The sequence below is a fragment of the Microbacterium sp. PM5 genome, assembly GCF_003293595.1.
In the GTDB taxonomy this organism is placed as follows: Bacteria; Actinomycetota; Actinomycetes; order Actinomycetales; family Microbacteriaceae; genus Microbacterium.
The window spans coordinates 1-114,240 of sequence record NZ_CP022162.1; the positions used below are offsets into that span (position 1 = coordinate 1).

The 114,240-nt window shown below is 70.2% G+C and carries 103 protein-coding genes and 4 tRNA genes (1 of these 107 only partly in view); 73 read left to right on the forward strand and 34 right to left on the reverse strand.

Features of this window, described 5'->3' with window-relative positions; translation table 11 throughout:
- The 5 genes from CEP17_RS00005 to CEP17_RS00025 form a co-directional block, all read left to right on the forward strand.
- Positions 1-266, forward strand: a 266-nt coding sequence (locus tag CEP17_RS00005; protein ID WP_162722371.1) for a hypothetical protein, incomplete at its 5' end; no start/stop codon positions are given.
- Positions 267-357: 91 nt separating this feature from the next.
- A complete protein-coding gene (locus CEP17_RS00010; RefSeq protein WP_112930788.1) occupies positions 358-1,224 on the forward strand; it encodes a phosphotransferase in 867 nt (288 codons plus the stop codon).
- A gap of 38 nt (positions 1,225-1,262) precedes the next feature.
- Positions 1,263-1,748, forward strand: coding sequence for an FBP domain-containing protein (locus tag CEP17_RS00015; protein ID WP_036317493.1), 486 nt, complete (start codon positions 1,263-1,265; stop codon positions 1,746-1,748).
- A gap of 100 nt (positions 1,749-1,848) precedes the next feature.
- Positions 1,849-1,930 (forward strand) — tRNA-Tyr (locus CEP17_RS00020).
- Positions 1,931-2,055: 125 nt separating this feature from the next.
- Positions 2,056-3,087: a hypothetical protein gene (locus CEP17_RS00025; protein ID WP_112930789.1), complete on the forward strand. Its 1,032-nt coding sequence runs from the start codon at positions 2,056-2,058 to the stop codon at positions 3,085-3,087.
- A 3-nt stretch (positions 3,088-3,090) separates the two neighbouring features.
- Here the strand turns inward: CEP17_RS00025 and CEP17_RS00030 are convergent, their stop codons facing one another.
- A complete protein-coding gene (locus CEP17_RS00030; RefSeq protein ID WP_112932816.1) occupies positions 3,091-4,656 on the reverse strand; it encodes an NAD(P)/FAD-dependent oxidoreductase in 1,566 nt (521 codons plus the stop codon).
- Positions 4,657-4,687: 31 nt separating this feature from the next.
- Between CEP17_RS00030 and CEP17_RS00035 the strand changes: the two genes are divergently transcribed.
- The 10 genes from CEP17_RS00035 (at position 4,688) to CEP17_RS00080 (ending at position 14,151) form a co-directional block, all read left to right on the forward strand.
- A complete protein-coding gene (locus tag CEP17_RS00035) occupies positions 4,688-5,479 on the forward strand; it encodes an inositol monophosphatase family protein (RefSeq protein ID WP_239498545.1) in 792 nt (263 codons plus the stop codon).
- Positions 5,480-5,657: 178 nt separating this feature from the next.
- Positions 5,658-7,091 (forward strand): M23 family metallopeptidase, encoded by a 1,434-nt coding sequence (locus CEP17_RS00040; RefSeq protein ID WP_112930791.1) that lies wholly within the window; start codon positions 5,658-5,660, stop codon positions 7,089-7,091.
- A gap of 63 nt (positions 7,092-7,154) precedes the next feature.
- A tRNA-Thr gene (locus tag CEP17_RS00045) sits at positions 7,155-7,226 on the forward strand.
- 35 nt (positions 7,227-7,261) lie between these two features.
- Positions 7,262-7,338, forward strand: a tRNA-Met gene (locus tag CEP17_RS00050).
- A 159-nt stretch (positions 7,339-7,497) separates the two neighbouring features.
- Positions 7,498-9,225 carry an ABC transporter ATP-binding protein gene (locus CEP17_RS00055; RefSeq protein ID WP_112930792.1) on the forward strand — a complete coding sequence of 576 codons (1,728 nt, stop codon included), beginning with the start codon at positions 7,498-7,500 and terminating at the stop codon, positions 9,223-9,225.
- Positions 9,222-11,258 carry an ABC transporter ATP-binding protein gene (locus CEP17_RS00060; protein WP_112930793.1) on the forward strand — a complete coding sequence of 679 codons (2,037 nt, stop codon included), beginning with the start codon at positions 9,222-9,224 and terminating at the stop codon, positions 11,256-11,258. Before CEP17_RS00055 ends, CEP17_RS00060 begins: the two co-directional genes overlap by 4 nt.
- Positions 11,255-12,064 carry a sulfite exporter TauE/SafE family protein gene (locus tag CEP17_RS00065; RefSeq protein ID WP_239498546.1) on the forward strand — a complete coding sequence of 270 codons (810 nt, stop codon included), beginning with the start codon at positions 11,255-11,257 and terminating at the stop codon, positions 12,062-12,064. Before CEP17_RS00060 ends, CEP17_RS00065 begins: the two co-directional genes overlap by 4 nt.
- Before the next feature lie 91 nt (positions 12,065-12,155).
- A complete protein-coding gene (locus tag CEP17_RS00070; RefSeq protein ID WP_112930795.1) occupies positions 12,156-12,605 on the forward strand; it encodes a MaoC family dehydratase N-terminal domain-containing protein in 450 nt (149 codons plus the stop codon).
- A complete protein-coding gene (locus tag CEP17_RS00075) occupies positions 12,602-13,015 on the forward strand; it encodes a MaoC/PaaZ C-terminal domain-containing protein (RefSeq protein ID WP_112930796.1) in 414 nt (137 codons plus the stop codon). The genes CEP17_RS00070 and CEP17_RS00075 overlap by 4 nt, the downstream gene beginning before the upstream one ends.
- Positions 13,015-14,151: a UDP-N-acetylmuramate dehydrogenase gene (locus tag CEP17_RS00080; protein WP_112930797.1), complete on the forward strand. Its 1,137-nt coding sequence runs from the start codon at positions 13,015-13,017 to the stop codon at positions 14,149-14,151. The genes CEP17_RS00075 and CEP17_RS00080 overlap by 1 nt, the downstream gene beginning before the upstream one ends.
- Here the strand turns inward: CEP17_RS00080 and CEP17_RS00085 are convergent.
- From CEP17_RS00085 to CEP17_RS00100, 4 genes are all read right to left on the reverse strand, one after another.
- A complete protein-coding gene (locus tag CEP17_RS00085) occupies positions 14,148-14,900 on the reverse strand; it encodes a phosphatase PAP2 family protein (RefSeq protein ID WP_239498547.1) in 753 nt (250 codons plus the stop codon). The genes CEP17_RS00080 and CEP17_RS00085 overlap by 4 nt on opposite strands.
- An 84-nt stretch (positions 14,901-14,984) precedes the next feature.
- Positions 14,985-16,190 (reverse strand): pyridoxal phosphate-dependent aminotransferase, encoded by a 1,206-nt coding sequence (locus tag CEP17_RS00090; protein WP_112930799.1) that lies wholly within the window; start codon positions 16,188-16,190, stop codon positions 14,985-14,987.
- A gap of 28 nt (positions 16,191-16,218) precedes the next feature.
- The gene (locus CEP17_RS00095; protein ID WP_112930800.1) at positions 16,219-17,748 is read right to left on the reverse strand and encodes a DUF4127 family protein; all 1,530 of its coding nucleotides are present in this window, start codon (positions 17,746-17,748) and stop codon (positions 16,219-16,221) included.
- A gap of 18 nt (positions 17,749-17,766) precedes the next feature.
- On the reverse strand, positions 17,767-18,483 hold the full coding sequence (locus CEP17_RS00100; protein ID WP_036315553.1) for a GntR family transcriptional regulator: 717 nt from the start codon (positions 18,481-18,483) through the stop codon (positions 17,767-17,769).
- Between the two features lie 198 nt (positions 18,484-18,681).
- On the opposite strand from CEP17_RS00100, the gene CEP17_RS00105 reads away from it, so the two are divergent.
- The 6 genes from CEP17_RS00105 to CEP17_RS00130 are packed head-to-tail and all read left to right on the forward strand — an operon-like array spanning position 18,682 to position 24,646.
- On the forward strand, positions 18,682-19,968 hold the full coding sequence (locus CEP17_RS00105) for an ABC transporter substrate-binding protein (RefSeq protein WP_112930802.1): 1,287 nt from the start codon (positions 18,682-18,684) through the stop codon (positions 19,966-19,968).
- A complete protein-coding gene (locus CEP17_RS00110) occupies positions 19,968-20,888 on the forward strand; it encodes a sugar ABC transporter permease (RefSeq protein WP_239498548.1) in 921 nt (306 codons plus the stop codon). The genes CEP17_RS00105 and CEP17_RS00110 overlap by 1 nt, the downstream gene beginning before the upstream one ends.
- Entirely contained in the window at positions 20,869-21,747 is an 879-nt protein-coding gene (locus tag CEP17_RS00115; RefSeq protein ID WP_051039415.1) for a carbohydrate ABC transporter permease, read from the forward strand. The genes CEP17_RS00110 and CEP17_RS00115 overlap by 20 nt, the downstream gene beginning before the upstream one ends.
- Positions 21,728-22,414, forward strand: coding sequence for a putative N-acetylmannosamine-6-phosphate 2-epimerase (locus CEP17_RS00120; protein WP_239498549.1), 687 nt, complete (start codon positions 21,728-21,730; stop codon positions 22,412-22,414). Before CEP17_RS00115 ends, CEP17_RS00120 begins: the two co-directional genes overlap by 20 nt.
- Entirely contained in the window at positions 22,411-23,346 is a 936-nt protein-coding gene (locus CEP17_RS00125; RefSeq protein ID WP_112930804.1) for an ROK family protein, read from the forward strand. The genes CEP17_RS00120 and CEP17_RS00125 overlap by 4 nt, the downstream gene beginning before the upstream one ends.
- 4 nt (positions 23,347-23,350) lie before the next feature.
- Positions 23,351-24,646 (forward strand): chloride channel protein, encoded by a 1,296-nt coding sequence (locus CEP17_RS00130; RefSeq protein ID WP_112930805.1) that lies wholly within the window; start codon positions 23,351-23,353, stop codon positions 24,644-24,646.
- 3 nt (positions 24,647-24,649) lie between these two features.
- Here CEP17_RS00130 and CEP17_RS00135 read toward each other — a convergent pair whose 3' ends face one another.
- From CEP17_RS00135 to aceA, 4 genes are all read right to left on the reverse strand, one after another.
- Positions 24,650-25,225, reverse strand: a complete 576-nt coding sequence (locus CEP17_RS00135) for a TetR/AcrR family transcriptional regulator (RefSeq protein WP_036318283.1) — start codon at positions 25,223-25,225, stop codon at positions 24,650-24,652.
- Positions 25,218-26,060, reverse strand: coding sequence for an alpha/beta hydrolase (locus CEP17_RS00140; protein ID WP_239498550.1), 843 nt, complete (start codon positions 26,058-26,060; stop codon positions 25,218-25,220). Before CEP17_RS00140 ends, CEP17_RS00135 begins: the two co-directional genes overlap by 8 nt.
- Before the next feature lie 108 nt (positions 26,061-26,168).
- Positions 26,169-27,794 carry a malate synthase A gene (aceB, locus tag CEP17_RS00145; RefSeq protein ID WP_112930806.1) on the reverse strand — a complete coding sequence of 542 codons (1,626 nt, stop codon included), beginning with the start codon at positions 27,792-27,794 and terminating at the stop codon, positions 26,169-26,171.
- A 127-nt stretch (positions 27,795-27,921) separates the two neighbouring features.
- Positions 27,922-29,238: an isocitrate lyase gene (aceA, locus tag CEP17_RS00150; protein ID WP_036318282.1), complete on the reverse strand. Its 1,317-nt coding sequence runs from the start codon at positions 29,236-29,238 to the stop codon at positions 27,922-27,924.
- A 138-nt stretch (positions 29,239-29,376) separates the two neighbouring features.
- Between aceA and CEP17_RS00155 the strand changes: the two genes are divergently transcribed.
- Positions 29,377-30,858 carry a helix-turn-helix transcriptional regulator gene (locus CEP17_RS00155; RefSeq protein WP_112930807.1) on the forward strand — a complete coding sequence of 494 codons (1,482 nt, stop codon included), beginning with the start codon at positions 29,377-29,379 and terminating at the stop codon, positions 30,856-30,858.
- A gap of 108 nt (positions 30,859-30,966) precedes the next feature.
- Here CEP17_RS00155 and CEP17_RS00160 read toward each other — a convergent pair whose 3' ends face one another.
- Positions 30,967-31,662 carry an amino acid deaminase gene (locus CEP17_RS00160; RefSeq protein WP_239498551.1) on the reverse strand — a complete coding sequence of 232 codons (696 nt, stop codon included), beginning with the start codon at positions 31,660-31,662 and terminating at the stop codon, positions 30,967-30,969.
- Positions 31,663-31,737: 75 nt separating this feature from the next.
- On the opposite strand from CEP17_RS00160, the gene CEP17_RS00165 reads away from it, so the two are divergent.
- From CEP17_RS00165 to CEP17_RS00240, 16 genes are all read left to right on the forward strand, one after another.
- The gene (locus CEP17_RS00165; RefSeq protein ID WP_112930809.1) at positions 31,738-32,391 is read left to right on the forward strand and encodes an HAD family hydrolase; all 654 of its coding nucleotides are present in this window, start codon (positions 31,738-31,740) and stop codon (positions 32,389-32,391) included.
- Positions 32,392-32,428: 37 nt separating this feature from the next.
- Positions 32,429-33,409 carry a phosphate/phosphite/phosphonate ABC transporter substrate-binding protein gene (phnD, locus tag CEP17_RS00170; protein WP_112932819.1) on the forward strand — a complete coding sequence of 327 codons (981 nt, stop codon included), beginning with the start codon at positions 32,429-32,431 and terminating at the stop codon, positions 33,407-33,409.
- The gene (phnC, locus tag CEP17_RS00175) at positions 33,406-34,224 is read left to right on the forward strand and encodes a phosphonate ABC transporter ATP-binding protein (RefSeq protein ID WP_036316281.1); all 819 of its coding nucleotides are present in this window, start codon (positions 33,406-33,408) and stop codon (positions 34,222-34,224) included. Before phnD ends, phnC begins: the two co-directional genes overlap by 4 nt.
- Positions 34,221-35,033, forward strand: a complete 813-nt coding sequence (phnE, locus tag CEP17_RS00180; protein ID WP_112930810.1) for a phosphonate ABC transporter, permease protein PhnE — start codon at positions 34,221-34,223, stop codon at positions 35,031-35,033. Before phnC ends, phnE (CEP17_RS00180) begins: the two co-directional genes overlap by 4 nt.
- Positions 35,030-35,830, forward strand: coding sequence for a phosphonate ABC transporter, permease protein PhnE (gene phnE / locus CEP17_RS00185; protein ID WP_112930811.1), 801 nt, complete (start codon positions 35,030-35,032; stop codon positions 35,828-35,830). Before phnE (CEP17_RS00180) ends, phnE (CEP17_RS00185) begins: the two co-directional genes overlap by 4 nt.
- Entirely contained in the window at positions 35,820-36,677 is an 858-nt protein-coding gene (locus CEP17_RS00190; protein WP_112930812.1) for a MurR/RpiR family transcriptional regulator, read from the forward strand. The genes phnE (CEP17_RS00185) and CEP17_RS00190 overlap by 11 nt, the downstream gene beginning before the upstream one ends.
- A gap of 233 nt (positions 36,678-36,910) precedes the next feature.
- Positions 36,911-38,527, forward strand: coding sequence for a glucoamylase family protein (locus CEP17_RS00195; protein ID WP_112930813.1), 1,617 nt, complete (start codon positions 36,911-36,913; stop codon positions 38,525-38,527).
- A 30-nt stretch (positions 38,528-38,557) separates the two neighbouring features.
- Positions 38,558-39,193, forward strand: a complete 636-nt coding sequence (locus CEP17_RS00200) for a TetR/AcrR family transcriptional regulator (protein WP_112930814.1) — start codon at positions 38,558-38,560, stop codon at positions 39,191-39,193.
- A 224-nt stretch (positions 39,194-39,417) separates the two neighbouring features.
- Entirely contained in the window at positions 39,418-40,680 is a 1,263-nt protein-coding gene (locus CEP17_RS00205) for a sugar ABC transporter substrate-binding protein (protein WP_112930815.1), read from the forward strand.
- A 5-nt stretch (positions 40,681-40,685) separates the two neighbouring features.
- Positions 40,686-41,639: a sugar ABC transporter permease gene (locus CEP17_RS00210; RefSeq protein WP_112930816.1), complete on the forward strand. Its 954-nt coding sequence runs from the start codon at positions 40,686-40,688 to the stop codon at positions 41,637-41,639.
- A gap of 12 nt (positions 41,640-41,651) precedes the next feature.
- Positions 41,652-42,518 carry a carbohydrate ABC transporter permease gene (locus CEP17_RS00215; protein WP_112930817.1) on the forward strand — a complete coding sequence of 289 codons (867 nt, stop codon included), beginning with the start codon at positions 41,652-41,654 and terminating at the stop codon, positions 42,516-42,518.
- A 32-nt stretch (positions 42,519-42,550) separates the two neighbouring features.
- Positions 42,551-44,431 carry a glycoside hydrolase family 3 N-terminal domain-containing protein gene (locus tag CEP17_RS00220; RefSeq protein ID WP_112930818.1) on the forward strand — a complete coding sequence of 627 codons (1,881 nt, stop codon included), beginning with the start codon at positions 42,551-42,553 and terminating at the stop codon, positions 44,429-44,431.
- A gap of 46 nt (positions 44,432-44,477) precedes the next feature.
- On the forward strand, positions 44,478-45,608 hold the full coding sequence (locus tag CEP17_RS00225) for a LacI family DNA-binding transcriptional regulator (RefSeq protein WP_239498552.1): 1,131 nt from the start codon (positions 44,478-44,480) through the stop codon (positions 45,606-45,608).
- Positions 45,609-45,702: 94 nt separating this feature from the next.
- Positions 45,703-47,118 (forward strand): ferric reductase-like transmembrane domain-containing protein, encoded by a 1,416-nt coding sequence (locus CEP17_RS00230; RefSeq protein WP_112930820.1) that lies wholly within the window; start codon positions 45,703-45,705, stop codon positions 47,116-47,118.
- Positions 47,119-47,137: 19 nt separating this feature from the next.
- A complete protein-coding gene (locus CEP17_RS00235; protein WP_036316253.1) occupies positions 47,138-47,674 on the forward strand; it encodes an FMN-binding protein in 537 nt (178 codons plus the stop codon).
- Positions 47,671-48,468: an FAD:protein FMN transferase gene (locus CEP17_RS00240; protein ID WP_112930821.1), complete on the forward strand. Its 798-nt coding sequence runs from the start codon at positions 47,671-47,673 to the stop codon at positions 48,466-48,468. Before CEP17_RS00235 ends, CEP17_RS00240 begins: the two co-directional genes overlap by 4 nt.
- A 30-nt stretch (positions 48,469-48,498) precedes the next feature.
- Here the strand turns inward: CEP17_RS00240 and CEP17_RS00245 are convergent, their stop codons facing one another.
- Genes CEP17_RS00245 through CEP17_RS00255 form a run of 3 tightly spaced genes read right to left on the reverse strand, consistent with a single transcriptional unit; the run spans position 48,499 to position 51,753 of the window.
- On the reverse strand, positions 48,499-49,485 hold the full coding sequence (locus CEP17_RS00245) for a HAMP domain-containing sensor histidine kinase (protein ID WP_112930822.1): 987 nt from the start codon (positions 49,483-49,485) through the stop codon (positions 48,499-48,501).
- Positions 49,482-50,180: a response regulator transcription factor gene (locus tag CEP17_RS00250; RefSeq protein ID WP_112930823.1), complete on the reverse strand. Its 699-nt coding sequence runs from the start codon at positions 50,178-50,180 to the stop codon at positions 49,482-49,484. The genes CEP17_RS00245 and CEP17_RS00250 overlap by 4 nt, the downstream gene beginning before the upstream one ends.
- Positions 50,181-50,220: 40 nt before the next feature.
- Complete coding sequence (locus tag CEP17_RS00255; protein WP_112930824.1) at positions 50,221-51,753, reverse strand: PucR family transcriptional regulator; 1,533 nt, start codon at positions 51,751-51,753, stop codon at positions 50,221-50,223.
- 151 nt (positions 51,754-51,904) lie between these two features.
- Here CEP17_RS00255 and gabT point away from each other — a divergent pair, with 151 nt between their 5' ends.
- From gabT to CEP17_RS00285, 6 genes are all read left to right on the forward strand, one after another.
- On the forward strand, positions 51,905-53,254 hold the full coding sequence (gene gabT / locus CEP17_RS00260; RefSeq protein ID WP_112930825.1) for a 4-aminobutyrate--2-oxoglutarate transaminase: 1,350 nt from the start codon (positions 51,905-51,907) through the stop codon (positions 53,252-53,254).
- A 152-nt stretch (positions 53,255-53,406) separates the two neighbouring features.
- On the forward strand, positions 53,407-54,768 hold the full coding sequence (locus tag CEP17_RS00265) for an NAD(P)/FAD-dependent oxidoreductase (protein WP_112930826.1): 1,362 nt from the start codon (positions 53,407-53,409) through the stop codon (positions 54,766-54,768).
- Positions 54,765-55,649: a universal stress protein gene (locus CEP17_RS00270; protein WP_112930827.1), complete on the forward strand. Its 885-nt coding sequence runs from the start codon at positions 54,765-54,767 to the stop codon at positions 55,647-55,649. Before CEP17_RS00265 ends, CEP17_RS00270 begins: the two co-directional genes overlap by 4 nt.
- A complete protein-coding gene (locus tag CEP17_RS00275; protein ID WP_112930828.1) occupies positions 55,646-57,199 on the forward strand; it encodes an APC family permease in 1,554 nt (517 codons plus the stop codon). Before CEP17_RS00270 ends, CEP17_RS00275 begins: the two co-directional genes overlap by 4 nt.
- A complete protein-coding gene (locus tag CEP17_RS00280; protein ID WP_112930829.1) occupies positions 57,196-58,650 on the forward strand; it encodes an NAD-dependent succinate-semialdehyde dehydrogenase in 1,455 nt (484 codons plus the stop codon). The genes CEP17_RS00275 and CEP17_RS00280 overlap by 4 nt, the downstream gene beginning before the upstream one ends.
- 61 nt (positions 58,651-58,711) lie before the next feature.
- On the forward strand, positions 58,712-60,076 hold the full coding sequence (locus tag CEP17_RS00285) for an NAD-dependent succinate-semialdehyde dehydrogenase (RefSeq protein WP_112930830.1): 1,365 nt from the start codon (positions 58,712-58,714) through the stop codon (positions 60,074-60,076).
- 22 nt (positions 60,077-60,098) lie between these two features.
- Here the strand turns inward: CEP17_RS00285 and CEP17_RS00290 are convergent, their stop codons facing one another.
- Both CEP17_RS00290 and CEP17_RS00295 read right to left on the reverse strand, forming a co-directional pair.
- A complete protein-coding gene (locus CEP17_RS00290; protein WP_112930831.1) occupies positions 60,099-62,900 on the reverse strand; it encodes a hypothetical protein in 2,802 nt (933 codons plus the stop codon).
- The gene (locus CEP17_RS00295; RefSeq protein ID WP_112930832.1) at positions 62,897-64,729 is read right to left on the reverse strand and encodes an HSP90 family protein; all 1,833 of its coding nucleotides are present in this window, start codon (positions 64,727-64,729) and stop codon (positions 62,897-62,899) included. Before CEP17_RS00295 ends, CEP17_RS00290 begins: the two co-directional genes overlap by 4 nt.
- Positions 64,730-64,827: 98 nt before the next feature.
- Between CEP17_RS00295 and CEP17_RS00300 the strand changes: the two genes are divergently transcribed.
- The 6 genes from CEP17_RS00300 (at position 64,828) to rplA (ending at position 68,229) form a co-directional block, all read left to right on the forward strand.
- Entirely contained in the window at positions 64,828-65,262 is a 435-nt protein-coding gene (locus tag CEP17_RS00300) for a pyridoxamine 5'-phosphate oxidase family protein (protein ID WP_039411433.1), read from the forward strand.
- Positions 65,263-65,393: 131 nt separating this feature from the next.
- A tRNA-Trp gene (locus CEP17_RS00305) sits at positions 65,394-65,466 on the forward strand.
- 96 nt (positions 65,467-65,562) lie between these two features.
- Complete coding sequence (gene secE / locus CEP17_RS00310) at positions 65,563-65,826, forward strand: preprotein translocase subunit SecE (protein WP_036316892.1); 264 nt, start codon at positions 65,563-65,565, stop codon at positions 65,824-65,826.
- A gap of 53 nt (positions 65,827-65,879) precedes the next feature.
- On the forward strand, positions 65,880-66,950 hold the full coding sequence (gene nusG, locus CEP17_RS00315; RefSeq protein WP_112930833.1) for a transcription termination/antitermination protein NusG: 1,071 nt from the start codon (positions 65,880-65,882) through the stop codon (positions 66,948-66,950).
- Between the two features lie 144 nt (positions 66,951-67,094).
- Positions 67,095-67,526 carry a 50S ribosomal protein L11 gene (gene rplK, locus CEP17_RS00320; protein WP_005050009.1) on the forward strand — a complete coding sequence of 144 codons (432 nt, stop codon included), beginning with the start codon at positions 67,095-67,097 and terminating at the stop codon, positions 67,524-67,526.
- 13 nt (positions 67,527-67,539) lie between these two features.
- A complete protein-coding gene (gene rplA / locus CEP17_RS00325) occupies positions 67,540-68,229 on the forward strand; it encodes a 50S ribosomal protein L1 (protein ID WP_005050012.1) in 690 nt (229 codons plus the stop codon).
- A gap of 62 nt (positions 68,230-68,291) precedes the next feature.
- Here rplA and CEP17_RS00330 read toward each other — a convergent pair whose 3' ends face one another.
- A complete protein-coding gene (locus CEP17_RS00330; RefSeq protein ID WP_036316881.1) occupies positions 68,292-68,567 on the reverse strand; it encodes an acylphosphatase in 276 nt (91 codons plus the stop codon).
- A gap of 183 nt (positions 68,568-68,750) precedes the next feature.
- Here CEP17_RS00330 and CEP17_RS00335 point away from each other — a divergent pair, with 183 nt between their 5' ends.
- On the forward strand, positions 68,751-69,584 hold the full coding sequence (locus CEP17_RS00335) for a formylglycine-generating enzyme family protein (RefSeq protein WP_343234087.1): 834 nt from the start codon (positions 68,751-68,753) through the stop codon (positions 69,582-69,584).
- Positions 69,585-69,590: 6 nt separating this feature from the next.
- Here the strand turns inward: CEP17_RS00335 and CEP17_RS00340 are convergent, their stop codons facing one another.
- Entirely contained in the window at positions 69,591-70,247 is a 657-nt protein-coding gene (locus CEP17_RS00340; protein WP_112930835.1) for a LysE/ArgO family amino acid transporter, read from the reverse strand.
- Positions 70,248-70,274: 27 nt separating this feature from the next.
- Here CEP17_RS00340 and CEP17_RS00345 point away from each other — a divergent pair, with 27 nt between their 5' ends.
- Positions 70,275-71,195, forward strand: coding sequence for a LysR family transcriptional regulator ArgP (locus CEP17_RS00345; RefSeq protein WP_112930836.1), 921 nt, complete (start codon positions 70,275-70,277; stop codon positions 71,193-71,195).
- On the opposite strand, the gene CEP17_RS00350 is transcribed toward CEP17_RS00345, so the two are convergent.
- From CEP17_RS00350 to CEP17_RS00365, 4 genes are all read right to left on the reverse strand, one after another.
- Positions 71,182-72,234, reverse strand: coding sequence for an NADP-dependent oxidoreductase (locus CEP17_RS00350; protein ID WP_112930837.1), 1,053 nt, complete (start codon positions 72,232-72,234; stop codon positions 71,182-71,184). The two genes, CEP17_RS00345 and CEP17_RS00350, sit on opposite strands and share 14 nt — an antisense overlap.
- Before the next feature lie 168 nt (positions 72,235-72,402).
- Positions 72,403-72,867: a MarR family transcriptional regulator gene (locus CEP17_RS00355; RefSeq protein WP_036316898.1), complete on the reverse strand. Its 465-nt coding sequence runs from the start codon at positions 72,865-72,867 to the stop codon at positions 72,403-72,405.
- Complete coding sequence (locus CEP17_RS00360; RefSeq protein WP_112930838.1) at positions 72,860-74,566, reverse strand: MDR family MFS transporter; 1,707 nt, start codon at positions 74,564-74,566, stop codon at positions 72,860-72,862. Before CEP17_RS00360 ends, CEP17_RS00355 begins: the two co-directional genes overlap by 8 nt.
- A 145-nt stretch (positions 74,567-74,711) precedes the next feature.
- On the reverse strand, positions 74,712-75,404 hold the full coding sequence (locus tag CEP17_RS00365; RefSeq protein ID WP_112930839.1) for a YqaJ viral recombinase family protein: 693 nt from the start codon (positions 75,402-75,404) through the stop codon (positions 74,712-74,714).
- A 318-nt stretch (positions 75,405-75,722) separates the two neighbouring features.
- Between CEP17_RS00365 and rplJ the strand changes: the two genes are divergently transcribed.
- Both rplJ and rplL read left to right on the forward strand, forming a co-directional pair.
- Positions 75,723-76,211, forward strand: coding sequence for a 50S ribosomal protein L10 (gene rplJ, locus CEP17_RS00370; RefSeq protein ID WP_005051470.1), 489 nt, complete (start codon positions 75,723-75,725; stop codon positions 76,209-76,211).
- Between the two features lie 49 nt (positions 76,212-76,260).
- Complete coding sequence (gene rplL / locus CEP17_RS00375; protein ID WP_005051460.1) at positions 76,261-76,644, forward strand: 50S ribosomal protein L7/L12; 384 nt, start codon at positions 76,261-76,263, stop codon at positions 76,642-76,644.
- Positions 76,645-76,713: 69 nt separating this feature from the next.
- On the opposite strand, the gene CEP17_RS00380 is transcribed toward rplL, so the two are convergent.
- Positions 76,714-77,733 carry a LacI family DNA-binding transcriptional regulator gene (locus CEP17_RS00380; RefSeq protein WP_112930840.1) on the reverse strand — a complete coding sequence of 340 codons (1,020 nt, stop codon included), beginning with the start codon at positions 77,731-77,733 and terminating at the stop codon, positions 76,714-76,716.
- Positions 77,734-77,960: 227 nt separating this feature from the next.
- Here CEP17_RS00380 and CEP17_RS00385 point away from each other — a divergent pair, with 227 nt between their 5' ends.
- The 5 genes from CEP17_RS00385 to CEP17_RS00405 all read left to right on the forward strand — a co-directional run bounded on the left by CEP17_RS00385 (position 77,961) and on the right by CEP17_RS00405 (position 86,334).
- Positions 77,961-79,295, forward strand: a complete 1,335-nt coding sequence (locus tag CEP17_RS00385; protein WP_112930841.1) for an extracellular solute-binding protein — start codon at positions 77,961-77,963, stop codon at positions 79,293-79,295.
- 117 nt (positions 79,296-79,412) lie between these two features.
- The gene (locus tag CEP17_RS00390; protein ID WP_112930842.1) at positions 79,413-80,759 is read left to right on the forward strand and encodes a sugar ABC transporter permease; all 1,347 of its coding nucleotides are present in this window, start codon (positions 79,413-79,415) and stop codon (positions 80,757-80,759) included.
- Entirely contained in the window at positions 80,756-81,733 is a 978-nt protein-coding gene (locus tag CEP17_RS00395; protein ID WP_112930843.1) for a carbohydrate ABC transporter permease, read from the forward strand. The genes CEP17_RS00390 and CEP17_RS00395 overlap by 4 nt, the downstream gene beginning before the upstream one ends.
- Positions 81,734-81,808: 75 nt before the next feature.
- The gene (locus CEP17_RS00400; RefSeq protein WP_112930844.1) at positions 81,809-84,676 is read left to right on the forward strand and encodes an HAD-IC family P-type ATPase; all 2,868 of its coding nucleotides are present in this window, start codon (positions 81,809-81,811) and stop codon (positions 84,674-84,676) included.
- Positions 84,673-86,334 (forward strand): amidohydrolase, encoded by a 1,662-nt coding sequence (locus CEP17_RS00405; protein WP_112932820.1) that lies wholly within the window; start codon positions 84,673-84,675, stop codon positions 86,332-86,334. Before CEP17_RS00400 ends, CEP17_RS00405 begins: the two co-directional genes overlap by 4 nt.
- Positions 86,335-86,343: 9 nt before the next feature.
- Here CEP17_RS00405 and CEP17_RS00410 read toward each other — a convergent pair whose 3' ends face one another.
- Together CEP17_RS00410 and CEP17_RS00415 are read right to left on the reverse strand one after the other, a co-directional pair.
- Entirely contained in the window at positions 86,344-87,018 is a 675-nt protein-coding gene (locus tag CEP17_RS00410) for a DUF305 domain-containing protein (protein ID WP_112930845.1), read from the reverse strand.
- A complete protein-coding gene (locus CEP17_RS00415) occupies positions 87,015-87,725 on the reverse strand; it encodes a DUF3105 domain-containing protein (protein WP_039411468.1) in 711 nt (236 codons plus the stop codon). Before CEP17_RS00415 ends, CEP17_RS00410 begins: the two co-directional genes overlap by 4 nt.
- Before the next feature lie 244 nt (positions 87,726-87,969).
- Here CEP17_RS00415 and CEP17_RS00420 point away from each other — a divergent pair, with 244 nt between their 5' ends.
- From CEP17_RS00420 to CEP17_RS00450, 7 genes are all read left to right on the forward strand, one after another.
- Positions 87,970-89,310, forward strand: a complete 1,341-nt coding sequence (locus CEP17_RS00420; RefSeq protein ID WP_231560203.1) for a multidrug effflux MFS transporter — start codon at positions 87,970-87,972, stop codon at positions 89,308-89,310.
- A 27-nt stretch (positions 89,311-89,337) separates the two neighbouring features.
- Positions 89,338-89,982, forward strand: coding sequence for a phosphatase PAP2 family protein (locus tag CEP17_RS00425; RefSeq protein WP_112930846.1), 645 nt, complete (start codon positions 89,338-89,340; stop codon positions 89,980-89,982).
- A gap of 5 nt (positions 89,983-89,987) precedes the next feature.
- Positions 89,988-91,946: a helicase HerA-like domain-containing protein gene (locus CEP17_RS00430; protein ID WP_112930847.1), complete on the forward strand. Its 1,959-nt coding sequence runs from the start codon at positions 89,988-89,990 to the stop codon at positions 91,944-91,946.
- 74 nt (positions 91,947-92,020) lie between these two features.
- Positions 92,021-93,580, forward strand: coding sequence for an SDR family oxidoreductase (locus CEP17_RS00435; RefSeq protein ID WP_112930848.1), 1,560 nt, complete (start codon positions 92,021-92,023; stop codon positions 93,578-93,580).
- A 9-nt stretch (positions 93,581-93,589) separates the two neighbouring features.
- Positions 93,590-94,189 (forward strand): N-acetyltransferase, encoded by a 600-nt coding sequence (locus CEP17_RS00440; RefSeq protein ID WP_112930849.1) that lies wholly within the window; start codon positions 93,590-93,592, stop codon positions 94,187-94,189.
- Between the two features lie 166 nt (positions 94,190-94,355).
- Positions 94,356-94,832, forward strand: a complete 477-nt coding sequence (locus CEP17_RS00445; RefSeq protein ID WP_036314715.1) for a MogA/MoaB family molybdenum cofactor biosynthesis protein — start codon at positions 94,356-94,358, stop codon at positions 94,830-94,832.
- Positions 94,832-95,260, forward strand: coding sequence for a molybdenum cofactor biosynthesis protein MoaE (locus CEP17_RS00450; protein WP_036314713.1), 429 nt, complete (start codon positions 94,832-94,834; stop codon positions 95,258-95,260). The genes CEP17_RS00445 and CEP17_RS00450 overlap by 1 nt, the downstream gene beginning before the upstream one ends.
- A gap of 3 nt (positions 95,261-95,263) precedes the next feature.
- Here CEP17_RS00450 and CEP17_RS00455 read toward each other — a convergent pair whose 3' ends face one another.
- From CEP17_RS00455 to CEP17_RS00470, 4 genes are read right to left on the reverse strand one after another with little or no spacing between them, the layout of a single operon-like run.
- A complete protein-coding gene (locus CEP17_RS00455) occupies positions 95,264-95,497 on the reverse strand; it encodes a MoaD/ThiS family protein (protein ID WP_112930850.1) in 234 nt (77 codons plus the stop codon).
- On the reverse strand, positions 95,497-95,967 hold the full coding sequence (gene moaC, locus CEP17_RS00460; RefSeq protein ID WP_112930851.1) for a cyclic pyranopterin monophosphate synthase MoaC: 471 nt from the start codon (positions 95,965-95,967) through the stop codon (positions 95,497-95,499). Before moaC ends, CEP17_RS00455 begins: the two co-directional genes overlap by 1 nt.
- Complete coding sequence (gene glp / locus CEP17_RS00465) at positions 95,964-97,229, reverse strand: gephyrin-like molybdotransferase Glp (protein WP_112930852.1); 1,266 nt, start codon at positions 97,227-97,229, stop codon at positions 95,964-95,966. Before glp ends, moaC begins: the two co-directional genes overlap by 4 nt.
- Positions 97,226-98,344 carry a ThiF family adenylyltransferase gene (locus tag CEP17_RS00470; protein ID WP_112930853.1) on the reverse strand — a complete coding sequence of 373 codons (1,119 nt, stop codon included), beginning with the start codon at positions 98,342-98,344 and terminating at the stop codon, positions 97,226-97,228. The genes glp and CEP17_RS00470 overlap by 4 nt, the downstream gene beginning before the upstream one ends.
- Positions 98,345-98,471: 127 nt before the next feature.
- Between CEP17_RS00470 and CEP17_RS00475 the strand changes: the two genes are divergently transcribed.
- From CEP17_RS00475 to CEP17_RS00490, 4 genes are read left to right on the forward strand one after another with little or no spacing between them, the layout of a single operon-like run.
- A complete protein-coding gene (locus CEP17_RS00475) occupies positions 98,472-98,867 on the forward strand; it encodes a TOBE domain-containing protein (RefSeq protein ID WP_112932821.1) in 396 nt (131 codons plus the stop codon).
- A complete protein-coding gene (modA, locus tag CEP17_RS00480) occupies positions 98,867-99,676 on the forward strand; it encodes a molybdate ABC transporter substrate-binding protein (RefSeq protein WP_112930854.1) in 810 nt (269 codons plus the stop codon). The genes CEP17_RS00475 and modA overlap by 1 nt, the downstream gene beginning before the upstream one ends.
- Entirely contained in the window at positions 99,673-100,497 is an 825-nt protein-coding gene (locus CEP17_RS00485; protein ID WP_036314986.1) for an ABC transporter permease, read from the forward strand. Before modA ends, CEP17_RS00485 begins: the two co-directional genes overlap by 4 nt.
- A complete protein-coding gene (locus CEP17_RS00490; RefSeq protein WP_239498553.1) occupies positions 100,494-101,576 on the forward strand; it encodes an ABC transporter ATP-binding protein in 1,083 nt (360 codons plus the stop codon). The genes CEP17_RS00485 and CEP17_RS00490 overlap by 4 nt, the downstream gene beginning before the upstream one ends.
- Positions 101,577-101,600: 24 nt before the next feature.
- On the opposite strand, the gene CEP17_RS00495 is transcribed toward CEP17_RS00490, so the two are convergent.
- Positions 101,601-102,116, reverse strand: a complete 516-nt coding sequence (locus CEP17_RS00495) for a tetratricopeptide repeat protein (RefSeq protein WP_112930856.1) — start codon at positions 102,114-102,116, stop codon at positions 101,601-101,603.
- 128 nt (positions 102,117-102,244) lie between these two features.
- On the opposite strand from CEP17_RS00495, the gene moaA reads away from it, so the two are divergent.
- Positions 102,245-103,303: a GTP 3',8-cyclase MoaA gene (gene moaA / locus CEP17_RS00500; protein WP_112930857.1), complete on the forward strand. Its 1,059-nt coding sequence runs from the start codon at positions 102,245-102,247 to the stop codon at positions 103,301-103,303.
- 2 nt (positions 103,304-103,305) lie between these two features.
- Here the strand turns inward: moaA and cydC are convergent, their stop codons facing one another.
- The 5 genes from cydC to CEP17_RS00525 form a co-directional block, all read right to left on the reverse strand.
- On the reverse strand, positions 103,306-104,985 hold the full coding sequence (gene cydC, locus CEP17_RS00505) for a thiol reductant ABC exporter subunit CydC (protein WP_112930858.1): 1,680 nt from the start codon (positions 104,983-104,985) through the stop codon (positions 103,306-103,308).
- The gene (cydD, locus tag CEP17_RS00510) at positions 104,982-106,649 is read right to left on the reverse strand and encodes a thiol reductant ABC exporter subunit CydD (protein WP_112930859.1); all 1,668 of its coding nucleotides are present in this window, start codon (positions 106,647-106,649) and stop codon (positions 104,982-104,984) included. The genes cydC and cydD overlap by 4 nt, the downstream gene beginning before the upstream one ends.
- Before the next feature lie 119 nt (positions 106,650-106,768).
- The gene (cydB, locus tag CEP17_RS00515) at positions 106,769-107,803 is read right to left on the reverse strand and encodes a cytochrome d ubiquinol oxidase subunit II (protein WP_112930860.1); all 1,035 of its coding nucleotides are present in this window, start codon (positions 107,801-107,803) and stop codon (positions 106,769-106,771) included.
- Between the two features lie 8 nt (positions 107,804-107,811).
- Positions 107,812-109,257 carry a cytochrome ubiquinol oxidase subunit I gene (locus CEP17_RS00520; protein ID WP_112930861.1) on the reverse strand — a complete coding sequence of 482 codons (1,446 nt, stop codon included), beginning with the start codon at positions 109,255-109,257 and terminating at the stop codon, positions 107,812-107,814.
- Between the two features lie 100 nt (positions 109,258-109,357).
- Positions 109,358-109,981 (reverse strand): ArsR family transcriptional regulator, encoded by a 624-nt coding sequence (locus CEP17_RS00525; protein ID WP_036314681.1) that lies wholly within the window; start codon positions 109,979-109,981, stop codon positions 109,358-109,360.
- A 225-nt stretch (positions 109,982-110,206) separates the two neighbouring features.
- Between CEP17_RS00525 and CEP17_RS15300 the strand changes: the two genes are divergently transcribed.
- Positions 110,207-113,032 carry a lamin tail domain-containing protein gene (locus tag CEP17_RS15300; RefSeq protein ID WP_275427302.1) on the forward strand — a complete coding sequence of 942 codons (2,826 nt, stop codon included), beginning with the start codon at positions 110,207-110,209 and terminating at the stop codon, positions 113,030-113,032.
- Positions 113,033-113,041: 9 nt separating this feature from the next.
- On the forward strand, positions 113,042-114,240 hold the 5' portion of the coding sequence (locus CEP17_RS00535; protein ID WP_112930862.1) for a PHB depolymerase family esterase. Its footprint extends 106 nt past the window's final position; the window shows 1,199 of its 1,305 coding nt (coding positions 1-1,199); its start codon is at positions 113,042-113,044; the stop codon falls past the right edge of the window.

The window sequence follows — 114,240 nt, forward strand, 5'->3', positions numbered from 1 at the left end:
CGGCGGAGGAGTACCGCATCAAGGCCGACGAGATCCAGTCGAAGAAGGATGCGCTCGAGCGGCGGCTCTCGCTCGCTGTCGTGAACCCTGTCCAGGCGACGGCATCCGCGAACCTGCCCGACGACATCATGCGACTGTGGCCGGCGATGACGATCGAGCAGAAAGCCAACACGCTCCGGCCGCTTATCGAGCGGATCGTGATCTACCCGGCGGAGCGCCGGGGGTCAGTCGACCGACACGTGGAGATCGTCCCGACCTGGGACTAGCACTGCCCTATTGACAGGCCGTTGTCGAAAGAGGAGTCAGCCATGCGTGGCAGTCTAATCGCGCGCGCTCGCGAGCCCGTAGGGTCGAACCGTGTACACCGGCTTCGTCGCTCCCGCCGATGACGTCGTCGACGACGCCGTCGCCCGCGCGCTGGGCGCCGCAGGGGAGCGGGTGCCGCGCGGTGGTTGGCGGCGCGTGGAGCACGGTTCGGCGAACCTCGTCGTGCTCGCGGGGCGCGTGGCGGTGCGAGTGGCGCGCAGCGCGGATGCGGCATCCGAGGCCCTCCGGGCCCAGCGGCTCATCGACGCGTTGCCGGCACTGCCTTTCGCGGTGCCGCGCTCCGCGGCGCCGGCGATCGATGATCGTGCCGCGGGTGGCGTGGTCGCGATCGCGCAGGAGCGCGTCGACGGCGAGCCGCATCCGAGCGGCAGCGGCGACCCCGTCGAGCTTCGACGCCTCCTCGACACCCTTCGCGAGACCGACCTCGCCCCGCTGCGAAGGCACCTGGCCCATCGACACACCTTCTTCGGCGGCGAGGAGGGTCTGCGCCTCATGGCCGGCGAGGCCGTCACGATGCTCGCTCCGACGGCCCGTGAGCGCGCTCGCCGCGCGGCCGAGGCGTTCGTCGGGCTCGCGCCGCAGGGCGACGTGCTGACGCATGGCGACCTGGCTGGCAGCAACGTGCTGTGGACCGGTGGCGTCGCCTCCACCGTCTCGGGTCTGATCGACTGGGATCTCGCTGCCGCCGACGACGAGGCGAAAGATGTGGCGGCGCTCGCGACGTGGCACGGGTGGGATCTCGTGGCGCAGATCGTGCCGTCCGAAGTCACCCACCGTGCACGTGTCACGGCGGCGACCTACCCTCTGCAGCTGCTGTGCTTCGCGATCGCGGGATGCCGACCCGCTGAGGAGATCGAGCGCGCCCTCACGCGGGCCAACGACACGTACGCGGGCTGACCGGCCCGGCGCGGCGGACCGGTTCGTAGACTGGACGGATGCAGCCGCTCACGGAGAACCAGGTGCGCGCCGCCCTCGTCAACGCGACACCCGACGAGCTGGACCGCGTGGGGCTTCCGCTCTCCCTCGTGCTCGCCGACTGGGATCACCTCGATTTCCTCGCGTGGTCCGATCCGGACTTCCGAGGTCGGGGCTACATGATCGTCGAGCGCGACGGTGTGCCCACCGGGATCGTGCTGCGCGCGGCATCCGGGTCCCGTCCGCGCGCAGCGATGTGCAACCTCTGCCACACGATGCAGCCCGGCAACCAGGTGGCGCTGTTCACCGCGCGACGGGCGGGGGATGCCGGGCAGCGCGGCGACAGCGTCGGCACCTACATCTGCGCAGATCTGGGCTGTCACGAGAACGTCCGCCTCGCGGCACCGCTCGCGCCGAGCGAAGTGCGTGCCAGCGTCGATCGCCGTATCGACGGGACGCGCCACCGCGTGGAGGCCTTCGTGGAGCGGGTCGTGGCCCCGCTCTGACGCGCGCGATGCGGCCCGTGGTTTTTCGGAACGCGTGCGGCCGGGTAAGATGGTTGATCGCGCCTCCGGTCGACTGCAAAAGCCGGGCGGGTGCGCACTTGGCGAGTTACCCAAGCGGCCAAAGGGATCTGACTGTAAATCAGCCGTCTTCGACTTCGGGGGTTCGAATCCCTCACTCGCCACCCACCGAAAGGCCCCGCACGCGCGGGGCCTTTCGCTTTCCCGCGTGCGGAGCGAGACCTCTCGCGCCGTCGCACCCGCGTGACAGGATGGGTGCACGGCTGGATGCCCGACGAAGGGGAGAGACATGACCGAACCGACGAGTTCACCGCAGTCGAACAAGATCCTGCGAGCGACGATCTGGGTCGCGATCGGTGCCCTGATCGCCGCCGCCCTCGTGTGCGTGGTGTGGGTACTGATCGGCGACTCGAACGGCATCGTAGGCAAGGCGTTCCTGACGATCCTCCTGCTGGCCGGCTTCGCCGGCGTCTCGATCGCCGAGTCGAACATGGCGCAGAACCGGCCCACCTGGCTCGCGCTGACGAGCATGATCTCGTGGGTGCTCATCCTGCTGGTGGGAGCATTCCTCATCTGGATGCCGACCAGCGGCTACTTCGGCGCCGGCGCCGAGCGCGTGTTCAAGTTCATCGTCATCGCGCTCATCATTCAGGGGGCTCTCCTGCACGCACGCCTCTTCCTCAAAGCGTTCCAGCGGCACCAGACGACCTTCACCTCGATCGTCACCTACGTGACCATCGGGCTCGTCGTCATCCTCATGGTCATGCTCGTGCTGCCGCTGATGACCGATGAGTTCGTCACCTACCGTCCTCTCTACTGGCGCGTGGTCGTCGCCCTCGCGATCCTGTCCGCCGTCGGCACCGCGCTCCTGCCGCTGGTGAATGCGCTGTTCGCGCCGAAGCGTCCGCGTCCGCGCATCGCGGCCCCTTACGGTGCGGCGCCCTACGGTTCGGCCCCTTACGGTTCGGCCCCCTACGGCGCGGCGCCCTACGGTTCGGCTCCGCTTTCGGCAGCACCGCCCGCGGCGCCTGCTCCCGCGCCCGCCGCGCCCGCGCAGCCCACCGCCGCTCCCGTACAGCCGTCCGCACCGACTCCGACCCCCGCCCCGGCGGCATCCGTGCCGTGGCCCACCTTCGCCGACGGCGTCACCCCGCTGCCGGTGTTCCCCGACGGCTCGCCGGACTGGAATGCCTACTACACGGGTCAGCCCTCGGCCGGAGCGCGCTTCTGGTTCACCGACGCGCCGAGCGCGCCGGCGGCTCCGGCCGCGCACGGACACGACGGTTACCCGCCCGCCCCGCCGCTGCCGCCGCACAGCTGAGCGTCAGTCGAGCAGCTCCAGCGCCGCCATCGCGGCGTTGTGCCCGCCGATGCCGCTGACGGCGCCGCCGCGACGCGCGCCCGACCCGCACAGCAGTACCCGTTCGTGCGCCGTCGCCACGCCCCAACGCTCGGCCGCCGATTCGAGCGGCTCGTCGTCGCCCGCCCACGGCCACGACAGCGGCCCGTGGAAGATGTCGCCGGCTGTCATGCCGAGCGACCCCTCCAGGTCGGTCGTGGTCCGTGCTTCGATGCACGGCGAGCCGTCGGGCGCGATGAACAGGCAGTCGGCGAGTGGTTCGGCCAGAACCGCATCGAGCGAGCGGGTCGCGGCATCCACGAGCGTCGATCGGTAGTCGGCGCTCGTGACACCGGCGGCCAACCGGTGCGGAACCTGCAGTCCGAACAGGGTGAGCGTCTGTGCTCCCGACTGCTGCAGAGCCGGTCCGAGAATCGACGGATCGGTGAGGGAGTGGCAGTAGATCTCGGCGGGAAGGGGCTGCGGGATGCCGCCGGCCACCGCGGCCGCGTACGCGTCATCGAGCTGGGTCATCGTCTCGTTGACGTGGAACGTCCCAGCGAACGCCGCTTCGGGCGACACCGTCGTGTCGCGCAGCCGCGGCAGCCGTGACAGCAGCATGTTGACCTTGAGCTGTGCGCCCTCCGGGGCCGTGTCCGCGTTGGGCGCGGGCGCCGCCGAGATCAGGCGATCGAGCACGCTCGGGCCGACGCCGCTCAGCACGAGACGCGCGGTGATCTGCTCGCCCGTCCTCAGCGTCACGGTTCCGCTGGGGTCGATCGCGGTCACCGTCGCGTTGACGCGAACCTCGGCACCCGCCCGACGGGCCGCGTTCTCGAGTGCGGCGCTCACCCGGCCCATGCCGCCCACCGGAACATCCCAGTCGCCGGTGCCGCCGCCGATCACGTGGTAGAGGAAGCAGCGGTTCTGGCGCAGTGAGGGATCGTCGGCCCAGGAGAACGTGCCGATGAGACCGTCGGTGAGGGCGATGCCGCGCGCGATGTCGGTGCCCAGCCCCTCGCGCAGCAGGTCACCGAGAGGCCGTGTGGTCAGCGCGTCCCAGAGCGCCGTGTCCGCCATATCCGCCCGCATCTCGCTGGCGCGGCGCAGGGGCGCCGTCACCGAGGGGAAGACCGTCGCGGCGAGGGGGAGGAGACGGTCGGTGAACGCCTCGAAGCGCTCCGCCTCGCGCAGGTCACCGGTCGTGCGGATGAAGCTCGCGGTGGTGGCCGCGGCATCCGCATTGTCGACGAGGATGCCGCGGGAGGGGTCGGCGGGGTCGGGGGTGTACGACGAGTAACGGCGCCGCCGGAGGTCGAGCCGCAGATCGAGGTCGTCGATGATCGTGCGGGGAAGCAGACTCACGAGGTACGAGTAGCGCGACAGGCGCGCATCCACGCCCGCCCAGGGCTGCTCCGACACCGCCGCGCCGCCGACCCGGTCCTGCCGTTCGAGCACGACGACGCGCTTGCGTGCCCGGGCGAGATAAGCGGCGGCGGTGAGGGCATTGTGGCCACCGCCGACGATCACGACGTCGTAGTGCGCGCTCATGAGGCCACGGTAGTGCGCGTAGCGTGGAGGCATGGTGGATGCCGCGCAGTGGGAGAAGATCGCCGTCGACATCGCACGGGAGGCGGGCGCGCTCGCGCGGCGTCGGCGGGCTGAGGGCGTCGCGGTGGCGGCGACGAAGTCCACCCTCGCCGACATCGTGACCGAGGCCGACCGCGAGGTCGAGCAGCTCATCCGCGACCGTCTGGCCGCGGCCCGCCCCGACGATGGCTTCCTCGGTGAGGAGTCCGATCCGCAGCCCGGCACGAGCGGTGTCACCTGGGTGGTCGACCCCATCGACGGCACCGTCAACTACGCCTACGGCATTCCGCAGTACGCCGTCAGCATCGCCGCGGTGACCGGCGAGGCGCGGCCCGAGACGTGGGTCGCGCAGGCGGCGGCCGTCTATAGCCCCGCCGTCGACGAGCTCTTCCACGCGCACCGCGGCGGGGGCGCCTGGCTCGGCGATCAGCCTCTGCACGTATCGACGGTGACGGATGCCGGAGCCCTGCTCGCGACCGGCTTCGGATACGACCCCGCCACCCACGACGGCGACCTGGCACGCGTGCGCCGGATGATGGTGCTCGCCCGCGACCTGCGTCGCGCCGGCGCCGCCTCCCTCGATCTGGCGTACGTCGCCGCCGGGCGGCTGGACGGGTACTTCGAGCGCGGGCTCAAGCCGTGGGATCACGCGGCGGGAGCCCTGCTGGTCACGGAGGCGGGCGGCGTCGTCGGCGGACGTCCCGGTGATGCGCCGGGGGCGGAGATGACGATCGCGGCCGGTCCGGAGCTGTTCACGCAGATGCGCGAGCTCCTGGAGATGTGAGGCGTCCACTGTTTGATAGGAACGTGGACCGTGTGTCCATGGCATTCCCAGCGACCACGATGTAGTGTTTACCCGATCGTTATCTTTGCCGGCCCGAACGGCGAAGCGATCCGAAGCCCGTAGTACGTCGTCGCGCGGAACCCCCCTTTCCGTGCGGCCCGACGAGAGCCTGTGTGATTTGACCCCCGACACCCCCGCGGCCGATGCCACGCCCTTGCGGCGAGCCAGCCGACGACCCGAGCCGGCCGCAGCGCCGACCGGGCCGGGTGCACTGACCCGCGCCGAGTACCGGCGCCTGGCGGCTCAGGCTGCCGCGGCGGCGCCGGCGGAGACTGTTCCCCTCGGCGCTCCCGCCGTCGTCGCCGAGGCGGCGCAGCCCGTGGCGCCCGTCGAGTCCGCGCCCGCTGAGCCTTCCCTCGCCGAGTCGGTCGTCGCCGACGTCGCCGCGGCGATCGTCGCCGAGACCGCCGTCGGAGCACAGCCCGACGAGGCCTCCCGCCGGCGCCTGCGCCGCGCCGCGCGGGCCGTGTTCGAATCGGTGGCCACCGAGGACGCATCGGCGCTCGACGTCACGCCCCACGCCGCGCCCGCGTCGCCCGTCGCCGTCGAGCAGGCCACGGAAGCCGTGCCCGCTCCCGTCGCCGACCAGCTGCCGAACGATTCCGCGTTCGTCGCGGCATCCGAGCCGTGCGCCCGCGACGAGTTCGAGTTCGCCGCGCGGCTGTTCTCGTTCACGGGCGAGACGCCGGTGCAGCAGCCCTCCAGCGTGTCCGCCGAGCCGGCCCAGCCGGTTGCCGCCGCTGAGGCTGTCGTCCACGTCGCCGGCCGCCGCCCGCGAGGTGCGGCGATCGCCAAGCGCGTCGCTGCGGCGTCGTTCTCCGTGGGAGTCATGGCCGTCGTCGGACTGCTCGCCGTGGGCACGACCACGCCGGCGGCCGCGATCGCTTCGGCATCCGAATCGTCGAATACCGCTGCGCAGCCCACCGCCGTCACCGCCAGTCAGAAGTTGACGAAGAGCTCGGATGCCGGTCAGATCCAGGCGTTCGTGGCTTCGGGAACGGATGCTCCGACGGCGCTGGACCGCCCCGAGAGCTACAACGTGACGTCGATGTCGGAACTCGCCGCAGAATCCGGCGTGCGCCTGTTCGCGAACACGTGGGTGAACGACCCGTCGTCGCCCATTCAGTACCCGTTCCCCGTCGGTGTGCCGATCTCCGCGGCATTCGGTTCCATCGCGTATATGTCGGAGTTCGCCACGCCCCACAACGGTGTCGACCTGACCCCCGGTGAGGGTGCGGAGATCCACGCCGTCGCCGCGGGCACCGTGCGCATCGCGACCGAGTCCGGCGGGGACTACGGCGTGACCGTGCTGATCGACCACATCATCGACGGCCAGCTCGTCTCCACCCGCTACGGCCACATGCAGTACGGCTCGCTGCAGGTCAAGGTCGGCGACAAGGTCACGGCCGGGCAGGTCATCGGGCGCGTCGGGCAGACCGGCAAGGCGACCGGGCCCCACCTGCACCTCGAGGTTCTGCTCGGGGGCACCACCCGCATCGACCCGATGCCGTGGCTGGCAGAGCACACCAAGCCCGGTCACACCGTCGGCTGATCCGATTCTGTCGGACGCTCCGGCTCTGATATTCTTTTCTGGTTGCCCCGCGAGGGGCAGCACGCCCCGATAGCTCAGTGGCAGAGCACTTCCATGGTAAGGAAGGGGTCGTCAGTTCAATCCTGACTCGGGGCTCGCAGCATCCACATCTCGCCGTGTGGGTGCGGCGCGGCGGGGTAGCTCAGTTGGTGAGAGCGCACGACTCATAATCGTGAGGTCGCGGGTTCAAGCCCCGCTCCCGCTACCAAAAACCCAGATCAGCCCCGGAATCCCCGGGGCTGTTTGCGTTGTGGGCGGTGAGGCTCGTGTGCCGCTCGGAGGCACGGTGCGCAGGGCGCGACGAGTGCATGTCCGAGCCCGGCGATAGCATGAACCGTTCCCACCCGGCCCGTAGACGGAGCCCCTCATGCTCGGAAAACTCCTCGTCCGTTATCTCTGGACGTACAAGTGGTGGCTGCTGGGCGTGCTCGTCTTCCAGTTCGCCTCGGCGATGGCTTCCCTCTACCTGCCGCGCCTGAACGCCGACATCATCGACAAAGGTGTCGCGGCGGGCGACACCGGATACATCTGGTCGCGGGGCGGCTTCATGCTGCTCATCGCGCTGGGCCAGATCGTCGCCTCGGTGATCGCGACGTTCTTCGCGGCGCGCGCGGCGATGAGCGCCGGGCGCGACATCCGCCGCGACGTCTACGACAAGGTGAGCGGTTTCTCCGAGCGCGAAGTCTCGTCGTTCGGTGCGGGAACGCTCATCACGCGCAACACCAACGACGTCCAGCAGGTGCAGATGCTCGCGATGATGGGCGCCACGATGCTGGTCACGGCGCCGCTGCTGGCCATCGGCGGCGTCATCATGGCTGTCCAGCAGGATGCCGCGCTCAGCTGGCTCATCGCCGTGGCGGTGCCGACGCTGCTCGTGATCGCCGGCTTCATCATCAGTCGCATGGTGCCGTTGTTCCGCGAGTATCAGGGCAAGCTCGACGGCGTCAACCGCGTCATGCGCGAGCAGCTCACCGGTGTGCGCGTCGTTCGCGCGTTCGTGCGTGAACGCATCGAAGAGGCCCGCTTCCGCGTCGCGAACACCGACATCATGGTCGTCGGACGCAAGGTCGGCTCGCTGTTCGTGCTCATGTTCCCGCTGGCGATGCTGGTGCTCAATCTCACCGTCGTCGGCGTCATCTGGTTCGGCGGCATCCAGGTGGATGCTGGCGACGTGCAGATCGGCACCCTCTTCGCCTTCATGCAGTACGTCGGTCAGATCCTCATGGGCGTGCTCATGGCGACGTTCATGACGATCATGATCCCGCGCGCCGCCGTCTCCGCAGATCGCATCGGAGAGGTGCTCGACTCGACCGACGCGCTGCACCGCCCGGCGCGACCGGTCACGGCGTTTCCCGACCTCGGCGCCGTCGAATTCGACGATGTCACCTTCAGCTACCCGGGTGCCGAATCCCCCGTCCTCGAGAACATCTCGTTCCGCGCCGCCCCCGGACAGACCGTCGCCATCGTGGGGTCGACCGGTTCGGGCAAGACGACGCTCGTCTCTCTCATTCCCCGACTGTTCGATGTCACGGGCGGAACCGTGCGAGTCGGCGGCGTCGACGTACGCGAGGCCGACCTCGACGAGATGTGGCGCGGCATCGGCTACGTTCCGCAGCGCGCCTTCCTCTTCACCGGCACTGTCGCCAGCAACCTCCGATTCGGTCGCGAAGACGCCACCGATGACGAGCTCTGGGACGCGCTCGAGATCGCCCAGGGCCGCGACTTCGTGTCGGAGATGGACGGTGGGCTCGACGCGCGCATCGCGCAGGGCGGCACCAACGTCTCGGGCGGCCAACGCCAGCGCCTGTCGATCGCCCGCGCCATCGTGCACCGGCCGCATGTGCTCGTCTTCGACGACTCGTTCTCGGCGCTCGACGTCACGACCGACGCGCGACTGCGCCAAGCCCTGTGGCGGGCGCTTCCCGACGTGACCAAGATCGTCGTCGCGCAGCGCATCTCGACCATCGCGGATGCCGATGTCATCGTGGTCCTCGACGACGGCCGCATGGTCGGCATCGGCACGCATGATGACCTCTTGGCCGGCAATGAGACGTACCGAGAGATCGTCGAATCGCAGTTGGGAGTCGACGCATGAGCGCGCCGAACACCGCCGCCCTCTCCGAAGAGGAACGCGAAGAGCTCGAGCTCGCCGAGCGGGCCCGGCTCAACTCCGGATCCTGGGATTCCGTCGCCCCCGGCAAGGCCGCCAACTTCGGTCGCAGCTTCGTGCGGATGATCGGCCTGCTCGCCCCGTACAAGTGGGCGTTCGGGTTCGTCTCGGTCCTCGGCGCGGTCGGCGTCGTCCTCGCCGTGATCGCGCCGAAGGTTCTCGGCGAAGCCACCAACATCCTCTTCGAGGGGGTCGTCTCGGCATCCCTCGCCGCCCAGTTCCCCGCGGGCGCGAGTCAGGCCCAGGTCGTCGACGCCCTGCGCGCCGCCGGGCAGAACGACATCGCCAACATCGTCTCTGCGATGCACGACTTCCAGGTCGGCGCCGGAGTCGACTTCGAGCGTCTCAAGTGGGTGCTCGTCGCCGTGCTCGCCATCTACGTCGTGTCGGCGGTGCTCACCTGGCTGCAGGGCTACGTCATCAACGTGATCATGGTGCGCACCATGTGGCGGCTCCGCGAGTCGGTCGAGGCGAAGATCAACCGTCTGCCGCTGTCGTACTTCGACCGGGTGCAGCGCGGCGAGCTCATCTCGCGCGTGACGAACGACATCGACAACATCACCCAGACCATGCAGCAGTCGCTGTCCACCGCCGTCACCAACGTGCTGACGGTCGTCGGCGTGCTCATCATGATGTTCTCGATCTCGTGGCAACTCGCGATCGTCGCCCTCATCGCGCTGCCGCTGATGGGCGTCATCTTCGGAGTCATCGGCCCGAAGTCGCAGAAGGCCTTCGCGACGCAGTGGCGCAAGGTCGGCCGGCTCAACGCACGCGTCGAGGAGTCGTTCTCCGGTCACGCACTCGTGCGCGTGTACGGCCGCGAGAAGGATTCGCGGGAGAGGTTCGAGCAGGAGAACGAAGAACTCTACCAGGCCGCGTTCAAAGCCCAGTTCCTCTCCGGGCTGATGATGCCGGCGATGATGTTCATCGGAAACCTCTCCTACGTCGGCATCGCCGTGCTCGGCGGCCTGATGGTGGCCTCCGGCCAGCTGCGGCTCGGTGACGTGCAGGCGTTCATCCAGTACTCGCAGCAGTTCACCCAGCCGCTGTCGGAGCTCGGCGGCATGGCCGCCGTCGTGCAGTCCGGGACGGCCTCGGCTGAGCGCGTCTTCGAACTCCTCGACCAGGACGAGCAGGAGCCCGATGCCGCCGACGCGCCCGCCCTGCGCGAGGGACGCGGCGTGATCGAGTTCCAGAACGTCGCGTTCTCGTACAGCCCCGACAAGCCCCTCATCCGCGACCTGTCCTTCCGCGTCGAACCGGGCCAGACCGTGGCGATCGTCGGCCCGACCGGAGCCGGTAAGACGACGCTGGTGAACCTGCTGATGCGCTTCTACGAGCTCGACGGGGGCCGCATCCTGCTCGACGGACAGGACATCTCCGAACTCACCCGCGACGATGTGCGTTCGCGCACCGGCATGGTGCTCCAGGATCCGTGGCTGTTCGCCGGAACGATCCGCGAGAACATCCGGTACGGCAACGAGCAGGCCTCCGACCTCGAAATCGTCGAAGCCGCCGTCGCGACCCGGGTCGACCGCTTCGTCCACTCCCTTCCCGACGGATACGACACCGTGCTCGACGAGGACGCCGCCAACGTCTCGGCGGGGGAGAAGCAGCTCATCACGATCGCGCGCGCGTTCGTCGCCGAGCCGAGCGTGCTCATCCTGGATGAGGCGACGAGCTCGGTCGACACCCGCACCGAGCTGCTGCTGCAGCACGCGATGTCGGCGCTGCGCGAAGGACGCACGTCCTTCGTGATCGCCCACCGCCTGTCGACCATTCGCGACGCAGACCTCATCCTCGTGATGGAGCACGGCGACATCGTCGAGAAGGGCAGCCACGACGAGTTGATCGCCGCGGAAGGCGCCTACTGGCGTCTCTACCGCTCGCAGTTCGAGCAGGCCGCCGCCGGCGCCGACGACCCTGCCGCCGAGGTCGGCACCGGGACCGACGCGTGAGCGCGGCCGCAGCCGCGACGCCCGCCCGGCGCCGCGACCTCCGCTTCGTGCTGGCTTGCATCGGGGTCGGGCTCGCTGCCGGACTGCTGTCGGGGCTGTTCGGCGTCGGCGGCGGCACGGTCATCGTGCCGATGCTGGTGCTCCTGCTGCGCTTCGACCAGCGGCTCGCCGCGGGCACGTCACTCGCGGCCATCGTGCCCACGGCATCCGTCGGTGTCGTCTCCTACGCCCTTCACGGGTCCGTCGCGTGGATCCCGGCGCTCATTCTGGCCGCCGGCGCCGTCGTCGGCGCGCAGATCGGTTCCTGGCTGCTGGCACGCATCCCGCAGAACACGCTGCGCTGGGGGTTCGTGGGCTTCCTCGTCGTCGTGATCGTGATGCTGTTCATCGTCGTCCCCTCGCGCGACGCCGCACTCGAGCTCACGGTCGCATCCGGCATCGGCTTGGCGGTGCTGGGGCTGTTCACGGGCGTGATGGCGGGCTTGCTGGGTGTCGGCGGCGGGGTCATCGTCGTTCCCGCGCTCATCTTCCTCTTCGGTACGAGCGACCTCATCGCGAAGGGAACCTCGCTGCTCATGATGATCCCGACCGCCATCTCGGGCACCGTGGGCAACGTCAAGCGCCGCAACGTCGACCTGGTCGCCGCCGCGCTCGTCGGCGTCGCGGCCTGCACCACGACGGCTCTCGGTGCCTGGATTGCCACGCTGCTGTCGCCCCTGGTCGCCAACATCCTCTTCGCCTGCTTCCTCACCTTCATCGCCGCGCAGATGGCGGTGCGGGCCATCCGCGCTCGTCGCGCGCGCTGACGCGTTCATCCGTCCCGAACCGTCGCCACGGCGGGTTTGATGCGGCCCCTGCGGGCGGACGAGCGGGCAGCGCCGTCGATAGGATCGAGTGGTGTCAGTGAATCCTGAGCTGGTGGGTCGCGTCTTCCCGCCGACCGCTTCCTATCTCGTGGGCCGCGAAAAGGTGCGCGAATTCGCGCGGGCCGTCTTCGCCGACGCCCCTCAGCACGTCGACCCCGCCGCCGCTCAGGCGCTGGGCTACCGCGACGTCGTCGCACCGCCCACCTTCGCGATGGTCGTCCAAGACCTCACGATGCAGCAGCTGCTGGCCGTCGAGGACTCCGGCATCGCTCTGGAACGTACCGTGCACGCCGAGCAGCGCTTCCACTACAGCCGTCCGATCGTCGCCGGAGACGAGCTCACCGCGCAGCTCAGCATCACCGGCATCCGCCCCTTCGGCGCCGGAGCGATGGTGACCAGCGAGGCGGAGATCACCGACGCCGACGGCGCCCACGTCGTCACCGCGACATCCATCCTGCTCATCGGAGGCGAGGTCTCATGACATCCGCAGCCCTGGAGGTCGGCACCGTCGTCGCCGAGCGCACCGTGCACCTGACCCGCGAGTCGCTGGTGCGCTACGCGGGCGCATCGGGTGACTTCAACCCCATTCACTATCGCGACGACGTCGCCGAACGCGTCGGTCTGCCCGGGGTCCTCGCGCACGGCATGCTGACGATGGGCCTCGCCGTCGAGACCATCGTGGAGTGGCTCGGCGACGCCGGACGCATCGTCGACTACGGGGTGCGCTTCACGCGTCCCGTCGTGGTGGATGCCGAGGACGGGGCCGATCTCTTCGTCTCCGCCAAGGTCGGCGCCGTCGACGAGGAGGCAGTGCGCATCGACCTCACCGTGACGTTCGGTGACACGACCGTGCTCGGCAAGGCGCAGGTGCGCGTGCGCCACCAGTCCTGATGGCCGAGATCACGCCGATTCCGCTCGCCGACCTGACGACGCTCCGCGTCGGCGGCACCCCCCTGCGGATGGTCGAGGCCCGCGCCCGCGACGAGCTCGTCTCGGCGCTGCGAGAGGCCTGGTCGCAGGGTGAGCCGTGGCTCGTGCTCGGCGGCGGCTCCAACCTGCTCGCCGGCGACGAGCCCTTCGACGGAACCGTCGTGCTGATGCGAACCTCCGGCATCGAGCGTGTGGAGGGCGCTCGGGAGGGTCACGTCCGTCTGCGCGTCGAAGCGGGTCACAACTGGGACGACCTCGTCGAGTACACCGTCGCGGCAGGCCTAGCCGGGATCGAGGCGATGAGCGGCATCCCCGGATCGGCCGGTGCGGCCCCCATCCAGAACGTCGGGGCGTACGGCCAGGAGATCGTCGAGACGCTGGTGGAGGTCGAACTGCTCGATGAGGCGACGGGCGAGGTGGAGACCGTCTCTGCGGCCGCCCTCGAGCTGGGCTTTCGCACGTCGGTGCTCAAGCAGCACTACGGTCGCGGCGCCCAGCGCGCGGGTGTCATCGTCTCGATCACGCTCGAGCTGCAGGAGGTCGGCGACGGCGAGGTCCCCGTGCGCGGCGCTCAGCTGCGTCAGGCACTGCGGTTGGCCCCGGATGCCGCGGTGTCGCTCCGGTGGATCCGCGAGACGGTGTTGGCGACGCGGGCTGCCAAGGGCATGGTGCTCGACGACGCCGATCCCGACACCCACAGCGCCGGATCCTTCTTCCAGAACGCGATCGTTTCGGCATCCTTCGCGCGAACCCTTCCGCCCGAGTGCCCGCGCTGGCCGATGGCCGTGGAGATCGAACCCGTCACCGTCATCCCTCTGGCCGCCTTCGACGGCGTCGTGCCCCCGCCGGTCTCGGTTCAGCCCGACGTCAAGGTGAGCGCCGCCTGGCTGATCGAGCACGCCGGTCTCGGCAAAGGCTTCCGGCTGCCACGCTCTCGAGCCGGATTGTCGACGAAGCACGCGCTCGCCCTCACGAACCGTGGCGGGGCGACCGCCGGCGAGATCGCCGAACTCGCGCGCTATATCCAGCACCGGGTGCAGTCCGAGTTCGGTCTGCTGCTGCAGCCCGAACCGGTGCTGGTGGGCGTCGAACTCTAGATCTCTCCGGGCTCGCCGTGGCGGCGGGGTCCCGGAGCGGCCTCGGCCGGCTCGCGTCGCGGCACTTCCCGCAGGAAGGGGACGAGCGGCATGAGCATGCGCACCCAGACGATGCGGGCCGCTGGAAAGACGCCCAGCACCCACAGCACCGACGCGAGCGCATCGGTGGGGTAGTGCACGCCGAGGATCGCGACGGAGAGCACGATCACGGCCACCGCGACCGTACCGACCACGATCGCCGGAGTGTGCCACCGCGTGCCCTTCAGCATGAGCACCAGCGTGAGCACCAGCGCGGTGACGAAGACCACGTGCCCGCTGGGATAGGACGGATCGACCGGCATCTGTGCCACCGGATGCGGCAGCAGTGTCGCATCCGGACGCGGGCGACCGACCGCGATCTTGACGATGTCGGACGGGATCCAGGTCAGCGCGATCGTCCCGGCGAAAGCGATCGCCAGCGCCAGCCGCCCGCTCAGCGCCCACACGATGCCGGTGACGATCACGGTGATCACGATCGCCGGCACAGGGGAGAACAGGTCGTACACGAGGGCGGTGACCTGGCCGAGACCATCGATGTGCCAGCCGTTCATCGCGCGCGACAGGTCCGCGTCGATGGGCGCGGCGCGCAGAGCCAGCCCCGCACTGATGAGGAAGACGATCGTCGCCAGCCCGACGACCAGCTTGGTCGCCGGTCGTTCAGACGGCGCGAGCAGCGCATTGCGGCGACGGCGCGATCTGCGCGACGCCACAAGGAGGGAGGATGTCGACGGGCGCATGGAGTCCGATGGTTCTCCGTCCAGCTATGTGCTGTCTGAGTGTGCGGAGGTCGCGGGTCAGTCGAGGCCGAACAGCTTCTGCAGGCGCTGGACGCCCTCCAGCAGCTGGTCGTCACCGAGCGCGTAGGACAGGCGCAGGTATCCCGACGGGCCGAACGCCTCGCCGGGAACGACCGCGACCTCGGCCTGGTCGAGGATGAGATCGGCGAGCTCGAGCGAGGTGTCGACGCGCGTGCCGTTCCACTCCCGTCCGAGAAGGCCGGTCACGTCCGGGTAGACGTAGAACGCGCCGAGCGGGTTGGGCACCGTGACGCCCGGGATCTTCGCCAGCTCCGACACGATCAGCCGACGCCGACGGTCGAAAGCCTGACGCATGTCCTCGGCTTCGGTCTGCGGCCCGGTGAGTGCGGCCAGCGCCGCGCGCTGCGCGACGTTGTTGACGTTCGAGCTCAGGTGGGACTGGAGGTTGCCGGCGAGCTTGATCGCGTCGGCGGGACCGACCATCCAGCCCACGCGCCATCCCGTCATCGCATACGTCTTGGCGACCCCGTTTACGAGGATCGTCTGTCCGGCGAGCTCCGGCACCGCGTCGACGATCGACACCGCCCGCGCCCCTTCGTAGACGAGGTTCTGATAGATCTCGTCGCTGACCACCCAGATGCCGTGTGCGAGCGCCCACTCGCCGATCGCCTTCGTCTCCTCCGGCGTGTAGACCGAGCCGGTCGGGTTCGAGGGCGACACGAACACGAGAACCGTCGTCTTGTCGGTGCGCGCAGCCTCGAGCTGGTCGACGGTGACCTTGTAGTCCTGGTCGGCGCCCGCGAAGACCTCGACGGGGATGCCGTCGGCGAGCGCGATGGCCTCGGGATAGGTCGTCCAGTAGGGTGCCGGCAGCAGCACCTCGTCGCCCGGGTTCACCACGGCCTGGAACGCCTGGTAGACGGCTTGCTTGCCCCCGTTGGTGACGATGATCTGCGAGGCGGTGACCTCCAGGCCCGAGTCGCGGAGCGTCTTCGCCGCGATCGCCTCGCGCAGCACGGGCAGGCCGGCGGCGGGCGTGTAGCGGTAGTTGGCGGGGTCGTGGAGGGCGTGCGCGGCGGCATCCACGATGAACTGCGGCGTCGCGAAGTCGGGCTCCCCGGCCGCGTAGGAGATGACGGGGCGGCCGGCCGCCTGCAGGGCCTTCGCCTTCGCATCGACCTTCAGGGTCGCGGACTCGGCGATGGCGGACAGCTTGCGGGACAGGGGAGCGCGTTCGGTCACAGGCAAAAGCGTAGTGCGTCCGGTTCGCTCACCGCGGTGCCAGCGCGATGTCGATCTCGAAGCTGCGGTGCCAGGGCAGCGCGACCGAGGCGACCGTCCAGGCATCGTCGCCGGCGAGCAGATCGTCCAGGCGGCTCTGGAGCTCCTGGCCGATGCGGCGGAGGGCTCGGGCTTCGGTGTCGTCGTCGACCGGACCGATCGCGCCGCCGAAGACACTCTCGTGCAGGTTCGGGCGGATGCCGCTCTGGTAGGCGTGGTCGTCGAGGATCCGGGTGAGCAGCGCCTTTCGGAGGGCACGCGGGTCGGCGGTGCCGTCGCGGCGGCCGACCCACCAGGCCGTCGCCGCGGCGACGGCGCCGCCGATCGCGTTGCCGGCCGTGTTCCAGCCGCCGTACGAAGTCAGCCGCAGCAGCAGCCCCTCCGCGGCGAGTCGTTCCACGAGCGCCGGATCGCTGCCGTTGCTGTAGCGGACATCTGCGAGCGCCACGATGGCACCGGATGCGAGCGCGTCGCGCACTGCCGACACGGTCGCTTCGACGGCCGCCGGATCGGAGCGCGGCACGCTGCCGAAGCAGTCGCCGTGCTCGGGATCGGGTGCGTGCGCGACGAGTACGGCGTCGACCCGGCCGTCGTCCTCGGCGACGATGCCGCCGGCGGCGACGATCTGTCGCACGAGGCTGTCGCGCACGGGGGCGTTCTCGAAGTTCGGGATGCGGGTGAGGCCGTCGTCCTCGCCGCAGGCGATCCGCCACGTCGGGCGGCCGCCTCCGGCGGCGACGAGCGCGCGTGCGACGAGGACGGCGCCCACCTCGTCGGCGCCGGGATACATCATCACCTCGCCGCCGCGCGGCAGGGCGCGTGCCCAGTGACGCAGCCAGGCCTGTTCGACCGACCCGGCCGAGAAGGCGGCGGTGTCGTCGGCGGTCACCGCGAGGGCATCGATGACGCCCTCCTCGTGCAGACCGAGCGCGGCGAGGTTGATGATGTGGTTGCGCAGGCGGCGGCGCTCGAAATCGCTCTGCTCGGCGCGCGGGACCGCGAGGGCAGGAACCTGCGGAGGATCGCCCGCGAGCAGATCGGCTTCCAGCGCGCGATGGAGCGCACCGCCGAAGGCGTGCAGCGTGCGGCCGTACGTGCTCCAGTACTCGGGTTCCTCGACGGCCGAGAAGGAGTCGCTGGCGCGCATGACCAGGGATGCCGCGGTGATGACGAGCGCGGGGGTGTCGGCGGCGGCGCGAACCTCGTGCAGCTCTCGCAGAAGGTCGAGCCGGTCCAGCGCCACACGCGGCGAATCCGCCGTGATGCGCGCCGGGATGATGCCGCCGTGTACGAGCGTGTCGATGCAGACGATCAGGCGGTCCACGCGGTCGGGCCCTGAGGGAGCGGCGGCCAGCTCGCGAAGCCACGCGTGCAACGCGTCGACGTCGGCCGGCGCCCGGAAGGAGGGGAGTGCGGTTGCAGGCGGGATCAGCAGGTCGACGCCCGCGATGGCGGCGACCTGCCGGGGCAGCTGGATGTTGACCGGTCGTTCGTCGAGGGGAACGAGGGCGATTCGCATGCGGTGGGTCCTGCTTCCTCAGCGCGAACGATGGATCTGGAGCTCGTAGTGGTAGCGATCGCCGCGATAGGTCGACTCGGCGTACTCGATCGCACGGTCCTGCGCGTCGAAGCTGGTGCGGGTCACGAAGAAGCAGGGCGAGAACGCGGGTGCCTGCAGGATGTCGGCCTGCTCGGGGTCCAGGACGCTCGCTTGGATGCTCTGCTCGGCCCACTCGATCCGCATGCCGTACTGCTGCTCCAGGATCCGGTAGAGCGAGTCGTTCCCGACGTTCTGGATCAGCCCGGGGAAGAACGACGGGTTGAGGTACGAGTCCTCGAGGGCCATGGGCTCCCCGTCGGCCGTGCGCGCGCGGCGGATGTGGAAGACCTCCTCCGACGGGCTCATGCGAAGCCGCGCGCCCAGGCGTGCTCCCGCCGGGATCGTCTCGGTCACGAGCACGGACGAGCCCGGCTCGAGTCCCCGCGCGCGCATGTCCTCGCTGAACGAGGTCAGCTCCACGGATTTGGCGATGCGAGGCGCGGCGACGAACGTGCCGGCACCCTGCACGCGATAGACCAGCCCGTCGTGCTCCAGGCGGTCGAGCGCGCGGCGGACGGTGAGCCGGCTGACGTCGAACTCGGTCGCCAGGTCGCGTTCGGTGGGCAGACGGGAATGGGGCTCGAGGCCTTGCCCGATCACCTCGACGAGGTGCTGTCGTAAGCGTTCGGACTTGCTGTGCTGCGCGTCGGTCATCGTGCTCCCGCGGATCCTCGGCAGGGGGACTTCCGCTGCCGTGTGCGAATTGGATCTAACCATTACACAGAATCAGACCGTGTGTCGAGGCGCTAGAAACATGACTTTTGCGGAATCTCTTGACACGCTCCGAAAAAATGGAGTACACCAATTCCTACCGAGCTCATCACCCGAACCCACGCACCTCGAAGGAACACCATGGAACTGACCACCACGGGACGGCGGGTCCTCACCCGCGCCGTCGCGCTCTCGGGCGTCCTCGCGGCGTCCGTCGCTCTGGGGGGCTGCGCGGCTGCCGCTCCCTCCGGCCCGACCACGATCACCTTCTCCTACCTGTGGGGCGGCGAGGAGGCGAAGGCGCTGGAGAAGATCATCGCCGACTTCAACGCCAGCCAGTCCGACATCAAGGTCGTCGGTGTCTCGAGCCCCGACGCGCAGAAGCAGCTCACCTCGATGTCCTCCAGCAACGGCAGCTTCGACATCTCCGACAACTTCGGCAACACCGTGGGCTCGTGGGCCTCCAAGGGGATCCTCGCGCCCCTGGACGACTACCTCGCGGCCGAGAAGGTCGACACGTCCGCGTTCGCACCGGCATCCATGGAGCAGATGACCTTCGACGGCAAGATCTACGCGCTCCCCATCGCCGTGCACACCCAGCAGCTCATGTACAACAAGGATCTCCTCGACAAGGCGGGCGTGAAGCCCCCGACGACGATGGACGAACTCGCGGATGCCGTGAAGAAGCTGACCGTCGTCGACGGCAGCGGGGCGATCACGCAGATCGGGCTCGGCAACCCTTCGGCATCCACTCTGTTCACGACCCTCGGCTACGCCTTCGGCGGCACCTGGGACGGCGCCGACGGCAAGACCCCCACCCCCGACGACCCCCAGAACGTGGCAGCGCTCGACTGGTACACGAAGACGCTGACCGACACGTTCGGTGCCGACAAGATCGCGACCTTCGCGTCGGGTCTCGGTCAGTACATGTCCGCGCAGGACCCCTTCTGCACGGGCAAGCAGGCGATGGTTGTCGACGGCGAATGGCAGGCGGTCAACATCCCCAAGGTCGCTCCGAACCTCAACTGGGGCGTGATCGACATCCCGGCGGCCACCCCCGCGCTCGCCGGTACGACGCAGGTGACGACGAGCACGCTGTTCATCCCGAGCAACTCGAAGCACAAGGCCGAGGCGGCGAAGTTCCTCGCGTACATGGTGCAGGACAAGCCGATGGTCGACTTCACGCTCGCGCTCGGCAACCTGCCCTCCAAGACGGCGCTGCTGGACGATCCCGCCTACGCCGAGATCCCCCACTTCGACTCCTGGCTGAAGGCGCTCGCGAGCCCCAACGCGAAGTCGCTCGCGAGCCAGCCCTACAGCGCTCAGTACTCCACCGACCTGGCGACCGCCTTCGACGACATCGTCCGCGGCGTCACCAGCCCTGACAAGGCGCTGGCGTCCGTCGCCGGCAAGGTCTCCTCGTACTGATGGCACCGACCGCCCCCCGCGGCGCGCGACGCCAGACCCTTCTGGGTCTGGCGTTCGCGTCGCCGTTCCTCATCGGCGCCGCTGTGTTCATCGTGTGGCCGGTGCTGGCCTCGGCGGTGTACAGCTTCACCGACTTCAACCTCTTCCAGCCGCCCTCGTGGGTCGGGCTGGACAACTACGCCCAGATGATGCGGGACGACACCTTCTGGAAGGCGTTGGCCAACACGCTGTTCCTCACGGTCCTCGGCGTGCCGCTCACGATCCTCATCTCCATCGCCGGTGCCCACCTGCTGAACCTTCCGGTGCGCGGTCAACCGCTGTACCGCGCCCTGGTCTATCTGCCCACGATCGTGCCGATCGTGGTCGGCGGGTACCTGTGGCGATGGCTGCTGAACACCCAGTACGGGTTCGTCAACTACTTCCTCGGCCTGCTGCACCTGCCGCAGCCGGAGTGGCTCGAACAGCCCCAGTGGGGCAAGCCGGCGATCGTGTTGATGTGTCTGTGGACGATCGGCGGCACCATGATCATCTACCTCGCCGCGATCAAGGACGTCCCTGCCGAGCTCTACGAGGCCGCCGAACTCGACGGCGCCGGCTGGTTCGCCCGGTTCCGCTACATCACATGGCCGACCATCTCGCCGGTCACGCTCTTCCAGGTCATCGTGACCGTGATCGCCTACCTCCAGATCTTCACGCAGCCGTATCTGCTCACCCAGACGCGGCTCAACGAGGCAAGCGGCGGACCCGGCCAATCGATGATCAGCTACGCGATGTACCTGTACCAGAACGCCTTCGTCTTCTTGAAGATGGGCTACGCATCGGCCATGGCCTGGGTGCTGTTCCTGCTCACTCTCGCGATCACGCTCGTGCTGCTGTGGTCCTCGAAGAAATGGGTCCACTATGGCTCTGACCGCGACTGACCCGCGGCCGATCGGCGGCGCCCGTCCGCGCGCGGCGCGGCGCCGCGCCGCGCGCACCACCGCCCGCTACCTCGCGGTCTGGCTGCTCGCGCTGGCGTTCGTCTTCCCGTTCCTGTCGATGCTGAGCACTGCGTTCAAGCTGCCCGACGACATCTTCAGCGCACCCCCGTCGCTGTGGCCCACCGAATGGACGCTGCAGAACTTCGTCGCGGTGTTCGACGAGATCCCGTTCTGGCAGTACCTGCTGAACACGGTCGTCATCGCGGGTCTGTCCGTGCTGGGCATGCTCATCGCCTCGCCGCTCGTGGCCTACTCGCTGTCGAAGATCGGGTGGCGCGGTCAGCGGCCCCTGCTCGTGATCGTCATGGCGACGATGATGCTGCCGCCGCAGGTCACGATGATCCCGCTGTTCTTGATGTGGAACGGCCTCGGGGCGACCAACAGCATCATCCCGCTGGTCGCGCCGGCCTTCTTCGGCACGCCGTTTCTCATCTTCATGCTGCGGCAGTTCCTGACCTCCGTGCCCAACGAGCTGCTGCAGGCTGCCCGGATCGACGGGGCCTCCGAGCTGCGGATCTACTGGTCGATCGTTCTCCCGCAGGCACGCCCGGCCCTCATCACCGCCGCGATCTTCCAGTTCGTGTGGGCATGGACCGACTTCCTTAATCCGCTCATCTATCTCAATGATGCGAGCAAGTACACACTGTCCATCGGTCTGTACTCGTTCTTCGGGGAGCGGAACCTGGAGTGGGGCCCGTTGATGGCGGCATCCGTTCTGTTCACCCTTCCTGCGCTGGTGCTTTTCGTCGTCTTCCAGCGCTACTTCGTAGGAGGTGTCGGTGCCGGTGCGCTCAAGTGAAGACGCCGTCGTCGCGGTCGCCGGACGCCTGATCGTCTCGTGTCAGGCATCGAACGGATCCCCGCTGCGTCATACGCCGACGATCGCGCGGCTGGCTGCCAGTGCGCTGCGCGGGGGCGCTGCCGCGCTGCGCGTCAACGGCGTGCACGACATCGCTGCTGTGCGAGAGTCGACGCACGTCCCGATCATCGGGCTCGACAAGCGGATGGGGGTGCGCCGGAACGTGATCACGCAGACCGATGAGCAGGTCGTCGCGCTCGTGGATGCCGGAGCCGACATCGTCGCAGTGGATGCCACCCTCGAAGTCGTCGCGGACGTCGCGGCGCGCGTGCGCAGTGCGATCACGCACGCGGGCGTCGCGGTGATGGCGGACGTGTCGACGTTCGACGAGGGGATGGCCGCGTGGGATGCCGGGGCCACCTTCGTCGGCACGACGCTGTCGGGCTACACCCCCTACTCGCCACAGCACAGCGGGCCCGACCTCGACCTCGTCGCGAGACTCGCGGCGCGCGGCGTTCGCGTGCTCGCGGAGGGCCGCTTCCAGGCGCCCACCGACGTGGCGGCGGCCTTCGAGGCCGGCGCCCACGCCGTCGTCGTGGGGGGAGCGATCACCGACCCCATCGCCATCACGCGCCGCTTCGTCGCTGTGACCCCGGGCGCGCGATGAGCGTCCGGGAGCAGAGCACCGCACCGGCCGTCGTCGCCGTCGACATCGGCGGCACCAAGACGGCGGCGGCCCTCGTGGACGCGTCCGGGCAGATCAGTCACCGCATCCAGCGGCCCACTCCGGCAGCGCAGGGCGCCGCAGCCATCCTTGATGCGGCGGCAGCGCTCGTGCGCGAGGTGGTCGGTGCCGCCGGTCCGGTGGCGGCGGTCGGCGTCGGCAGTGCAGGGGCCTTCGATGAGGACGGCGCCGTCACGCACGCCACGGATCATCTCGCCGGCTGGCGCGGCACCCCGGTGGCCGCAGGACTCGTGGCGCGACTTGGCATCCCGGTCGTCGTCGTCAACGACGTCCACGCAGCCGCGCTCGGGGAGCTCGCCCTCGATTCCGACCGCGACCGCTTCCTCTTCGTCGCCGTGGGGACGGGCATCGGAGGAGCCGTCGTGTCGGAGGGTGCGCTCCTGCGCGGCGCATCCGGGATGGCCGGATCGATCGGGCATCTGCGCGCAGCCACGATGCGCGGGCGTGTGTGCTCGTGCGGCGGACGAGACCACATCGAGGCCTTCGCGAGCGGACCGGGCATCGAGCGCTCGTTCGCGGAGCGTACGGGCACCGCGGTGCCTCTGCGGGAGGTCGCGCGACGCGCGCGGGAGGGCGACACGGTGGCCGCTCAGGTGATCGCGGCGGCCGCCGACGAGCTGGGCGCGTCGCTCGCTCCGGTGATCGCCACCGTCGACCCGGGAACGGTGCTGCTCGGCGGCGGCGTCTCCGAACTGGGAGCGGCGCTTGTCGAGCCCCTCACCGAGGGGCTGCGAGCTGAACTTCGTGCCCCTTTCGCCGAGGTGCGGATCGAGGTCGCCCGCGCGGGCACCGATGCCGCGCTGCGGGGAGCCGCTTGGCTCGCACGGAACGACTCTCGGCGTGCGCTAACGTGACGACGTGACAGGAGACGACCGCGCCCGCCCGCCTCGCCGCCTCTCCGGTCTCTGGGGGCTGGTGCGCCTGGGTCTCGCCACGCTCTGCGTCGGGATCGCGACGGGGTTGGCGGTGCTGCTGCTCGTCTGGATCGTCCACTCGGTGGAACACCTGGTGTGGGGAAGCGCCGAGGGGCCGTTCCTCGACGGGCTCGCTCTGCCGTCGCCGTGGTGGGTGCCGATCGTCAGTCTGAGCGCAGCGGGAGTGATCGCGGCCGTCGGCTGGTATGTGCTGCGGCGTTTCGGTCGGCGCATTTCGAGTGTGGAAGAAGGCGTCGCCGGAAAGCGGATGCCGGCGCTGGAGACCCTTGCCGACACGGTGATCCAGGTGACGTCCGTCGGCCTCGGAGCCTCGATCGGCAAGGAGGTCGCGCCGCGGGAGTTGTCGGCGATGGCGGGATCGAAGCTCGTCGGCTGGTTCCGCATCGACGCGCGCTGGTCGATGATCCTCGTCGCCTCCGCCGCCGGCGCGGGCCTGGCCGCCGTCTACAACGTGCCGCTGGCCGGTGCGCTGTTCGCGATCGAGATCCTCCTTGCGCGCTTCAGTGCGGGCGCCGCCGTGGTGGCCCTCTCCGTGAGCGCGATCGCCACGGTCGTCGCGCGTCCGCTGGTCGCCGACGACTCGCTGTACCACGTCGCCCCCGTCGCCGTCACGCCGTCGCTCCTCGTCGCCGCGGTGCTGGTCGGACCGCTCATGGGGTGGGGAGCGACGAGCTTCTCCGCCGTCACCGCCCGCTTGTCGCGGCGCAGGCCCACCGGGTGGAAGCTGCTGATCGTCCTTCCCCTCACGTTCGCCGCGGTCGGCGTGCTCGGCGCGTTCTTCCCGCTCATCCTGGGCAATGGCCGCGCCCTCGCGACCGCCGGCTTCGAGCTCGCTCAGCCCGCCTACCTTCTGCTGGCACTCGCCGTCATGAAGTACGTTGCCACCTCGGTCTCGCTCGGATCCGGTGCGATCGGGGGCACGCTGCAGCCGTCGGTGGCGATCGGTGCGGCGTTGGGCGCGGCCGCCGCGACGGGCTGGGCGTTCATCTGGCCCGGTGCCGACGGTACGGCGTTGGCCATCGTGGCCGCGGGTGCGTTCCTCGCCGCCAACATGCGCGCCCCCTTCACCGCGATCGCCCTGATCATCGAGTTCACGGGGACGGGCTTCACCCTGCTGCTGCCGATCTTCCTGGCGGTCGCCGGCTCGCTCGCGGCATCCCGCCTGACGACGGGTGGCGGTCTGCGCCGCTTCGCGCCGATCGATCCCGGACGCGAGTAAGGGTCAGGCCGGCCAGGTCGAGAGCATGCGATCGAGACCGGCGATCATCCGGGCGAAGCTCTCCGAGACGCTGACCGGAAGGGCGAAGCCGCCGCCGTTCTCGAGCGCGCAGAACCCGTGCAGTGCGGCACGCAGTGTGCGGGTCGCGTCGACCAGCTGATCGTCGGCGATGTCATAGCCGCGCAGCGTCGCCGAGACGACCTGCTGCACCTGCGCGGCGGCGAGGGCATGCGCCTCCTCGCGCGCCTCACCGGGCAGCGGTGCGCGCTGGGTGGCCGCGTATCGTCCCGGATGCCGCAGTGCGTACCCCCGATAGGCGTGCGCAAGACTCTCCAGCGCCGCCGTCCGGGACACGCCGATGGCGGCGACCCGCAGTTCCTGGGCGAGCTCACGCGTCGCCTCGGTGGCCACAGCGGAACGCAGCACCTCGAGCGAGGCGATGTGCTTGTAGAGGCTCGGCACCTTCACGCCGGCGCGGCCGGCGATCTCGGCGAGGGTGAGGCCGTCGAGCCCGAGCTCGTCGATCGTCTCCAGTGCCAGCGCCACCACGGCGTCGCGCGTGAGGCCGGCCCTAGGCACCGGTCACCTCGCGACAGAACGCGACCAGGGCGGGGCTGACCTGCTCGGGCTGCTCGGCCTGCGGGTAGTGGCCGGCGCCCTCCACGAGCGTCACGCGCGCGTGCAGCTGCTCGCCGATCCACTCCGCTTCTCCCCTCGGATCGCTGAAGTCGGGGTCGGCGGTGCCCATGATGACCAGCGCCGGTGCCGACACCTCGGGGATCCGCTTCTCGGCGAGGCTGTGGTCGGTGCGGGTCGTGCGCGCGAACGCGGCGGTGGCGCCCGGGCGCGACATCGCCGCGCGGATCGCCGCGCGGTGCTCGGCGAAGTCGGCGGGCCGCCGGCCGGGGTAGAGCTGGGGCAGGTAGGCGAGCCAGGCGGCGCGAGCCCACGGCCGGAGCATCAGCAGGCGGAACGTCGCCGCGGCGAACGGGTTGGTCGGGGCGTTGCGGACGAACGGGCCGAGCAGTCCCAGGCCGCTGACGGCTGCGGGATTCTCGGCGGCCGCCCAGACGGCTGCTCCGGCGGCCATCGAGTTGCCGACGACGACGGCCGGACCGCCGAGGTGGGCGATGAGCGCGAGGATGTCGGTGCCGGCCGCGACGTCGTCGTACGCCGAGAACGTGGCGTCCGACTCGCCGTGGCCGCGCAGGTCCATCACGGCGACGCGGAAGCCGGCCTCGCGCAGGGCGGGAACGGTGTGGCGGTAGCTTGCGGCGATCTCGCCCATGCCGGGCACGCACACGATGAGCGGCCCGTCGCCGGTCACGCGATACGCGATGCGACCTTCGGGCCGGTCGAGGTGATGGACATCGAGCCGTGCGAAAGCGGCTGCGGGAGCGGTTGAGGTCGTCATAGCCATAAAGCTAATAGCATTAGCCAAATCTGTCAAGATCGCTCGGGCACGGCACGACAGTGGGGGTGGACGCCGCGGCATCCACCCCCACTGTCGGCGTCGGACTCGTCAGTCGTCCAGGTAGTCGGCGTAGGCGCCGAGCGTCAGGAAGGTCGGGAAGTCCTCACCGAGGGCGACATCGCGGAAGACCGCCGCCGCGTCGTCGTAGCGGTCGCCCTCTCGCCGCTCCACCTCGCTCAGCACCTGCGCGATGAGACCCTCGATGTACTCGCGCGTGATGCGGGTGCCGTCGTCGGTCGAGCGGTCCTGGTGGATCCACTGCCACACCTGGCTGCGGCTGATCTCGGCGGTCGCGGCATCCTCCATGAGGTTGTCGATGGCAACGGCGCCGAGGCCCCGCAGCCATGCCTCGATGTAGCGGATCGCCACCGACACGTTGCCGTACACGCCTGCCGCCGTGACCGGCAGCCCGATGTGCACGTCGATCAGCTGTGCCGCCTGCACGTTCACCTCGGGCCGCTGGCGGTCGATCTGGTTGGGGCGCTCGCCGAGCACGGCGTCGAACTCCGCCTGCGCGACGGGGATCAGGTCGGGGTGGGCCACCCACGTCCCGTCGAAGCCGTCGCCGGCCTCGCGCTTCTTGTCGGCGGTGACCTTCTCGAACGCCTGGGCCGTCACCTCCGGGTCGCGTCGGTTGGGGATGAAGGCGCTCATGCCGCCGATCGCGAAGGCGCCGCGCTTGTGGCACGTCTTCACGAGCAGTTCCGTGTACGCCCGCATGAACGGCACGGTCATCGTGACCTGGCTGCGGTCGGGCAGCACGAACCGTGCGCCCCGGCCGCGGTAGTTCTTGATCATCGAGAAGATGTAGTCCCAGCGGCCGGCGTTCAGGCCCGCGATGTGATCGCGCAGCTCGAACAGGATCTCCTCCATCTCGAAGGCCGCCGGCAGCGTCTCGATGAGCACGGTGGCACGGATGGTGCCGTGCGGGATGCCGAGGTACTCCTCGCTGAACGTGAAGACGTCGTCCCAGAGCTTCGCCTCCTCCGCCGACTCGATCTTCGGCAGGTAGAAGTACGGGCCGACGCCGTTGTCGATCAGACGCTGGGCGTTGTGGAAGAAGTACAGTCCGTAGTCCACCAGCGAGCCCGATGCGGCCAGGTCGCGACCGGCGCGATCGGTGTAGCGGATGTGCTTCTCGACCAGGTGCCAGCCGCGCGGGCGCATCACGATGGTGGGAGTCCGCTCGGCGGTGACGCGGTACTCCTTGCCCTCGGGGCTCGTGTACGACAGCTGTCCGCGGATCGCGTCGAACAGCGAGAGCTGACCCTCGATGACGTTCCGCCAGGTGGGGCTCGTGGCGTCCTCCTGGTCGGCCAGCCAGACCTTCGCGCCCGAGTTGAGCGCGTTGATCGTCATCTTCGGGTCGGTCGGACCGGTGATCTCGACACGCCGATCCTCCAGGCCCGGGCCGGCTCCTGCGACCTGCCACTCGGCGTCGTCGCGGATGTGGGCCGTGTCGGAGCGGAACTGCGGGTCGTGCCCGTTGCCGATCTCGAAGCGGCGCCTCATCCGGTCGGCGAGGCGGTCGTGGCGGCGCCCGGCGAAGCGGACGTGGAGTTCGGCGAGGAACGCGATGGCCGCGGGGGTGAGGATCTCCTCGTAGCGGTCGCGGATCGGTCCCGTGATGGTGATGGTCGATGCGGGCGCGGTGCCCGTGGCGGTGGGAGTCATGGCCCTGCTCTTTCTGTGTCGTGTGCGATGGGTGCGGCGTTTCGACTCGGCCCTGCGGGCCTCGCTCAACGACCGGGAGCGCGTGTTCCGGTCGTTGAGCGAGCGCAGCGAGTCGAGACGGGGTGCGTCAGTGGAACTGCTCGGCCTCAGTGGATCCCACCAGAGCCAGGGTCGCGCTGTCGGGGTTGAGCGCCGTGGAAACGAAATCGAAGTAGCCGGTGCCCGCCTCGCGCTGGTGCTTGGTGGCGGTGTAGCCGCGCGATTCCGCGGCGAACTCGGCTTCCTGCAGCTCGACGTACGCGCTCATGGCGCGCTCGGCGTAGCCGGAGGCGAGGTCGAACATCGAGTAGTTGAGGGCGTGGAAGCCGGCCAGCGTGATGAACTGGAACTTGTAGCCGAGGTCTGCGAGCTCCTGCTGGAAGGTCGCGATCTGCTCGTCGCTGAGGTGACGCTTCCAGTTGAAGCTCGGCGAGCAGTTGTAGGCGAGCATCTTGCCGGGGAACTGCTCGTGGATCGCGCTCGCGAACGCCCGGGCGAGTTCGATGTCGGGCTCTCCGGTCTCGACCCACAGCAGGTCGGCGTACGGCGCGAACGCCAGGCCGCGGCTGATGACCGCCTCCAAGCCGGGGCGCACCCGGTAGAAGCCCTCGCTCGTGCGCTCGCCGGTCGTGAACTCCTGGTCGCGGGGGTCGACGTCGCTGGTGAGCAGGTCGGCCGCCAGCGCATCGGTGCGGGCGATGATGACGGTCGGCACGCCGGCGACGTCGGCGGCGAGCCGAGCCGCGTTCAGGGTGCGGATGTGCTGCTGCGTGGGCACCAGCACCTTTCCGCCGAGGTGGCCGCACTTCTTCTCGCTGGCGAGCTGGTCCTCCCAGTGGATGCCCGCGGCACCGGACTGGATCAGCGACTGCGCGAGCTCGTACGCGTTGAGGGGGCCGCCGAAGCCGGCTTCGGCATCCGCGACGATGGGGGCCAGCCAGTCCTGCGTGAGCGTGCCTTCGGCGTGCTCGATCTGGTCTTGGCGGATCAGGGCGTTGTTGATGCGGCGGACGACGGCGGGGACCGAGTTGGCCGGGTACAGGCTCTGGTCGGGGTAGGTCTGGCCGGCGAGGTTGCCGTCGGCGGCGACCTGCCACCCCGAGAGGTAGATGGCCTTCAAGCCTGCGCGCACCTGCTGCACGGCCTGGCCGCCGGTGTATGCGCCGAGCGCGCGGATGTAGTCCTCGGTGTGCAGCAGGTTCCACAGGTTCTCGGCGCCGCGGCGGGCGAGGGTGTTCTCCTCGCGCACCGACCCGCGCAGGCGCACGACGTCCTCTGCCGTGTAGGTGCGCTGTACGCCGTCCCACCGCGGGTCGGTGTCCCAGATCTCCTGCAGCTCAGCGGCGGTCTGCGTCTGGTCGCCGGCGCGCAGTGGCGGCTGACCGGGGGTGGCCTGGATCGTCATGGTGCTCTCCTTCATCGGATGCCGGGGCGATGCCGGCGGTGGCTCGTGTCTCCACTGTGGGTGAACTTCGAGGCCGGAAGTAACCAAAACCGGTGTGAAGTTTGAAGGAAGTTCACGTTCTGTGACACAATCCCGGACATGACGAACATCGATGTTCCGTTGACGGCGACGACCACAGAGCCCGAGGACGAGGCCGATGCGCTCACGATCGGCCGGCGCATCCGTCAGCTGCGCGCCGCGCGCGGGATGACCCTCGACGAGCTCGCGGCAGCTGTCGAGCGGGCACCGAGTCAGCTGTCGATGATCGAGACGGGAAAGCGCGAACCCAAGCTCACTCTCCTGCGCGCCATCGCCAAAGCGCTCGGTGCCACGGTCGATCAGCTCCTCGAGGCCGAGCCTCTCGACGAGCGAGCCACGCTCGAGATCGCACTGGAGCGCGCCATGAAGGGGCAGACCTTCCGGGCGCTCGGAATCGAGCCGTTCCGCATCGGCAAATCGATCCCCGACGACGCCCTTCGTGCCCTGCTGGCGCTGCAGGGGGAGATCGAAAGGCTCGGTGACGAGCGCTCCGCCACCCCCGAGGAGGCGCGTCGCGCGAACGTCGAGCTGCGCCACCTGATGCGGCGCCAGGACAACTATTTCGCCGAGCTCGAGGAGCACGCGCGCGCCATCCTGCGCGCCGTCGACCACCCGGGTGGCCCGCTCACGCAGCGCACCGCGTCGGACATCGCCGCCCATCTGGGCTTCTCCCTGCACTACGTCGCCGACCTGCCGGCCTCGACCCGATCGGTCGCCGACATCAAGCACGGGCGGCTGTATCTGTCGAGCACGGTGCCCGCGAAGGGCGACTCGCGCACCGCCGTGCTCCAGGCGCTCGCCAGTCGCATCCTCGGGCACGCCGAGCCGCGCTCGTACGCCGAGTTCCTGCGTCAGCGGGTGGAGACGAACTACCTGACCGGGGCTCTCCTGATCCCCGAAGACCACGCGGTGCCGGTCTTGCTGGACGCCAAGTCGCGGCGCGCGCTGTCGATCGAAGATCTCCGCGACGCCTACTCGGTGTCGTACGAGACCGCGGCGCATCGCTTCACCAATCTGGCGACGCGGCATCTCGGCATCCCGGTGCACTTCTTGAAGGTGCACGAGTCGGGCACCATCACGAAGGCCTACGAGAACGACGATGTCAACTTCCCGGCCGACCGGCTGGGCTCGATCGAGGGGCAGTTGTGCTGCCGGCGCTGGACGAGCCGCGCCGTCTTCGACATCCCCGACAAGTTCAACCCGTACTACCAGTACACCGACACCGGCAACGGCACGTTCTGGTGCACGGCCCGGGTGGAGACCTCCAGCGAGGGGGCCCATTCGGTGTCGGTGGGCGTGCGCTTCGACGACACGAAGTGGTTCGTGGGGCGCGAGACGACCAACCGCGGCGTCTCCCGCCACGCGGTCGAGGTGTGCTGCCGTCGTGCTCCCGCCGAACTGGAGTCGCAGTGGCGCGATCAGGCGTGGCCGAACGTGCGAACCCCTCGGACGCTGCTCGCGACGCTGCCGACCGGCGCGTTCCCCGGCGTCGACACGACCGACCTGTACGAGTTCCTCGAGGCGCACGCCCCCCGCGACTGAGGCGGGCGCGGGTCACGCTCCGGGAGGAGATTTCACGCCGGGAGGATGCCGCTGCGGCATCCGTCCTCCCGGGGTGAAATCTCCTCCGGTGGTGTGGGCGCGGACCGCTCAGGCGACGGCGTTCCAGCGCAGGCGCGGGGCGGCGGCATCCACTTCGTCGAGGATGGCCGTGGGCGAGGAGACGGGAAAGGTCGTGATGAGGCGCCGCGTGCCGCCGCTGACCAGCGCATAGACCAGTGCAGAGGCGACGGCGCGATCGCCGGATGCCGGGGAGCGCCCGATCGCGATGAGCGCCTCGGTGTCGCCCAGCTGCTGGCGGCGCACGGGGGCGTACGACAGCAGTGCGGCGGCTGCAGCGGCGACCCGCGCCAGCAGGGTCTCGCCCGTGGGCAGCGCCCAGGGGAGAAAGGCGTCGGCGGCCAGCCCGTAGGCGCGGGCGAGGTCGCCGTCCAGCCAGCGCTCACGTTTGAGGCCGTAGGGGGTTGGTGTCGTCGACAGCAGGTAGCCGTAGACGTGCAGCAGGCCGGCGTTGCCGACGGGGAAGCGGGCGTCGATGCCGGCGCGCTCGTGGAGCGCCCCGAAGACCGACGCCGCGACCACGGATGTGCCCGTGTTCTCGTCGATGACCGTGGACAGCCCCCATGCGTCGAATCGGCGCGCGGCGGCGTCGGCGTCGATCGAGGTGCCGAGCCACGGGAGGAGGTCGAAGGCGGCCGCGGGATCGCCCGTGGCGAGCGCGGCCGCGGCGTCGAGTCGCGAGAGCTCCCCGCCACTTTTTACCGGATGTTCATCTGTCGTGGTCATTACGTCCACACATGTCCTTCACTATGGACAAAGCGTCCAGCTTCACGGACGCGTTCGTCACCCGCAGGGAGATCCGTGCCTCGTCCCATTCTCATCTTCGACTTCGACGGTACCGTCGCCCTCGGCGACGGGCCGGTGCGCGCGTACGCCCGCGCCGTCGCCACCGAGGCCGGACTGTCGCCGTCGTTCGTCGATGAGATCGCCACCGGCCTCGCCGACGGCGACGACGCCATCGACGCCTACGACCTCGTGCGGGTGCGCGCCGTCGCGGCCGGAGCCGCCCCCGAGCACCTCGCGCGCGGCTACGCCGCCAGCCGCGCACAGCTCGCGTCCGACGACGCTCCCGTTCTCGCTCCCGAGGGCCTCGCCACCTTCCTCGCGACCGTCGACGCGGAGCGCATCCTGGTCACCAACGCGCCCGGCGTGCGCATTCCGGAGGCGCTGACGGCGCTCGCGCTGGAAGGGCTTTTCGACCGCGTCGTCGTCGACGCGGGCAAGCCCGACGGGCTCGCCGCGCTGCTGGACGAGCTGGATGCGGATGCCGAGGTGCTCGCCGTCGGCGACATCTGGCGCAACGACCTGGCTCCGGCCCACGCCCGCGGCCACGCGACGGCGCTGGTCGGCGGCTATCCCGACCCCGACGCCGCCCCGGACTTCCGCGCCGACACGCTTCCCGAACTCCTGCCCGCCCTCACCGAATGGGTTCGCGCCCGCGCGCGTGCCCGCTGACCACTCCTCGATCCACCCCGACACCGAAGGACACCTCATGCGCATCACCCGCCTCCGACTCGCCGCGGTCGCCGCGACGGCGCTCGCCGCCACCGTCGCGCTCGCCGGCTGCTCCGGCACCTCCGACGCCTCCGGCTCCGCCGCGCCGGCCGCCGATCCGAGCTCGCTCGTTCTCGCCCTCGTGCCCTCGCAGGACCAGGGCGGCCTCGTCGACACGGCCAAGCCCCTGACCGACATGCTGAGCTCGGAACTCGGCATCCCCGTCACGGGCGTCGTGTCGAAGGACTATCAGGCCGCCGTGGAGGCGATGGGTGCCGACCAGGCGCAGATCGGCTTCCTCCCGTCGCTGCAGCTCTGGCAGGCCAGCGACCGGTACGGTGCGAAGGTCGTGCTGCAGACCGAGCGTAACGGCGCGATCACCTACCCGGCCCAGTTCATGACGAACAACCCGAGCAAGTACTGCTCCGACACCCCCGTCGACAAGGACGGGATGCTGTACTGCAACGGCACCGACAAGCTGGCGACGCCGAGCGGCCTGGACGCGATCACCAAGATCGCCGGTGCGAAGGTCGCCGTGCTCGGCCCCGGCTCGCCGGCCGGCTACATCTATCCGATGCTCGCCCTCAAGGAGAAGGGCATCGATATCGACAACGGGTTCCAGAAGATCCCGGTCACCGCCAACGACGCCTCCGTCATGGCCGTCTACAAGGGCGACGCCGAGGTCGGCTTCAGCTTCTGGGACGCGCGCACTCTCGTGAAGAAGGACACCCCCGACGTGGGCCAGAAGGTCGTCGTCTTCGCCCTCAGCGACCCGATCCCCAACGACGGCGTCGCCGTCTCGTCGAAGCTCACGCCGGCCCTCCAGGACAAGATCACGCAGGCGCTGGAGTCCTACTCCAACACCGACGAGGGCTCGAAGGTGCTCAAGAGCATCTACTCCATCACCAAGCTCGCGCCCGCCAACCCCGCTTCCCTCGACGTCGTGGCGCGTGCCGCGCAGCAGCTGGGACTGCAGTGACGGATCGCATCCTGACCCAGGGCATCGCGGCTGCGGCCGCGGTGCCCTGGGGCATCCGTCTGGACGGGGTCACCGTCCGCTACCCCAACGGCACCGTGGGCCTGCGCGGTGTGGATCTCGAGATCGCGCCGGGCGAGATGGTCTGCATCGTCGGCCTCTCCGGGTCGGGAAAGTCGACGCTGATCCGCACGATCAACGGCCTCGTGCCCGTGACGGAGGGCACCGTGACCGTCGGCGGCCAGCGCGTCGACAACGCACGGGGCACGCGCCTTCGCCACCTCCGCGGGCAGATCGGCATGGTGTTCCAGGGGTTCAACCTCGCCGGTCGGACGACCGTGCTGAACAACGTGCTCGTGGGGCGTCTCACCCACACGCCGTACTGGCGCACCCTGGCGGGCGCCTACCGTGACGCCGACAAGCAGATCGCCTTCGAGGCGCTCGATCGCGTCGGCATCCTGTCGAAGGTGTGGGATCGGGCCTCGGCCCTGTCGGGCGGTCAGCAGCAGCGCGTCGCGATCGCGCGCGCCCTTGCGCAGCAGCCGCGGATCGTCCTCGCCGATGAGCCGGTCGCGAGCCTCGACCCGCCCACCGCGCACGGCGTCATGGGCGATCTGCGGCGGATCAACGCCGACCTCGGCATCACGGTGCTGGTCAACATCCACCTGCTCGATCTCGCGCGGCAGTACGGCGCGCGCATCATCGGCATGCGCGCCGGGGAGGTCGTCTTCGACGGGCCGGCCGCGAGCGCGACGGATGCCGACTTCGAGAACATCTACGGACGGTCGCTGACCGGCGACGATCGGCTCGATCGATGAGCGTCGCGCCCGCGGCATCCGCGCTGGTGGTGCCCGAGCGGCCTCGACGCCGCGCCGGAACGTGGATCGCGGTGGCGGTCATCGTCGTGATCACGGTGGTCACGTGCCTTCCGGGCATCGGCGTGGGCTTGGATGTCGCGCCGATCGTCGCGAACTGGCGAAACGGTGCCACGAAGATCGTCGAACTACTCACGCCCGACTGGTCGTTCTTTCCGCGCACCGTCGCGCCGATGCTCGAGACGCTGCAGATGGCGGTGCTGGGAACCGTCGTGGGGGCCGCGATCTCGCTGCCGCTGTCGTTCTGGGCGGCACGGCCCACCAATCCGCACCCCGCCTTCCGCGGTGCGGTGCGGACCCTGCTGAATGTGATCCGCGCGGTTCCCGAGCTCGTCTACGCGGCAGTGCTCGTCGCGATGGTCGGCGTCGGTGCGCTTCCCGGCATCCTCGCCCTCGCGATCTTCAACATCGGCATCATCGTCAAGCTCGTCTCCGAGTCGATCGACGCGCAGGATGCCGGTGCCATCGAAGCCGGTCGGGCCGCCGGTGGCACGCAGGCGCAGATCAACCGCGCGATCGCCCTCCCCGATGCGTGGCCGGCATTCGTGTCGCAGACCCTGTACGTGTTCGAGCTGAACGTGCGCGCCTCGACGGTGCTGGGGCTCGTCGGCGCCGGAGGGATCGGGCTGCTCATCGACGCGGTCCGCACGTTCTACCGCTACGACCAGCTCTCCCTCATCATCCTCGAAGTGCTCGTCGTGGTCGTCGTGATCGACCTGATGAGCGACGCCATCAGACGGAGGCTCGTGTGAGCGCCCTCGCCGTTCCCGTCCGCCGTCGTTCGCCGTGGCGGGCCGTGTCGGCCGTCGTCGTCACCGCCGTCGTGGTCGCCGCCTTCTGGTCGGTGCAGATCTCGTGGGGCCGTCTCGCCGACCTTCCCGCCGACATCGGTCGCTACCTCTGGCTCATGTTCTCGGCGCCGGAGTGGTCGAAGCTGCCCGAGGCGCTCTGGCAGACCTGGCGGAGCATCGAGATGGCGTGGGTGGGGACCGTGCTCGGCATCCTGCTGGCGACCCCGCTCAGTCTCGTGGCCGCCCGCGGCTTCGGGCCGCTGTGGCTGCGCGGCGCGCTGCGACTCGTGTTCTCGGTCATCCGCGCCGTGCCCGAGCTGATCATCGCGATCATCATCCTCTCGGTCACCGGGCTGACGCCGCTGACCGGTGCGCTCGCCCTCGCCGTCAACGGCATCGGCACGCTCGGCAAATGGGGCTACGAAGCGGTGGAAGCCGTACCTCCCGGGCCCATCGAGGCGGCGCGCGCCGCGGGCGGCTCGACGGCGCAGGTGCTGCGCTGGGGCGTGTGGCCGCAGGCGCAGCCGGTGTTCCTGTCGTTCTGGCTCTACCGGTTCGAGATCAACGTGCGCTCGTCTGCCGTTCTCGGTCTCATCGGGGTCGGCGGCATCGGCGATATGCTGACGTCCTACACCCAGTACCGGGAGTGGTCCACCGTGGGGATGCTGCTCATCGTGGTGATCGTCGTCACGATGGCGATCGACGCGGCGAGTGGAGCGCTCCGCCGGCGAATCATGGAGGGTCCGCGTGCCCGTTGACGCGCCGACGACGGTGCGCATCGCCGCGATGCGCAACGGCCTGCAGCCCACCGAACGGCGGGTCGCCGACCTCATCGTGGCCGAGCCCGACGCGGTCGTGGAGCTCACCGCGCAGCAGCTCGCCGACCGCGCCGGCGTCGCTCGCTCATCGGTCGTGCGGGCGTGTCAGTCGCTGGGCTATCGCGGCTACCCGCAGTTGCGCGTCGCCTTGGCGGCCGAACTCGGCGCCCAGCCGCCCCGCGACGCCGACCACGGCGACGGTCCGCTCGGCGAGCTGCGCGCCGCCCTCGCCCGCACCGCGCAGTCGTTGACCACGGCGGTGAGCCTGATGAGCGCCGACGACGTCTCGTCTGCCGTCGCCGACGTCGCCGGCGCCTCACGCCTGCTGGTCGTCGCCAACGGCCTGTCGGCTCCCGTCGCGAGCGATCTGGCGATGCGCCTGACCGCGGTCGGTCGTCCCGCCGAGGTGATCGCGGATGCCATCGCGCAGCAGATCGCGGCGCGTCAGCTGTCGACCGCGGACGTGTGCATCGTAGTGAGCGGCTCGGGAGCGAATGCCGCGAGCGTGCGGGCGGCCGAGGCGGCCCGCAGCGCCGGTGCGCGCGTGCTGGCCCTGACCTCCTTCGCGTCCAGCCCGTTGGCCGACCGTGCCGACCGCTCGCTCGTGATCACCCCGACCGGCGTCAGCTTCCGCGAGGAGCTGGCCCACACCTCGCGGGTCGCACACGCCGCGTTCGTAGAGGCGTTCGTGGATGCCGTCGCGGGCGTGCTGGGGGAGAGGGCCCGCGTCGTGCGGGCGCACGTGCTCGGCATCCTGTCGGACAACCTCGACGACGGCACCGCCTGACCGCGCCCGCCGATCTCGCGCCCGCGCCCGTGTCGCCGCGTCGCCGCGTCCGCGAGACACCGACGGCGCACCGAGACTGCCGTTGTGCACCCGTGTTTCGGTGCGTCAGCGGTGTCTCGCGGGCAGGGAGAGATGGGTGGGCGGGGGGCGGGGTTGTACATAAACCGTACATGTGTAAGGTTTTATGGGCGGCTCCGATGACGCGGAGCGCTTTCGACGAGGAGAGCACGCCCATGAAGAGAACTCTCGCGGCCACCGCCGCGATCGCCGCATTCACGTTCGGTGCACTGGCGGGAGGTGCGCCCGCGTCCGCGGCGCCCCCCGACGGCGCCGGAGCGCAGAGCAGCGCTGCGGATGGAGCCGGGCGTCCCGGCCATCCCAGCGGGAAGGACGCCCGCGAGCTCCTGCGCTACGCCACCGACACCTGGACGTCGATGGCCGCGATGGCCCACCCCGAGACGGGCCTCGTCGACGACAACATTGGCGGTGACCTCGACGCGGCATCCGCGTCGGGCTACACGTCACCGACCAACATCGGCGGCTATCTGTGGTCCACCGTCACGGCTCGGGATCTCGGGATCATCGGCGCCGACGAGGCGCGTCAACGGCTCAGTGCGACGATCACCACGCTCGAGCACATGGAGCGAAACCCCGGCAGCGGGATGTTCTACAACTGGTACGCGCCGGCAACGGGGGCCAAGCTCACGGTCTTTCCGACCTCGGGCGACACGATCCATCCGTTCCTCTCGACGGTCGACAACGGCTGGCTCGCGACGGCCCTGCGGATCGTGCGCGAGGCGGAGCCGTCACTGCACGACCGTGCCGATGCGCTCTACCGCTCGATGGACTTCTCCGCTTTCTTCGATCCGGCCGGGGCCGCGGGGCTTCCGGCGGGAACCAACCGCGGGGGATTCTGGGAGGCGCCTCCCGGCGACGGCTGCGCGGTGGAAGCGCCCATGTACAACGGCAGCGGCGAGACGGTCTCGTACACGTGTCATCACTACGACACGACCGTCAGCGAGAGCCGCATCGCGACGTACCTGGGGATCTCGGACGGCACCATCCCCGCGACGGGCCTCTACGGCACGCATCGCACGATGCCCGCCGGTTGCGACTGGGCCTGGCAGGAGCAGCTGCCCACCGGCACGACCCGCCAGTACGACGGGGTGGACGTGTACGAAGGGGTGTATTCCTACGACGGCATGTCCTTCGTTCCCAGTTGGGGCGGCAGCATGTTCGAGTCGCTCATGCCCGACCTGTTCATCCCGGAGGCGCAGTGGGGTCCTCGCTCGTGGGGTCTGAACCATCCCATCACCGTGGAAGTGCAGAAGGAGCACGGCCTGAAGGATGCGAAGTACGGCTACTGGGGCTTCTCGCCCGCCAGCGATCCCTTCGGGGGTTACTCCGAGTACGGCGTCGATCTGGCCGGAATGCGCAGCGACGGCTACACCTCCGACCGGGAGAAGACCGACGTCGACATCGACCGACCCGGCTGCCACACGGGCACGAACCCCTCGCCGACCTTCGGCGACGGCGTCGTCACGCCGCACGCGTCCTTCCTCGCGCTGCCGTACGACCACAAGGGCGTCATGGACAATCTCCGCAAGATCGAGCGGAAGCTCGGCGCCTACGGGCCCGGTGGCTTCTACGATGCGGTCGCCGTCAAGAGCGACACCATCGCGAAGCGGTATCTCTCGCTCGATCAGTCGATGATCATGGCCGCGATCGGCAACGAGCTGACCGGTGATGCGCTCAAGGGCTACGTCGTCGACGACGCGATGGAACGGAACCTCCGGCCGGCGATCGCGCAGCAGGTGTTCGGCTCGTCGTGGGGGCGTCCGCATCACTGAGCCGTAGCGTGGATGCCGGGGAGGATTCTCGTGGCATCAGACACCGGTGACCGGGTAGCTCCCTCGCGTGCGCGGGGGAGCTACCCGAAGGGGCAGGCGCGGCGCCAGCAGATCGTCGACGAGGCGGTGCTCGTGTTCGGCCGCTCGGGCTCGGCGAGCGGGTCGCTGCGCGAGGTCGCCAAGCGGGTCGGACTGACCCCCGCGGGCCTCCTGCACCACTTCGCCTCGAAGGAGGAGCTGTTCGCCGAGGTCCTGCGCCAGCGCGACGAGCGGGTGCGCGCCGCGGCGGGGGAGCCCGCCGCGCACGGCCTCATCGACCAGGCGGCGAAGGTCGTCGCCTACAACCAGACGACGCGTGGCCTCACCTCCCTCTACTCGACCGTGGTGGCGGAAGCGGCCGACCCCGACCATCCGCTCCACGACGATTTCGCGAGGCGATATCGCGAGCGCGCCGCGGACACGGCGGCGCTCCTGCGCGCAGGCCAGCGCTCCGGCGAGATCGCGCCCGACATCGATCCCGACGCGGCGGCCCGCCTCATCAGCGCCGTGATGGACGGCATCCAGCAGCAGTGGCTGCTCGATGACACCGTCGACATGACGGCCCTGTTCGACGAGTTCGTGCGGGGTTACCTACGGGGACCTCGCCCCGCGGCATCCCCCCGCTGACCCCGCCCGTCCGCCGGCCGACCCCGCCGAGCGTACGCCCCTCGAGATACCGTCCCTGCACCGAGACTGCCGCTGTGCACCGGTGTTTCGGTGCGCAGGCGGTGTCTCGCGGGCGGGCGGACTCGCGCGCGGTCGGGAGGCGGGGGCCACGTCTTGACGGAGGTTATGCGCATAAGTAAAGTAGCCGTCGACACTGATGCGGGTGTCCCGTTCGAGGAGGAACCATGAAACACGTCCGACTGGGAGCCGTCGCGCTCGTCGCCATCGGCGCACTCGCGCTCGCGGGCTGCGGCCGCGGAGGCGAGACCGCCAGCGCCCCCGACGCCGCCACGACGATCGGCAGCGAGCCGGCCACGGGCACGATCACGATGTGGGCGATGGGTGCGGAGGGTGAGGCGCTGCCCGATTTCGTCAAGGCGTTCGAAGACGCCAACCCCGGCGTCACCGTCGAGGTCACGGCGATTCCGTGGGATGCCGCCTACAGCAAGATCCAGACGGCCATCGCCGGTGGCACCACGCCTGACATCGCGATGATGGGCTCGACCTGGATGGCCGACTTCGCTGACGCGTTCCAGACCGTGCCGACCGACCTCGACACGTCGGGATCCTTCCCGGGCGCCGTCGCGTCGACGAAGGTGGGCGATCGGATGACCGGCGCCCCCTGGTACGTGGACACCCGCGTGCTCTACTACCGCACGGACCTCGCCGCGAAGGCCGGCTGGACGAAGGCCCCCACCACGTGGGACGAGCTCAGCCAGATGGCCGCCGACATGCAGTCCAAGGCCGGCGCCGAGTACGGCATCCGCCTGCCGGGCGGCAACGACTCGTTCCAGGGCACGCTGTGGATGCCGTGGTCCAACGGTGCTTCGCTCGTCGACGGCGACAAGTGGACCGTCGACACCCCGCAGATGGTCGAGGCCTACGAGTACTACCAGAGCTTCTTCCAGAAGGGCATCGCCAACCCGGCGGCCGACCGCTCCTCGGGTGCTCAGGAGGCTGACTTCGTCGCCGGCAAGACCCCGATGCTCATCGACGGACCGTTCATGATCGGTTCGCTCGAGAAGGTCGGCGGTGCGGACTTCGCGAGTAAGTTCACCACCGCGGTGCTGCCCACGAAGGAGTCGTCGACGTCGTTCAGCGGCGGCGCGAACCTCACGGTGTTCAAGAACTCGAAGAACGCGCACTCCGCGTGGAAGCTCGCCCAGTGGCTCACCGACCCGACCACGCAGGCGCAGTGGTACGAGAAGACCGGTGACCTGCCTGCCGTCCAGGCGGCGTGGAAGGAGCAGGCGCTCGCCTCGCAGCCGACGCTCGCCGCCTTCGGCACCCAGCTGGAGACCGCGAAGTCGGTTCCCGCCACCACCACCTGGGTTCAGGTTGCCGCCGCCGGTGATGCGGTGCTCGAGAAGGTGCGTTTGGGCACCCAGAGCCCTGCAGACGCCATGAAGGAGCTGCAGAGCAAGGCCGACGCCCTCGGAATGGGCTGATCGAGATGACGCAGGCATCACTGGCCGCGACCGGGACGGCCGTCGCCGTCACCGGTCGCGGCCGTGGTCGCCGGCCCGGGTCCGCCCGCCGCCGGCGTCAGGGGTGGATCGCGTGGGGATTCGCGCTCCCGTTCGTCATCGTGTTCGCGGTGTTCATGATCGTGCCGATCGTGGGCTCGTTCGCGATGTCCTTCACCGACTTCCGGGCGCAGGACATCCGCTCCCCGTTCTCGGTGGACGTCGTCGGCCTCGACCAGTACGTCAAGGTGCTGACCGATCCCACCTTCCTGAAGTCCATGGGCGTCACGGCGACCTTCGTCGTCGTCGGCATCCCGGTGACGATGGCGGTCGCCCTGGCGCTCGCGCTGGCGCTGAACTCCGGGGGCGGGCGCATCGTGTCGTTCCTGCGGGTCGGGTTCTACGCCCCGGTGGTGACCAGCATCGTCGCCGTCGCGGTGGTCTGGCGCTACATCCTGCAGCCCGACGGGCTGCTCAACAGCGCGCTCGCGCTCATCGGCATCCAGGGGCCCGACTGGCTCAACGACACCACCTGGGCTCTTCCGTCGCTGATCGCGATGGCCGTGTGGCGCAATGTGGGAACGCTGATGGTGATCTTCCTCGCGGGGCTTCAGGCGATTCCGACCGACGTGAAGGAGGCCGCCATGATGGACGGCGCCTCGGCCTGGCGGCGGCTGACCTCGGTCACGCTGCCCATGCTGCGCCCGACGCTCCTGCTCGGTGCTGTGCTCATCTCGGTGGGCTTCCTGCAGTTCTTCGAGGAGGCGTTCGTCATGACGCAGGGGGGACCGCTGGATTCGACCCTGTCGGTCGCCTATTACACGTTCAAGCAGTTCGGCTTCGGGCAGTACGGCGTGGCCTCGGCCGCCAGTTACATCCTGTTCCTCGCCATCGCACTGCTGAGCCTGCTGCAGTTCCGACTGCTGCGGGCGAAGGACTGAGAGGACCTCGTCATGACCGTATCCGTCACTGCGCGCCCTCGGCGCTCGGGGCGCCACCGTCGGGCCCTCACCGGACGTGCCGTCACCTACACCGTCCTGATCGTCGGGCTCGTCGTCTGGATGCTGCCGTTCGCCTGGATGCTGCTGGGATCCGTCAAGACCCAGGCCGAGATCCTGCAGCGCCCGCCGACCTGGTGGCCGCGCGAGTTCACGTGGGACAACTTCGCCCAGTGGTTCGGGCCGCTGGACATCGGCCGGTTCTTCACCAACAGCATCGTGGTGGCGCTGTTGACGGTGCTCGGCAACCTCGTCTTCTGCTCGATGGTCGGCTATGCGCTCGCGAAGATGGACTTCCCGGGTAAGAAGGCGCTGTTCGCCGTCGTGCTGGTGACCCTCATGGTGCCCGGCGTCGTCACCTTCGTGCCGCTGTTCGTCATGGTGTCTTCGCTCGGACTGACCAGCAGCTACGCGGCGCTGATCCTGCCGTTCATCACGACCCCGCTCGGGGTCTTCCTGATGCGACAGTTCATGCTCGGCATCCCCGACGAGCTCATCGAGGCCGCACGCATCGACGGGGCCGGAGAGCTGCGCATCTTCGCCCGGGTGGTCATGCCGTTGTGCGGACCGCCGCTGGCGACCCTCGGCATCCTGACGTTCCTGGCCTCGTGGAACAACTTCCTCTGGCCGCTCGTCGCCGCCCAGACCGAGAACATGTACACGCTGCCGGTGGCCTTGTCGCTGTATTCGACGGGCCAGAACGCGACCGACTACGGCCTGCTGCTGGCGGGATCGGTGCTCGTGATCGCGCCCATTCTGCTGCTGTTCGTCTTCCTGCAGCGCTACTTCATCCAGGGCGTCGCCACGACCGGGCTCAAGTGAGCCCTCGCCGACCCGCCTCGAGAAAGAGAACCATGACCCCCGACCACCTCTGCGCCCCCGACGGCACCCTCTTCCGCGACCTCAACGGCAACGGGGTGATGGATCCGTACGAGGACCCGCGCCTGAGTGCCGACGAGCGCGCCGCCGATCTCGTTGCCCGCATGAGCCTGGAGGAGAAGTGCGGCCTGATGTTCCAGACCGTCATCGAGGTGGGCGAGGACGGCGAGCTGCTGGAGGCACCGGGGCGGATCTCGAAGTCGCCCACCTCGACGGTGGTGCTCGGAAAGCACATGACGCACTTCAACGTGCACGCGATCCGCTCCGCGCGGCAGGCGGCGATGTGGAACAACAACCTCCAGCTGCTCGCGACGCAGACTCCGCATGGGGTGCCCGTGACCATCAGTACCGATCCGCGGCACGCCTTCGTCGAGAACACCGGAGTCGGATTCGCCGCCGGGCCGTTCTCGCAGTGGCCGGAGGGACTCGGTCTCGCCGCGATCGATGACGTCGAGACGGTGCGCCGTTTCGCCGACGTCGCGCGTCAGGAGTACCGCGCCGTCGGCATCCGCGCCGCCCTGCACCCGCAGATCGATCTCGCGACCGAGCCCCGGTGGGGCCGCCAGGCCCAGACGCTGGGCCAGGATGCCGCACGGGTCGCCGAGTTCACGGCCGCCTATCTTCAGGGCTTCCAGGGCGACGAGCTGGGGCCTGACAGCGTCGCCTGCACCACGAAGCACTTCCCCGGCGGCGGACCGCAGAAGGACGGTGAGGACGCGCACTTCCCGTACGGCCGCGAGCAGGTCTACCCCGGCGGCATGTTCGAGTACCACCTCGAGCCCTTCCGAGAGGCGATCCGGCGCGGGACCGCGGCGATGATGCCCTACTACGGCATGCCGATCGGGCTGGAACGCCACGGGGTTCCGATCGAGGAGGTCGGCTTCGGCTACAACCGCCAGATCGTCACCGATCTGCTGCGCGGCGAGCTCGGCTTCGACGGGGTCGTCGTCACCGATTGGGAGCTCGTCAATGACAACCACGTGGGCGATCAGGTGCTGCCGGCGCGCGCGTGGGGCGTGGAGGAGTTGTCGCCGAGCGAGCGGATGCTCAAGATCCTGGATGCCGGCGCCGACCAGTTCGGAGGCGAGGAGTGCGTCGACCTGCTGATCGACCTCGTCCGGACCGGGCGCGTCCCGGAGGAGCGCATCGATGTCTCGGCGCACCGCATCCTGCGGGTGAAGTTCCAGCTGGGCTTGTTCGACCACCCGTTCGTCGACCCCGACGAGGCCGAGCGCATCGTCGGCAACGCGGAGTTCCGCGCCGAGGGGGAGCGGGCGCAGGCGCGCTCGCTGACCGTCGTCGTCAATCGCGCCACCGCGGACGACGACCACCCCGTGCTGCCGCTGGCCGCGCGCTCGCGCCGCGTGTACGTCGAGGGCTTCCGCGCGGAGGACGTCGCCGAGCTGGGTGAGGTCGTGGCCGATCCCGCCGACGCCGACCTTGCCCTGGTGCGCCTCGGCGCCCCGTTCGAGCCGCGCGACGATCTCTTCCTCGAGGCCTGGTTCCATCAGGGCTCGCTCGAGTTCCCGCCCGGGCGCGTGTACCGCATGCGACGTATCGCGCAGCAGTGCCCGCTGGTGCTCGTCGTCAACCTCGACCGGCCCGGCATCCTCACACCGTTTGCGGAGTTCGCGTCGGCGATCGTCGTCGACTTCGGCAGCTCCGCGCGCGCCGTGCTCGACGTGCTCACCGGCCGCGTCGCTCCCGAGGGGCGCCTGCCGGTGGAACTGCCGCGGTCGATGGATGCCGTGCGCGCCTCTCGCGAAGATGTACCGTCGGATACGGGTGATCCGCTGTTCGCGGTGCACTTCGGTCTCGAACTGGCGGCACGGGTGGGAGAACGCGCCGACCGGTGAGACGCACGCCAGACGCTCCGGGCCGCCGATGACGAAGGGACAGCCGATGAGTGATGCCGCCGCGCGCCGTCCGACGGTCTACGACGTCGCACAGGAGGCCGGTGTCTCGATCGCCTCCGTGTCGTTCGCCTTCCGACGCCCCGAGCGGATCAGCGAAGCCACGCGCGAGCGGGTGCTGGCCGCCGCGCGCCGGCTGGGGTACGCCCCGAGCGCGGCGGCGCGCGGGCTCGCGAACGGACGCACCGGCACGCTCGGCCTGCACGCGTTCGACCTCATGCTCGAGCGGGCCGACCCGCGCGACGTCACGCCCCCGCGGCCCGATGTACGGGCGCCCTTGGATGCCGCGTCGATCATCCCGTGGTCGCAGACCGACGACGAGACCCTCGCCGATCCGCGGGCGTTCCCGCTCTACGTCGATGAGATCCAGCGCGGCTTTGCGCTGGAGTGCTGGATGCTGGGGCGGCCGGTCATGCTCTCCAGCGGGTCGGACAGCGACGTGTCGGTCGCCGATACGGCGGGCCGGGTCGACGGACTGGCCATCTTCCCGTCGCCGGTGCTGCCGACCGCTCTGCTGCGGATGCCCGCGACGATCCCGACGGTCCTGTTCAGCGTCGCTCCCGGCGACGATCCCCATCACCGCGTTCGCGTGGACAACGCCGGAGGGATGAGTGCGCTGATGGATCACCTCGTCGGCGACCACCAGTACGACGACGTCGCCTTCGTCGGGCGCCAGGAGGGATTCGACAACGCCGAACGCTTCCAGGAGTACCGGGCGTCGCTGATGCGGTGGGGTCTGCGTCCCCGTGACGAGCCGATCGACGGCACCGTGCGCGGTCCGCATCGGATGCTCGAGCAGCTCGGCGCGCTCCACGCCCGCGGCGCGCTGCCGCGCGTTCTCGTCTGCGCCAGCGACCAGCACGCGCTCATGGCCCTCGATGCCCTCGCCGCGCTCGGCGTGCGCGCGCCCGACGACGTGGCCGTCACCGGGTTCGACGGCATCCTGGCCGGTCGGCTCAGCACACCGACACTCACGTCCGTGCGCCAGCCGATGGAGGCCATGGGACGCGCCGCCGCCCGCATCCTCGCCGGCACCGCCGGTGCGCTCCCGGAGGGGCAGACGCGCTTCGACGCCGTGTTCGCTCCGCGCCTGCTGATCCGCCAGAGCTGCGGATGTTGAGCGCCCGTGTCGCGGGGCTGTCAGATTCCTATGGATGCCGCCTGAGCCTCTGATTCTTGGCCTTGTCTCAGAGCCGGTCGACGACGCTCGACGCATGACCACACAGGCCGCCACGCGATCCACTCCGCTCATCGCCGCGCCGCAGCTCGGCATCCGCTCGCGCCGCCCGCTCTGGCGGCTGCTCGCGATCGCCGTCATCTGGGCGACGAGCCTCTTCGTCGTCGCGCTCTGGATCGCCGGTGGCGCCGTGCAGGACCTGCGCGCGTGGGATGCCGACACCCTGAACACTCTGGGGCGGATCACCGGTCTCGTCTCGGCGAATCTGCTGCTGTACCAGGTGCTGCTGATGGCGCGCGTGCCGCTGTTCGAGCGAGCCTTCGGGCGCGATGCGATCACGCGGATGCACCGCTGGGTCGGCTTCTGGTCGTTCTGGCTGCTGCTGGCCCACATCGCCCTGCTGGTGGTCGGCTACGCCGCCCAGGCCGGTGTCAACGTGATCGCCCAGCTGTGGGACTTCGTCTGGAACTACCCCGGGATGATGCTCGCGACGGCGGGAACGGGCCTGCTGGTGCTCGTCGTGGTGACCAGCATCCGCCGAGCGCGGCGTTCCATGCGCTACGAGTCGTGGCACCTGCTGCACCTGTACGGGTACCTCGGTGTCGGGCTGGCGATTCCGCACATGCTGTGGACCGGCGCCGATTTCGCCGCCCATCCGCTCGCCGAGGTGTACTGGTGGGGACTGTGGGCGGCGACCGCCGCCGCGGTCATCGTCTTCCGCGTGGCGCTGCCGCTGTGGCGCTCCGCGCGTCACGACATCCGCGTCGTCGCCGTCGAGGCAGACGGGCCGGTGGGCGTCGTGGTCCGCATGCGCGGACGCGGCTTGGAGCGCCTCGGCGCCCGCGCCGGTCAGTTCTTCGTCTGGCGGTTTCTGGGCGCACCCGGCTGGACGCGCGGAGTCCCGCTGTCGCTGGCGGCCGACCCCCGCCGCGGCGAACTCGTCGTCGCGGCCCGCATGGTCGGCGACGGGACGCGCCGGTTGGCGACTCTCCGCCGGGGCACGCGCGTGTTGATCGAAGGGCCCTACGGCGAGTTCACGGGCGAGGCACGGACGCGGCGGGGGATCGTCATGATGGGTGCCGGCGCCGGCGTCGCACCCCTCGTCTCGCTTCTCGAGGCCGAGCCGTATGCGCCCGGCGAGGCGATCCTGATCACTCGCGACCATGCGGCGGCCGAGTCGATGCGCGTGCGCGAGATCGAGCGCCTGGTCGCGCGCCGGGGCCTGCACCACGTGGCTCTGCACGGTCCGCGCCGTCGCGCCGGATCGACGTGGCTGCCGGTGACGTTCGCCGATGGGCGCGGTGCGGAGATGCTGCGGCGGATGGTGCCCGGCATCCACGATCACGACGTCTACCTCTGCGGCCCCGAGCCCTGGATGGCCTCGGTGCGTCGCGACCTGCGGGCTGCCGGGGTGCCGGCCGCTCAGATCCACAGCGAAGCCTTCGGCGTCTGAGTTCAGAGAGGACACCACCATGAAGAGAATCGTCTACGCCCTGCTCGCGACCGTCAGCGGCCTCGTGCTGCTGTTCAGCTATCGCACCTCCCTTCCCGAGGACGCGGCCGTCGCCGCACCGCTGAACGCGAATCGCACGGACGCCACCCGCGTCACCCCGGCTCCGGCGTCGCCGTCGGCCGGGACCTCGTCGACCACGACGACCGCCGGCGGGTCGAGTTCGAGCTCGTCGTCGGGGGCGACCTCTTCGACGACGACCACGTCGAAGAGCGGGCTCACCGACGGCACGTTCACCGGCTCGGCGGTCAACACGCGCTACGGGGCGGTGCAGGTGCAGATCACCGTCTCAGGCGGCGTGATCACCGACGTGCAGACGCCGGCCTACCCCGATCACAGCAGCCGCGACCGTCAGATCAACCAGGACGCCCTGCCGCAGCTGATCTCCGAGACGCTCTCGGCCCAGAGCGCGCAGATCGACATGGTGTCGGGGGCGACGTACACGAGCACCGGGTACCTCGACTCGCTCCAGTCGGCGATCGACCAGGCCTCGGCATGAGCGAACCGAGCCGCCGGGCCTGGACGGCGGAGCTCATGGGCACGACCGCCAGCATCCACGTCATCGGCAGTCCCGACGCGTGCGCGGCGGCGACGGATGCCGCGGCATCCACCGTCGCGATGCTCCGCGAGCTGGAGGCGATCTTCTCGACGTACCGTGCGGACTCGGAGATCTCGCGGCTGCGCCGCGGCGAGCTGAGCTTCGCCGACGCCGATCCGCGGCTGACGGATGTCGCCGATGCCTGCCGACGACTCGAGGAGGCGACCGGCGGGCGGTTCAGCGCCTTCTGGCGGGAAGGCTTCGATCCCACCGGCTACGTGAAGGGCTGGGCGACGGATGTCGCCGCGACGGCGCACCTCGAGCCGCTGCTCGCGATGCCCGGGGTGAGCGCCGTCGGCATCAACGTCGGCGGCGACCTGAGGGTGTGGACCGCGCCCGGCGCGCCCTGGTCGTGGACCGTCGGCATCGCCGACCCGGTGCGGCCGGGGGCGGCTCTGGCGACGCTGCGGGTGCGCAACGGCGCCGTCGCCACCTCCGGCACCGCCGAGCGGGGAGCGCACCTCGTCGACCCTCGATCCGGCATCGCGGTGTCTGCTGCGGTGAGCGCGACGGTCGTCGCGGACGACCTCACCACCGCCGACGTGTGGGCGACCGCCCTCGCCGTCGCGGCCGGCGAGGACACCCGGTGGCTGTGGGACGCGCCGCTGCGCTCGGCGATGACGGTCACCGACGCCGGTGTCCGTCGATGGGTCGCGGGCGTCGGCGTCGAGACCGTCGCGGCGACCGCGGCCTGAACCCGCGACGGCGACCTCGGCCTGAGGCCGCTACGCAGCCTGCGGCAGCCAGAGCAGCATGGTGGTACCCGCTGCCGACGTTCGCTCGATCTCGATCCGGCCCCCGGCCGCCGCGGCCGCCTCGCGCACGAGCGCGAGACCCAGGCCGAAACCGCGCCGCCGACCCGACTCCGGGCCGCGGGCGAAGCGCTCGAAGATGCGCTCGCGATCGGCATCGGCGATGCCGGTGCCGCCGTCGCGCACCCGGATCGCGACCCCCCGTCCGTCGGATCGCGCCGACAGTGCGACCTCGCCGCCGGCGGGAGTGTGCTGCACCGCGTTGTCCAGGAGCGCGACGCAGAGCCGGTCGAGGGTGACGCGGGGAAGGCGCACCCGCAGGCCCGCGCCGTCGCCCTGACCGACGCGGACGCGCACGCCCGCCTCCTCGGCCAGCGGCGCCACCGTGGCCGCCGCGGCCGTCAGCGCCGCATCGACGACGGCGGGCTCGGCATCCGTCGCCGTTCCCTCCGCCGTCAGCAGCATGTCGGTGAGCACGGCGTCCATGACCGACGCGTCGGCGCGCAACGCCGCGAGCGTGTCGGTGAGGTCTTCGCCGCGTCGGTAGCGGCGCTCCAGGATCTGCGTCCGGCTCGTGAGAGCCGTCAGCGGCGTGCGGATCTCGTGGCTCGCATCGGCGACGAAGCGGCGCTGCAGCCGCAGGGCACCGGCCAACGGGGCCACCGCGCGGCGGGCGGCGAACCAGGCGACGAGGGCGAGCAGCGCCACCCCGGCGAGACCGAGCGCAACGACCCAGGGGAGGATGCGGTCGACGTCGACGACGATGCGGTCGCCGTCCGGCGGACCGCTGCGGCCGCCACCCTCGCCGTTGTGGTGCAGTTCGGGTCGGGCCGACAGCAGCAGAACGGCCACGAGAAGCGCGACTCCCGCCGTCACCACGACGGCCGATGCGGCACCGACGAGCAGACCGACGTGGACCGCGGCGCGACGAACGCGCCGGCGGTCGGCCTCGTCGCTCACGACGGGCTCCCCGCACGGTAGCCGCGACCGCGAACGGTCTCGATGATCTCGGGCGACGCCTTGCGGCGGATGTAGTGCACGTAGGTGTCGACGGAGCTCAGTGCGTCGTCGGAGGAGAAGACGGCGTGAAGGATTTCGTCGCGGGAGAAGACGTGCTCGGGGCTCTCGCTCAGCAGCGCCAGCAGGCGCGCCTCGGTCGCCGTCAGCGTGACGCGCTCGCCGCCGCCGCCGTACAGTGCGCGCGACTCGGCGACGAAGGTCCAGTCCCCGAGGTGACGCCGGCGTCCCTCGGCATGGTGCCCGCGGACGAGCGCGCGCAGGCGTGCGAGCAGCTCGTCGAAGTCGAACGGCTTGACCAGGTAGTCGTTGGCGCCGCTGTCGAGGCCGTCGACCCGGTCCGCGACGGCGCCGAGAGCCGTCAGCAGCAGCACCGGCGTGGTGAGGCGGGCGGTACGCATCGCCTGCACGATCTCCACCCCGTCGAGCCCCGGCAGACGCCGGTCGACGACCAGGACATCGAAGCGCTCCGCCAGCACGCGCTCCCGTGCGGCGAGACCGTCGCTGAGGTGCGTGACGTCGTAGACCTCGGAGAGCACCTCGACGGTCATGCCCGCGATCGTCGGGTCGTCTTCCACGTAGAGCAGTCGCGGCCGTGCGCCGTCGCGGGTCATCGCGTCTCCGATCTTCACCGCCATCATTCACCCATATCGGCGCCAAGAATCCGCCAAGAGCGCATCACCCCGCGGCGACGAGGGCGGCCCACAGCTCGGCACGCGCCGGAAAGCTCGACAGGTCCACCCCCAGCAGTTGCTGCGCCTGCGCGACCCGGGCGCGCACCGTGTGCCGATGGATGCCGAGCGCTCGCGCGGCCTCATCGATGCGCGCGTCGTGGGTGAGCCAGGTGCGCACGGTCTCCACGAGCGCCGTGCCCTGGGCGTCGTCGTGCGCGCGCAGCGGGCGCAGCCGCGCGTCGGCGAGAGCGCGGGCGGCCGGGGAATCGAGACTCGACAGCACCCCCGCGGCATCCGCGAAGCGCGTGACGGTCCCGCTCACGGCGGTGCGCAGCGCGGTGAGGGCCTGCGCGTGGGCGCGAGAGAATCCGCTGTAGTCGGTGGGCTCCGACAGCCCCACCGCGGCGTCCAGCAGACGCGCGAGTGCGGTGGGCGCGCCCTCGTCGTCGGCGGCGACCACGAGGACGATGCCGTCGCCGCTGCGCGCGTAGAACAGGCCGCCGCGCTCGGCGGCCTGCAGCTCGAGCCAGTCGACCGCCGCGTCGGTGCGGTTGGCGGCGACGGCGGCGACCCCGATGACGACCGGGCTCGTCGGCAGCGGGCCCCACAGCTCGCGCGACACACGACGCGCCAGTTGCGGGTCGTCCTCGAGGAGCGTGTGCAGCAGTCCTGCCCGCAGTGCCGCACGGGCGCGGCCGAGTCCCACGTTCTGTTCGAGGGCGAGGCCGGCCATCGCGATGACCGAGGTCACCACGCTGCGTCCCTCCAGGTCGAGGTCGGCGCCCACGATCGCGATGAGCCCGCGGAGGTGTCCGCCGCGGCCGAGCGTCTGCATCGTGACGCGTCGATCACCGATCTCGAGCGTCGATGCCGCGCGGGCTCCGCGGCGCAGCACGGCGCCGGCCTCCGTCGCGAGGGCGGCGCGCGCATCGTCGTCGAGCGCGTCGGCGGGGGCGCTCTGGGTCAGCGTGCCGGCGGCGTCGAACAGTCCGACCCACGCGCCGAGTTGAGACGCGAGCTCGGCGACGGTCGCCGCCAGCCCGTCCGGACGCAGTGCGGCGAGCGAGATCGCCCGCTGCGCCGACAGTGCCCAGGTGCGACGGGCATACGCCTGCGCGGCGATGGCTTCGGCGTTGGCCCGCGCCAGCGCGATGAACGGTGTGCGGTAGGGCACCTCGAACAGCGGCATCCGCTGCGCGGCGCAGGCGAGAACGAGCGCGGGCGGGATGCCGTCGCGCACCACCTCGGTGCCGAACCCCAACCCGCGCACACCGCGGGCGCGCAGGCGCGCCACGTAGGCGGCGGCGTCATCGCCCGATTCGCCGTCGCCGCCGGCTCCGACGAACTGCGTGCCCGTCGTCAGCAGCAGCAGGTCATCGGCGAGGAAGGGAGTGGGGTCGATGAGGTCGGAGCTGTGCACCCAGCGCAGCGGGGCGTCCAGCGCTCCCTCGTCGAGATCGTCGGGGCGGGAGGCGAGCCGCAGGTCGAGGTCGCGGCGCGCGAGGAGGGCGCGCAGGGTCGGCTGCGTCTCGGTCATGGGCGGCGGCCTCCTCGGCGCGGTCCGGGGTCGATCCGGGGCGGGCTCCCGGCGATGGGTGCGCGGCGGCTGTACGCCACGTACGCATCTGATCACAGAATGTACACGGCGGAGGGTGTGGCTCGGCATCCGAGGCTCATACGCTCCCGGCATGAGCATCATCGACAGCGCCGCCGTCGGCGGTCCGTCCCTGGCGCAGGAGCGCCGTCTCGTCACCGCGATCCCCGGCCCCCGCTCGCAGGAGCTGCTGGCGCGCAAGAGCGCCGCCGTCGCGTCGGGAGTCGCGCACACGGTGCCCATCGAAGCCGTCGCCGCCGGCGGAGGCGTCGTGGTCGACGCCGACGGCAACTCGCTCATCGACCTCGGCAGTGGCATCGCCGTCACGAGCGTGGGCAACGCCCACCCGGGCGTCGTGGCGGCCGTCCAGGCCGCCGTCGCGCAGATGACGCACACCTGCTTCATGATCTCGCCGTACGAGTCGTACGTGGCCGTCGCCGAGAAGCTCAACCGTCTCACGCCTGGCGACCACGCGAAGAAGTCGGCGCTGTTCAATTCCGGCGCGGAAGCCGTCGAGAACGCGATCAAGATCGCCCGCAAGGCCACCGGCCGCTCGGCCGTCGTCGCGTTCGACCACGCGTACCACGGCCGCACCAACCTCACGATGGCCCTCACGGCGAAGTCGATGCCGTACAAGAGCGGATTCGGTCCGTTCGCCTCCGAGGTCTACCGCGTTCCGGCCTCGTACCCGCTGCGCGACGGACTGAGCGGTGCGGATGCCGCTGCCAAGGCCATCTCGTTGATCGAGAAGCAGATCGGCGCCGACAACCTTGCGGCCGTCATCATCGAACCGATCCAGGGCGAGGGCGGTTTCATCGTGCCCGCCGAGGGATTCCTTCCCGCGGTCGTCGACTGGTGCCGCGCCCACGGCGTCGTCTTCATCGCCGACGAGGTGCAGACGGGCTTCGCCCGCACCGGAGCGATGTTCGCGAGCGAACTGTTCGGCATCGTGCCGGACCTCATCACGACGGCCAAGGGCATCGCGGGCGGCATGCCGCTGGCGGCGGTCACCGGTCGCGCCGAGATCATGGATGCCACCCACGGCGGGGGCCTCGGCGGCACCTACGGCGGCAACCCGGTGGCGTGCGCCGCCGCCCTCGCGGCGATCGATGCGTTCGAGAACGACGGGATGCTCGAGCGGGCGCGCGAGATCGGGGGGATCCTCCGCGCCCGCTTCGAGTCCGTGCAGCAGTCCGACCCGCGCATCGCCGAGGTGCGCGGCGCCGGCGCGATGATCGCGGTCGAGTTCGTCGACCCCGAGACGAAGGCTCCCGACGCCGCGCTGACCTCGGCGGTCGCGAAGGCGGCGATCGCCGAGGGCGTCATCGTGCTCACCTGCGGCACGTACGGCAACGTCATCCGCTTCCTGCCGCCCCTGTCGATCTCCGACGAGCTGCTCTCCGAGGGAATCGACGTCGTCGTCGCCGCCCTCGCCGCCAACTGACCCCGCCCCGGCATCCCACCCACACCCCGCCCCATGTCCCACTTGCGCCCGGCGATGTCCCACTTTCGGTCTCCTCGAGGCCGCTCTGACAGCGCTTATCGGGACATGCTGCGGGAGCACCACGCATCCGGATCCACGACAGAGGAGACACCATGACCGAGATCACGCGCGACGTCGTCGTCATCGGCGCCGGTGCGGCGGGATTGACCGCCGCCAACCAGCTCAAGAAGGCGGGCCTGTCGGTCGCCGTGCTCGAAGCCCGCGACCGCGTGGGCGGGCGGCTGTGGACCGACACGATCGAGGGAGCGATGCTCGAGATCGGCGGCCAGTGGGTCTCGCCCGATCAGGACGCGCTCAAGGAGACCATCGTCGAGCTGGGCCTGGAGACCTTCGACCGCTACCGCGACGGCGACAGCGTCTACATCGGCCCCGATGGGGTCGCCCACCGCTACACGGGTGAGATGTTCCCCGTCAGCGCCGAGACCGAGAAGGTCATCGCGGATGTCACCGCCCGCCTCGACGCCATGGTCGCCGAGATCGACCCCGACCGTCCGTGGGCCCATCCGCAGGCGGCGGAGTGGGACACCGTCTCGTGGGACGCCTGGCTGCGCGAGCAGACCGACGACGACGAGGCCATCCGCAACCTCGCCTTCCCCACCGGATCGGCCATGCTCACGAAGCCGACCCATTCGTTCTCGCTGCTGCAGTCGCTGCTGATGGCGGCATCCGCCGGTAGCTACACCAACCTGGTCGACGCCGACTTCATCCTGGACAAGCGCGTCGTCGGCGGCCTGCAGCAGGTGCCGCTGCTGCTGGCCGAGCGCCTGGGCGACGACGTCTTCCTCGGCCAGCCGGTGCGCACCCTCGAATACACCGAGGGGGAGGGTGTCGTGGCCATCGCCGACGGCGTCACCGTCCGCGCCCGCCACGCGATCCTCGCGCTCGCGCCGGTGCTGTACAACCGCATCTCGTTCGTGCCGCCGCTGCCGCGCCTTCAGCACCAGATGCACCAGCACATCTCGATGGGCTTCGTCATCAAGGTGCACGCCGTCTACGAGACGCCCTTCTGGCGCGAGAAGGGCCTGTCGGGCACGGCCTTCAGCCCGTACGAGCTCTCGCACGAGGCGTACGACAACACGAACCACGGCGACGAGCGCGGAACGCTCGTGGGCTTCGTCTCCGACCGCACCGCCGATGACCTGTTCCGTCTGAGCGCCGAGGAGCGCAAGGAGCGCATCCTCGAATCGCTCAGTCACTACTACGGACCCGAGGCGAAGGATCCGGTCGTCTACTACGAGAGCGACTGGGGCAGCGAGGAGTGGACCCGCGGTGCGTACGCGGCATCCTTCGACCTCGGCGGCCTGCACCGGTACGGGGCCGATCTGCGGACGCCCATCGGTCCGATCCACTTCGCCTGCAGCGACATGGCCGGCGCCGGCTACCAGCACGTCGACGGCGCCATCCGCATGGGGCGCCTGGCCGCGCAGCAGATCCTGGACGAGATCCACACATGAGCGGGCACGTCGTCGTCGGGTACACCGCGACCAAGCCCGGACGCGACGCCGTCGCGTTCGCCGCGCGGCTGGCGGCGGCCCTCGACGCCGTGCTCGACGTGGCGATCATCCTGCCCCGGTCGGACCGCAGCGTGATCACGCCCCCGGATGCCGGGTACGAGCGGCATCTGCACGCGCAGGCGCAGACATGGATCGCCCAGGCGATCGACCGGATTCCCGCCGACGTCGTCGCCCACGCGCACGTGCGCCCGGCGGAATCGTTCGCCGAGGGACTCATCGAGATCGCCGACGAGCTGCGTGCTTCGTACGTCGTGGTGGGCGCCGCCGATGGGGCCTCGCGCGGTCGTCACCGGCTCGGATCGACGACGACCGAGCTGCTGCACTCGTCGGACGTTCCCGTCGTGCTGGTCCCGCGGGGAGCGCGCAAGATCGCCCCCGAGACCGGCATCACGCGGCTGACGGTCGCGGTCGGCACGCGGCCCGGGGCCGATGCCCTCATCGCCGAGACCGCGGCGCTCGCGCAGGGACTCGGCGCGCCCGTCCGACTGCTGTCGCTGCTGCCGGTCGATCTGCCGCCGTCCGCAGATACGGGAGCGATCCGCCTTGCCAGCAGCACGAAAGCCGACGAGGTGCTGGCGGCAGCCCGGGCGGAGCTGCCCGCCGGCTTGCACACCGACGTCGCGGTGGCCGCCGGCGAGAGCATCGAGGAGGCGGTGTCCTACCTCGACTGGCAGCCGGGTGAGGTCGTGCTGGTCGGATCGAGCCGCCTCGCCCAGCCGCGCCGCCTGTTCCTCGGCTCGACCGCGGCGAAGATGCTGCACGAGATCACCGTGCCGGTGATCGTCGTGCCCCGAACCCACTCCGAGGAGTCTCGACGATGAGCGCACCCTCCACGACCGACGCCGACGCCACGACCGGCGCGCTCTCCCGCAAGGGACTCAGCGCCGGAACGATCGGTCTGATCGGTGCGGTCGTCATCGGCATCTCCTGCATCGCCCCGGCGTACACGTTCACGGCCGCCGTCGGCCCCACGGCATCCGCGGTGGGCGCGCAGATCCCCGCGATCATCCTCGTGGGATTCATCCCGATGCTCCTGGTCGCCTTCGGCTACCGCGAGCTGAACAACCGCATGCCGGATGCCGGCACCAGCTTCACCTGGGCGGCGCGCGCCTTCGGGCCGTGGGTCGGCTGGATGGCCGGGTGGGGACTCGTCGTCGCCACGATCCTCGTGCTGTCGAATCTGGCCGGCGTCGCGGTCGACTTCCTCTTCCTGCTGCTGTCGCAGGTGACCGGCAACGCCGAGATCGCCGACCTCGCCTCGAACACCTGGATCAACGTGGGCGTCTGCCTGCTGTTCATGCTCGCGGCCACCTTCATCTCCTACCGCGACATGCAGACGACCCAGAAGCTGCAGTACGTGCTCGTGACCTTCCAGGTCGCCGTGCTGCTGTTCTTCGCGATCGCCGCCATCGTGGAGGCCGTCAGCGGCAAGGGCTTCGACTTCCAGCCGTTCGACATCGGCTGGTTCAACCCGTTCGCCGTCAGCTCGTTCAGTGCGTTCGCCGCGGGCCTGTCGCTGTCGATCTTCATCTTCTGGGGGTGGGATGTCACCCTCACGATGAACGAGGAGACGAAGGACCCCGAGAAGACGCCGGGTCGTGCGGCGACCATCACGGTGCTGACGATCGTCTCGATCTACCTTCTGCTCGCGGTCGCGATGATCATGTACGCCGGTGTCGGCACGGGGGAGCTGGGTCTCGGCAACGAAGACATCCAGGGCAACGTGTTCTTCCACCTGTCGGGGCCGATCCTGGGGCCCCTCGCGTTCCTCGTGTCGCTGGCGGTACTCACCTCGTCGGCGTCGTCGCTGCAGTCGACGTTCGTGGGCCCCGCGCGCACGCTCCTGTCGATGGGGCACTATGGCGCGCTGCCGCCCGCCTTCGCCCGGGTCAGTCCGCGCTTCTTCACGCCCGGCTTCGCCACGATCGTCTCGGCGGTGGTCGCCTCCGCGTTCTACGCGGTGATGCGCGTGGTGAGCGAGAACACCCTCTGGGACACCATCCTCACCCTCGGCATGATGATCTGCTTCTACTACGGCGTCACGGCCTTCGCGTGCGTCTGGTATTTCCGCAAGCAGTGGTTCGACTCCGTGCGCAACGTGTTCTTCACGTTCCTGTTCCCGCTCGTGGGCGGCGTGATCCTCGGCATCCTGTTCTTCACCACGCTCATCGACTCCATGGATCCCGGCTACGGCTCGGGCGCCAACGTCGGCGGCGTCGGGATCGTCTTCATCCTCGGCATGCTCATCATCGTGGTGGGTATCGTCCTCATGATCTGGCAGTCGGTGACACGTCCCGCGTTCTTCCGCGGCGAGACCCTCGCCACGGACGCCCCTGCCAGCACCCGTCGCCTGAAGGAGGCCGCACGTTGATCACCGAAAGCGCACTGCTCGAGAAGGTTCCCCGCGGGCTGTTCATCGGCGGCGAGTGGGTCGACGGCTCGGCCGGCACCTTCCCCGTCGTCGACCCCGCGACCGGTGACACCCTCGTCGAGATCGCGGACGCGTCGCCCGAGGACGGCATCCGCGCCCTGGACGCGGCGGTCGCGGCGCAGGAGGAATGGGCGGCGACGGCGCCGCGGCGCCGCAGCGACATCCTCCGCCGGGCCTTCGACCTGCTGATGGAGCGCGCCGACGAGATCGCGCTGCTGATGACGCTGGAGATGGGAAAGCCGCTCGCGGAGGCGCGTGGCGAGATCACCTACGGCGGCGAGTTCCTGCGCTGGTTCAGCGAAGAGGCGGTGCGCATCTCGGGCCGGTTCGGCTCGAATCCCGAGGGCACGGGACGCATGATCGTCAGCCAGCGCCCCGTCGGCCCCTGCTTCTTCATCACCCCGTGGAACTTCCCGCTCGCGATGGCCACCCGCAAGATCGCCCCGGCGCTCGCCGCCGGGTGCACCGTGGTCATCAAGCCGGCCGAGCTCACCCCCCTGACGACGCTCGCCTTCGTCGACATCCTGGTCGAGGCGGGGCTTCCCACCGGCGTGGTCAACGTCGTCACCACGACCCGCTCGGCGGCGCTGTCGGCACCCATCATCGCCGACCCGCGCCTGCGCAAGCTCTCGTTCACCGGCTCGACGCCGGTCGGCAAGAAGCTCATCGCCCAGGCGGCCGAAGGCGTGCTGCGCGTGTCGATGGAACTGGGCGGCAACGCCCCGTTCGTCGTGTTCGACGATGCCGACCTCGACAAGGCCGTCGACGGCGCGATGCTCGCCAAGTTCCGCAACATCGGGCAGGCCTGCACCGCCGCCAACCGCTTCATCGTGCACACCTCCGTCGCCGACGAGTTCGCGCGCCGTGTCACCGAACGCGTGAACGCGATGCGCGTGGGACGGGGAACCGAGGAGGGCGTGCAGATCGGTCCGCTGATCGACGCGAAGGCCGTGGAAGGTGCCGAAGCGCTCGTCTCGGATGCCGTCGCGCGCGGCGCGCGCCTGCTCACGGGCGGATCTGCCGTCGACGGGCCGGGAACGTTCTTCGAGCCCACGGTGATCACCGACGTGGTCGGCGGCAGCGACATCCTCCGCGAGGAGATATTCGGCCCCGTGCTCGCGATCGCGACGTTCACCGACGAGGACGAGGCGGTGCGCCTCGCCAACGACACGGAGTACGGGCTGGTGTCCTACGTCTTCACCGAGGATCTCGCGCGCGGCATGCGGATGATCGATCGCCTGGAAACCGGCATGATGGGCCTGAATGCAGGGGTCGTCTCGAACGCGGCCGCGCCGTTCGGCGGCGTGAAGCAGTCGGGCGTGGGCCGTGAGGGAGGCCTCGAAGGCATCCACGAGTTCCTCTCGACCAAGTACACGCTGATCCCCGCCTGATCCCTGCCCGATCCCCACTGACGCGAACCGACCCTCAGTCGACACGAAACGGAGAACGACGATGACGTATGCGGTTGTGAATCCCGCCACCGGCCAGACCCTCGCCACCTATCCCGACTTCACGGCCGACGAGGTCGAGGCCGCCGTCGCCGCCGCGCACGAGGCGGCACAGACATGGGGACGCACGTCCACGCCGGCGGAGCGTGCGGTCCTGCTGCGTCGGGTCGCCGAACTGCATCGCGAGCGCCGCGACGAGATGGCCGCGATCATCGTGCGGGAGATGGGCAAACCGCTCGCTGCGGCCGAGGGCGAGGTCGACTTCGCGGCCGACATCACGGAGTTCTACGCCGATCACATCGACGAGATCACCGGCGACCGGCCCATCGACATCCTCGGGGAGGGCACCGCGGTGATCCGCCGCTCGCCTCTGGGCGTGCTTCTGGGCATCATGCCGTGGAACTTCCCGTACTACCAAGTCGCCCGCTTCGCGGCGCCGAACCTGGCGATCGGCAACACCATCCTGCTCAAGCACGCACCGCAGTGTCCGCAGTCCGCGGCTGCGATCGCCCAGATCTATGCCGACGCGGGCTTCCCCGTCGGCGCGTACGTGGACGTTCGTCTCACCAACGACCAGGCCGCGGAGGTCATCGCCGATCGTCGTGTGCACGGCGTCTCGGTGACCGGCAGCGAGCGCGCCGGTGCCGCCGTCGCCGAGATCGCCGGGCGCAACCTCAAGAAGGTCGTTCTCGAGCTGGGCGGATCCGACCCGTTCATCCTGCTGTCGACCGACGACCTCGACGCGGCGGTGCAGGCCGCCGTCGATGCGCGCCTGGACAACAACGGACAGTCCTGCAACGGCGCCAAGCGCTTCCTCGTCGCCGACGAGCTCCACGACGCTTTCGTCGAGAAGTTCGCGGCCGCGCTGGAGGGGGCCAAGGTCGGCGATCCCTTCGCCGAGGACACGGTCCTGGGGCCGCTCTCCTCGCTCGCCGCCGCCGAGCGGCTTCAGGACCAGGTCGACCGCGCCGTCGCGCAGGGCGCGACCGTCGTCACGGGGGGCTCGCGCGACGGGGCGTTCTTCCCCGGCACGGTGATCACAGGTGTGACGGCCGACATGGACGCGTATCGCGAGGAGTTCTTCGGACCCGTCGGCGTCGTCTATCGGGTCAGCGGCGAGGACGAGGCGATCGAGATCGCCAACGGCACCGAGTTCGGTCTGGGCTCCTACGTCTTCACCACCGACGAGGAGCAGGCGGAACGCATCGCCGATCGCATCGACGCCGGCATGGTCTACGTCAACATCGTCCTCGCCGACTCGCCCGAGCTTCCCTTCGGCGGCATCAAGCGCAGCGGCACCGGACGCGAGATGGGGCTGCTGGCCGCCGAGGAATTCGTCAACAAGAAGCTCATCCGTATCGCCGGCTGACGCGCCGGTGCTGCCGGTCGGCTCAGGCCGGCAGCACCGCGCGGACGTCCGCGGCCTCGCCGTGGCGCCCGAGCGCCTCGAGCAGGTCGCCGAGCTCGAGCGCGACGGCCTGCCGCAGCGGCTCCGCGTCGCTCGCGTGCTCGAACGCCGCGCGGTAGAGCGCGACGGCGTCGTCGGCGCGCTCGGCTTCGCGCAGCACCCGCGCCGCCAACAGCTCGGACCCTCCGGCGGATGCCGGGTCGCCGGCATCCGCGAACGTGTCCGCGGCCTGCAGCGCAGTCGCCACGGCGGCATCGGTCTGTCCCTGACCGGCGAGTAGCCGGGCGCGCGTGTCCAGGACGTCGGCCACGAACCACGTCGCCTCGTGCCGGCGGCCGAGCTCCAGCGCTTCGTCGATGAGCGTCACCGCCTCGTCGTCGCCGCGCTGCTGGTGCGCCTGCGCGAGCACGTGCAGGCCGTCGGCGAGCAGTCCCACTTCGTCCTCGTTGCCGCGGACGAGATCGACGGCCTCGGTGAGAACCTCGATGGCGTCGTCCGTGGCCCCGAAGCGACCGAGCAGGCGTCCCTGCTGCACGAGCGCGTACGCGCGTCCGACGGCGTCCTCGGCCTCTTCTCGGAGGTCGGCCGCGTAGGCCCAGGCGCCGACCGCGTTGCCGTACTCCTCGGCGGCATGCAGCGCCTGAGCGAGCAGCACCGCGGTCAGAGCCCGCGATCCCGGCTCCACGCCGTTCTCGCTCTCTTCGCGCAGCACGTCGTTGAGCGTGTCCACCGCTTCCGCAGCGTAACCGGCCGCCAGCATCGCGCGGCCCTGGCGGAAGCGCACGTCGACGCTGGGCAGACCCACCGCGTCGCGCCGCTCCGCCGCGACCCGGTAGCGGCTCACGGCGGCCGAGGGCTCGCCGTCGTCCTCGTGCAGCATGGCCGCCAGCAGGAACATCTCCGAGACCATCGCGTCGTCCACACCGATCGATACCGCGACCCGCGCCGCCTCGTCGGCGGCCGCGGCACCCTCCGTGAACTCCTCGGCGACCCCGTGCAGACGGGCACGGGTCGCGAGCACCCGCACCCGGCGCCCGTCCTCGAGCGCAGGGTCGCCGAGCAGCGCGTCGAGCAGGCCGGCGCCGCCGGCCGTGTCGCCGTCGGCGGAGACGGCGTCGGCCTCCAACAGGCGCATGCCGTGAGCGCGGCGGGTGTCGCCGGCCTGAGCGAACAGTGCGGCGGCGGCGCGGGCGGGCTCGGCGGCGTCGGCGTGTGCGCCCGCCCACATCCGGCCGATCGCGAGCGTCGACAGCAGGTCGGCGCGCTCGAGGAGGTGCTCGTCGCCGAGCGCGTCGAGCTCCTCCTGCACCCGCGGCAGCGATTCGACGAGGTCGACGCCGAAGAGCACGAGTCCGAGACGCTCCTCGAGGCCCGCCTGCACGTCGCGGCCCGCCTCTCGGAGCACCGCGAGACGGGCCGGCAGTTCTGCCGCGGCCTCCTCGGTGCGTCCGTATGAGCACAGGGCCGACAGCAGGTGCGAACTCAGTGCGACGCGGTCCTCGCCGACGGCGTCCGGAAGCGCTGCGCGGATCGCGTCGATCGCGGCGCTCGAGCCGGCGCCGGTCAGCACCAGCGCGTGCTGCACGCGCTCCTCGGGCGTCCGTGCAGACGGAGCCGGGGAGGTGGCGCGCGCGGAGAACTCGTGCGAGTGGATCGGCACGTCGTAGCGTTCGCGCGCGGCGGCGCGCAGGCGGGCGAGGGCGCGTCGATGCGCGTCGGTGCCGTTGCGCGCGTCGAACGCGGCGGCGATCGTGTCGGCGAGCTCCCACGCGCGGCTCGCCAGGGCAGACGCGGTCCACGCTCCATCGTGCGGGCCCCACAATGCGACGAGGTCTTCCGCGTCGGAACCGCGCACCGGGGTGTCGGGGTGGCCCGCGGCGGCGACCGCGTCCAGGCCGACGGCGAAGGACGCGAGAGCGGTCTCGTGCGCGGCGGCATCCAGCCCGTCGTGGACGAGCCAGGGCAGGTGCTTCTCCACCAGCGCCAGAGCGCGGGCCTCGTTGCCGGTCACCGCGCAGAAGACGACGTTGTCGGCGATGATGGCGAGGTTGGCGGGGTTGTCCTTCGCGAGCCGGTAGCTGCGCAGGTGGGCCGCCCGCGCCTGGTCGAGCATGCCGGCGCGAAGGTAGGGCAGCAGGATGCGGGCGAGGGCGTGCTCGGGCTCCTCGCCGCACGAGAACCCGCCGTCGATCATCTCCTGCACCAGACGGATGGCGTCCTCTTCCCGCCCCGTCTCGGCGAAGAAGCCGGCGAACTGGCTGCGCACGCAGGCATCGCAGTGGCTGTAGTTGTCGCGCGGCGTCGCCTCCAGAGCGCGCTGCAGTGCGGTCGCCTCCTCGACGCGTCCGGCCGACCAGGCATCTTCGAAGCGCGCCATCAGCACGCCCGACTCGCCGACACCCGCGCGGCGGTAGTGCTCGTGCATGTCATCGAGCACAGCGGCGATCTGGGCGGGAGCGAACTCGGGGGAGTTGGACAGCGCGCCGGCCATCCACTTGTACTGCCAGAGCAGATCGCCCGCGGGCTCGAGCACGGCGGGAAAGCGCTCGGGGTCGGCGTCGTGGTGGGCCAGGCACCACGCGAACGAGGTCAGCATGAGGTCGGTGTCGCCCGACATGTTCGCGCTCGACGTCTGTCGCAGTCGCGCCTCGTACTCGAGGCGCTCGTCGCCGCTCTCCTGCGCCAGCGCGACGGCCTCGGCGACGAGAGCCCGCTCCTCGGGGCCCCAGGGCGTGCGGTCGATCTCGTCGAAGAGGGCGCGGATGCGGGTGCCGTAGCTCGTCATGATTCTCCTTGTTCTTCGTCGGTCTGGGCGCGCAGGGCGTGCTCGAGCAGCTCTGACAGCGAGGTGGTCATGAGCGCGCGGTCCGCCGCGCCGAGGGGGTGGTGTCCGGCCAGCAGCGACTGCACGTACAGCAGCCGCACGCTCAGCGCGAAGACCCGCTCGCCGGTGTCGCGGGGTGTCGTCGCGAGCCGGCGTACGAGATCGTTGTTCCAGTTCAGGCACAGCCGCGACGCCGAGGCCGCCGACCGCTCCCCGTCCCGGGCGACCGCGGCGGCGCGGTCGAGCACGCCTCCCCAGAGGGTCCCACCCGCGCTGCGCGCCCGTCCCCGGTCGAGGGCGCGCAGCACGGCCGGGTCCGAGACGAACAGCCCCGGCAGCTCGGTGCGCTCGAACACGCGCACGATGACCTCGACGTCGGCCAGCGTCGCCGCCGCGCGCCGTTCGAGGGCGACCGCCGCGTCGCGATCGTCGAGCGGGGGAAGATCGAGACGGTCGATCTCATCGACGACGTCGACACGCTCGACGGTGATCTCGGGGAACAGCCTCGGCAGCAGGCGCACGAGATCGGCGTCATAGACATAGCCGCCGTCCACCAGCACACCGCTCGTGTCGGCGACGCTCGCGACCTGACGGAACTCGTCGACCGTCTCCGTGTAGCGCACGTGCGGATAGCGCCGCACCAGCTCTTCGATGCGCAGCCGTCCCTGCGTGGTCTCCACCGACAGCCATCGCACGATGAAGCGGGCGAGCTCGTCGTCGTGGCGCACGAGCGACTTCAGCGCCACCTCGTGGATCGCCACGAACTGCGCCAGGCGTGCCGGGTCGTGCAGCGCCAGTTCGAGGATCCACCGGCGGATGCCGTCGCCGAGCTCTCGCCGCGTCTGCTCGAGGGCATCGTCATCGACCAGCGATTCCCGGCTGGCGGTGGGGTGCAGGCCCTCCGAATCGATCACGGCCCGAGCGAAGAACGCCCAGTCGGGGAGGATGTCGTCGGCCCGCTCGGTCAGCAGCATCCGGTGCAGGTATACCCGCGTGCTCTGCCGGCCCGACGGGGGAGGGGCATAAGGCAGCACGTAGGCGACCCCTCGCGTCAGGGTGGCCGGCACCGACAGCGCGATGGCGTCCAGAGGCTCGGCGCCGATGAGGTCGCGGCCGTAGGCGAGGCGGGCGTCGCGGTCGTCGGCGAGGAACGGCGGCTCGGTCGTGATCGTCATCTCGCCGCCGGCGGGCAGGTCCACCACGATCGTCACCGGCAGATAGGCCGCGAACGTCTCGGCCAGCTCGCGCACCGTGGCGGTCTCGACCAGCGTCCGTGTCTCCGCGCGGGGGGACAGGTGCACGCTCGTGCCGACGGGAATGTCCTGCGTGCACGGCCCGACGCGGAACGTGCCGTCGGAATGGCCCACCCACTCCACCGCCTCGCCGGTGACCGCGCTGCGGGAGCGGATGACGATGGTGTCGCAGACCATGAAGCACGACAGCATCCCGATGCCGAACTGCCCGAGGTAGTCCCCGCGCGGCAGATCGAAGATGTCGCGCTTGGAGCTGCGGCCGACGGTGGCGAGCAGGTCGGCGACCTCGGCGGCCGTCAGGCCCACGCCGTCGTCGCGGAGGACGAACTCGTCGGATGCCGCGCTGACGGGCGTGATCCGCACACGCCCGCCCCCGCCGTCGACGCCTCGACGGGCACTGATCGCGTCGACAGCGTTCTGCAACAGCTCCCGCAGGTACACCCGGGGACCGGAGTAGATGTGTCGGCTGAGCAGGTCGATGACCCCGCGCAGATCGACCTGGAACTGATGGGCGGCGGCGTTCTCGTTCAGCGTCATACCTCGGTGTGGAGCGTCGGGGACCTGTCCAGGCTATTCGAGAATTTTGCCCGGCGCGCAGGCTGGCGATCCGGTCGCGAGCGGAGAATGATGTGGCCATGGACACCTCGGATGCGGTCAGCTTCCTCGATGACCGGCAGTGCTGGCAGCGGCTTGCGGAACAGGAACTCGGACGCCTGGTGACCCATGTCGGCGCCGTGCTGGACATCTTCCCCGTGAACTACATCGTCGACGGCGACAGTGTGGTGTTCCGCACGGCGGAGGGCAGCAAGTTGACCGAGCTGACGATCAACGACGACGTCCTGTTCGAGGTCGACGAGTACAGCGACACCGACGCGTGGAGCGTCGTGATCCGCGGGCACGCGCAGCGGCTCACGACCGCCGACGAGGTCCGCGCCGCGGACGAGCTGGGTCTTCGGCCCTGGATCCCCACCGTGAAGTACAACTATGTCCGGGTGCGCGCGGCATCCGTGTCGGGCCGAGACTTTCGCAGGGGGCCCGAACCCGACCGCTACGGGGTGCAGCAGTACTGACGGTTCGCGCGTCCAGATGGCATGACGTACACTGGACAGTGCAGTTGAAGTCTGCATTCTTTCGCCGTGCCCGCGCTTCGCGTGACGTTCGGGCAGGGAAGCGGTCTTCACCCCGGGATCTCACGATCTCTAGGGCGGTAGCTCAATTGGCAGAGCAGCGGTCTCCAAAACCGCAGGTTGCAGGTTCGATTCCTGTCCGCCCTGCGCGTCAGCGATCAGCTGACACCGCAGGTCGCGCCGGTTCACGCCGGCGTGGGAAGCAAGTCCGAGCACGTCCGAGCACGTCACATGGGTGGGTACATGGTCCAGGAAGAGGCGCACGGCGAGGTCGTCGCAGCAGGCGGCACGCCCCGTGAGAAGAAGCTGAACTTCTTCCAGCGGATCGCGCTCTTCATCCGCCAGGTCTTCGGCGAACTCCGCAAGGTCGTCACCCCGACGCGTCAGGAGCTCCTGAAGTTCACCGGTGTGGTCCTCGGCTTCGTGGTCGTGATGATGGCCGTCGTCTACAGCCTCGACTTGCTCTTCACCTGGGTGGTGCAGGTCGTCTTCGGCACACCGAGCTGATCCAGCCGACGCCTGAGCTGTCACCGCACGACCCCCGAGGGAAGAGGACATACGTGTCTGAGAAGTACACCGACGACGTCGACTGGGCCACCGCCGCCGAGCAGTCCAGTGAGGACGACGAGGCGCAGGAAGGCAACATCCTCGCCGCCGAGGAGCGCTCCTCGGAGCCTGCAGAGCACCTCGCCGTACACGTCGTCGACGATGAAGACGACGTCGAGGGCGAAGACGAAGACATCGACATCGACGACCCGGAGGCAGACGCCATCGTGAACGACGCACTCGAGATCGACGAGGCGGCCGAGGCCGAGGCTGCCGCTGAGGTGCTCACCGACGCGCTCGCCGAGGAAGAAGCCGAGGCCGCCGCCCAGGCTGCCGAGGAGATCGCGCCGTACGACGGCCCCGACGTGAATGGCGAGCCGGACGCGCCCGCGCTGGACGAGGAGTTCGTCGCCGAGGTCTCTGCGGTCGGCGACGTCGTCGACGCCGCGGAGGACGCGACCCCCGACGACCCCTACGAGGCCTTCCGCGCCGAACTGCGTTCGCTGCCCGGCAAGTGGTACGTGATCCACTCCTACGCGGGCTTCGAGCGCAAGGTGAAGGCGAACATCGAGCAGCGTAAGAACTCGCTCGAGGTCGAAGAGGACATCTATCAGGTCGAGGTCCCGATGGAGGACGTCGTCGAGATCAAGAACGGCCAGCGCAAGATGGTCAACCGGGTGCGCATCCCGGGCTACGTCCTCGTGCGGATGGAGCTGAACGAAGACACCTGGTCGGTCGTGCGTCACACGCCCGGCGTCACCGGCTTCGTCGGCAACGCGCACAACCCGACGCCGCTGCGGTTCGAAGAAGCCTTCAACATGCTGAAGTCGCTCGTGCAGGTCACCGAGACGGCCCCCGTCAAGGGCGCCGCCGGCAAGGGGGCGTCGGCTCCCGCGCGCAGCGTCATCACCGAGGTCGACTTCGAGATCGGCGAGACCATCACGATCAAGGAAGGCTCGTTCGCGGGCCTGCCCGGATCGATCAGCGAGATCAAGCCGGAGAGCGGCAAGCTCACCGTGCTCGTCTCCCTCTTCGAGCGTGAGACGCCGGTCGAGCTGTCGTTCGACCAGGTCACCAAGCAGTGATCCCTACCGGATGCCGCGGCATCCGGTAGAATCATCAGGTTGCGCGCGCGTCGCGCGACATCCCCACCACCTTTCGGGTCCGCCGATCGTGTGGAAGCGCGCCCCGAGGCTCCGGCCGACGTGCGCTCGACAGAAGGAAAGAGAATGGCACCGAAGAAGAAGGTGACCGGCCTGATCAAGCTTCAGATCAACGCCGGTGCCGCCAACCCGGCGCCGCCGATCGGCCCCGCGCTCGGTCAGCATGGCGTCAACATCATGGAGTTCTGCAAGGCGTACAACGCCGCGACGGAGTCGCAGCGCGGCAACGTCATCCCCGTGGAGATCACCGTCTACGAGGACCGCAGCTTCACGTTCATCCTGAAGACCCCGCCCGCCGCGGAGCTCATCAAGAAGGCCGCCGGCGTGCAGAAGGGCTCCAAGACCCCTCACACCGTCAAGGTCGCGAAGCTCACCAAGGACCAGGTCCGTCAGATCGCCGAGACGAAGATGCCCGACCTGAACGCGAACGACATCGAGGCCGCCTCGCTGATCATCGCCGGCACCGCCCGCTCCATGGGCATCACGGTCGAGGACTGAGGGGGAACGCACAATGGCTAAGTCCAAGGTTTACGAAGCAGCCGCGGCGAAGATCGACCGCGACAAGTTCTACACGTCCACCGAGGCCGTGAAGCTCGCGAAGGAGACGGGGTCGAAGAAGTTCGACTCGACCGTCGAGGTCGCCCTCAAGCTCGCGGTCGACCCGCGCAAGGCGGACCAGATGGTCCGTGGCACGGTCATCCTCCCGCACGGCACGGGCAAGACCGCCCGCGTCATCGTGTTCGCGACGGGCCCGGCCGCCGAGGCCGCCATCGCCGCGGGCGCGGACGAGGTCGGCGGCGCCGAGCTCATCGAGAAGGTCGCCGGCGGCTGGACCGCGTTCGACGCGGCCGTCTCCACGCCCGAGCTCATGGGCCAGGTCGGTCGACTCGGTAAGGTCCTCGGTCCCCGCGGCCTGATGCCGAACCCCAAGACCGGCACCGTGACCCCCAACCCGGCCAAGGCCGTGGAGGAGATCAAGGGCGGCAAGATCGAGTTCCGCGTCGACAAGCACGCCAACGTGCACTTCGTCGTCGGCAAGGCCTCGTTCACGGCCGAGCAGCTGGAGGAGAACTTCACCGCGGCGGTCGAGGAGATCGTGCGTCTGAAGCCCTCGAGCTCGAAGGGCCGCTACATCCAGAAGGGCGCCGTGTCGACCACCTTCGGTCCCGGCATCCCGCTGGACGTCAACTCCCTCGTCTGATCCTCGGATCGACGTCACGATGGGGCTCCACCTTCGGGTGGGGCCCCATCGTCGTCGTGCGATCACCCGTCGCGGCGGATCTCGAAGACGTTCGACCCCTCCTCGGGCAGCTCCGTGACGCGCAGCTGATCGACCCACCCGCCGCGCGGTCCCGTCCGTGCCCACTCCACGACGGCGGCGACCGCCTCGGGCGGGCCTTCGACTTCGGCCTCGACGGTGCCGTCGGCGCGGTTGCGCACCCATCCCGTCGCGCCCGCCCGGGTCGCCACCGCCTGCAGAGTGAAGCGGAAGCCGACGCCCTGCACGCCGCCCGAGGCGATCAGATGAACCCGTGTCATCGGTCCATCCTGCCCGCGCCGAGCCTCAGAGGGTAGCGTCGAGGGGTGCCGACCGACGACGACCCCTCTTCCGGCTGCGGCTGCGGATGCGCGGCGCCGGCCCGCGGTGCGGTGCCGTCACGGCCTCTGCTGCCCGTCCGCGCGGCCCCGACGAGGGGGTCTCATTCGATCGCGCAGGTGTCCGTGCCCGCCGGAACCTTCGTCATGGGGGATGCCTCGGGAGATCGCAACCCGCTCGACGGCGAGGTGCCGCGACATGCGGTCGAGCTGGCCGCGTTCGAGATCGATGCCACGACGGTCACCGTCGCGGCGTTCGCGCGCTTCGTCGAGGAGACGGGGTATCGCACCGAGGCCGAGGTGTTCGGCTCGTCCGCGGTGTTCCACCTGCTCGTCGCCGCAGCGGACGACGAGGTGTCGGCACCCCTGGGCGGCACTCCGTGGTGGCGTGCCGTCCGCGGCGCGGACTGGTCGCACCCCGGGGGTCGGCTTTCCTCGGTCGACGGCCTCGACGACCACCCCGTGGTCCACGTGAGCTGGAACGACGCCCAGGCCTACTGTGCGTGGGCGGGACGGCGCCTGCCCACCGAGGCGGAGTGGGAGTATGCCGCGCGGGGCGGCCTCGAGGGTGCGACCTATCCGTGGGGCGACGCCGCCGTCGACGACGGTGGGTGGCGTGCGAACATCTGGCAGGGCGATTTCCCGAACGTCAACACGGCAGAAGACGGATGGGTCGCGACCGCGCCGGTTCGTTCCTTCACCCGGAACGGGTATGGCCTCTGGCAGCCCGTGGGCAACGTCTGGGAGTGGTGTGCGGACTGGTTCTCCGCCGACACGTACCGTCGTTCGCCGCGGGAGGATCCGCGCGGCCCGGAGCAGGGGAGCGCGCGGGTGCTGCGCGGGGGGAGCTACCTCTGCCACGCGTCGTACTGCAACCGCTATCGCAACGCGGCCCGCTCCTCGAACACCCCGGACTCGTCCATGGGCAATGCCGGGTTTCGGACGGTCGGCGCGCGCTAGCCGTGTTCACCGGGGCAGGACGAGCCCGATCGCCAGTCCCAGCATGACGATCGCGATCGTACCGTCCAGCACCCGCCAGGCGCGCGGTGTCGACAGGCGTCGGCCCAGGTGGTGCGCACCGAAGCCGAGCGCGCTGAACCAGGCGACCGAGGCCGTGACGGCACCGGCGGCGAAGGCCCACCGCATCGACCCGTGGGTGTTGGCGACCGTGCCGAGGAGGAACACCGTATCGAGATAGACGTGCGGGTTGAGCCAGGTGAGGGCCAGGCAGGTCAGCACGACCGCCGCGCGGCGGGAGACCTCGGATGGCGGGCTCTCGCCCGTCAGGCCGGTCGGTGATGCGCGCAGAGCTCGACGCGCTGCCAGGAGGGCGTAGCCCGCGAGGAAGAGCGCACCGGCCCAGCGAACGGCGTCGATGAGGCCCGGCAGCGTCTGCAGGAGCGCACCGACGCCGGAGACGCCCAGCACGATCAGCAGTGCATCGGAGACCGTACAGACGACCACCACCGCGGTGACGTGCTGGCGGCGGATCCCCTGCCGCAGCACGAACAGGTTCTGCGCGCCGATGGCGACGATGAGAGACAGGCCGAGGCCGAGGCCGGCCAGCGCAGAGGGGAGCACGCACGCGAGCGTAGACCGGCACACGGCGCAAGCCCAGTTCATGATTCTGAAGCACCATAAGCTGAGCTGATGATCCGGATTCCGGCCGAGCTCGCCCACACGCTCGTCACGGTGCTCGACGAGGGCACTCTCGACGGCGCCGCCCGCCGCCTGCACGTGACCCCGTCTGCGATCAGCCAGCGCATCAAAGCGCTGGAGGAGATCCTCGGACGCGTCCTGCTCGTGCGCACCAAGCCGGTGCAGGCGACCGAGGCCGCGCACCCCGTCGTGCGGTACGCGCGTCAGCTCGCGCTGCTGGAAGCCGATGCGGCGCGGGCGCTGGGCCACGACGCCGAGCCGGTTCGGATGCCGCTCGCCGTCAACGCCGACTCGCTTTCCACGTGGTTCCTGCCACCGCTGGCCCGGCTCGCCGAGCGGCATCCGGTCGTCTTCGACCTGCACCGCGACGATCAGGACTTCACCGCGGCGCTCCTCGAGTCCGGGACGGTGACGGGCGCGGTGACCTCGCGTGCACACCCCGTCGCCGGATGCCGCGTCGTTCCCCTCGGCGAGCTGGTCTACGAAGCCGTCGCCACTCCCGCCTTCCGCGATCGGTGGCTCGACACGGGGGCACCCGATGCTGCCGCGCGCCTGCGCGACGCGCCGCTCATCGACTTCGATCGACGCGATGACCTGCAGACGAGGTGGCTGCGCGCACGCGGCATCGATCCGGCGGCGCCACCGCGGCATCGCGTGCCGGCCTCGCACGACTTCGCCACGGCGGTGCAGCTGGGTCTCGGATGGGCGCTGCTGCCGCGGCTGCAGTCGCAGCAGGCGCTGGATGACGGCACGCTCGTCGCGCTGGAGGGTGAGCCGGTTCGCGTGCCGCTGTACTGGCAGCAGTGGAATCTGCGCTCCGAGATGTTGGATGCCGTGGCGGAGGAGCTCGTCGCGGAGGGTCGTCGGGTTCTCGCCCCGGCGGATCCCTCCGGTCGGATCAGCAATCGCTGACGGAGAGCACGATCTTTCCCCTCGTGTGGCCGCGCTCGATCTCGCGATGGGCGGCCTCGGCCTCGGCGAGGTCGTAGACGCGATCCACGAAGACCCGGATCGCCCCCGAATCGAGTAGTCGGGCCAGGGTCGCGAGCACGCTGCCGTCGGGTACGACCTTGTACGACGTGGCCCGCACACCGGCCGCCTCCGCGGCATCCGCGTAGCCGGGCCACGCGCCGGTCGGCACGAGGATGTACAGCCCGCCGGGACGCAGGACCGACAGCGATCGGGTTCCGGTGTCATCGTGGACGTTGCCGATGAGGTCGATCACCACGTCGACCGTTCCGACGACGTCTTCGAAGCGGGTCGAGGCGTAGTCGATGACGACCGAGGCGCCGAGCTCGCGCAGCCAGGGCAGATTGGTGGCCGATCCGGTCGCGATCACCTGCGCGCCGAAGTACGAGGCCAGCTGCACGGCGAAGTGGCCCACCCCGCCGCCACCGGCGTGGATGAGCACCCGTTGCCCCTCGTGGGCGTGCGCGGTCTCGACCACCAGCCCCCATGCCGTCAGAGCCGCCAAGGGAACGGCGGCCGCCTCGACGTGAGAGAGGGCGGCGGGTTTGCGGGCGACGGCGAGGGTGGGAACGACGGCGTAGTCGGCGTACGAGCCGGGTGAGCGCGGGAAGGCCGTCATGCCGAACACCTCCGTTCCGGGAGGCAGCGGGTGCGACTCGTACGGGGTCGACACGACGACGCCACTGAAATCGAAGCCGAGACTGTGGGGCTGATCGGAGAGGGCGCCGTACACGCCGGCGCCGGAGCGGGTCTTGGCGTCGATCGGGTTCACGCCGGCCGCGATCACGCGCACCAGCAGTTCGCTCAGCACCGGTGTCGGCACCGGGACGGTGTCTTCGCGCAGCACGCCGGCCGCGCCGGGCTCGTCGAAGACGATCGCGCGCATCTGCGCCGGGGGCTCGGGAACGGAGGCCTGTCCGGCGGCATCCTTCGTGGATGCCGATCGCAGCGGCCGGAATCTGGTGAGACGGTGAGAGACCATCTGGTCGCTCCTTCCCGTGCGTGTCGGCGTTGGCTGCACGTGCTGCCGCGGCGGCGCGGTGCCCCCGTGAAGACAGTCAACCCCGGAGATGTCTCGACCGTGTTACGCGAGTGCTACCGGGCGACTAATCTCCTCGGCTCATCTCCTCGGCGCCGAGCGGCATCGCCGTCAGCGCCGGGTCACGCTGTCGCCGAGCGCCCGCAGCAGCCGGGTGAGGGCGTTGATGTCGTCCAGCGGCCAGTCCACGATCGCGTCGAGCAGCAGTCCCTGCTGGGGTGCGCGGGCCGCCTCGAGACGGGCAAGACCCTCCGGCGTCGGGGCGAGGAGGCTCGAGCGGCCATCGGCCGGGTCGGGGGAACGGGAGATGAGGCCGAGCGACTCGAGTTCGCGGATGGTCCGGCTCAGCTGGCCCTTGTCCATCATCAGCAGATCGGACAGGGACGACAGCGTCACGCCGTCGCGGCGCGCGATCGTCGTGAACACCTTGTAGGCGCCGGGGAGAAGGCCGGGGCTCACCCGGTTCGCGATCTCGCTGATCACTCGCTGGAAGCGGGTGATCAGCTCACCGAACTCGGACTCCAGTTCCCGCACCGCGGCGGTGCGGGAACCGGAGTCTTCGGTCGTCTCAGCCATCGTTTCGGGTTCCGGCAGGCACGGTGCGCACGGCGCCGGTGGCGGTGAGCGTCTCCATCGCCTCGGGAACCGAGACCGTGGCGAGGTCGGCCTCGCTGGCCTGCATGCGCTCGACGGTGGTCATCGTCGTGAGCGGCTTGTTGGGCAGGAACACGATCGCGATGAGCGAGACCACCGCGAAGGGCACCGCGATCAGGAAGGAGTGCGAGATGCCGTTGGCGTAGATGTCCTCGAACACGACTCGAAGCGTATCGGGCATGGCCGACACCTTGGGCAGCGAGCCGGTCTGCAGCTGCTGCGCCCAGTACGAGGCCTGGTCGCCGAGCCCCATGATCGCGGCGGTGATGTCCTCCTTGCGCTGTGCGACCAGATCCACGACGCGTGCCGCGAGAGCGGCGCCCATCACCGAGACGCCGATCGTGCCGCCGAGGCTGCGGAAGAAGGTGACTCCCGAGCTCGCCACGCCGATCTCCTCCGGCCGGGTGGTGTTCTGCACGACGAGAACGAGGTTCTGCATCGTCATGCCGACGCCGGCGCCCAGCAGGAACATGTACACCGACACGAGAGCGAAGTTCGTGTCGTAGTGGATGGTCGACAGCAGCGCCGACCCGCCGATCAGCAGCACCGCTCCGACGATGAGGTAGGGCTTCCACCTGCCGTAGCGGGTGACGAGGGTTCCCACGCCGACGGAGGCGACCAGCAGGCCGGCGATCATCGGGATGGTCATGAGGCCCGCCTCGGTGGGCGTCGCGCCGCGGGCCAGCTGCATGTACTGGCTGAGGAAGACCGATGCGCCGAACATCGCGATGCCGGTGGCGATCGAGGCGATGACCGACAGGGTGAAGGTGCGGTTGCGGAACAGCGTCAGCGGGACGAGCGGCTCGCGCGAGCGCAGTTCGACGATCACGAACAGCAGGGCCGCGAGGATCGCTCCGCCGACCATCAGCACGGTGGTCAGGCTCCACCAGTCGTTGTTGCCGAGATCCCACCAGTCGCCGGTCGTGGTCGTGCCGGCGTTGGTGACCCAGATCAGCAGCAGCGAGACGGCCGCCGACAGCAGCACGATCCCGAGGTAGTCGATGGTCGTCTTCTTACGGGGTCGTGCGGGCACGTGCAGAGTCGCCTGCACCAGGATCAGCGCCACGACGGCGACGGGAAGCGACACGAAGAAGTTCCAGCGCCAGCCCCACGCGTCGGTGATGACACCGCCCAGCAGCGGGCCGCCGATCGTCGCGAGCGCCATGACCGCGCCGAACAGGCCCATGTACCGACCGCGCTCGCGGGGGCTGATGATGTCGGCCATGAGCACCTGGCTGAGGGCCGCGAGGCCGCCGGCGCCGATTCCCTGCACGGCGCGGAAGGCGATCAGCATCTCCGGCGACTGCGAGAATCCGGCCGCGGCCGTCGCGAGGACGAAGATCACGATCGCGAGCTGGTAGAGCACCTTGCGATTCGTCAGGTCGGCGAGCTTGCCCCAGACGGGGGTGGAGATCGCGGTCGTGAGCAGGGTCGCGGTGACGACCCACGTGAAGGCGGCCTGGTTGCCGTCGAGGTCGTGGATGATGACGGGCAGGGAGCTGGAGACGACCGTGGAGGCGAGCATGGACACGAACATGCCCAGCAGCAGCCCCGACAGGGCTTCGAGGACCTGTCGATGGTTCATGCGCGGCGCGGTGCCGGCGGCGAGCGTTTCTGACATAGAGGGATTTCCTAAAGGTGCTGCGTTGCGGAGGTGACGCCGAGAGCGGCGAAGTGGTTGACGTTAGTCAACGGTTGAGCTTGGTCAACTATATTGTCAACGTTGACCTACGTCAACTATTCCCACGTAGGGGATGTCGCCCGGATCAGTCGCTCAGAGCCAGAGCGCGGTACGGCTCGCGCGGGCGGGATGCGGCGGCATCCATCGCCGTCTCCACGCCCGTCCGGCGCCGCATCGTGCGGCGGTAGAGCTCGTCGATCAGCTCGGTCGCCAAGCGCACGAGGTTGCCGATCTCGCGCTCGTCGCGATCGACCCAGGCGCACCGGGGCTCGTCGCCGACGGGCACGAATCCGTCGTGCTCCTCCCAGACGACGAGGGTGCGCTCCGCGCCCAGCACGTGCTGCTGCCACCAGACCTGTCGAAGGTACGTGCGCGGGATCGACTTCCACGTCTTGTTGGTGGTCTTGATCTCGGCGAGGATCACGCGCCCGTCCGCGTCGACGGTGATGCCGTCGGGGGTGGCGAGATGGCGCTTCTCCACGACGGCGTGGAAGAGCGCGGACGACGGGTGGATGCCGTGGGTCGCCGCGACCCACGCCGCGATCTCCGGTTCGCGGCGGCGCCCGTGGTCGGTGTAGGCGTTGCCGGAGAAGCCGCGGCCTGCTCCGAGCTTGGCATCGGCAGCGCGGGCGATGGCGGCGGGGCTCGTCAGCTGTGCGACGTCCGTGGCGGTGATGCCGCGCGAGCGTGCCCGCATCCAGCCGACGCGGTCGCGGGAGTCGGCGACGATCCGCTCCGCCAGCTCCGGCGCCAGGCGCGCAAAAGCTTCCGGAGTCATGTCATCGAGGCTAACCCCGACCGTCGACGGCGGCGCACGCGACACCCGTGCGACCGGCGATTTGGTGCGTGTGGGCGGCTCACGTATGCTGGATGGAGCCAAAGACCGCTGGTCTCGTCGTCCGCTTCGGTGGATGCCGACGAAGCTCTGCATCGCAGGGGCCCGCGCAGGTGTCACAGACAGTCTCCGGGAAACCGATTCTCAGCTCCGTGCGCTTGCGCCGGAGCTTTTTTGTGTTGCGGGCGTCGCTCGCGAGAGCCGCGATCACGGCTGATGCTCCGCCACCGCGGAGTGTCACGTTCACATCAAGGAGTGACCATGGCGCAGAAGGATGCATCGGTCGCCGAGCTCACGAAGAACTTCGAGGACTCGACTGCCGTACTGCTGACCGAGTACCGCGGTCTGACGGTCGCCCAGCTCAAGCAGCTGCGCAACAGCATCCGTCAGGACGCGAGCTACGCCGTGGTGAAGAACACGCTGACCAAGATCGCCGCGAACAACGCGGGGATCACGGCGCTGGACGAGGACCTCAAGGGTCCCTCGGCCGTCGCGTTCGTGCACGGTGACTTCGTCGCCACCGCCAAGGCTCTGCGTGACTTCGCCAAGGCCAACCCGCTTCTGGTGATCAAGGGCGGCATCTTCGAGGGCAACGCCCTGAGTGCCGACGAGATCAACAAGTACGCCTCCCTGGAGAGCCGTGAGGTTCTGCTGGCGAAGGCGGCGGGCATGATGAAGGCGACGATGGGCAAGGCTGCGGCCACCATCGACGCGCTTCGCGAAAAGCTGGAGACCGCCGAGGCCGCGTAAGCGACCGGCGAGCTCTTTCCCCACACCCCACCTATCTAGGAGATACATCATGGCGAAGCTCACCACTGAGGAGCTGCTCGAGCAGTTTGCCGGCCTGACCCTCGTCGAGCTCAGCGAGTTCGTGAAGGCGTTCGAGGAGAAGTTCGACGTCACCGCTGCTGCCCCCGTCGCCGTTGCCGGCGCTGCGGGTGGCGCGGGCGGCGCGGAAGAGGTCGAGGAGAAGGACTCCTTCGACGTCATCCTCGAGGCTGCTGGCGACAAGAAGATCCAGGTCATCAAGACGGTCCGCGAGCTCACCTCGCTGGGCCTCGGCGAGGCCAAGGCCGTCGTCGACGGTGCCCCCAAGGCCGTGCTCGAGGGCGCGAACAAGGAGACCGCCGAGAAGGCGAAGGCTGCCCTCGAGGAAGCCGGCGCGACGGTGACCCTGAAGTAATCAGCTCTTCTCGAAGAACTGCAGTGAAGGCCCCCGGGTTCGCCCGGGGGCCTTCCGCGTTCTCTGCGTTCAGACGCCGCTCTCGACCGGAGCGATGCCTGCGGTGGAGCTGCGGACGATCAGGCGCGCCGGAATGCGCAGCTCGGTGCGGGCGCGGCCGGGCTCCGCGATCTCGGCGAGCAAGACGCTCACCGCAGCCCGCCCCTGCTCCCGGGGGACCTGCTGCAGAGTGGTCAGGGAGAACATCTCGGCGAACTCGTGATCGTCGATGCCCGCGACGCTGAGCGCGGACGGCACCTGGATGCCGAGGCGGCGTGCGGCGATGATGGCGCCGATCGCCACTTCGTCGCACACCCCGACGATGGCGGTCGGACGTCTGCGCGTATCGCTCAGCAGATCCGCCGCGGCGGCGTAGCCGCCGGGCAGGGTCACTTCGGAGTGTGCGTGACGGATGAAGCTCGCCAGCCCGGCTTCGGTCATCGCGTGCTGGTAGCCCGACAGCCGCTCCTGGTCGACGTGGGCCCAGTGGCTCTGCGGTGCACCGCCGACGAACGCGATGTCGCGGTGGCCGAGGGCGATCAGGTGCTCGGTCGCCCGCCGCGCCGCGTAGTCGTCGTCGACCGCGACGACGCTCGTCAGCTCGCTGGAGCCGACGACGCTGACGATGGGGCGGTCGATGCGGGTCAGCCGCTCCAACTCGTGATCGACCGGTTCCAGACCGACGGCGATCAAGCCGTCGAATCTCTTGCGTGCGAGGAAATCGTCGAAGATGCGGGCACGGCCCTCGGTGCCCGGCTTTGCGTCGTAGAGCGTGAGATCGAGACCTCGTTCCAGCAGCGCCTGCTGGATGCCTTCGAGCACCTCCGCGAAGAACCACCGGTTGACGTACGGCATGACGACACCGATGTTCTGGGTGCGCCCGGTCGCAAGGCCCACCGCACCCGCCGACGGCACGTATCCCAGTTCTGCGGCGGCGGCCTGGACGCGCGACTTGGTCGCTTCCGACACGTACCCGGCGCCGCTGAGAGCGCGGCTGGCCGTCGCTTTCGATACGCCGGCGTGGGCGGCGACTTCGGCGATGCCGGCCATCGGTGCTCCTCCTCGAGCGCTGTTCGCTGACTTTCTCACGGCTCAGTATGGAACCGGTTGCTCTCATCTTCGTGTCGCGGGATGCCGCGTGGTAGTGGTTGTTATCGGGTTGTGACAATCGTCGGGTTGTGTCGTGGGAGCGGGTCCAATAGCTTGGCCTGGAATCGGTTCCGGAACGGAGCCGTGTGCACCAGGAATCATCCGAGCACTCAATGAGGAGGAATCACATGGGGATGTCACGGCGGCGCTGGATTGCGCCTCTGGCTGTCATGGGCGTGGCGGCGTTCGCACTCGCGGGCTGCGCCGAGGGCGGCAGCAGCGGCGGCAGCGCCAGCGGGACGGGGGCGGCCGGGGGGACGGTTCGCATCTCCGGCGGTATCACCGGCTCCGAGGCCGACGCCCTCCAGAAGGTCTTCGACGACTGGAGCAAGACGAGCGGGATCACCGTGCAGTACACCGGTGACAAGAGCTTCGAGGCGAACATCGTCACCAAGGTCACCGGTGGCGACGCGCCCGACATCGCGATCGTGCCGCAGCCGGGTCTGCTGAAGACCCTGGTCGGCACGGGCGACGTCAAGAAGGCGACGCAGGCGGTGGAGGACAACGTCAACGCCAACTGGTCGCCGGACTGGAAGAAGTACGGCACGATCGACGGCACGTTCTACTCCGCGCCGATGCTCGCCAACATCAAGGGCTACGTCTGGTACTCCCCGGCGAAGTTCAAGGAATGGGGCGTCGAGGTTCCGAAGACGTGGGACGAGCTGCTCACGCTGACCAAGACGATCCAGGAGAAGACGGGGGCCGCGCCCTGGTGCGCCGGCTTCGAGTCGGGCGGCGCCTCCGGCTGGCCGGGCACCGACTGGATCGAGGACCTCGTCCTGCGCCAGTCCGGCCCCGACGTCTACGACCAGTGGGTCGACGGCTCGGTGAAGTTCACCGACAAGCCGATCGCCGACGCCTTCACCGCGGTGGGCGACATCCTGCTGAACCCGTCGTACGTCAACGCCGGCTTCGGCGATGTCAAGAGCATCAACAGCACGGCATTCGGTGACGTCGCGGCGAAGGTCGCCGACGGTTCGTGCCCGATGACCCACCAGGCGTCGTTCCTGACGGCCAACTTCCTCACGGTGAAGACGGCGTCGGGTCAGGCTCCCAAGGTCGCACCCGACGGCGATGTCTACGCCTTCGTGCTCCCGGGCTACAAGGAGGGCGCGGCCACGATCGAGGTCGGCGGCGAGTTCGTCGCGGGCTTCTCGGACAACGAGGCGACGCAGAAGGTGCTCGAGTTCATGTCGAGCGCCGACTTCGCCAACGCGCGAGTCAGCGAGGGCGGCGCGATCTCGGCCAACCTCAAGGCGGACCCGAGCAAGGCCTCGAGCGAGTTCCTGACCGAGGCGATGAAGCTGCTGCAGGACCCGAACACCACGGTCCGCTTCGACGCCTCGGACCTCATGCCCGCCACGGTCGGCTCCGGCTCGTTCTGGAAGGGCATGGTCGACTGGATCGACGGCAAGGACCAGGCCACGGTCCTCAGCGACATCCAGGCCGGCTACAACAACTAGTCACACCAGCCGCGTGACACCGCGGGCGGGATGCCGTAGCCTCGGCATCCCGCCCGTGGCGCCCGCGCCCCGTCTCGCTCCCATTCCGCGTCCACCGAAGCACACGGAGGCTCATCGATGTCCGCACCCACCACCGCGCCCGCGCGAGACAAGACGGACAGGCTGGCGCCTGATCCCGGTCCGCGCCGCGCCTTCTCACCCCGCGTCACCGCCGGTATCGCCACCGGTGCGCTCGTCATCCTGCTGGCTCTGGTGGTGCTGCTCCTGCTGAGCACTCCCGTGGAGGACCCGGCGAAGATCGTCATCCCCGGAGTCTCGCTCACCGCGTTCTTCCAGTGGCTCGGCGTGATGGGCCCGATCGTGCAGATCCCCATCATCCTCGTCGCCTTCGCCGCCGTGGTCGGTGTGCTGCTCCTGCTGATCGAGTACGCGCCCCGTCCCGGGCGGGTCTACTTCTGGATCCGCCTCGTCGCCTGCTTCGCGATCCCGGTCCTGGCCCTGCTGCTGCTGCGCCCGTACGCGAACGCCTTCATCTACGTGCTCGGCATCGCGCTCGTCTCCGGTGCCGCGCTGTTCGTACTCGACTACCGCGCACGCAAGGGCGCCGGCTATCTTTTCCAGCTCGTGCTCTTCGCCGCCCCGGCTGCGGTGCTGCTGCTGATCGGTCTCATCTACCCGTTCTTCGCGACGTTCGTGCAGTCGTTCTTCGACAAGACGGGTGCCGAGTTCGTGGGCTTCGACAACTACGTGTGGGTCTTCACGCAGCCCGAGGGCACCTGGTCGGTCATCAACACCGTCATCTGGGTGCTCATCTGCCCGACGATCGCCACCATCGTGGGTCTCGCCTACGCCGTGTTCATCGATCGCGCCGCGGGCGAGCGGTTCTTGAAAGTGCTGATCTTCATGCCCTTCGCGATCTCGTTCGTCGGCGCGGGCATCATCTGGAAGTTCATGTACGACTACCGTCAGGGCGACCAGCTGGGTCTGCTCAACGCCATCATCACGGCGTTCGGGGGCGACCCCGTCGCCTGGCTCAGCGTCACGCCGCTCGTGAACAGCCTGCTGCTGATGGTCGTCTTCATCTGGAGCCAGACGGGACTTGCGATGGTCATCCTCTCCGCCGCGATCAAGGCGGTTCCGCCGGAGCAGGTCGAGGCCGCGGAGCTGGACGGCGCGAACGCGTGGGAGCGGTTCAGGAACGTGACCGTCCCCGGCATCCGCTCGTCGATCGTCGTCGTGGTGACCACCGTCGCCATCGCGTCGCTGAAGATCTACGACATCGTCGCCGTCATGACCGGCGGTCGCGCGAACACCTCCGTGCTCGCCTTCGAGATGGTCAACCAGCAGCAGCGCTTCCAGAGCTACGGGCACGCGGCGGCGCTGGCCGTCGTGCTGTTCATCTTCGTGACGCCGCTGATCGTGTTCAACATCATCCAGATCCGCAAGCAGAGGGAGATCCGATGAGCACCGGAGTCGACATCATCGAGCCCGTCACCGACACCCGCTCGGCTCGACAGGTCTCCCGCGACACGCGCAAGCACGAGGCCATGGCGCGTAAGCGCCTGACCTCCAAGGGGGCGACGATCGCGGCGCTGGTCATCGCGATCTTCTGGACCATCCCGACCTTCGGCCTGTTCGTCACCTCGCTGCGCCCCGGCTCGGACGTGCAGAGCACCGGTTGGTGGACGGTGTTCACCGACCCGTCGTTCACGCTGGAGAACTACCAGAAGGCGCTGACCTCGGGAGGCACCGCGCTGACTCTGGGCCAGTCGTTCCTCAACTCGCTCGCGATCACGATCCCGGTCGTGTTCTTCGCGCTGGCGGTGGCCTCGCTGCTCGCCTACGCCTTCGCCTGGATCGACTTCAAGGGGCGCAACCTCGCGTTCATCGCGGTGTTCGCCCTGCAGATCGTGCCGCTGCAGATGGCGTTGGTGCCCCTGCTGAGCCTGTTCTCCCGAGGGATGACGATCGGCGACGTCACCGTCTTCCCGGCGCTGGATCTGCGCGGACTCGAGCACAGTTTCGCGACGGTGTGGATCGCGCACACGATCTTCGCGCTGCCGCTGGCGGTGTTCCTGCTGCACAACTTCATCGCGGAGATCCCCAGCGAGGTGATCGAGGCGGCGCGGGTGGACGGCGCCGGCCACGGCCAGATCTTCTTCCGGATGATCCTGCCGTTGGCGGCGCCGGCGCTCGCGTCGTTCGCCGTCCTCGAATTCATCTGGGTGTGGAACGACCTGCTGGTGGCCACGATCTTCGCTCCGTCGTCATCGCTTCCGATCACCCAGTCGCTCAACTCGCTGTCGGGGACGTGGGGTGATCAGTGGTTCCTGCAGGCCGCGGGCACGTTCATCTCGATCATCGTGCCGCTGGTCGTCTTCTTCGCCCTGCAGCGCTTCTTCGTGCGGGGACTTCTGGCGGGGGCGACGAAGGGCTGATTTTCGGCGGGGCCCTTCGGGAGCGGCGCGGGATTCGCGAGCACGCGAGCCGCGCCGCTCCTTTAGTGTGAAGCCATGAGCAGCCCCGGCGCCACGGCGCCCGCACCGATCGAGGAGGTCGATCCCGCGGTCGGACTGCGCGCCGCGGAGGTCGATGTTCGGACGGCCGATGGTCGGTCCAACGCCTACCGCGCCGAGACCAGTCGCAGTGCGTTGAGCATCATCCGCGCCAACGTGTTCACGCTGTTCAACGGCATCGTCTTCGCGTGCTTCGGCATCCTCTTCGCGCTCGGACGCTGGCAGGACGCCCTCTTCGGCTTCGCCGCCGTCGCCAACGCGGTCATCGGTTCGGTGCAGGAGTTCCGGGCCAAAGCCGCCCTCGACAAGCTCGCGCTGCTGAACGCCGCGCAGGCGCGTGTGCGACGCGACGCCGTGGAGCAGGAGGTCGCGCAATCGGCCGTCGTGCTCGCCGACATCCTCGTGCTGCGCGCCGGTGACCAGGTGCCGGCCGATGCGCGCATCGTGCGCTCGCGAGGTCTGCAGATCGACGAGTCGATGCTGACGGGCGAGTCGGACGCCGTCGACAAGCACCCTGGAGACGAGGCGCTGTCGGGGTCGATCGTGGTCGGGGGCGAGGGCGATGCGCAGGTCGTCCGTGTGGGCGCCGACGCCTACGCGAATGCGTTCGCCGATGAGGCGAAGCGGTTCTCCCTCGTGGGCTCCGAGCTGCGCGACTCGATCAACCGTGTGCTGAGCTGGGTCGGCTGGGCGATCGGCCCGATCGGTCTGCTGGTGCTGAACGCTCAGATGCAGGTCGCCGGCGGATGGCGCGCCGCGTGGGAGAGCGGCAGCTGGGTGCAGGCCGTCGTCAATACGATCGCATCGCTGACGGCGATGATCCCGCTCGGGCTGGTGCTGATGACCTCGATCACCTTCGCGGTGGGAGCCGCGCGCCTGGCGGCGCGTCAGGTGCTCGTCAACGAGCTGCCCGCCGTGGAGGGTCTCGCCCGGGTCGACGTGATCTGCCTCGACAAGACCGGCACGCTGACCGAGGGCGAGATCGCCTACGACGACGCCCACCTGCTCGACGAGGTCGCCGGCTGGCGGCGGACGCTCGGTTGGTACGGCAGCGCTCCGGACGCGAACGCGACGGCGCGCACGCTCCGGGAGCCGTTCGCTTCCGAGGCGGAGGACCGGCCGCGCACCGCGCGGGCGAGCATCGCGTTCTCGTCGGCGCGGAAGTGGAGCGCGGTGGCGTTCGACGACGACGGCGATCCGGCGGGAACGTGGGTGCTCGGAGCGCCCGAGATGGTGTTCGGCGCCGCCGCGACCGACGTCGCCGACCCGCTCGGAGCGGCCGTGGTCGAGCGCGCCTCGACCGGCCGCCGCACCCTCGTGCTCGCCTTCTCGCCGCGACCGCTGACGACGGCCGATGTCGAGGCGGAGAGCCTGCCCGACGAGCTCGTGGCCGTCGCGGTGCTGACCTTCCGCGAGAAGGTGCGCACCGACGCCGCGCAGACGCTCGAGTACTTCCGCGCGCAGGGCGTCGGCATCCGCATCATCTCCGGCGACAACCCGCGCACCGTGGCCGCCATCGCGCGCGAGGTGGGCGTGGATGCCGAGGAGGGCTACGACGCCCGCGCGCTCCCGGACGACGATGCGGCGCTCGCTGCGGTGCTGGAGGAGCACACCGTCTTCGGTCGCGTCACGCCGGATCAGAAGAAGCGCATGGTGCTCGCTCTCCAGTCCCGCGGGCACACCGTCGCGATGACGGGCGACGGTGTCAACGATGCGCTCGCGATCAAGACCGCCGACATCGGCATCGCCATGAACTCGGGCGCGGCGGCGACGAAGGCGGTCGCGCGGCTCGTGCTGCTCGACGGGCGGTTCTCACACCTGCCCGACGTCGTCGCCGAGGGGCGGCAGGTCATCGCCAACATCGAGCGCGTCTCGATGCTGTTCCTCACCAAGACGACGTACGCGACGCTGCTGGCGCTCCTGTTCGGCGTGCTCGTGCTGGAGTTCCCCTTCCTGCCCCGCCAGCTCTCGATCACCGACGGGCTGACCATCGGCATCCCGGCGTTCTTCCTCGCGCTCATGCCCAACGCGCAGCGTTACATTCCGGGGTTCCTGCGACGTTCGCTGAGCTTCGCCGTTCCGGCGGGCGTGATCGTGGCGGTCACCCTCACCCTCTACACCCTCATCGTGCGGGGTGCCGAGACGCCGGTCGACGAGGTGCGGACGGGGGCGACGATTATCCTGGCCGTCGTGGGCATCTGGATCCTCGCGGTGCTGAGCCGGCCGCTCAACCGCTTCAAGGGCGCGGTCGTGGGAGGCATGTTCATCGCTCTGGTCGTGATCTTCTCGGTGGCCCTCTCGCGCCAGTTCTTCATGCTCGTCGACCCCGGCCAGACGACGGCACTAGTCGTGACGGCCGGCTGCATCGGCGCCATCGTGCTGATCGAGATCGTGCGGGCGGTGCAGCGCCGTTACGTCGCCCGAGCGCTGCAGGATGCCGCGCCGCACGCCATCTCGCACACCCGAGAGGTGTCGCGGCCGGTGCCGGTGACCATCGCCGTGGCGCTCGTCTACGTCGGCGGCCTGGCGAACGCCATGTTCGGGATCCTGTTCCTGCTCACCCGCTACGACGTCCCCGGCTCGCTGGTGATGAGCGTGTCGCTGATCGGCGCCGGCATCATCCTGTTCGGGCTGCTGTCGGTGGCCGCCGCCGCCGGGCTGGGCCGCGGCAGCGGACTGTCGCGCCTGTTCATCAGCGTGCTCGCGGTCGCCCTCGTCGGCCTGCAGCTGTGGAGCCTCGTCGTCGACCACGACTGGGACGGCTGGTCCGTCGCCCAGGTCGTCGTCTACGCCGCGGTGCTCGTGGCGGTGTGGGCACCGCCGGCGAACCGCTTCTTCCGTCCGGTCCTGCGAGCCGGGTCATGACGGCGCTGATCGTCACCGGCGGACCGGTGTTCGACGGGGAGCGACTGATCCCGGCGACGGCCGTCGCGGTGCGCGACGGGATCATCGTCGCGGTGGGATCGCTCGCCGATGCCCGCGCGGCCGCCCCGGGCGCCGACGAGCTGGATGCCGCGGGCGGCGTGATCGCGCCCTCGTTCGCCGACGCCCACGTGCATCTGGGCCTCGTGGCCCTCGAGGCGCTGGACTGCAGCCTCGATGACGCCGGAAGCGAGGCGGGATGTCTGGAGCGGGTGCGCACCCACGCCGACTCGCTGGACGACCCGCAGGCATGGGTGCGCGGTGGCGGCTGGCGCGCGGAGTGGTTCGCGGGCGGTACGCCCTCGCGGGAGGCGCTCGATGCGATCGTTCCCGACCGGCCCGTACTCCTCCTCGACAGCGACAGGCACGGCGGTTGGGCGAACTCGCGCGCACTGGCCCTCGCCGGCATCGATCGCACGACCCCCGACCCGCCGGACGGGCGTATCGTCCGCCGTGCGGACGGCGAACCGCAGGGGACGCTGCGCGAGGGCGCCGTCGACCTCGTCGGACGCGTGGCGCCCGAGCCGAGTGCCGCCGCGCTGGCACCCGGCATCCGCGCGGGGGCCGATCACCTGATCTCCCTCGGTGTCACCGCCTGGCAGGAGGCCGCTCTGGCGTCGTTCGGCAGCATCCCCGACTTCACCGACGCGTACCATCTCGCGCTCGCCGCAGGACTGCGCGGTCGGCCCACCGGCGCGATCTGGGTGCCTCGCGACCTCACCGTGGACGGCGTCGATGCCTTCGTCGCCGGCGTCCGGGAGCGCGCCGACGCCGCGCACGCCACGGGCTTTCCCACGCGCACCGCCAAGCTCATGCTGGACGGGATCATCGAATCGAAGACCGCCGCGCTCGCGGACGGCTATCCCGACGGGTCGGCTGGTCTGCGCTACTTCTCCGATGAGCTCGTGCACCGTGTCGTCGCCGCGCTGAACGCGGCCGGTCTCGCCGTGCACGTGCACGCGATCGGCGATACCGCCGTCACCCAGGCGCTCGACGCGTTCGCCGCCGGTGCCGCCCCGACCGGTGTGCGCAACCACATCGCGCATCTGCAGGTCGTCAATCCGCGGGATGTGCCCCGATTCGCCGCGACCGGAACCACGGTGAACGCACAGGCCTTCTGGGCCTGCCGCAACGAGGTGATGCGCACGGTCACCGAACCGCTGCTCGGGCCCGTGCGCGCGGCATGGCAGTTTCCGTTCGGCTCCCTCCGTCGCGCGGGTGCCGCCCTGGCGATGGGCTCGGACTGGCCGGTCTCGACCCCCGATCCGTGGACGGCGATCGGCGTCGCCGTCACCCGTCGCGAAGTCGGCGTCGCGGATGCCGAGCCGCTCGGTTCCGGGGAGGAGCTGTCGCTGAGCGCGGCGCTGGCCGCATACACGAGCGGCTCGCACGAGCTGATCGGCGACGGCACGGTCGGACGGATCCGCGCGGGCGCTGCCGCCGATCTCGCGGTGGCCGATCGCGATCCGTTCGCCGGCGCGCCCGAGGAGATCGGGTTCACGCGCACCGCGTGGACGGTGTGCGCCGGTGAGGTGATCGGCGCTCACACGCACGCAGGCTCGGAGCGCGGCCGTGCAACGGCGTGCCCCGCCTGCGCGTGAGCGGCCGCGTTAGCCCGTGCAGCCGAGTCCGGCGCGCAGCGAGGTCATCAGGTCGATCTCGGCGGACTGCGTCGCGATGACGCCCTGAGCGACCGCGAGCGCACGCGGCTCGTGTCCGAGCCGCAGCAACGCCTGCGCCATCGGCAGCGCGCCCTCGTGGTGTCGGATCATGAGGCCGAGGAACGTGCAGTCTGCCGCGGTGCCGGACTGTGCCCGCATCGCGGCGAGCTCGGCGGCGCTCGCCATGCCCATCTGCGTCATCAGCTCCGCGTCGGTCGGACGCGTCGCACCGCCGCCGTGTTGGTGAGAGGAGTCCGCGGCATCCATCCAGGCCATCAGCGGACCGCCGGTCTGGGGCAGGCCCCACTTCACGAGCCAGTCGTAGAACTCGCCCTTCTGCGCCGACTGCGTCGTCGCGATGTCGTAGGCCAGCACTCGCACGCCGTCGTTCGGCGTCGTGCGGTAGATGTCCATCGCCATCTCGACCGCCTGGCCGTGATGCAGCTGCATGTCGCGCGCGAACCCGGCCTCGGGGGAGTCGGACGTGGGCGCCGCCGCGCCCTCCGCGCCGAAGGTGGAGAAGCGCCCGATCGCGAACGCGAGCGCCGCCACGGCGAGCGCGACCAGCAGCACCGCCCACCACGGGGGGAGGGTGCGTCCGGTCGCCGGCTCGGGTGCGGTCACGACTGCTTGCCCGGCCCGTCGATCGCGCCGCTGCAGGATGCCGTCGGCTCCGGGACGTTCTGGTTGCGCCAGTACTCCTCGAAGAAGGTCGGGATGCGGGGGTCGCTCGCACTGTCGAGCTTCAGCTGTGCGTTCCAGGCGCTCAGCACGATCGGGCTGGGCAGGCCGACGTACGGTGAGAGGATCACGTACGACGAGGGCAGCTGCGCCTTCAGGGCGTCGAGATCGGCGCCGCTGACGCGCGTCTGGTCGTAGGTGACCCACACGGCGCCGTGCTCGAGCGAGTGCACGGCGTTCTCGTTCTGCTGGGGCTGGTCGTAGATGCCGCAGTTCAGCCAGAACTGGTTGTGGGGGCCGCCCGCCGGCGGATTCTGCGGATAGTCGACCGTGCCGGCGACGTGCTGCGTGGCGTTCGCGAACGTCTCGACGCCGTCGATGACGGCGCCGGTTCCTCCGGCCTGGTAGGTGACCGGCTTCGGCGCGAAGGCGATGGATGCCGCGACGACAGCGACGACGGCGACGGCTGCGGTGCTGCCGACGATCCACCAGGTCAGACGGCTGCGCCGCCGGCGCGCGAGCTGACGCTGGTACTCGGCGAGCTTCTCCTGCTTCTGGAGTTCGCGCTGCTGCTTGACGGTCAGTTCGATGTTCGCACGCGTGGCGGGGTTGCCGCTCGTGCGTTTGCGGTCGGACGGCGTGGGGGTCATGGATCCTCGGCTCGGGTCGCGGTCGGGGTGATCAAGGCACGGGTGCCTTCCGATCGTATGCGCATGAATGACTCGGATGCTGGGGAAACGGTTAGGATCGAAGGAGTCTCGAATCGTTTCGAACCTCTTCGCCGGCGTCATCGCGCTCCGATCGACGCCTCGCCGCCTCTTCGCGACCGCGCGGCGCTCTGCGCTGCGGCATCCGCGTCGCCCGTCTGTCCGTCATCCCACCCGTCTGGAAACCGTGCGCGAAAACCCCGCCCCCCGAACTGCCTCGACACCCCTGCCCGCGGCTGCGCGTACGGCCACCGGTGCCATCCGCACGCTCGGATCGCACCCCGCCACCGCTCCGGTCGTCCTGCACCCCGGTGACGCGATCTCCACCGCACGCCGCGTGGTGTACATCATCCTGCTCGGCGCGCTCACTGCGCTCGGACCCTTCACGATCGACCTCTACCTGCCCGCGTTCCCGACGTTGCAGGCCGACTTCCGCACGTCCGCCGCGGCGATCCAGCTCACCCTGACCGGCACGATGGTCGGCTTCGCGCTCGGTCAGCTGATCGTCGGACCGCTCAGCGACAAGGTCGGACGCCGCGTGCCGCTGCTCGCGGTCACCGCCCTTCACGTCGTGGCCAGTGCCGCTGCGGCTCTCGCCCCCGATCTCACGCTCCTCGCGATCGCGCGCGTGTTCATGGGCGTCGGGGCTGCAGCCGGTGGCGTGGTCGCGATGGCGATCGTCCGCGACCTGTTCGGAGGTCGCCGGCTGGTGGTCATGCTGAGCCGGCTCGCGCTGGTGTCGGGAGCAGCCCCCGTCGTCGCGCCGCTCATCGGCTCCGCTCTGCTGTCGGTCATGCCGTGGCGTGGCATCTTCGTGGTCCTGGCGCTCTACGGTGCGGTGATGCTCGTGGCGGCGATCTGGCTCATCCCCGAGACGCTGCCGGCCGCGCGGCGCAAGGAGCGCGGGGCGACCACGGTGCTGCAGCGCTACCGCGGCGTCTTCAGCGATCGGGTGTTCGTCGGTGTCCTGATCATCGGGGGCATGTCCTTCAGCGGTCTCTTCTCGTACCTGTCGTCCTCCTCGTTCCTCTTCCAGGAGACGTACGGCTTCGACGCCCAGCAGTACGGATTGCTGTTCGCCGCCAACTCCCTCGGCCTCGTCGTGGGTGTGCAGGTGGCCGCGCGGCTCGCGGCCCGCTTCGGCCCGCAGTGGGTGCTGTCGGTGTCGACCGGCGTGCTGGTGCTCGCCGCGATCGCGATCATCGCGTGCGACCAGCTCGGGTGGGGGCTGTGGGGCACCATGGTGCCGCTGTTCGTGTTCATGACGGCGTGCGGCTTCACCTTCCCCTGCGTGCAGGTGCTCGCGCTCGATCGCCACGGCAAGGCCGCCGGCACCGCGGCATCCATCCTCGGGGCGACGAACTTCGGCGTCGCGGGGCTGATCTCCCCGATCGTCGGATGGGTCGCGCGGGATGCCGGCATCACGGCGACGACGATGGCATCGGTCATGGTGGGGTGCGCCCTGATCGGGGCGGTCTCGCTCTGGGCGGTCGTGCGACCGTGGACCGTGGAGCGGCTCGCGCCCTGAGCCGCCGGCGTCCGGCACAATGGGGCGATGAGAGCGCCCCTGGACGACGACGTCACGACGATCATGCTGCAGCGGCTCGTCGTGGGGGTGTTGTTGATCGCGACCACGGTGTGGCTCGGCATCCAGGTGGTGGTCGAAGCCGACGTGAACGTCGACGAGTGGTGGAACGTGTTCGTCGACCGTTTCGCCTTTCTCGACGGCGTCGCCCTCGCGATGAACTTCCTCGGCGGCGGATGGTTCGCCACCTTCGTCGTCCCGCTCGCGGGCGTCGCGCTGCTGCTGTCCCGGCGTCGTCCGCGCGGCGCGCTGTTCGTGGTCGTCGCGTCCCTGGGAAGCGTCGCGCTCGTGCAGCTGCTGAAGGCGCTGTTCGGACGCGCCCGACCCGAGGACATGATCGTCTTCTCCGATCACGGCTCCTTCCCCTCCGGACACACCGCGAACGCGGCGACGGTCGCGACGATCGCGGTCATCCTCTTTCCGCGGGTGTGGGTCGCCGTGGTCGGCGGCGCGTGGGTGTTCGCGATGGCGTTCAGCCGCACCCAGGTGCACGCCCACTGGCTGAGCGACACCGTCGGCGGCACCCTCGTGGGCGTGGGGGCGACCCTCGTGGTCGCGGCGATCTGCGCGCGCATGCTCGAGCGTGAGAACGAGCGGGTGCGCTCGCTAGGCTGAGCGCCATGAGCGCTGTCGATGACGCAGAACTTGCCCGACTGCAGGCCGAGGCGGAAGCGGCGGAGGCCGCGCTGAAGCTCGCCCAGGCCAAAGCCGCGCTCGCCGCCGCCCAAGCCGCGCGCGCTGCGGGAGGTGCCGCTGCGGGGGCTGCCGCTGCGGGGGCTGCCGCGGCGGGGGCGGCCGCTGCTGCGCCTGCGGAGGAGATTTCCGCTCCGGAGGTCGACGCGGGCGTATCGACTCCTCCCGAGGCGATATCTCCTCCCGAAGCGTCGGCGGCGGATGCCGCGCAGACGGTTCCCGAGGCGCCGGCGGCGGATGCCGCGGCATCCGGTCCTTTGAACGACGCGCAGGTTGCGGCGATCGCGAAGGGATACGCCTTCGACGGCCTCACCCTCGATCTCGGGGCACTGATGAACACCGACCCGGTGCCGTCGGCGCAGATCCGCATCCCGCTGGGGATGATGAACCGGCACGGCCTGGTCGCGGGAGCCACCGGCACCGGAAAGACCCGCACGCTGCAGGGGCTCGCCGAACAGCTCGCCGCGAAGGGCGTGCCCGTCTTCGCCGCCGACATGAAGGGCGACCTGTCGGGCGTGGCGACGCCCGGCGAGCCGAGCGAGAAGCTGCTCGCGCGGACGGCCGCAATCGGTCAGGAGTGGACGCCCGCGGCATCCGTCACCGAGTACTTCGCCCTCGGGGGCGTCGGAAAGGGCGTGCCGGTGCGGGCGACCGTCTCGGGGTTCGGACCGCTGCTGCTCAGCAAGGTGCTCGACCTCAACGAGACCCAGGAGTCGAGCCTCGGGCTCGTCTTCCATTACGCGGACGCCAACGGGCTGGCCCTGGTCGATCTCTCCGATCTGCGCGCCGTGCTCACCTGGCTCACGAGCGACGACGGCAAGGACGAGCTGAAGGCGCTCGGCGGACTGTCGTCGGCGACCGCCGGCGTGATCCTGCGCAAGCTCATCACCTTCGCCGACGACGGGGCCGACGTCTTCTTCGGCGAGCCGGAGTTCGACGTGCGCGACTTCCTGCGTACTGCCGCCGACGGGCGCGGTGTGATTTCGCTGCTGGAGGTTCCGGGCGTCGCCGACAAGCCGGCCCTGTTCTCGACGTTTCTCATGTACCTGCTGGCGGAGCTGTTCGAGATCCTCCCGGAGGTGGGGGATCTCGACACACCGAAGCTCGTGTTCTTCTTCGACGAGGCCCACCTGCTGTTTCGCGATGCGTCGAAGTCGTTCCTGTCCGCCATCACCCAGACCGTCCGCCTCATCCGCTCCAAGGGCGTCGGCGTGTTCTTCGTCACGCAGACGCCGAAGGACGTTCCCTCCGACGTGCTCGGCCAGCTGGGCTCACGCGTGCAGCATGCCCTCCGTGCCTTCACGCCCGACGACGCCAAGGCGCTGCGGGCGACCGTCGGCACGTATCCGAAGAGCGGTTACGACCTCGAACGGGTGCTGCAGGAGCTCGGCACCGGTGAGGCGATCGTCACCGTCATGAACGAGAAGGGCGCTCCGACCCCGGTCGCCTGGACCCGACTGCGCGCGCCGCAGGGCCTCATGTCGCCGACCCCCGACCCCGATATCGAACGAGCCGTGCACGCCTCGCCGCTGCTGGCCCGTTACGGGACGCCGATCGACCGGGAGTCGGCGCGCGAGATCCTCACCGCGAAGATGAACGCCGCCGCCGAGGCGGACGCCGCGGCCACGCGGGCCGAGGCGCAGGAGCAGGCGGCGAAGGAGCAGGAGAAGCAGCAGGCCGCGCAGGCGAAGGCGGATGCCGCCGCCGCGCGCGAGCGGCAGAAGGAGTACGACCGGATCCTCCGCTCCACCGGCGGCTCGACGCAGACGACGCGCACGTCGCGTTCGTCGCAGAAGTCGCCGCTTGAGCAGGTGCTGAACTCGAAGTCGACCCAGACGATCCTCAACTCGGTGATCCGAGGACTGTTCGGCACCGGCCGCCGCTGACGTTCGCCCTTGCGGGCGAAGAGCCCGTGCGCAAGGGGATGCGCCGCGGGCAGCGGCCGTCTAGCGTGACGGACATGAGCGAGCTGTCGAGCCCCACCGGCCGGGAAGAAGAGCTGCGCGCCGTGCCGCGCGCAGACGGCACGGCGCCGCGTGCGCTCGTGCTCGGTGCGACCGGCTACATCGGGGGACGGCTGGTGCCGCGGCTGATCGCGGCCGGCTACCGCGTGCGCGTGCTCGTGCGCGACGCGGCACGCCTGAGCGCGTTCTCCTGGGGCGACGAGGTCGACGTCGTGGTCGGCTCGGCCGTCGACGAACCGGCGCTCGCGCAGGCCTGCGCCGACGTCGACGTGCTCTACTACCTCATCCACTCGATGTCGGCCGGCGCCGGTTTCGAGCAGGCCGATCTCGCCGCCGCGCGCGCCGTCGCGACGGCGGCGGCCGCGGCATCCGTCGCTCGCCTGGTGTACCTGGGCGGGCTGCACCCGGAGGGCGTGCCGCTGAGCCCGCATCTGCGCTCCCGGGTCGAGGTGGGGGAGGTGTTCCTCGCCAGCGGTGTGCCCACGCTCGTGCTGCAGGCCGGTGTCGTGATCGGGTCGGGGTCGGCCTCGTTCGAGATGATCCGCCACCTCACCGAGGTGCTGCCGTACATGCCCGCCCCCAAGTGGGTGCGCAACTTCATCCAGCCGATCGCCGTCCGCGACGTCATGCACTACCTGCTGGGCGCCGCGCGCGTCGCCGCCGACGTGAACCGCGCCGTCGACATCGGCGGACCCGACGTGCTGCGCTACGGGCAGATGATGAACGGCTACGCGGTCGAGGCGGGCCTGCCGCAGCGGCCGATCGCGCCCCTGCCGGTGCTCACGCCGGGACTGGCGTCGCACTGGGTCAACGTCGTCACACCGGTGCCGCGCTCGATCGCGCGTCCGCTCATCGCCTCGCTGCAGAACGAGTGCGTCATGGACGACCACGACATCGACGCCATCATCCCGCCGCCGGCGGGCGGCCTCACGCCCTATCGCCGGGCCGTGGCGCTGGCCCTGGGGCGCGTCGCGGCCGACAGCGTGGAGACGAGCTGGCAGGATGCCGAGGTCAGCGGCGTGCCATCGGATCCGCTGCCGTCCGACCCGGAGTGGTCGGGGCGCACCGTGTTCACCGACGTGCGCACGGCGACGACGACCGCGAGCCCCGCGCGGCTCTGGGAGGTCATCGAAGGGATCGGCGGCGAGAACGGCTGGTACTCCGCGCCCGTGCTGTGGGCGCTGCGCGGCTGGATGGACCGGGTCGTCGGAGGCGTGGGGCTCGTGCGCGGACGGCGCAATCGCAGCCGCGTGGCCGTCGGCGATGTCGTCGACTTCTGGCGTGTCGAGAAGGTCGAGCCGGAGCGACTGCTGCGCCTGCGTGCCGAGATGAAGGTACCCGGTCTGGCGTGGCTCGACCTCGGCTGCGAGCCGGGCGCCGACGGCGGCGCCGTGTACCGCCAGCGCGCGGTCTTCTTCCCGTCGGGGCTGTCGGGCCGGTTGTACTGGCTGGCGGTGCTGCCGTTCCACGGGTTCATCTTCCGGGGGATGGCCAACCGCATCACGGCGGCGGCGGAGCACGCGGATGCCGCCGAGCACGTGGATGCTGCGGCCTAGACTCGCGCCGTGGCCCATCTGCGTTCTTTCCGCCCCGGCGACGAGCCCGCCCTCGCCGAGATCTGCCTGCGCACCGCCGACACGGGCAGCGACGCCACCGGCATCCTGGACGACGACGACATCTGGGCGGCCGTCTTCGTGCTGCCCTACGTCGCGCGCCACCCCGAACTGGCCGTCGTGGTCGAGACCGATGACGGTCGGGTCGCGGGCTACGCCGTCGCCACCGGCGACACCGATGGGTTCGAGGAGTGGTTCCAGCACCAGTGGTGGCCGCGGTTCGCGCAGCGCTGGCCGGCGCCGGTGGGCGCGGCGGCGACCCGCCAGGATTCCGTGCTCGCCTACGCGTACGGACGTCGCCCCGGTGTGGAGCCCTTCGCGCGCCACTACCCCGCGCACCTGCACATCGATCTGCTTCCCGAACTCCAGGGCCAGGGTTGGGGGCGCCGTCTGATCGAGACGCTGCGGGACAGGCTTCGGGCCGCGGGCGTGCCGGGGGTGCACCTGGTCGCCGCCGGCACCAACGCCGGCGCCATCGCGTTCTACGAGCGTCTGGGCTTCACGCGCCTGGACGCTCCCGCGGACGTCGCCGCCTTCGGCATGCTCCTGTAGCGCCCCTCCCGCCTCTTCGCCGAGCCGCCATGTTCTCGCCGACCCGCCACGATATGTCGCGCCGAAGCATGGCGGCTCGCGCGGAAGGTGGCGGCTCGGCGATGAGACGTGGGGGAGGGAGGGGGGAGGGAGAGGGGGGGAGGGGGTGGGGGCGTNGGGTGGGGGCGTGGGCAGCCTCGCCGTCGTGATCACCGTCTCGGATCGGTCGGCTGCGGGTGCGCGTGCCGACACGGCGGGCCCGCTGGCCGTCACGGCGCTGCGCGAGGCGGGGTGGGAATGCTCCGACGCCCGGGTCGTCGCCGACGGCGCCGACAGCGTCGAGACGGCGCTGCGCGCCGCGCTCGACGACGGCGCGCGTCTCATCGTCACCACCGGGGGCACCGGTGTCGCCGCCCGCGATGAGACCCCCGAGGGCACCGATCGCGTCATCGAACGCACGATCGACGGCATCTCCGAGGAGCTGCGCCGGCGCGGCGTCGCCGAGAAGCCGGCCGGCATGCTCTCCCGCGGTCGTGCCGGGGTCGCCGCGCGCGCCCTGATCGTCAACCTGCCCGGATCGCCCGCGGCGGTGGCCTCCGGGATGCCCGTCATCCTGTCGGTCGCCGCTCACGTGGTGCATCAGCTCGACGGAGGAGATCACTGATGACTGCCGTTCGCATCGCCCGCATCACCGACGAACCGCTGGATGCCGCCGCGCACCTCGCCGCCGTCGACGACCCCCGCGCGGGGGCTGTCACGAGCTTCATCGGCACGGTCCGCGATCACGACCCCGATGCCGACACGGCCGTCGTCGCGCTGGAATACTCCTCGCACCCGGATGCCGAGGCGACGCTGCACGACATCGCGCTGACCGCCATCGGCGACACGCGTGCGACCGTCGCTGTGAGCCATCGCGTCGGACGTGTAGAGGTCGGCGAAGCCGCCGTCGTCATCGCGGTGTCCACCCCTCACCGTGCCGAGGCGTTCGAGGTGTGCCGCGCCATCATCGAGGCGATCAAGCGCGAACTGCCGGTGTGGAAGCGTCAGCTCACGGCCGACGGCGCCGCCGCCTGGAAGGGCATCGGCGGCTGAGGCTCACCCGCCGGCGAACGGCGGGAGCACGTCGACCAGGGTGTCGTCGCCCAACACCGTCGACGTGTCGGTGCGTCGTCCATCGACGAGCACGGCGCAGCGGGGAAGGATGCGTCCGAGCGCCGGGTACTCCCGCGCCCAGGCGGCGCGCAGGTCGTCGAGATCGGTCTCGGCTCGCACCTCCTCGGCACGCCCGGCGAACTCCGCGGCGGCGGCGAAGTATCGGACCCGCGGCATCAGGACTCCCGCACCCAGTCGCCCGACTTGCCGCCGGTCTTCGCGAGGAGGCGGACGTTCTCGATGGACGTGCCCTTGTCCATGCCCTTGACCATGTCCACGATCGTGAGCGCGGCCACCGCTGCCGCCGTCAGTGCTTCCATCTCCACCCCGGTGCGGTCGGCGGTGCGGACGGTCGCCGTGATCTCGACGCCGTCGTCCGTGATCGCAAGGCCGACGCTCGCGCCGTGGACGCCGATCACGTGGGCGAGCGGCAGCAGCTCGGGTGTGCGCTTGGCGGCCTGGATGCCGGCGATGCGCGCGACGGCCAGCACGTCGCCCTTGGGCACCGTTCCGTCGCGGAGCGCTGCGACGACGGCGGGAGCGCAGCGGACCACGGCGCCGGCTGTCGCGGCGCGCACCGTGGGCTGCTTCTCGGTCACATCGACCATGCGGGCGTGGCCGGCCTCGTCCAGGTGGGTGAAGCTCATGCGTCCCATCCTTCCAGCAGGTGGACCTGCACCGGGTCGCCCTCCCGCACCTCCGCGATGTCGGCCGCGACGACGGCGAGCGCGCGCGCGAGGCCCAACCCGCCGGCCAGGTGCGATCCCGACCCGCCCGCGGTCGCGGGGCGGACCGTCCACGTCGGCGCCGAGGTGTCGATGACCGCGGGCAGGTACTGCCGCCGTCCCTCGGGGGTCCGCCACGACGTGCCGGCCGGCAGGGTCAGACGCGCCCGCTCGACGGTGCGCCGCCCCTGCATCGTCAGCAGAGCGGGGCGGACGAACACCTCGAACGAGACCGCCGCGCTGACCGGATTTCCCGGCAGACCGAACAGCAGAGCGATGCCGGTCGGCGTCGGCAGGGTGCCGAATCCCTGCGGCTTGCCCGGTTGCATCGCAACGCGGGTGAAGGTCATCGCCGCGGCGAGCTCGGTGCGCACCACCTCGAATGCGCCGGCGCTGACGCCGCCGGAGAAGACGACCGCATCGACGGGTGCCGCCAGCAGTGCGGCCACCGCGTTGCGCAGAGCTTCGCCCTCATCGTCCACGACGACCTGAGCGACCACCTCTGCGCCGGCCGCCGCGACGAGGCCGGCGAGCAGCACGCCGTTGGATTCGGGGATCTGCCCGCGTCGCAGCGGCGTTCCGGCCGGCGCCAGCTCGCTGCCCGTCGAAACGATGCCGACCCGCGGACGCGCCGAGACGACCGCGTGAGTACGGCCCGCGGCGGTTGCCGCGGCGATCTGGAGCGGTCCGAGCACGACGCCCGTCTCGAGCACCACATCGTCCGCGCGGAGGTCGTCGCCGGCGCGGCGGACGAATGCTCCCGCGGCGCGCGGCGCACGGCGCACGGTCGTGTTCCGAAGGGAGTCGGCGAGGCCGCCCTCGGTGTCTTCGAAGGGCACGATGGCGTCGGCATCCGAGGGCACCGGCGAACCCGTCATGATGCGCGCGGCCTCGCCGGGGGCCAGCGGGGGATCGTCGGACGTGCCGGCGGGAAGATCCGCCACGACGCGGAGGATGGCGGGATCCTCCGGACTCGCGTGAGCGACGTCCGCGAAGCGCACGGCGAAGCCGTCCATGGCGGAGTTGTCGAAGACGGGGATGTCCAGAGCTGCGCGCACGGGCTCGCGCAGTGTCGCGCCGGTGGCCGCGGTCAAGGGGAGGCGCACGGCGGGCAGTGGGCGCACGGCGGCGAGCACGTCCGCGAGCTGCTCCTCGACGGTGCGCAACGGCGCGTGGGAGGTCATGCCTGCTGCCACGCGGCGAGACCGCCCACCAGGATGTCGGCGTCGACGCCGCGAGCGCGGAGCGCTTCGGCAGCGTGACGGGCGCGGATGCCGTGCGCGCAGATGACGACGACATGCTCGTCGTCGATCTGCGCCGGATCGTCCAGCAGGTCGCCGAGGGGGATCAGAACCGATCCGGCGACGACGCCGGTCTGCGTCTCCCACGGCTCGCGCACGTCCAGGAGGGTGGCCCCGGCCTCCTGCGCGGCGAGCATCTCGCTCGCCGTCAGTTCGCGGATCGGCGCAGGCGCCGCTTCTGCCGGGGCGACGCTCGGCGACGGCGACGGCGATGGCGATGGCGAGGCGGGAGCGGACGCCCGCAGCGCCACCTCGGTCTGCGTGCCGCGCAACGCGTCGATCACGAGCACGCGGCCCAACAGGGGCTCGCCGATGCCGACGATGAGTTTCACCGCCTCGATCGCGAGAATGCCGCCTACCTGAAGGCACAGGGCACCCAGCACGCCCACCTCGGCGCAGGTGGGTGGGGTGCCGGCGGCGTCGGCCGGGTGCAGGTCGGACAGCACGATCGGCTCCGTCCCCGCGGGAGGCGCGCTCCAGAACACCGTGGCCTGCGCATGGAACTCCTGCAGCACGCCCCAGACGAGCGGGATGCCGAGACGCTCGCAGGCGGCGGCGACCGCTGCCCGGGTGTCGAACGTGTCGCTGCCGTCGACGACGAGATCGGCGCCGTGGAGCAGATCTCCCGCATTCTCGGTCGTGAGGCGTTCGTTGACCGGGATGACGACCGTCTCGGGCGACAGGTCCGCAGCGACGCGCTGCGCCGACGCGGTCTTGCGGGCGCCGATGTCGACGTGTCGGTGCAGGAGTTGCCGCTGGAGGTTGCTGAGGTCGACGACGTCGTCGTCGATGACCGTGAGGGTGCCGATACCGGCGGCAGCGAGCGCCATCACGACGGGCGAGCCGAGGCCGCCGGCCCCGACGACGGCGACGTGCGCGGCCGCCAGCCGGCGCTGACCGAGATCGCCCACGCCGTTGAGCACGAGGTGGCGCTGAGTGCGGGCGCGCTCGGCGGGGGCGAGGGCGGGAACGGGGTCGACGAGAGGAGGCAGCGGCACGGAGCCAGCGTATCCGCCGTGTCTGCCCGCGGGGCCGGGGACCGAGAAGTCCTCCGCGGGGCAGAAAGCCGCAGTTGCGTCATCGCAGGCGCCCCTCTCGCCGCAGATGCGCGATATGGTCGGCGGTATGCATTCTTATCGTGTCACCGAGGCCGCACGGCTGCTGGGCGTGAGCGACGACACCGTGCGCCGGTGGATCGATCACGGCATCCTTCCGACGACGGGAGTCTCTCCGGTGGAGATCCCCGGTGACGCCCTCGCCGCACGAGCGGTCGAGCTCGCGCACGCCGCCGCGGACCCCGCGGATGTGCTCTCGAGCGCCCGCAACCGCTTCGTCGGACTGGTCACGCGCGTGCAGCAGGACGGCGTGATGGCACAGGTCGACATCCAGTCCGGCCCGCACCGCGTCGTGTCGTTGATGTCCTCGGAAGCGGTGCGCGATCTGGGACTCGAACCCGGTGCGCTCGCCGTCGCGGTCATCAAAGCCACGACCGTCATCGTCGAGACCCCGAGGGAGCGGTGATGCGCACACGATCGCGATACGTCCTCGCGGTCCTCCTCGCCGGGGTCGTGGCGCTCGCCGGCTGCAGCGCGGCGGGGGGATCGGCGGATGCCGACCGCACCACCCCCGGGGCGGCGACGGCGTCGTCGGACGCGGTCTCCGGGGAGCTGACCGTCTTCGCCGCGGCATCATTGAAAGCGGCCTTCACCCGGCTCGCCGATCAGTTCCAGACGGCGCACCCGGGGGTGACGATCCGTCCGATCAGCTATGACGGATCGTCGACGTTGGCGACCCAGCTGATCGAGGGGGCACCGGCCGACGTCTTCGCCTCTGCCGACGAGAAGAACATGCAGAAGGTCGTCGCCGCCGGACTCGCGTCCTCACCGCAGCCGTTCGCCACGAACGTGCTCACCCTCATCGTCCCGTCGGGAAACCCCGCCGGCGTGCACGGGCTCGCCGACCTCGCCACGCCGGCGCTGCGGGTCGTCCTGTGCGCGGCCGAGGTGCCGTGCGGTGCGGCATCGCAGACGCTCCTGCAGAAGGCGGGCGTGACGGCATCCGTCGACAGCTACGAGCAGAACGTGACCGCCGTCCTCACGAAAGTGGCCAGCGGAGAGGCGGATGCCGGTCTCGTGTACGTGACCGACGCCGTGACGACGCCCGCCGTGCAGACGGTGGCGACGCCGGGCGCGGATGCCGTGGTCAACACATACCCGATCGTCGCCCTGGACGACGCGGCGAATCCCGCGGCGGCACGGGCCTTCGTGGGCTTCGTGCACTCCGATGCCGCGCGCGTCACGCTCACCGACCTCGGCTTCGGTACGCCGTGACGGTCGCGACCGCCGGGCGGCGCGCGCAGCCGCGGGGATTCGTCCCGACCGTGCTGGCGGTGCCGGCGGTGCTGGGCCTCGCGGTGCTCGTGGTGCCGTTGACCGCGCTCGTCGGGCGTGTCGACGTCGCGACGTTCTGGGCCGACATCACCTCGCCGGCAGCGTTGTCGGCACTCGGGCTGTCGTTGGTGACGGGAGCGGTCGCGACCCTCGTCTGCATCGTTCTCGGCATCCCGCTGGCGCTGTGGATCGCGCGGTCGGGACCGCGGCTGGCGGGGGTGCTGCGGGCCGTGATCACCGTGCCGCTCGTGCTGCCGCCGATGGTGGGCGGGGTCGCGCTGCTGTTTCTGCTGGGACGCAACGGGTGGCTCGGGCAGGCGCTGGCGGTGATCGGCGTGCGGGTGCCGTTCACGACGGCGGCCGTGGTGATCGCCCAGACGTTCGTGGCGCTGCCGTTTCTCGTGCTGGCGCTCGAAGGGGCGCTCCGGGCGACCGGCACCGGCTACGAACGTGCCGCGGCGGCCCTCGGCGCGGGCCGGTGGCGCATCCTGTGGCGGATCACGCTGCCGCTGGCGGCGCCCGGCCTCATCGCGGGGGTGGTGCTGTGCTTCGCGCGCGCGATCGGCGAGTTCGGCGCGACGGCGCTGTTCGCCGGCAACGCACCGGGAGTGACCCAGACGATGCCGCTCGCGATCTACACGGCCTTCAACGGTGCGGGGGTCTCGCAGGGCACCGCCGTGGCGCTCTCGCTGCTGCTGCTGGTGACGGCGCTCGCGGTGCTGTTGGCCGTGCGGGCGTGGCGGCCGGGGGCGACGCGATGAGCGGGGCGATGCTCGAGGCGCACGTCGTCGTGCGCCGGGAAGGCTTCGTCCTGGATGCCGAGATCTCGGCATCCGCGGGGGAGGTCGTCGCGGTGATGGGCCCGAGCGGTGCGGGGAAATCGACGCTCGTCTCGGTGATCGCGGGGCTGTCGCCGCTGAGCGATGGCGCCGTCCGGGTCGCCGGCGAGGTCGTCTCTTCGCCGCGCGCGCAGGTGACGCCGCAGCGCCGTGGCGTCGTGCTCCTGGGGCAGGAACCGCATCTGTTCCCGCACGTGAGTGCGCGCGACAACGTCGCCTTCGGGATGAGTGCGCCGGACGGTCGGGCACGGGCGGCCGCGCGCGTGGAGCGTCGCTCGCGTGCCGAGCGGGCGCTCGCCGAGGTGGGGCTCGCCGGGGTCGGCCATCGCCGCCCGGCCGAACTGTCGGGCGGTCAGCAGCAGCGGGTCGCGCTCGCCCGTGCGCTTGCGACCCTCCCGCGTGTGCTTCTGCTGGATGAGCCCTTCACGGCGCTCGATCCTGTCACGGTGGCCGATCTGCGTCGGATGCTCGCCGAGCGGCTACGCGCCGCCGGCACCACGGCGGTGTTCGTCACGCACGACGTGGTGGATGCCGTCGCGGTCGCGGATCGCCTCGTCGTGCTCGAAGCCGGGCGCGTGACGCAGTCCGGTGCGGTGCGTGAGGTCCTGACGACGCCGGCGACGGACTTCGTCGCGGCGCTCGCCGGCGTCAACCGGGCGGCCGGGCGGGTGGAGGACGGCGTGTGGGCGGCCGACCGGCTGCGTCTGCCCGCACCCTCGAGCGTCGAGGGCGACGCCGCGGCGCTCATCCCGATCGGTGCCGTGCGGCTCGATGCCGCGGATGCCGGCGTCGCGGGCCCGGGCTCGATCGATGGCGTCGCGACATGGTCGGCGCGCGTCGAACGCATCGAGGCAACGCCCTCGGGCGCGCGCGTGCACACGGCGTCGCCGGCGATCGTCTGTGAACTCACCGTGGCACAGATGCTGGCCGCGGCGATTGCGGAGGGCGACCGGGTGGTCCTGTCGGTGGACACCGCCGACGTGCGGATCGTCGCCGCATGAATCGGCGCCGGCGGCGTGCTGGTGTCACGTCTCGGTGTCGATAGCGGTGTCGAGGTGTCGCAGGAAGTCGGCGTTTGCCCGCAGAGCCGGGCGATAGCGATCCAGTTCCGTCGCCGGCGCGTGCGCGGCGATGACGTCGAGCAACTCGGCGAAGGCGGCGTGGACCTGGCCGGCGGCATGTCGGCTGAGGGCCTGGAAGACGGCGAGGGAGATCGCGTCGGGAAACTCGCGGCGTGCGTCGGCGAACACCCGGAGGGAGTCGTCGAGCCGGTCGAGGTTGCGCAGCGTACTGGCGTACTGCAAGAGGCATCGGCGGCGGACGTCGCCGGTGAGGCCTGCTTCGAGCGCGCGTGGATACAGAGCCGCGGCCGCACTCTCGTCGCCGGCGGTGTCATATGCCCCCGCGAGCTCGTACAGAACGCGCGCGTGCTCGGGATGCCGCGCGTGGACCTCCTCGAGCGCCGCGACCGTCGGCGCCATGTCATCGCGATCTCGTGCCGCGAAGATGCGGTCCAACTCGTCGTCGAGGCTCTCACTCATCCACCGATCCTCTCAGAACGGTGGGGCGCGCCCGGCGAGCCGTGCGCGAGCGTGCGGCGATCCGTCTGCTCGGCGGGCGAAATCCGCCATTCGGCCTTCCCCCTCCATTCGCCGGGTAGCCTCGGACCATGCCCGCCGTCCCGCTCACCCTGCGTACGGGACGCGCCACGTCAGCGCTGCCGACGGCCCCCGGCGCGCCGCTCGTCGACCGTTTCGGCCGCGTGCACCGCGATGTGCGGATCTCGCTGACCGATCGCTGCTCCCTGCGCTGCACGTACTGCATGCCCGAGCAGGGCAACGAATGGCTCGCGCGCACGAGCATCCTCTCCACGGACGAGATCGTGCGCGTCGCGCGCATCGCCGCGGCATCCGGGATCTCCACGTTCCGGCTCACGGGAGGCGAGCCGCTGCTGCGCGCCGACATCGTCGAGGTCGTGCGACGGCTCGCCGCGGTCGAAGGCCCCGACGGGCCGGTCGACATTGCCCTGACGACGAACGGCATCCGTCTCGGCGACGTACTGCCCGACCTCATCGACGTCGGTCTGCGCCGCCTCAACATCTCGATCGACACCCTCGACCGCGACCGCTTCCGCGACCTCACCCGCCGCGACCGCCTCGACGAGGTCGTGGCAGGCATCGCCGCGGCGTCCGCGTCGGGACTGCGCCCCCTCAAGCTCAACGCGGTCGCGATGCGCGGCATCAACGACGACGAACTCGTCGACCTCGTCGCCTTCGCGCTCGATCACGGCGCCGAGATGCGCTTCATCGAGCAGATGCCGCTGGATGCCGGGCACACGTGGGACCGCACACGCATGGTGACCCGCGAGGAGATCCTGGCAGCGCTCTCGACCCGGTGGCACCTCGAGCCCGTCCCCGGCCGCGGCGGCGCACCCGCGGAGCGCTTCCTGCTCGACGGCGGGCCGGCCTCCGTCGGCGTGATCGCCTCGGTGACGGCGCCGTTCTGCGGCGCCTGCGACCGCCTGCGGCTCACCGCCGACGGGCAGCTGCGCAACTGCCTGTTCTCCAACGACGAGTACGACCTCATGCCGCTGCTGCGTGCGGGCGCCGACGACGTCGCGATCGACGCGCTGTTGCACGAGTGCATCGCCGGCAAGCTTCCGGGACATGCGATCGATGACCCGTCGTTCCTGCAGCCGGCGCGCGGGATGAACGCGATCGGCGGCTGAACTCAGTCTTCGATGCGCCCGCCGGTCAGCCGCACTGTGCGGTCGACGAGGCCGGCGGGAACGTCCACGTGCGAGATCAGCACGACGGCACGATCCGGACCGACCGCCCCGAGCAGGTCGGCCAGCAGCGCGTCGGACGCGTCGACGTCGACACCGGCGGTCGGCTCATCGAGCACGAGCACGGGGAAGCCGTGCAGCAGAGCCCGGGCCAGCGCGATGCGCTGGGCCTGCCCGCCCGACACGAGCGCCCCGCGTTCGCCGACCCGCGCGTCCAGGCCGCCGCGCGCGCTCAGCCAGTCACCGAGGCCCACGCGGTGCAGCACCGCCTCCAGCTCGGCATCCGTCGCCGTGTCTCGCGCGAACAGGAGGTTCTGCCGGATGTCCTCGTCGAAGAGCATGGGCTGCTGTTCGCACAGACCCACCGTCTCGCGGACGCTGTCGGGGTCGAGGTCGTGCACATCGACCCCACCGATCGTGTACCGGCCGGCGCTCGTCTCCAAGAAGCGCACGAGGACGTGCGCCGCCGTGGTCTTGCCGGCGCCGCTGGAGCCCACGACCAGGATCCGCTCGCCCGGGGCGACCCTCAGATCCACCGCCTGCAGGGCGTCCTCAGCCGCTCCCGGCCAGCGCGCCGCGACGCCCTGCAGGACGAGGCCATCGCCGAGCGCGACGGCTTCGCGTGCGTGACCATCGTCATCGTGAGCGACCTCGAGCGGGATGTCCGCCGGCGTCTCGCCCGGCAGGGCTTCGGCGATCCGGGTGGCCGCGGCGCGTACCTGTCGCCATGATGACGCCGCCGCCGGAACCGCGGTGAAGACCTCGAACACGGCCATCGGCACGAGCACGGCCACGGCGAAGGCGGGGGCGGTGATCGTTCCGTCGCCGAGTGCGGGAACGGAGGCCAGGACGGCGACGACGGAGGCCGCGCCGGCCAGTACTGACACGACGGCGGTGGAGCCCGCCTGCGCCCCGGCTCGGCGGGTCACCGCCCGCCGCAGGGCATCGTCCGCCGCGGCGATGCGCCGCGCGCTCTGATCGTCGGCGCCGTACGCGGCGAGGACGTCCAGGCTTGCGAGGTGATCGAGCACGGCGTCGGCGAGACGGGCGCGCAAAGGCGCGATGGAACGCTCCGCGCGGGAGCCGGCGACCCATCCCCAGCCGACCGCCACGATGGCCGCCACGACGAGGCAGGCGAGGAGCGTGAGCGCCGCGGGCCACCAGACGATGCCGACGAGCACGACGGCGCCGAGGGCCACCGCCGTCGACGATACGAGAGGCAGCACGACGCGCAGCGGCAGGTTCTGCAGCTCGTCCACATCGTCGACGAGCGCTCCGAGCACCGAGCCGCGCCGGGTGCGGGTCAGCCCGTCCGGGGCGAGCGGAATGAGCCGGCGCACCAGATCGGTGCGGGTCACCGCGAGCTGGCGCAGGGCCGCATCGTGGCTCGCGAGTCGCTCCGTGTAGCGGAAGGCGGCCCGACTGAGTGCGAAGGCGCGCACGCCCACGACGGCTGCCGACAGGTACATCACCGGAGGCTGCTCACTGGCACGGACGATCAGCCACGCGCTGCAGGCGAGCAGCGCGACCGCCGAGGCCTCCGAGAGGAAGCCCGCTGCGGCGCCCGGCCAGAATCGTCGCAACGAAGGCATCGCCCGGCGCAGTACGTCCGTCGTGGTGGTCATGCGCCGACCTCCGCCCGCGTCGCCGACAGCGTCACGACGCGGTCGGCGATCTCGCGCGCGCTGCGTCGGTGCGAGATCAGAAGCACCGTGGCGCCGTCGTCGGCGAGCCCGCGGATGCCGTGCCACAGGGCCGCCTCGGTCGCGGCATCCAGCGCCGAACTCGGCTCGTCGAGGGCGATGACCGGCGCACGGCCGCGGAGGTGGCGGAACACGGCGCGCGCCACCGCCAGCCGCTGGGCCTGCCCGCCCGACACGCCGGCGCCCTGGACGCCGAGGTCCTGATCCGGATCGAGGGCGTCGGCCTGTGCGACGGCGAGGGCACGCCGCACCAGATCGCGGCGTGACGCGGCATCCGTCTCGTCGTCGCCGAGCGCGACGTTCTCGGCGATCGTGCCGCCGATCAGGCCCGGGTGCTGGCCCGCCCAGGCGAGCCACGTCGCGGGGGAGAGGGTGTCGACGGGCGTGTCGTTCAGTCGTGCGTCGCCGTCGAAGGCCACCGCGCCGCGCAACGCGGCGAACACGCTGGACTTGCCGGCGCCGCTCGGGCCCTCGATCAGTGTCACGGTGCCGGGCTCGGCCACGAGATCGACGGCGGGCAGGAGCAGATCGCCCCGCCGGACGCGCAGGCCGCGTAGCACGAGGCGCGCCGGACCGGATGCCGCGACTCCGCGCCGTGCGTGCGCCGATCCGGCGGCGCGCGCCTCATCGAGCACCGCGAAGACGTCCTCGGTCGCCGCGACGCCCTCTGCCGCGGCATGGAACTGCACGCCCACCTGGCGAAGCGGAAGGTAGGCCTCAGGCGCCAGCAGCAGCACGAACAGGCCGACGGCCAGCGCCAGCGACCCGTCTACCAGCCGGAAGCCGATCGACACGGCCACGATCGCCACCGAGATCGACGCCAGCAGTTCGAGCGCGAATCCCGACAGGAACGACACGCGCAGCACCCGCATCGTCTCGACCCGGTATGTCTCGGTGACCTTCTCGATGGACCGGACGGCGCGGTGCTGACGCCCGAAGACCTTGAGTGTCGACAGGCCCTGGACCGTATCGGCGAAGCGGGCGGCCAGACGCCCCAGAGTGCGCCACTGCTTCTGCTGCACCGTTCGCGTCGCGAGGCCGATCAGCACCATGAACAACGGGATCAGGGGGAGGGTGAGCAGCACCGTGAGACCGGAGATCCAGTCCTGCCACCACATGACGGCGACCAGTACCGGGGTCGCGATGACGGTGAGCACGAGCTGTGGCAGATAGCGTCCGAAGTACGCGTCCAGCGCCTCCAGCCCGCGTCCGGCGGTCACGGCGAGCTGGGCGGAGTTGCGTCCGGCGAGCCATCCCGGACCCAGGATGCCGACGGCATCCACGAGCTGCGCGCGCAGCTGCGCCTGCACGCGCGCGGCGGCGCGCGCCGAGAGGGCTTCGCGCGCCCAGAGCAGCAGCGCACGGACGACGATGACGGCGGCCAGCGCGGTCAGCAGTGCGATCAGCTCGGCCCACGGCATCCCGTCGATCGCGCGCGTGATCGCGCGCGTCAGCAGCCACGCGAACGCGACGACGACCGCGGTCTGGAGTGCGCCGATCACCGCGATCGCGGCGAAGAACGCCCGCGATGCCGACGCGTAGCGCACCAGTCGCGGGTCGACGGGCCGCACGCGTGTGTCTGCCATCCTTCGATCCTGCCTCATCCTTCATCCCCCGCAAGCCGCCATCACACGGCCGAGCCGCCACGTTCCGGCCGGCCGAAGCATGTCGGCTCGAATAGAACGTGGCGGCTCGGCGGTGAGTGTCAGTGGGCTGCGGTCAGCTCCGCCTTCTCGATCGTCGTGCGGGTGATCCGCTTGCGGAAGATCCAGTACGTCCACGCCTGGTAGGCGAGCACGAGCGGCAGGAAGATGAGCGCGGCCCACGACATGATCTGCAGCGTCATCGGCGTGCTGGACGCATTCGAGATGGTCAGGCTGAAGGCGTCATCGGTCGTCGACGGCATGACGTAGGGGAACAGTGCGAGCCACAGCGTCAGCACGGCGAACACGATCGTGACCGCTCCGGCCGCGAAGGCCTTGCCGTCCCGGTCGGCCATGTTGAACCACACCGACAGGAGCAGCGCGACGGCCGCGATCACACCGCAGGCGATGACCGCCCATAGCAGCGGGGCGCCGCGACCGGCGGCGAGGAAGATCGTCCAGACCACGGTTCCGGCCGCGAAGATCACGGTCGGGATCGCGAGCTTCTTGCCGAGTGCTTGCGCGTCGTGGTGCACCTGACCGTCGGTCTTCAGGCCCACGAAGTAGACGCCGTGCAGGAAGAACAGCAGCAGCGTCGTCACGCCGACCCAGAGCCCGTAGGGGTTCAGCAGCGTGAACAGTGAGCCGGTGAAGTTCTTGTCGGCGTCGATCGGCACGCCCTGCACGATGTTCGCGACCGCGACGCCCCACAGCAGCGCGGGCACCGCGGAGCCGATCGTGATCATCCAGTCGAAACGGCGCTTCCATCGCAGGTCGTCGCGCTGGTGGCGGTACTCGAACGAGACGCCGCGCGCGATCAGCGCGAGCAGGATGAGCAGCAGGGGGAGATAGAAGCCGCTGAACAGCGTGGCGTACCACTCCGGGAAGGCCGCGAACAGGCAGGCGCCCGCGACGATGACCCAGGTCTCGTTGAGGTCCCAGATCGGTCCGATCGTGTTGATCACCTGGCGTCGCGACACCTCGTCCTTGCCGAGGAAGGGCAGCGACATGCCGACACCGAAGTCGAAGCCGTCGAGCACGAAGTAGCCGACGAACAGCACTCCGACGATGAAGAACCAGAGGTAGGCGAGGTCCATGTCAGCTCCTAGTACACCGTGGACGGGGTCTGATCGACCGGGACATCGGACGGGTCGGGGTCATCGGGTCCGGGCAGGGGCTGCGGACCCTCCTTGACCGTCTTGACGATGAGGCCGAACTCGACGACCGCGAGGATCGCGTAGATCGCGGTGAAGGCGATCAGCGAGATCAGGACGGTCCAGCCGGGCACGTTCGGCGAGACGCCGTCCTGCGTGAGCATGAGACCGAACACGATCCAGGGCTGACGTCCCATCTCGGTGAAGATCCAGCCGACGAGGATGCCGAGCAGGGCCAGCGGCGCCTGCCAGACGGCGAGCCGCCACATCCAGCCGGCGACCGGGCGCTTCGCGTTCTTGCGGGTGACCCAGAGGCCCGCCACCGCGATCGCGGTGGACAGCAGGCCGAAGCCCATCATCCAGCGGAAGGCCCAGTAGGTGACCCACAGGACGGGCGCGAAGTTGCCGCCGACCTGATCGGCGAACTGCGGGAACATCTGCGTCGTGTACAGCTGGTTGAGGTCGTTGATGCCCTCGACGCAGCCGTTGAAGTCGTGGGTCGACAGGAACGCGAGCACGTACGGCACGCGCAGCGACCACACTTCACCGGTGCCGTCGGGGGTGCCGATCGAGAAGATCGAGAAGGAAGCATTGGCCCCGCACGCCGAGTTGAACATCGCCTCGGCGGCGGCCATCTTCATCGGCTGCGTCTGGACCATCACGAGTCCCAGCTGGTCGCCGGACAGGAACACCGCGACGAAACCGATGATCATCGCCCAGAGGCCGAACTTCAGCGCCGGGCGCAGCATCTCGATGTTCTGCTTGCGGGCGAGGTGCCAGGCGGATGCCGCGATCACGACACCGGCGGAGAACATGATCGCCGCGGAGATGGTGTGCGGGAACTGCGTCAGTGCGACCGGGTTGGTCAGCACCTGCCAGAAGTCGGCCATTTCGGCGCGGTGACCCGCGGCCGACATCTGGTAGCCCTTCGGGTTCTGCATGAAGGCGTTGGCCGCGAGGATGAAGTACGCCGACAGCCAGGTGCCGACGACCGTCATCCAGATGGTGAGCAGGTGGATGCGCCGGGGGAGCTTGTTCCACCCGAAGATCCACAGACCGATGAACGTGGCCTCGAAGAAGAAGGCCATGAGGCCCTCGAAGGCGAGAGGGGCTCCGAAGACGTCGCCGACGAAGCGGGAGTAGCTCGACCAGTTCATGCCGAACTGGAACTCCTGCACGATGCCGGTGACGATGCCCATCGCGAAGTTGATCAGGAAGATCTTCCCGAAGAAGCGCGTCAGGTGCAGCCACTTCACGTCACCGGTGCGGTGCCACACCGTCTGGAAGATGGCGACGAACAGCGACATGCCGAGCGTGAGCGGCACGAAGATGAAGTGGTACAGGGTCGTGAGGCCGAACTGCCAGCGTGCCAGCAGTAGCGGGTCCAGGAAGTCCATCGTCATCCTTCCGAGGGCGGGAGTCTTCTTCGAGACTGAAGCTACACAGGGATTTCCCAGCCGCAGGCGCCCTGGGCCGTGAAAAAGAAAGGCGTTCTGATCAGGCCGTGGCGCCGGCGAACATCAGCTGGACGACGCACTCGCGCGGGTCGCACGAGGGGCGCATGTCGTCAACGGCGAGCGGCCCACCGGCGGCGCTGAGCACGCTCTGCATGAGCCCCAGGTGCACGCGGCAGAGCACTTCGCGATGCTCGGCCTGCGAAGACGCGTGTGCGCAGGGGGTGAGGTCGACCGTGAGCTCGCGCTCATCGACGAGGGGATCGAAGCCGGCGTCGATCAGGTCTTCCACGAGGGCGTCGACCTGGTGGAGGGCTTCGGTGTCCAGCTCGGGGGTGGCCCCCGGCAGCACGCGACGCATCAGATCGCCCCGCTCTGCGGCGGCGCGCACCTTGCGGCGCTGGATGGGGCTGGAGGCGAGGATGCCGTCGGCCGCACTGTAGAGGACTCGGGGGCGGCCGCGAGTGGTGCGGTGCTCCGCCGCCGACACGACGTAGCCCTCGTCGATCAGGCGCTGCAGATGCTCGCGCACGGTGTTCGGGTGCAGGCCCGTCGCCTCGACGATCTCGGTGATCGTGCGACGCGGCTGCTCCTGGACGAGGTGCAGGATCTCGACACGTGAATAGCTGGAAATGGCGCTGTACCCAACCGGGCGACCTGTGGTCATACCTCACATTATTCACGGTGTCGCTCGTGTGCGCCACCCCCGATCTGCAGGGGGTTTCTTCCGGCGGGGCGGAAGGCGGTCCGATGGGTGGAAACGCGGACGTCGGCATCCGTTCACCTGCCGTCGATGCGGCGTTCTCCCGCACCCGCAAGCGTCGGCAGAGTCGCCGTCGCGGCGGCCCCGCCGACCCTCTCATCGAGCGTTCGTCTCGAGTCTGGAGCCGACTTGTCCTCCTCGTCTTCGCGTCTGCGCCTGATCGCGCTGCTGACCGCCGGACTCGCCTGTCTGTCAGTGGGCATCGCCGTCGCCCTCCCCGCTGCCGCCGTGCCGACGCCCGCGGGGGTCGTGATCAACGAGATCGAGTCCGACGACGGCAAGAACCCCGACTGGATCGAACTGGTCAACACCTCGAGCGCCCCGGTGGACATCTCCGGCTGGATCCTCAAGGACGACGACGACAGTCGCACCGATGCGGTTCCGGCGGGAACCACGCTCGCGCCCGGCGCCTTCTACGTGTTCACCGCCCTGGCGATGTCGTTCGGACTCGGCAAAGCAGATGCGGCACGTCTGTTCCGTCCCGATGGCACAACACTCGTCGACTCGTACACGTGGACGGCTCACGCGACGGTGACCTACGGCCGGTGCCCGGACGGCGTCGGTGGGTTCTCGCAGACCACGACGGCGACGCGGGGCGCGTCCAATGCCTGCGGCGCGGCGACCCCGACTCCCACCCCGACCCCCTCGCCGACGAGCGCGGTGCCGCCGTCCGGCGCCGTGGTCGTGAACGAGGTCGAGTCCAACGGCGGTGACCCCGACGACTGGTTCGAGCTCTTCAACACGACGAACGCCGCGATCGATCTCACCGGCTTCGAGGTGCGCGATGACGGCGACGCCTCGGACCACCGCTATGACCTGCCGTCGGGCTCGATCCTGCCCGCGCGGGGCTTCCTGGTCGTGCAGAAGAGCGTCGGCTCCGCCCCCGGGTTCCCGTTCGGGCTCGGCAGTGCCGACAAGGTGCGCCTGTTCGCGCCGGATCGCACGACGCTCGTCGCCGAGGCGGCATGGGCGGCTCACGCTGCGACGACGCTCGGTCGCTGCCCCGACGGCACCGGCGAGCTGCGGGAGACGGCCGCGGCGACCAAGGGGGCGGCCAACGCGTGCGGTGTGCCCGTGGCGATCAACGAGGTCGAGTCCAACGGCGGCAGCCCCGATGACTGGATCGAGCTCGTCAACCGCTCCAACGCCGAGATCTCGGTCGCGGGCCTGGTCGTCACCGACTCCGAGATCACGAAGAACCGCTACACGATCCCGTCGGGCACGACGATTGCGGCCAAGGGCCACCTCGTCCTCGAGAAGGCGGCGTTCGGTTTCGGTCTGGGCGGGGCCGACGCGGTCCACCTCTTCGACAGCGACGGTGTCACCGAACTCGATGCGACATCGTGGACCGCACACGCCGCCACCACCTGGGGGCGCTGCCCCGACGCCACGGGCTCGTTCGGTGAGACCGTGGAATCCACCCCGGGCTCTGTGAACGCCTGCACCGCAGATGCACCCACCGCCGAGGTGTGGCCGGGCGGTGCGAGCGTGCGGGTGCTCGATGCCAAGAACGAGTACCCCGACGCGAACCTCAGCGGGCTCGATGTCGCGGACGGCGCACTGTGGGCGGTGGAGAACGGCCGCGGCCGGCTTCACCGCATCGTCCCGCAGGGCGATGGGTGGGTGCAGGCCGCGGGCTGGGCCGACGGCAAGGCGCTGCACTACCCGAACGGGTCGGGACGGGTGGATGCCGAGGCGGTCACCGCGGTCGGCGACGCCGTGTACGTGGGCAGCGAACGCGACAACGACAACAACAAGGTCAGCCGCCCCGCGGTGCTGCGCTATCAGCCCTCGACGTCGGCGAGCGAGCTCGTCGCGACGGCCGAGTGGAACCTCGCCGCCGATCTGCCGGGACTCGGAGCCAACGCGGGCATCGAGGGTCTGACCTGGATTTCGGACGCATGGCTGACCGCTCGCGGGTTCGTCGATGCGACGACGGGCGCCGCGTACGTCCCGACGCGCTACCCCGGCCACGGTGACGGTCTGTTCTTCGTCGGCGTCGAGGGGACGGCGGCGGTCTATGCCTATGCCCTGGCCGCCGACGGCGGATTCTCACGCATCGCCACGATCCCCTCGCCGTTCCCGATCGTCGCGGAGGTGCAGTTCTCCGACGATCGCCTCTGGATCGTCTGCGACGACGCGTGCGACGGCCGCATCGCGACCTTCGAGATCACCCCGCCGTCTGCCGGCACGGCGGGCGGCACATTCCGCCAGACGCATCTGTACGCACGCCCGGCGCAGACCGCGAACGTCGCGAACGAAGGGTTCGCCATCGGTGATACTTGCGTCGACGGCGTCGCGGAGACCTTCTACGCCGACGATGCGCGTACCGACGGCTTCTCGCTGCGCAGCGGCACGATCGCCTGCACCGCCGGCTCTTCCACGCCCACACCGCAGCCGACCCCGCAGCCGACCCCGACCGTCACACCGACATCCGCGCCCACGCCGCTGCCGTCGCCGACCCTCGCCCCGACCGCCGGCGCGACGACGCCCGTCCCTCCCGCCGCATCCGCGCTGACCGGTGCGAACCGGGGCGGGCTGAGTGGTCCGGCGTCCGCGCTGCCCGGCCAGACGGTCACGATCACCGTTCCGGCGGCGCTGCCCGGCCAGACGGTGGACATCTGGATGTTCTCGACCCCCGTCCACCTCGGTGCGGCGACCGTCACGGCGGCGCACACGGTGTCGGCGGCCCTGCCGCTGACGGCGTCGGCGGGTGTCCACCGCCTGGTCGTGACCGATGCCGCCGGAGCAGTACTCGGCTGGACGGAGATCACGGTGAGCGCATCCGCGCTGGCGAGCACGGGCTCCGACGCGCAGTCGCTTCCGACGCTCGTCACGTTCGCGCTGATCGCGCTGCTCGCGGGTCTCGGCGCGCTGCACAGGCGCAGCCGCCGGCGACGAGTCGGGGAGATCTCTCCCGCGGCGCTCAGCGATGGCCAAGGTGTGTCGCCCTAGAGTCGGTGCATGCAGATCTGGCAGTTGCCGATCATCGATGGCGCTGTCCCGATCATCGTCTACACGATCGCGGGAGCGTTCCTCCTGGTCGTGCTCGTGCGCCGCTGGAACAGGCGCAGCATCCTGTGGGCCGCGGGCGGCGCGATCGTCGGGGCCGGGCTCGGCGTGGCGCTCGTGCACATCGTCGACCGGATGCAGCTGTTCGGGACGGCGCCTCTGCCGGTCTTCGTCGTGCAGTGGGCCGCCGGCGCCCTGGCCGCCTCGGGAGGGGCCCTCGCCGCGATGGTCGGCGCGCGGTGGTGGCGGCGGATCGTTTCCGCCCTCGCCGTGGTGGCGTTCCTGCTCGCCGCGACGATCGGCATCAACGCCGGCTTCGGCCTGAACCCCACCTTGGCGACGCTGTTCGGCGTATCAGGCTACGACCGGCTCGATCTGCCCGATGTCGGGCCGACCTCCGGGGTTCCGACCGTTCCGCTGGCTCAATCCTTCGTGCCGCCTGCCGGGATGCCGGCCAAGGGGTCGCGCGGCACCCAGATCATCCCTGCGACGGCATCCGGGTTCGCGGCGCGCCCCGCGGGTCTCTATCTTCCCCCGGCGGCGCTCGTCGCCAACGCCCCGGCCCTCCCGTTGGTCATCATGATGATGGGCCATCCCGGAAACCCCGACCCGACCGCGATCAGTGACGTGCTCGACGAGTTCGCTGCGCGCAATCACGGCCTGGCGCCGATCGTGATCGTCGCCGACCAGGTCGGATCCGCCAACGCCGACACTGCGTGCGCTGATTCCGCGGCGCTCGGTCGGGCGCGCACCTATGTGACGCAGGACGTCGTCGCATGGGCCAAGACGCACCTGCACATCATCGACGACCCCGCCTTCTGGACCATCGCCGGATATTCCAACGGAGGAGGGTGTGCGATCTCGTTCGGGGCCGACTATCCGACGATGTGGAAGAACATCCTCGACATCTCGGGGGAGCCCTTTCCGGGATCAGAGCAGGTCGCCAACATCACCAAGACCGTGTACGGCGGCAGCGGCGCGGCGTTCGAGGCTTCCAAGCCCGTCAACATCCTGGCGGCTGCTCCGGCCGGGACGTATGCCGGGATGACCGCGGTGTTCACGGCGGGATCGGCCGACCCTGCCTACATGGCGCACGCCGACACCGTGGCGGAGGCCGCGCGAAAGGCGGGGATGACCGTCACCCGGTACGA

Excerpts from the sequence above, each read along its gene's own strand:
- CEP17_RS00015 (WP_036317493.1), top strand. The coding sequence starts at position 1,263 with ATGCAGCCGCTCACGGAGAACCAGGTGCGCGCCGCCCTCGTCAACGCG.
- CEP17_RS00025 (WP_112930789.1), top strand. The coding sequence starts at position 2,056 with ATGACCGAACCGACGAGTTCACCGCAGTCGAACAAGATCCTGCGAGCG.
- CEP17_RS00030 (WP_112932816.1), bottom strand. The coding sequence starts at position 4,656 with ATGAGCGCGCACTACGACGTCGTGATCGTCGGCGGTGGCCACAATGCC.
- CEP17_RS00035 (WP_239498545.1), top strand. The coding sequence starts at position 4,688 with ATGGTGGATGCCGCGCAGTGGGAGAAGATCGCCGTCGACATCGCACGG.
- CEP17_RS00055 (WP_112930792.1), top strand. The coding sequence starts at position 7,498 with ATGCTCGGAAAACTCCTCGTCCGTTATCTCTGGACGTACAAGTGGTGG.
- CEP17_RS00060 (WP_112930793.1), top strand. The coding sequence starts at position 9,222 with ATGAGCGCGCCGAACACCGCCGCCCTCTCCGAAGAGGAACGCGAAGAG.
- CEP17_RS00075 (WP_112930796.1), top strand. The coding sequence starts at position 12,602 with ATGACATCCGCAGCCCTGGAGGTCGGCACCGTCGTCGCCGAGCGCACC.
- CEP17_RS00080 (WP_112930797.1), top strand. The coding sequence starts at position 13,015 with ATGGCCGAGATCACGCCGATTCCGCTCGCCGACCTGACGACGCTCCGC.
- CEP17_RS00095 (WP_112930800.1), bottom strand. The coding sequence starts at position 17,748 with ATGCGAATCGCCCTCGTTCCCCTCGACGAACGACCGGTCAACATCCAG.
- CEP17_RS00100 (WP_036315553.1), bottom strand. The coding sequence starts at position 18,483 with ATGACCGACGCGCAGCACAGCAAGTCCGAACGCTTACGACAGCACCTC.
- CEP17_RS00105 (WP_112930802.1), top strand. The coding sequence starts at position 18,682 with ATGGAACTGACCACCACGGGACGGCGGGTCCTCACCCGCGCCGTCGCG.
- CEP17_RS00110 (WP_239498548.1), top strand. The coding sequence starts at position 19,968 with ATGGCACCGACCGCCCCCCGCGGCGCGCGACGCCAGACCCTTCTGGGT.
- CEP17_RS00115 (WP_051039415.1), top strand. The coding sequence starts at position 20,869 with ATGGCTCTGACCGCGACTGACCCGCGGCCGATCGGCGGCGCCCGTCCG.
- CEP17_RS00125 (WP_112930804.1), top strand. The coding sequence starts at position 22,411 with ATGAGCGTCCGGGAGCAGAGCACCGCACCGGCCGTCGTCGCCGTCGAC.
- CEP17_RS00140 (WP_239498550.1), bottom strand. The coding sequence starts at position 26,060 with ATGACGACCTCAACCGCTCCCGCAGCCGCTTTCGCACGGCTCGATGTC.
- aceB (WP_112930806.1), bottom strand. The coding sequence starts at position 27,794 with ATGACTCCCACCGCCACGGGCACCGCGCCCGCATCGACCATCACCATC.
- aceA (WP_036318282.1), bottom strand. The coding sequence starts at position 29,238 with ATGACGATCCAGGCCACCCCCGGTCAGCCGCCACTGCGCGCCGGCGAC.
- CEP17_RS00155 (WP_112930807.1), top strand. The coding sequence starts at position 29,377 with ATGACGAACATCGATGTTCCGTTGACGGCGACGACCACAGAGCCCGAG.
- CEP17_RS00160 (WP_239498551.1), bottom strand. The coding sequence starts at position 31,662 with ATGACCACGACAGATGAACATCCGGTAAAAAGTGGCGGGGAGCTCTCG.
- phnD (WP_112932819.1), top strand. The coding sequence starts at position 32,429 with ATGCGCATCACCCGCCTCCGACTCGCCGCGGTCGCCGCGACGGCGCTC.
- phnE (WP_112930810.1), top strand. The coding sequence starts at position 34,221 with ATGAGCGTCGCGCCCGCGGCATCCGCGCTGGTGGTGCCCGAGCGGCCT.
- CEP17_RS00195 (WP_112930813.1), top strand. The coding sequence starts at position 36,911 with ATGAAGAGAACTCTCGCGGCCACCGCCGCGATCGCCGCATTCACGTTC.
- CEP17_RS00205 (WP_112930815.1), top strand. The coding sequence starts at position 39,418 with ATGAAACACGTCCGACTGGGAGCCGTCGCGCTCGTCGCCATCGGCGCA.
- CEP17_RS00210 (WP_112930816.1), top strand. The coding sequence starts at position 40,686 with ATGACGCAGGCATCACTGGCCGCGACCGGGACGGCCGTCGCCGTCACC.
- CEP17_RS00215 (WP_112930817.1), top strand. The coding sequence starts at position 41,652 with ATGACCGTATCCGTCACTGCGCGCCCTCGGCGCTCGGGGCGCCACCGT.
- CEP17_RS00220 (WP_112930818.1), top strand. The coding sequence starts at position 42,551 with ATGACCCCCGACCACCTCTGCGCCCCCGACGGCACCCTCTTCCGCGAC.
- CEP17_RS00225 (WP_239498552.1), top strand. The coding sequence starts at position 44,478 with ATGAGTGATGCCGCCGCGCGCCGTCCGACGGTCTACGACGTCGCACAG.
- CEP17_RS00230 (WP_112930820.1), top strand. The coding sequence starts at position 45,703 with ATGACCACACAGGCCGCCACGCGATCCACTCCGCTCATCGCCGCGCCG.
- CEP17_RS00235 (WP_036316253.1), top strand. The coding sequence starts at position 47,138 with ATGAAGAGAATCGTCTACGCCCTGCTCGCGACCGTCAGCGGCCTCGTG.
- CEP17_RS00240 (WP_112930821.1), top strand. The coding sequence starts at position 47,671 with ATGAGCGAACCGAGCCGCCGGGCCTGGACGGCGGAGCTCATGGGCACG.
- CEP17_RS00250 (WP_112930823.1), bottom strand. The coding sequence starts at position 50,180 with ATGGCGGTGAAGATCGGAGACGCGATGACCCGCGACGGCGCACGGCCG.
- CEP17_RS00255 (WP_112930824.1), bottom strand. The coding sequence starts at position 51,753 with ATGACCGAGACGCAGCCGACCCTGCGCGCCCTCCTCGCGCGCCGCGAC.
- gabT (WP_112930825.1), top strand. The coding sequence starts at position 51,905 with ATGAGCATCATCGACAGCGCCGCCGTCGGCGGTCCGTCCCTGGCGCAG.
- CEP17_RS00265 (WP_112930826.1), top strand. The coding sequence starts at position 53,407 with ATGACCGAGATCACGCGCGACGTCGTCGTCATCGGCGCCGGTGCGGCG.
- CEP17_RS00270 (WP_112930827.1), top strand. The coding sequence starts at position 54,765 with ATGAGCGGGCACGTCGTCGTCGGGTACACCGCGACCAAGCCCGGACGC.
- CEP17_RS00275 (WP_112930828.1), top strand. The coding sequence starts at position 55,646 with ATGAGCGCACCCTCCACGACCGACGCCGACGCCACGACCGGCGCGCTC.
- CEP17_RS00285 (WP_112930830.1), top strand. The coding sequence starts at position 58,712 with ATGACGTATGCGGTTGTGAATCCCGCCACCGGCCAGACCCTCGCCACC.
- CEP17_RS00290 (WP_112930831.1), bottom strand. The coding sequence starts at position 62,900 with ATGACGAGCTACGGCACCCGCATCCGCGCCCTCTTCGACGAGATCGAC.
- CEP17_RS00295 (WP_112930832.1), bottom strand. The coding sequence starts at position 64,729 with ATGACGCTGAACGAGAACGCCGCCGCCCATCAGTTCCAGGTCGATCTG.
- CEP17_RS00300 (WP_039411433.1), top strand. The coding sequence starts at position 64,828 with ATGGACACCTCGGATGCGGTCAGCTTCCTCGATGACCGGCAGTGCTGG.
- secE (WP_036316892.1), top strand. The coding sequence starts at position 65,563 with ATGGTCCAGGAAGAGGCGCACGGCGAGGTCGTCGCAGCAGGCGGCACG.
- rplK (WP_005050009.1), top strand. The coding sequence starts at position 67,095 with ATGGCACCGAAGAAGAAGGTGACCGGCCTGATCAAGCTTCAGATCAAC.
- rplA (WP_005050012.1), top strand. The coding sequence starts at position 67,540 with ATGGCTAAGTCCAAGGTTTACGAAGCAGCCGCGGCGAAGATCGACCGC.
- CEP17_RS00330 (WP_036316881.1), bottom strand. The coding sequence starts at position 68,567 with ATGACACGGGTTCATCTGATCGCCTCGGGCGGCGTGCAGGGCGTCGGC.
- CEP17_RS00340 (WP_112930835.1), bottom strand. The coding sequence starts at position 70,247 with ATGAACTGGGCTTGCGCCGTGTGCCGGTCTACGCTCGCGTGCGTGCTC.
- CEP17_RS00345 (WP_112930836.1), top strand. The coding sequence starts at position 70,275 with ATGATCCGGATTCCGGCCGAGCTCGCCCACACGCTCGTCACGGTGCTC.
- CEP17_RS00350 (WP_112930837.1), bottom strand. The coding sequence starts at position 72,234 with ATGGTCTCTCACCGTCTCACCAGATTCCGGCCGCTGCGATCGGCATCC.
- CEP17_RS00355 (WP_036316898.1), bottom strand. The coding sequence starts at position 72,867 with ATGGCTGAGACGACCGAAGACTCCGGTTCCCGCACCGCCGCGGTGCGG.
- CEP17_RS00360 (WP_112930838.1), bottom strand. The coding sequence starts at position 74,566 with ATGTCAGAAACGCTCGCCGCCGGCACCGCGCCGCGCATGAACCATCGA.
- CEP17_RS00365 (WP_112930839.1), bottom strand. The coding sequence starts at position 75,404 with ATGACTCCGGAAGCTTTTGCGCGCCTGGCGCCGGAGCTGGCGGAGCGG.
- rplJ (WP_005051470.1), top strand. The coding sequence starts at position 75,723 with ATGGCGCAGAAGGATGCATCGGTCGCCGAGCTCACGAAGAACTTCGAG.
- rplL (WP_005051460.1), top strand. The coding sequence starts at position 76,261 with ATGGCGAAGCTCACCACTGAGGAGCTGCTCGAGCAGTTTGCCGGCCTG.
- CEP17_RS00380 (WP_112930840.1), bottom strand. The coding sequence starts at position 77,733 with ATGGCCGGCATCGCCGAAGTCGCCGCCCACGCCGGCGTATCGAAAGCG.
- CEP17_RS00385 (WP_112930841.1), top strand. The coding sequence starts at position 77,961 with ATGGGGATGTCACGGCGGCGCTGGATTGCGCCTCTGGCTGTCATGGGC.
- CEP17_RS00390 (WP_112930842.1), top strand. The coding sequence starts at position 79,413 with ATGTCCGCACCCACCACCGCGCCCGCGCGAGACAAGACGGACAGGCTG.
- CEP17_RS00395 (WP_112930843.1), top strand. The coding sequence starts at position 80,756 with ATGAGCACCGGAGTCGACATCATCGAGCCCGTCACCGACACCCGCTCG.
- CEP17_RS00400 (WP_112930844.1), top strand. The coding sequence starts at position 81,809 with ATGAGCAGCCCCGGCGCCACGGCGCCCGCACCGATCGAGGAGGTCGAT.
- CEP17_RS00405 (WP_112932820.1), top strand. The coding sequence starts at position 84,673 with ATGACGGCGCTGATCGTCACCGGCGGACCGGTGTTCGACGGGGAGCGA.
- CEP17_RS00415 (WP_039411468.1), bottom strand. The coding sequence starts at position 87,725 with ATGACCCCCACGCCGTCCGACCGCAAACGCACGAGCGGCAACCCCGCC.
- CEP17_RS00425 (WP_112930846.1), top strand. The coding sequence starts at position 89,338 with ATGAGAGCGCCCCTGGACGACGACGTCACGACGATCATGCTGCAGCGG.
- CEP17_RS00430 (WP_112930847.1), top strand. The coding sequence starts at position 89,988 with ATGAGCGCTGTCGATGACGCAGAACTTGCCCGACTGCAGGCCGAGGCG.
- CEP17_RS00435 (WP_112930848.1), top strand. The coding sequence starts at position 92,021 with ATGAGCGAGCTGTCGAGCCCCACCGGCCGGGAAGAAGAGCTGCGCGCC.
- CEP17_RS00450 (WP_036314713.1), top strand. The coding sequence starts at position 94,832 with ATGACTGCCGTTCGCATCGCCCGCATCACCGACGAACCGCTGGATGCC.
- CEP17_RS00455 (WP_112930850.1), bottom strand. The coding sequence starts at position 95,497 with ATGCCGCGGGTCCGATACTTCGCCGCCGCCGCGGAGTTCGCCGGGCGT.
- moaC (WP_112930851.1), bottom strand. The coding sequence starts at position 95,967 with ATGAGCTTCACCCACCTGGACGAGGCCGGCCACGCCCGCATGGTCGAT.
- glp (WP_112930852.1), bottom strand. The coding sequence starts at position 97,229 with ATGACCTCCCACGCGCCGTTGCGCACCGTCGAGGAGCAGCTCGCGGAC.
- CEP17_RS00475 (WP_112932821.1), top strand. The coding sequence starts at position 98,472 with ATGCATTCTTATCGTGTCACCGAGGCCGCACGGCTGCTGGGCGTGAGC.
- modA (WP_112930854.1), top strand. The coding sequence starts at position 98,867 with ATGCGCACACGATCGCGATACGTCCTCGCGGTCCTCCTCGCCGGGGTC.
- CEP17_RS00490 (WP_239498553.1), top strand. The coding sequence starts at position 100,494 with ATGAGCGGGGCGATGCTCGAGGCGCACGTCGTCGTGCGCCGGGAAGGC.
- CEP17_RS00495 (WP_112930856.1), bottom strand. The coding sequence starts at position 102,116 with ATGAGTGAGAGCCTCGACGACGAGTTGGACCGCATCTTCGCGGCACGA.
- moaA (WP_112930857.1), top strand. The coding sequence starts at position 102,245 with ATGCCCGCCGTCCCGCTCACCCTGCGTACGGGACGCGCCACGTCAGCG.
- cydC (WP_112930858.1), bottom strand. The coding sequence starts at position 104,985 with ATGACCACCACGACGGACGTACTGCGCCGGGCGATGCCTTCGTTGCGA.
- cydD (WP_112930859.1), bottom strand. The coding sequence starts at position 106,649 with ATGGCAGACACACGCGTGCGGCCCGTCGACCCGCGACTGGTGCGCTAC.
- cydB (WP_112930860.1), bottom strand. The coding sequence starts at position 107,803 with ATGGACCTCGCCTACCTCTGGTTCTTCATCGTCGGAGTGCTGTTCGTC.
- CEP17_RS00520 (WP_112930861.1), bottom strand. The coding sequence starts at position 109,257 with ATGGACTTCCTGGACCCGCTACTGCTGGCACGCTGGCAGTTCGGCCTC.
- CEP17_RS00525 (WP_036314681.1), bottom strand. The coding sequence starts at position 109,981 with ATGACCACAGGTCGCCCGGTTGGGTACAGCGCCATTTCCAGCTATTCA.